We start from the raw sequence: 115,343 nt of genomic DNA, 5'->3' as shown, positions 1-115,343 counted from the left end.
TCCACTTTTTCTTGCGTTTCTTTTCTTTTTTTGGTTTCTTTTTTTTAGATTCTTTTTTCGGTTTTTCATTTTCTGCAAAATTCTTGGTACTAGCATTTGTTTGATGAACCATTGTGTCCTGGTTTTCATTTGGATGCAGCTGATTATCAGTAATAATCGGGATTGCTTTCGTTTCCTCTCCCACTTCAACAGGTGGAGTAAACACTTCTTCATTCATTTTGCTTGGATCCAAAGCAGTTACCAATGCATCATAGATATCGTAAATTGTTTCATAGCGATGAAATGGATCTTTAGCAGTTGCTTTCAGAACGATATTCTCAACACTTTGAGGAACGTCTTGATTATAACGTCTGACAGATGGTGTATCGTTTTGTAAATGTTTTAAAGCAATCGAAACAGGTGATTGCCCGGAGAACGGCAGGCGACCTGTGAGTAGCTCAAAAAGCACAATACCGATCGAATAAACATCAGACTTTTTTGTAGCCATTCCACCTCTAGCTTGTTCTGGTGATAGATAATGAACAGATCCCAAAATTGAATTCGTTTGAGTTAATGAGGTTGCACTTAATGCAATCGCTATTCCAAAATCTGTTACTTTAACTTGTCCATATGTATCAATTAAAATATTCTGTGGTTTAATATCTCTATGTACAATATCATTGGCATGAGCATGTGCTATGGCAGCAGTAATTTGTTTCATAATATCAAGTGCTTCCTGCACATCAAGCGGGCTGTAACGCTGGATATATTCCTTAAGCGTCATGCCATCAACATATTCCATCACCATATATAATATATTATCTTCATCACCTACATCATAAATATTTACAATATTAGGATGAGAGAGACTTGAGGCTGATTGTGCTTCCCGATCGAAGCGGGCTATAAATTCTTCGTCATTGGCATACTCGAGCCGCATTACTTTTATCGCTACGTCACGATCTAATATGGTATCTGTTGCTAAATACACATTAGCCATTCCGCCCCCGCCAATGGTTTCTTTAATTTGATATCTTTCATTTAACATGTGACCATTTAACATGACTGCTCACCTTCTTTCGGTGAAGGGTCATGGTGGATAATAATAAGAGAAATATTATCTTCTCCGCCCCGGTTATTGGCTAATTCAATCATTTTTTCTCCAATAGCGTTAATATTATCCGGTGATTGGATTAACTCAAGCAATTCATTATCCAATACTTTATCCGTAAGCCCGTCAGTACATAATAAAATCTTATCCCCCTGTTCCAGACCGAGTGTCTGGATATCGGCATCTATTTCCTCTTCTGTTCCCAGTGCCTTTAATACAACATTTTTTCTAGGATGACTCAGGGCATCATCTTTGGAAATCTGACCAGACTGAACAAGTGCATTTACAAGTGAGTGGTCTTCGGTTATTTGTTTGAATCCATTATCATTCAAAATATAACAGCGACTATCTCCTATATGTGCAACTGTAATAATATCATCGATGCAAATTGCTATAACAATGGTTGTCCCCATCCCAAAGCATGCTTCATTTTGCAAAGCATGCTGAAAGATCTTTTCATTTATTGTCATTACGGTTTTCGTGAGCCAGGCTTCTGCCTCATCGGGAAAATTTAACTTACTACATGTCGCCCATTCTTCTTTTAAAAAAGCTGTTGCCATTTGACTTGCAACATCCCCGGCTTGATGACCACCCATTCCATCAGCAATAACAGCCATTAATTGTCCACTGGCATTATAAAATATCCCGCCGGAATCCTCATTATGACTTCTTACTTGCCCAGTATCCGTTAAAAATAGTCCCTTCATCATATCCCCCCTTAAAAAACAGTCCAAAACTAAGATTTGTAATTGACTTTAATCTATTTAAAGTATTGCACATTTTTGCTTATAAAAGAACAAATTTCTTCATTTTATTCTTATTAATCTGGTTAGAAAAAAACCATCTGTTCCAAAGCTTTGTGGGAATAACTGTATACCTGCTTCTGTTATGCCCTGAGAACCTTCTAAATGCCCAGGTAATTCCTCGAAAAATTTATGATCGATTTCATAGTTCTCATTTCTTTTTAAAAACTTTTTAACAACATGTTCATTTTCTTCTGTGTCTACAGTACAGGTACTATAGACTATTAATCCATTCTTTTTCAATAATGGTGCAACACTTTCCAGAATATCGAGTTGGATTATGGCAAGTCTCTGAATATCCGATTCCTGTTTATGATATTTAATTTCTGGTTTCCCTCTGATTACACCTAAACCTGAACAGGGTGCGTCGACCAAAATTCTGTCAAAGCTTTCATTCGAATGGATCGTCTGCAGCTGTCTTGCATCAGCCGTATCCGCATTAATAATAGATAGATCCAGTTCTGAAGCTTTATTATCTATTAATTTTACTTTCTTTTTATGCAGATCATATGCATCAATTGTACCTTTATCTTGCATTTTTTCAGCAATATGGGTTGCTTTTCCACCAGGGGCACTGCAAGCATCCAATACATGCATATCTGGTTTAACATCAAGCATTTCGGCTACAAGCATGGAGCTTTGATCCTGAATAGTTATATATCCCTCTTTAAATAATTTGGTTTTAAGAACATTTCCCTTCTCCACAATAATTCCTTGAGTAGAAAAAGCTGAGGGGCTCACTTCAAATCCTTGTTCATTTAGGATCTGCATTGCTTCATCGCGATCGATTTTTAAAGGCTGAACACGAACAGTAATTGCCTTCCTATTCAGGTTTTCCTCACAGATTTCCTTTGCAGTCTCATATCCATATGCATTAATCCAACGTTCTACCAGCCACTGGGGATGGCTTGTTTCTATTGCAAGCCGCTTGGAATCACTTTGTATTGCTTCGGTTTTAGGAACACCTTTTCGCTGTACATTTCTCAACACACCATTTACAAAGGAGGCTGAACCCTTATGCCCTCGCTTTTTAGCTATTTCCACAGCTTCGTGAATTATTGCATGATCCGGTACTTTATCCAAAAACGTCATTTGATAAATCGACATTCTGAGGAGCATTCTTACCCAATCATCCAGTTTTTTCTTTTGCGTAACAAAGCTGTCAATATAATAATCCAATGTTAATTGACGTTGAATTGTCCCATAAACAACTTCTGTTAATAAACCCTCGTCTTTGGGGTTCATTTTATTCATTTTTATTTCATGGTCAAGTATTAAATGACTAAACCCACTATCTTTCTCTATTCGAATTAGCACATCTAGTATTGTATTTCTTAATTGATAATTGCTCATATCATTCACCCATCACTGTACCTATTTTAATTCGATCATTTGAACCTTTTAAATATTCTTCAACAGTCATTCTTTTTTTTCCTGCAGGTTGAATTTCCGTCATTCGTATTCCTTTTTGATTACCACAAACAACTATAAAACCTTTTGTATCTTTATGAATGATTTCCCCTGGAGTACCATCATATGTTGTATTATCAGGCTTTCCCCACCAGAGTTTCATGTTTTTTTCTTCATATGTAGTAAAGGCAACCGGCCACGGATGTAATCCGCGAATGTGATTATAAATTTCCTCATTACTTTTTGACCAATCAATCTTCTCTTGTTCTCTTTTAATATTCGTTGCAAATGTTGCTTTGCTATCATCCTGCTTGATTGGTGCAGTTTTACTTTCAAATAATAATGGCAGTGTTTCAAGTAGTAATTTTGCCCCTGCTTTGGATAGCTTATCATGCATTGACCCAACATGATCAACTATTTCAATTGGAATAGATACCTGTGTAAGCATATCCCCGGCATCCAATTTTTCAACCATATACATGATAGTTATGCCTGTTTCTTTTTTTCCCTGCATGATGGCATAATGAATTGGCGCACCTCCGCGTAATTCCGGAAGTAATGATGCATGAACATTGATACATCCAAATTCAGGAAATTCCAGTAATGCATTTGGCAGTAGCTGTCCATATGCTGCTGTAACAATTAGATCTGGGTTATACTGTAGAATTTCTTCATAATTATCTTTTAACTTCTCCGGTTGAAATACAGGAATCTGATGTTTTGCTGCTTCAACTTTTACTGGTGGGGGTGTGATCACACGTTTTCTCCCCTTAGGACGATCCGGTTGAGAAACAACGAGGACAACCTCATATTCCGAATTCACTAATGTTTGCAAAATAGGAACAGAAAAATCAGGTGTCCCCATAAAAACAACTCGTTTCATATAAATAACCTACTTTCTTTTTATGATTTCTTGCTTTTTATCCTTTGCAATTGACGACATAAAATCAATGGTAGTAGATCTCATTGACCGCTACGGAAACAGCTTCCTTTGCTAACTCTACATAAAATGGTATGGTTGCATGTCTACTGTGATCAGCAGATCTTCTTTACGGGATTCTTCTGCAAATAGATCCAGTATTTTATTTATATAGGAACGTAATTGTGGCTCATTTTTGTATTTTATCATGCATTGGTAGCGATATCTATCTTTCACTCGTAGTATAGGTGATGGCGTGGGTCCTAAAACAACGGTATCATTCTGTATATTTTTCATGAGCAGCTGAACAATCTTTTGTGCCGTCTGGACCGCTTTTACTTTATTCTGATGTGAAATTGTTAATAAAGCCAGAAAAACATACGGAGGATATTGGAATGTTTTTCTTGTAGTCATTTCCTTTTTATAAAAATCATTAAAATTGTATTTACTTGCAAGTTCAATACTGTAATGATCCGGTGTGTATGTTTGAACGATTACTTCACCAGGTAATTCATGTCTGCCTGCACGTCCACTTACTTGTGTTAATAATTGGAATGTCTTTTCAGAGGAGCGAAAATCTGGTAAATGAAGCATCGAGTCTGCTGTTAGGACACCGACTAATGTAACATTCCCAAAGTCCAATCCTTTTGCAATCATTTGTGTACCCAGTAATATGTCTGCTTGTTTTTCAGCAAATTGATTGAGCAATTTCTCATGGGATCCCTTTCTACGGGTTGTATCCACATCCATTCGAATAACACTCGCTTCTGGAATTAGTTTAGTTAAAGCCTCCTCCACACGCTGTGTTCCGGTTCCGAAATAGCGGATTAAATCACTTGTGCATTCCGGACAATTCATGGGCATTGGTTCCTCATAGGAACAATAATGACATTTTAATTGATTGCTATTTTTATGATAAGTTAGTGCGATGTCACAATGTGGGCATTCTTTTACATGACCACAATCCCGGCACATTACAAATGTTGAATAACCGCGTCTGTTCAAAAGTAAAACAATTTGTTCCCCTTTTTGAATACAATGTTCAATTTTATCTTTTAACTCACGGGAAAACATTGTACGATTACCTGCATGTAATTCATCTCTCATATCAACAATTTCAACCTCAGGCATTGCTTTTTCATTTGTACGCTTGCTTAAAGTGGCCAGCTTATAAACACCTTTTTGTGCCCTTGCATAGGATTCAAGTGTCGGGGTGGCACTTCCCAAAATCACTGGACATTCATGTGTCTTCCCGCGATAAATTGCAACATCACGTGCATGATACCTCGGCTGATCCTCCTGCTTATATGTTGTTTCATGTTCCTCATCAATGATAATGATGCCGATATTTTCAAACGGAGCATAAATTGCTGATCTTGCGCCGACAACAACCTGGACTTCTTTTCGTTGGATTCGTCGCCATTCATCGAATTTTTCTCCTGCTGACAATGCACTGTGCATTACTGCAACTTTAGATCCGAATCTCCCCTTAAACCGGTTCACCATCTGTGGGGTGAGTGAAATTTCCGGAACCAGAACAATTGCTTCCTCTCCTTTAGTAATCACATCCTGAATTGCCTGTAAATAAATTTCCGTCTTTCCACTGCCGGTTACTCCGTGTAAAAGGAACACATCATGCCTGTTATTAGCGATATTCTCTTTTATTGGTTTGATTGCAATTTCCTGTTCATCAGTTAGCTCCAGCTCAGTAGTTCTTTGAAAAGCATCATCGTCATATGGATTACGGTATACTTCAACCTGATAGGATTTCAGTAGTGCTTTATCTATTAATATTTTTACTGTTTGATTGGTAGTTTGCAGTCTTTCAAGTAATAATTTCTTCTCAATAGGCTCCGAATTCTCAAGAAAATACTGGAGCAACTGTTTTTGTTTTTTTGCATTTTTGGATAAATCCTGTAATGCTTCCTCTAATAAATGCAGATCACGGGAAGGTGCAATCATGGTCACATGTTTTTTTGTGATTTTAGATTTCACTAAGTAGTCTATCGAAATATCTCCATCCTGTACTGCCTTTTGAAGCTGATAATAACTAATTACCGACCCTTCAAATTCCTCGTATGCTATTACATCTCTTCCGGAAAAAAGCTCTTCCAGATAAGGTGGCAGCTCTGAATCTGTCATTCGCACTAATTCTTTTTTATATTTAGCTTTCAACACCTGTGGCAGCATTGCCTGTAATGCTGTTATATAAAAACTTACAGTTTCATTTGCTACCCATCTACCCAGATCTAGTAATTCAGTAGTAAGTGCTGGTGTTAGATCTAATACATCTGATATTTCCTTTAATTTATCAAAAGCCGATTCTGACGTTCGGTCCACAACAAACCCCATAATTTTTCTTGGACCAAATGGAACAATAACTCTCATACCAATGGACAAGATATCCTGGAATTTTTCCGGTATTAGATAGTCAAATGTTTGGTTTATGGAACTGACAGGAATATCGACGATAACTTTTGCTATATTCACTGGGATTCATCCTTTATATCACGATCAATTAATCTCCATATTTTTTCTGCAACTTCTCTTTTGGAGGCAAGCGTAATTTCATCAGTCTCCTGGTTTTTATTAATATATGTCACAATATTTGTATCTCCACCAAACCCGGCCCCTTCGACTGATACATTGTTAATAGCAACGGCATCCAACTTCTTCTTCTGAAGTTTTTTCATTCCATACGCCAAGGGGTTTGTCGTTTCTGCTGCAAAACCAACCAAATATTGATCTGTTTTTATTTCTCCAAGTGATTGTAGGATGTCTTTCGTTCGCTCCATTTCAATATTCCAATCACCAGCCTGTTTCTTCATTTTCTGATCATAAACCTGCTTCGGACGGTAATCAGCAACTGCAGCAGCCTTAATAACAATATCACTTGACGGAAAATGACTATGCATTGCATCATACATTTCCTCAGCTGTAGTTACATTAATTCTGTTAATTAAATGATTGGATATTTGAAGTGCAACGGGTCCTGCCACAAGTGTAACTTCAGCACCGTAATCAGCAGCCGTTTCTGCAAGGGCAAATCCCATTTTGCCTGATGATCGATTTGTAAAAAAGCGGACCGGATCAATTTGTTCCTGTGTTGGACCAGCAGAAATCAGAACTTTTTTTCCTGTAAGAATCTTATGTGCAGACTGTTGATGATTTTCAACTGCTTTAATAATGCTTTCAGGTTCTTCCAGGCGCCCTTTTCCTACATAGCCACAAGCTAAATAACCATCACCTGGTTCAATAAAATTATATCCCCATTGTTCCAGTTGCTTCATATTGTTAATGACAGCGGGATGTGCATACATATGCACATTCATCGCCGGGGCAATATAAACATCTGCCCTTGTAGCCAATAATGTTGTAGAAAGCATATCATCAGCTATGCCGTTTGCTATTTTTCCAATTATATTAGCAGTTGCCGGGGCAATCAATGCTATTTCTGCCCAATCTGCCAGATCAATATGAGCAATTTTTTGTGGGTCCTTTTCATCGAACGTATCTATATAAACAGGGTTTCTGGATAATGCCTGAAATGTTAAAGGAGAAACAAATTTAGTCGCACTATCTGTCATCATCACTTTTACATTGGCTCCAGCTTGTGTTAATTTACTTGTCAGGGCACATGCTTTATATGCTGCAATTCCACCGGAGACACCTAATAGAATGTTCTTTTTGTTAACCATTTGTGTAACCCCTCTCAACTTATTCTCTAGTTTATTTATATCATAAATACGTAACAACATCTTTTAAAAAGGATTGCAAAGGATATTAAAAGCCCTCGCAAGTAAAAAGTGCGAGGGCGAACTTATTATTTTCTTATTCTTTTGCGATAGTTAGTTTGTCATGTATGATTTCTTCAAGCGCCATTCCAACATACTTATGGGATGTTGAATTTTCAACCAATACCTTTTTTGTTTCGCTAAGTTGTCTGGCGCGTCTTGCTGAAAGTGTCACAAGCGTGTACTTTGATCTAATTTTTTCCTGAAGCTCATCAATTGATGGTTCTATCATCATTTCATCTCATCCTCCAATAACTTTTTATATTGTTTCTCAATTCGTTCCCTTTTAAGATGCTCACTCTGAATGATGGATTGAACTTTTGCCACGGCATGTTCTACTTGGTCGTTTACAACTACATAATCATAAGCACCCATCATTTCAATTTCTTTCCTGGCTTCCTTAAGGCGGTTTATTACTAATTCCGAAGACTCCGTCCCCCTATTGACAATTCTATTTTTCAATTCCTCCAGGCTTGGGGGAAAAAGAAAAATAAATACACCTTCAGGAAAATTATCTTTGACCTGTAGTGCCCCCTGTACTTCTATTTCTAGGAAAACATCATGTCCCGCTGCTAGCGTTTCTTCAACATAGGCCCTGGGTGTTCCATAATAGTTATTAACATATTGAGCATATTCTAACAGCTGTTTTTTTTCTATCAGATTCTCAAATTCTTCTCTTGATTTATAGAAGTAATCAACCCCATCTGTTTCCCCCGGGCGTTTATTTCTTGTAGTCATAGATATAGAGTATTTCAAATCAGTTGCTTGCTCAAACAGTTCTTTCCTTACAGTTCCCTTCCCAACACCGGATGGGCCAGAAAGAATAAATAAAATCCCTTTCTCATCTTTCAAAACATTTCCTCCTAGATGTATCAGCTATTCGTCCGTAATTTCTTCATGACTTAATACTCGCTGCCCAACAGTTTCAGGCTGTACGGCAGATAATACAACATGATCACTATCTGTAATAATTACAGCTCTTGTCCGTCTACCATATGTTGCATCTACCAATTTGTTATTATCCCTTGCTACAGTGATGATTCGTTTAATTGGCGCTGATTCCGGTGATACAATCGAAATTACCCGATTTGCAGAAACAACATTACCAAATCCTATATTAATTAATTGCAATCCCAAAAATACTTCCCCCTTAGATGTTACTGTTTCCTTAACAAATTTTATCTATATATACTTCATTACTAAAATAATTCCGTCCAACTAGTTTTCTCCAATAAGTTTATTATAAGTACAAACTACTGCAAAACTCAAACTTTATTCAATATTTTGCAGTTGTTCTTTAATTCTTTCAATTTCTCCCTTTAGTAATACCGTACTTTCACTAATTTCAGGGTCTGTGGACTTGGAACCAATCGTATTTGCTTCTCGGTGCATTTCCTGAACTATAAAATCTAATTTCCGACCAATCGCCCCGCTTTTGTTTATTGTTTCCATAAAATGATCAACATGACTCAAGAGACGGGTTATCTCCTCAGTAATATCCCCTTTCTCAGCCAGCAGCACAATTTCCTGGTGTAGACGTGCATGATCAATGGAAACAGTATCAATTAACTGTTCTTCGATACGTTTTTGAATTCGCCTGCGATATTCTTCGATTACGTTTGTACGTCTATTCTGCAATAACAAAACAGTATTTTCAATCGAAGCAATTCTTTCTTTTAAATCTTTGAGCAGGAATGCACCTTCTTCTTCCCGCATTTTCAATACTTGAATACAAGCCAGTTCCGTATTACTTAGAATAGATGCATTTAAGTCGTCCGGCTGCTGTTCTATTTCCTGTACTGTAATCATCTCGGGAAGTGCGGTAAGTATTGTTGCAGGAAGCTCTCCTGAAAGATGATAACGGTCTTTTGCTGTATTGATTTGATTAATAAATTGATCCATCAAGTCCCAATCTGTTTGTAGGTTTTTTTGAACAAATCTGTCTCCCGCTATTTCAATATATACTTCGATCCTGCCCCGCTCAAAATAAGACTGGATTATTCTTTTAATTTTATCTTCCAGAAATAGAAATGAACGGGGGATTTTCGCTGAAAAGTCTAAGTATCGATGATTAACACTTCTTATTTCAACTGTAATTGCTGTATCACCAATGTTTTCGGTACTACTCCCATACCCTGTCATACTTACTCCCATAACAAACACATCCAATATAATTATATCATTATTAAATTAAGCTCTTTTCGTAAGGATTGGGACTACTCTTCGTTCGCCCCATCGAAACCATTTGTTACCTTTTTTAATCCCCGTAGTAGATATAAAATGCGAAGTAACTGCTATGTTGATTTCCGCTTCGGGCAGTCGCTTTCCGCGGGCACGGCCTCAGCCTCCTCGAGAAAACCACTCTGCGGGGTCTTCGGACACGTGCTATTCCCGCAGGAGTCGACTGCCCTACGCTTCAATCAACCGCCACAAAAGAGGATATCACTTGTTTGATTCAATTAAGTGGCAGATCACTTTTTGAAGATGAAAGTATATTGCCAGCGGAGGAAACACACGAAGACTCCTGCGGGAGGAAAGGCCTAGATGAGACCCCGGAGAGCGTCAGCTCGAGGAGGCTCATCAGCCGCCCGCGGAAAGCGAAGTGTGTTTCCGTAGCGGTAGATTTAGCACTTATTATCATTAAAAGTTATTCCGCATTCTATATCTTTTGTAGCATAAACAACATTTTTTTCTGTTAAAAAACACTTTTAATTTATAATGAATCTCCATTATATCAATGATTCACCAAAATATAAAACCCGAAATAGGAGATTACCTTAATTTCGGGTTTAAAACTTCTATTATTTTTTAGTAAATCCAAATAGTACCGTTGGCAAGGAACTTAACACAAGGATCAGCATCCAATCTCTTAAACCAAGAAATGTCGTGTGGAAAATCGGCTGTAAAGGCTCCCAGTAAATAACTACCAATAGTAGAAGTAAAGAAGATAATACAGCTAATACGAGATAAATATTTTCGAATGGGTTTCTGGAAAAAACCGAATTTTCGCTACGGCAATCAAATACATGTATTAACTGTGCCATTACTAATGTAGTGAATGCCATCGTTTGACCAAATACTAAATTTTCAGGGTTATTTTGATATGCAACCATAAAGGCGATCAGAGTTACAATCCCAATCAAAAATCCCCTACTAACAATTTTATATCCCAGTCCCCGTGCAAAAATACCCTCTTTCGGATTCCTTGGACGCCTCTTCATTACATCGTCTTCTGGCTTGTCAAGTCCAAGCGCCATTGCAGGCAATCCATCTGTGACCAGATTAACCCATAATATTTGTACAGGAACCAGAGGCAGGGGAAGTGCCAAAAGCATTGCAAATAGCATAACTAATATTTCTCCGACATTCGAAGCTAGTAAATACCTGATAAACTTCCGGATATTCTCAAAAATATTTCTGCCTTCCTGGATTGCTGATTTTATCGTTGCAAAGTTATCATCCATTAAGATTAAAGATGATGCTTCCTTTGTTACGTCTGTTCCGCTGATACCCATACTGATTCCAATATCACTGGCTTTTATTGCTGGTGCATCATTAACACCATCACCGGTCATTGCAACAATATGGCCTTTTTCCTGAAATGCTTTAACGATTTTTAATTTATGTTCAGGAGTAACCCTGGCAAATACATACGTATCCTCAATTACATCCTCAAGCTCATTTAAGGACATTTGATTTAATTGGTATCCTTCAAGAACAAGTCCATTTTCCGGAATCAGGTTAAGATTTTTCGCAATCGTCCTTGCAGTTTTTACATGATCACCTGTGATCATTACTGTTTTTATTCCAGCTTGTCTACATTCTTCAATCGCAGATTTTACTTCTTTTCTTGGTGGATCTATCATCCCGTATAATCCGATAAAAGTTAAATCCTTTTCTAAAAATGCAGAGTCGAGCGAATCATTTTTGGAAATTGGCTTCATTCCGATTGCTATTGTTCTAAGTGCTTTACCAGCCATGCTGTTTATTGCCTGGTCTATATTCTTTTTATCTTTTTCCTTTAGAAGCTTCCTTCCACTCTTATCCAGATGATACATGGATCTTGGAAGTAGTACATCAGGCGCACCCTTCGTAATTAAATAACGCATTTCATTTTCATCTTCAATTATGACGCTCATTCGTTTTCTCTCAGAATCAAAAGGTATTTCCTTAATCAGTTTATATTTTTCACCATTCATTGACTGTAAACCCATTTTTCTTGCAGCAACCAAAAGTGCACCATCAGTTGGGTCTCCATCAATATAATATTTTCCCTTTTTTATATTTAAATTGGCATTATTACAAAGCATGCCATATAAAAGCATTGATTCCAGGTTCGGAAGACTCTTGTCCACTTTATGTTTATTTAAAAAATAATCACCGCGTATATCGTAGCCGTCACCAGTTACATATAAGTTCTCACCATTTATATAGAGTTCTTTTACAGTCATTTGATTTTCTGTCATTGTTCCGGTTTTATCTGAACAAATAACGGAAGCACAACCTAATGTTTCCACAGCTGATAATTTTCGTACAATTGCCTTTTTCCTAATCATTCTTTGAACACCCAGAGATAGAGCAACTGTAACAATAGCAGGCAGTCCTTCCGGGATAGCTGCCACCGCTAAGGAGACCCCTGCCAGAAACATATTATATACTGGATGTCCCTGCATGACACCAAGCGTAACCACTAACGCTGTTAAAACTAAAGCAACAACAATTAGTATTTTCCCCAGTTCCGCCAGTTTTCGTTCCAGTGGAGTAATTGCTTTTTTTGTACTTATCATCAATGTTGCAATCTGCCCCATAACCGTGTTCATACCAGTTCCTACCACAATACCAATACCTGATCCCCTTGTGACCAATGTTCCCTTAAAGCCCATATTAATTTGATCCTGAGCATCAAGACTATCTGTAACAATTGCCGTGGCATGCTTCATTACCGGAAGAGATTCACCTGTAAGAGCTGATTCCTCTGTTTCCATCCCACTTGATTTCACAATTCGAATATCTGCCGGGACACGATCCCCGCTTGTTATTTTGACAATATCTCCAACCACAACATCTTTGGAAGAAATTTTCATCCATTTTTCTTCCCTTAACACATTTGCCATTGGTGCTGATAACTCTTTCAATTTTTCCATGGATTTTTCTGCTTTTTGTTCCTGAAAAAAACCTATAAATCCATTAACCAGTACGATAACCATGATTGCAATCGCATCAATATATTCCCCAAGCAGACCAGCAATAAGTGTTGCAGCAAGTAGAACCAATACCATAAAATCCTGAAATTGTTTTAGAAAAATTAACCATTTCGATATTCCTTTTTGTTCACTCAACTCATTAGATCCATATTGTTTACGACGTTGTTCAACCTGTTTAGAAGTAAGTCCCCTGTTCGTTGTTACATGCAACTTTTGTTCGACACGATCTACATCCAATTGATACCATCTCATACTGCATTCCTCCAAATTAGCTGAAGTCTTTTTTCCCGTTTATTATTTCTCTTATGAATATCTATGCAGACTTGTCCTAAAAAATGCTATAATTAAAGCATGAGGTGATCATATGCCGTTTGATGGTATTGTTACACGTTCCGTAACAGAAGAATTAAAAAATACATTAATTCCAGGAAAAATAACGAAAATTTATCAGCCAACACTAACAGAACTTGTATTCACCATTCGAAGTCAGGGGAAAAACCATACATTATTATTTTCAATTCATCCAACCTATGCACGATTTCATATTACAGATGACTCCTATAAAAACCCTCAGGAACCACCAATGTTTTGCATGGTTCTAAGGAAACATCTAACAGGGGCAATTATTGAGGACATTGAACAATTTGGGATGGAAAGAATTATAACGTTTAAAATGAAAGCAAGAAATGAAATCGGGGATATTACTCAGAAGACCTTAGTTGTGGAATTAATGGGAAAACATAGTAATGTCATGCTGATCGATAAAGAAAAAGGTCATATTATTGATAGTTTGAAGCATGTGTCAATGGCTCAAAACAGGCATAGGACAATTCTTCCTGGCCATGAATACAAGCTTCCTCCAATGCAGGATAAAATAAATCCTTTGGAAATTGATGGGGAAACTTTTATAAAAAAACTTGATTTCAATACAGGGAAAGTTGATTCACAAATAGTGGGAATGCTTATCGGATTCTCGCCTTTCATAGCAAATGAAATTAAAAGCCGAGCAAACCTGGGATCATCAAAGGTCTATCAGGAAAGCTTCAGTGAAATCCAGAGTCAGATAATCAACCATCAATATACACCAGCAATTTACCGAAATAAAAAAGAGGAATTTCATGTTCTCCCAATCACATCTTTTGCAGGTGAAAAAGAAACGTTTGCATCTACAAATAAAATGCTGGATCAATTTTATTCAGGTAAAGCAGAACGTGACCGTGTGAAGCAGCAGGCCAAGGATTTATATCGCTTTATTAAAAATGAGAAAAATAAAAATGAAAGGAAAATGAAAAAGCATCAGCAGACAATTAAAAAGGCTGAGGGTGCAGATCGCTATCAAAAATTAGGTGAACTGCTAACTGCACATATGCATTTGGTCAAACAGGGTGATTCAACTATTTCGGTTGTTGATTATTATGATCCTGAACAAAATGAAATGACAATCGAATTAAATCCGAATAAAACACCTAGTGAAAACGCTCAAAGCTTTTACAAAACCTATCAAAAATTAAAAACATCAAAAAAAGTTGTTGAAAAGGAAATCCTTAGAACAAAAGAGGAAATTTCTTATTTGGATCAATTATTGCAACAGATTGATGTGGCTAGCGTTGCTGATATCGAAGAAATCCGCGAGGAACTTCGAGAGGAAGGTTATCTTAAGAAGCAAACAAAACAAAAGAAAAAAAATAAAAACAAACCAAAGAAACCAGTACCGGAAGAATATGTGGCAACAGATGGAACGGCAATACTTGTAGGCAAAAACAATAAACAAAATGAATATGTAACAACAAAACTTGCACATCGTGATGATATATGGCTTCATACAAAAGACATCCCAGGTTCACATGTAATCATTAGATCCAAAGATCCTGATGAGGAAACATTGATAGAAGCAGCACAAATTGCAGCATATTTCAGTAAATCTCAAAGTTCTTCATCTGTGCCTGTTGATTATACAAAAATAAGACATGTAAAAAAACCAAATGGAGCAAAGCCAGGTTATGTTACGTATGATAATCAAAAGACATTATTTGTAACACCAGGCAAACAGCTTATCGATAAATTAAAAAAGAATTAAAAAGACTGTCCCAACATGATTTGTTTGGGACAGTCTTATTTTTAATTCTATTACTGGACTACTGGATTTAATTTCACTTCGATATTTCCTCTTGTTGCTTTGGAATAAGGGCAAAATTGATGCGCATCTTCAGCAAGCTCTTCTGCTTCTTCTGGGCTTACTCCCTCAATAGATATATTTAATGTAACACCAATCTTGAAGCCATTATCCTTAGGATCCTTCATAAAATCCACTTCTGCTGTAGTTTCAGAACTGATTTTCTTTTTTTGCTCCCTTGCAACATGATGTAAAGCTCCATCATAGCAAGCTGCATAGCCTGCAGCAAATAATTGTTCCGGATTTGAACCTGTATCCTTTTTATTATTGGCCGGATTGACCAACTTCAAATCAATTAACCCATCATCTGATTTAACATGCCCGTCCCGTCCATTTTTTGCAGTTGCACTTGATGTAAAAATTACTTCACTCATGTAAACACTCCTTCTAAAATATGTTCTATTTTGTATTTTCCTCAAAAATAGGAAAGTTAAACATTAGAGGAAGGATTGACTCGTTAAAGCATTAATGAATCGATCAACCTGTGGAAGTTTTCTTACCCCTTCCTGAAAGCATACCCATGTATCTCTTGTAACTGGCTCTTTCTCGAGCATTAATGGAATATGAGGATATTCTTCCTTCATGGTACCTGAAACACTTTCAGGGAGTACAGCCATGCCTAAACCCTGTTTCATAAGTTGTTTGCATGTCTCAATTTGGTCAACTGTAATTGTTTTCATGGGCTTTATTTCGTCTTGATGATAATAAAGCCAATTGTCCACAAGCTCATGCATACTATCATCACTGCTGAATGAAACTAATGGGCGTTCTTTCAATTTACCTTCTGGAAAGGGCTCTGTATCAAAAATATATAATGGATCATCAAATAAACGTAAACAGGTACTTTCTTTCAGCTTTTCACCACGAATAATACAAACATGATAATTTTTATGGTTACGCTTAATATCTTCGCTTATTCCTGTTACCAGATCAATGGCTACCTTAGGAAATGTATTGGTATACTCTCCTAAAATTGCCGGCAAAAAGCGTTGACTGATCAATGAGGAGCAGGCGATAGATAAGGTACCCTGAACTTCTTTACTTGACTCAGCAAGCATATTTTTGATTGATTGCTCCCTTTCTATAACTTCTTTTGCATGGTTTAAAATCAACTCACCACTTGGGGTCAGCCTTAACCGCTTCGGTGTTCGAATATAGATTTCCTGACCGAAGTGCTCTTCTATATATTTCAGACGTTGTGTTACTGCCGGCTGTGAAATTAAAATTGCTTTAGCAGTACCGCGAATTGTACCAACTTCATTTAATTTTAATAATAATGCATAATCATCTATTTTCATTATAATTCCCCCTTTTTATAAGTATTAGTTATCACCTTTGATTATATAATAGTATTTTACTTATTGCATTAGAAAACATATGATAAACATAAGAAAGTTTATTTGGAGGTGTATTAGTTTGAAAGAAAAAGATGTTGTTGTTGAAGTGTTCTCAAAAAGTAAAGACAAATATGTTACGAGCAGTACCCATTCCAAGGGAAGCGATCTGCCCATGTTAACAAAGTGGCTGAACCCTCAGCTGGATATGACAGTTCTGGATATTGCAACAGGTGGCGGTCATGTAGCAAAACAACTATCACCTTCTGTAAAAAGAGTAATTGCTACAGATATTACAAAAGCAATGCTTGAAAACACAGCAGCCCATTTAACAAACTTAACTAACATTGACTATGTGGTTGCAGATGCTGAAAATCTGCCTTTTCTGGATAATTCCTGCGACATTGTAACATGCAGAATCGCAGCACATCACTTTCCTCACCCGGAAAGATTTATCAGTGAGGTGCAGCGCGTTTTAAATCGTGATGGTAAATTTCTATTAATTGACAATGTAGTCTCCGAAAACCTACCATATGGTGAGTTTATTAACACTTTGGAGAAAATGCGTGATTACAGCCATGTTCGTTCATTGAGGATTTCAGAATGGAAACAGCTTCTCAACAATTATAATTTATCTGTTACCAACCACCAGAACAGGAAGAAAACACTACCATATGATGAGTGGATAAATCGTACGCTTGATAAAGAAGATGACAGAAAAAAAGTCAGCAGATTTATTTTGGACGCAACAAAAGATTTACAGGAATACTATCAAATTGAAATTACCGGTGAAACTATTCATTCCTTTACAATTGACGAGTGGATGGTGCTATGTAAAAAGAAATGACCTTCACTGGGGTCATTTCTTTTTAGTTTTTTTAGGTTAAGGCTCTTTTCGTAAACTGTGGGACTGCACTTCGTTCGCCCCACCAAAATACTATTGCTTTTTTAAATTTCGTATTTTCTATAGAAGACGACGTATGCGCTTGGTTGTTTTCCGCTGCGGACCGTTACTTTCCGCGGGCACGGCTTCAGCCTCCTCGAGAAACCCACTCTGCGGGGTCTTCAGACACGTGCTTTTCCCGCAGGAGTCAACGGTCCTCCACTCCAAACAACCGCTACAAATGTGCAAGCATTTGTTTAAATTAATCAAGAAATTTAAACAAAGTTTTAAAGCGCAATTCTAGCGGAGGAAATACATTGAAGACTCCTGCGGGAGGAAAGGCTCACCAGCCGCCCGCGGAAAGCGAAATGTATTTCCGTAGCGAATCCTTGCTCTCAACCAGCGTTTGCAAATGAATTTTCACTGTGTCGTCTTTTCTATCGACTACGGAGCAGATTACAATAAGCCTTTTGGTGGGGAAAGTAATCGCAGTCCCAGTCCAGGCGAACATCCTAAGTTATACTTTATTCCGCCACAACAATAATTCATTTTTCTCTTCCTTCGTTATTTTACCATCTTCGACTAAAGCATCTACTAATAGATCAAATCCTGTAATAGTTTGGAATGGAATTTTTGCTGCTGAAAATTCCTGAACTGATTTTTGTAATCCATAGGTGAAAATAGCCAGGACTCCAAGTACTTCCCCACCTTGGTTTTGCACTGCTTTTGCTGCTTCAATGGATGACCCCCCTGTAGAAATGAGATCCTCTATTACTAGTATCTTCGCACCTTTTTCAAATTCCCCTTCAATCTGATTTCCTTTACCGTGTCCTTTTGGTTTTGAACGAACATACACCATTGGTAGATCAAGTCTTTCAGCCAGCCATGCTGCATGGGGAATTCCAGCAGTAGCACAGCCTGCAATGACTTCAGGTTTTTCATCCATTTCTTTGATGATCTTCACAAATGCATCTGTTATTTTTCTGCGTACTGCTGGATGTGACATGGTTAGCCTGTTATCACAATAAATTGGTGATTTGATTCCAGAAGTCCAGGTGAAATAGTTATCCGGATTTATTTGTACTGCTTTAATTTCTAATAGATCTCTTGTGAGTTCATGATGTAATCCCATCTGCTTCCCACTCCTTCACTGCTTGTTGATACGCTTCGTATGGATTTACTGCTTGTGTTACACTTCTTCCTATCACCAGTAAGTCTGCTCCGTTTTCCCTGGCAAATCCAGGTGTAGACACCCGTTTCTGATCATCATGCGATGTAGTTTGCAATCTGATTCCCGGTGTAACAGTTGAGAATGTTGAACCACATTTTTGTTTGATTTTCAATACTTCATGAACAGAACAAACAACTCCATCTGCCCCACTCTGTTTAGCCATTTTAGCAAAATGAATTGTATTTTTATCCAGATCTCCCGGTAATAAAAGCTCATGATTCATTGTTTCATTATCCATGGAAGTTAGTATGGTTACCGCAATTAATTTTGTCTGATGACCGCTCTTTGATCCTTTGATCAGTCCTTCTTTTGCTCGTTTGATCATCTCACTTCCACCAAGTGCATGAACATTCACCATATCCACTTCCAGTTTGGCAAGATTGCTCATTGCCTTCATTACCGTTGTTGGAATATCATGTAATTTTAAATCAAGAAAAATTGGATGATTATTTTCTTTTAACTTTTCGATAATGCCTGGTCCTTCACGGTAAAATAATTCCATCCCCACTTTTACCGGAACACCTTCGAGATTATTGGAAATAAGGAATTGTCTGGACTTTTCCCATGTAGGAAAATCCAGTGCCAGATAAATAGATTTGCTCATACAACTATCCCCTTTCCGATTGCATCCTGCACAGAGTTAAAACCGTATTTTTTCAGCACTGCTGGTAATTCTTCAATAATTTCCGGACAGATAAATGGATTTTGAAAATTAGCTGTTCCAACCGCAACTGCGCTTGCACCTGCCAATAGGAATTCCAATACATCTTCAGCATTACTAATTCCGCCCATACCAATGACCGGTATAGAAACATGCTGTTTTACTTCATAGATCATTCTGATGGCAACCGGTTTTATTGCAGGACCTGATAAGCCACCGGTTTTATTGGCTAATAATGGGTGCTTGTTTGGCAAATGGATTTGCATTCCTGATAATGTGTTAATCATGGTTAATCCATCAGCACCAGCAGCTTCTACCGCTTTTGCCATTGCAACAATATCTGAAACATTTGGGGAAAGCTTCACATAAATAGGCAGATCACTAACTTTTTTTACTTTCTTCGTTACATTTGCTGCCATATCCGGATCTGTCCCAAACTGAATTCCGCCTTCTTTTACATTGGGACAAGAGATATTCAATTCAAGTGCATGAACTTGATCTGTTTGATTAAATGTCTTAGCTACAAGCTCGTATTCTTCTATCGTACTGCCAGCTACATTTGCGATTATAGGAATATCATAGTTTGCCAGATAAGGTACCTCTGTTTCGATTATCTTTTCTACACCCGGGTTTTGCAGACCGATAGCATTTAGCATTCCGGATGCTGTTTCGGCAACACGTGGCGTATTATTGCCAAACCGCTCTGAACCAGTAGCAGCCTTCATAATAACTGCACCCAGTTTGCTTAAATCATAAAATTCGCTATATTCACGGCCAAATCCAAAACAACCGGAAGCAGGCATGATTGGATTTTTAAGTTTTAATCCCGGTAAATCCACAGCTAAATTCGTCATAAAGTTACCTCCCGACTCGAAAAGACTGGGCCATCTTTACAGATTTTTTTATATCCACCTGAGGTATCTGTTGGGATTACACAGGCGAAACAAGCGCCTACCCCGCAGCCCATCCGCTCTTCCAATGAAATATAGCCGTGTTTATGTTCAAGTCTTTCTGTTATTGCTTTAAGCATTGGTGAAGGACCACAGGAGTAATAGCAATCAAAGTCTTTAACTTTACCCAGAACATTTGTAACAAAGCCCTTATCCCCATAGGATCCATCATTTGTAACAATAAAAGATTCACCCAGCTCCTGAAACTTTTGCTCATAAAAAACACTTTCAGCTGATTGAAATCCAAGTACAGATATAATTTCCCTTCCTTCTTCAGCCAATCTTTTACCAAGGTAATATAAGGGCGGTACACCAATACCGCCACCTATTAATAACACTGATTTTGCTTCTCTATTGTCGATATTGAATCCATTTCCGCTCGGACCCAGAACACTAAATGTCATACCAGTTTGATAGGCTGATAGATGTTTTGTACCGGAACCCATTATTTTAAATAGAATTGTTACTGTTTCTTCTGATTTATCTACATCTGCAATCGATATTGGTCTTCTTAGTGTGTGCCCCTGGATATCGACATGAAGAAATTGTCCCGGCACCGCCGCCCGGCTAATGTACCTATTGTTAAGCACCATCTCAATTGTATCCAAAGCGATGGATTTCACTGATTTAATTAGCATTTCTTCTTTTTTTATCATCGTTTAACAGCCTCTTTATTTGTCATTGGTTTGGCACTGAAAGTAGTCGAATCAATCACATTTAAGATCGCATTTGCTGTATCCAGACTAGTTAAGCAGGCAATGCCATGCTCTACAGTTTCCCGGCGAATTTTAAAACCGTCTGATCTCGGTTTTTTACCGGAATTAAGTGTATTCACTACAAACTGTACATTTCCATTTCTAATTACGGACAGTACATTGGGCTCAGAGGATCCTATCTTAGCAACTTCTGTTACAGGGATACCTGATTGTTTGACATAAGCAGCTGTTCCTTTTGTCGCGTACAGCTGAAAGCCAAGCTGATGAAAACGATCAGCTATTTCCAGTACCTCTTCCTTATCTTTATCTGCTACAGTTAAAAGTACCGCACCTTCCTGAGGTATGGATAATCCTGACGCAACCAATCCTTTATACAATGCCTTTTCCAAGGTTTTGTCATGTCCTATAGCTTCACCGGTTGATTTCATTTCAGGTCCAAGAATCGTATCAACACTTCGTAATTTCTCAAAGGAGAATACAGGGATTTTCACGGATACTTGATCATTTTCAGGTAAAATTCCTGTTTGATAGCCCAAATCTGCCAACTTTGTTCCTAAAATACTCTTGGTAGCAATATTCGCCATCGTTACACCGGTAATCTTACTCAGGAACGGAATTGTCCTGCTTGCACGGGGGTTAACCTCCAGTACATAAACGTCATCATTGCGAATGATAAATTGAATATTAATTAGTCCTTTTACATGTAAGGCATTAGCAATTTGACCGGCTGCATCCATACATTTCTGTTTCACATTTTCACTGATTCGTTGTGGTGGATAAACCGCAATCGAATCCCCTGAGTGAACACCGGAACGTTCAATATGTTCCATAATACCGGGGACAATTGTTGTTTCCCCATCACTTATCGCATCAACTTCCACTTCAATTCCCGTAATATACTTGTCTATTAGAATTGGATGTTCATTATTGATGTTATTCGATTTTTTCAAGTATGATTGCAATTCCTCGTCATCGTAAACAATTTCCATTCTGCTTCCACCGATTACGTAAGATGGTCGTACCAACACCGGATAGCCAATATCGTTTGCTACGTCGAGAGCCTGGTCAAGCTTAAGCACCGCTTTTCCTTTAGGACGTAATAAATTTAGTTCCTCAAGCAGTATTTCAAATTTATCACGATCTTCCGCACGATCGATTGCTTCCAGTTCTGTTCCTAATATGGTTACCCCTCTTCTTTCAAGTCCTGCTGCTAGGTTAATAGCTGTTTGTCCACCAAATTGGACGATAACTCCTTCAGGCTGTTCCAGTTCTACTACATGCATAACATCTTCCAATGTCAATGGTTCAAAATAAAGCTTGTCAGAGATACTGAAATCTGTTGAAACGGTTTCCGGATTATTATTCATAATAATTGCTTCATAGCCCATTTCTTTAATTGCCAATACCGAATGAACCGTTGCATAATCGAATTCGATCCCCTGACCGATTCGGATCGGCCCTGAACCCAATACAAGTATTTTTTTATGGTCGGATTTTATTGATTCATTTTCATCTTCATAGCTGCTATAAAAATATGGAGTTACTGATTCAAACTCAGCTGCACATGTGTCAACCATCTTATAAACAGGTGTAATTTTTTCTTGTTGTCTTTGTTCATAGATTTCGTCAACAGAAACATTCCATAAACGTGCTATTTGTGTATCAGGTAAGCCAGATTTTTTAGCTTTAGTCAATAATTCCTTTGAAAATTTATGCTGAACTAATTCTTCTTCTAATTTAATGAGTTTTTCCAATTTAACCAGGAAAAATCGGTCTATTTTTGTTAGCTTGAAAATTTGCTCTGTTGATATACCTCTTCTTAGTGACTCTGCCAGAACAAAAATTCTTTCATCATCAGCTTTTATCAGCCGTTTTTCCAATTGCTCATTCGATGCCTCTTTTAAATTACTTAACCAAAGATCATCAGTTCCTATATCAAGTGAGCGTATCCCTTTCAATAATGACTCTTCAAAATTCCGTCCGATAGCCATAATCTCACCTGTTGCTTTCATCTGTGTTCCAAGACTGCGGTCACCAGTAACAAACTTATCAAAAGGGAAGCGCGGAATTTTTGTAACAACATAGTCCAGTGCAGGCTCAAACAATGCATAGGTTGTTCCTGTTATTGGATTTATAATTTCATCCAGTGTTAAACCTACTGCTATTTTAGCAGCCATTTTTGCAATCGGATAACCGGTTGCTTTTGATGCCAGTGCTGAAGACCTACTTACCCTTGGGTTAACTTCGATAATATAATAATTAAAGCTATTTGGATCCAGTGCAAGCTGAACATTACAGCCACCCTCAATTTCAAGCGCACGAATTATTTTCAGGGAAGCATTACGAAGCAATTGATTCTCCCGATCGCTTAACGTCTGGGATGGTGCTACTACAATCGAATCACCTGTATGAATTCCAACCGGGTCAACATTTTCCATATTACATACTACAATTGCCTGATCCTTTTTATCACGCATTACCTCATATTCGATTTCTTTATAGCCTGCAATGTTTCTTTCAATTAAACACTGATTAACCGGCGATAGTGATAGGCCATTTGCTGTTATATGTTTTAATTCTTCTTCATTGTTACACATGCCACCACCTGTACCACCAAGTGTATATGCAGGACGAACGATTAGCGGAAAGCCAATTTCTGCTGCAAATTCACTTGCTTCCTCTACAGTATTTACAATCTGACTGTCAGGTACTGGCTCATTTAATTCATTCATCAGGTCTCTGAATTTTTCACGATCCTCTGCCTTTTGAATAGCATCCAAGGATGTCCCCAGTAAATTTACATTGTACTCTGCTAAAATACCGGTACTTTCCAGTGCAACCGCCAAGTTTAACCCAGTTTGCCCTCCAAGTGTCGGAAGCAGTGCATCCGGCTGTTCCTTGCGAATAATCTTTGTTAAAAATTCAACGGTTAATGGTTCCATATAGACCTTGTCTGCCACAGTATGGTCAGTCATTATCGTAGCCGGGTTGGAGTTTGCCAGTACAACAGTATAACCTTCTTCTCTCAAGGCCTGGCAGGCTTGAGTACCGGAGTAATCAAATTCTGCAGCCTGTCCAATGATTATTGGACCTGATCCGATAACAAGAATTTTCTTAATGGATGTATTTTTAGGCATTTTCCTTCACCTCATTTTCCTTTTGTGTTTGTTTAATCATCTGCAGGAAATCATCAAAAAGATAATTGGTATCCTCAGGACCCGGCGAGCCTTCCGGATGGTACTGGACAGAAAATGCTGCATATTTTCTATGCTTTAACCCCTGTACGCTTCCATCATTTAATGACTGCTGGAACAATTCAAGCTCCGTATAAGTAAGGGAATCCTTCACAACTGTATAGCTATGATTTTGTGATGTAAGATAAGTTTTGTCAGTCTGGATGTCTTTTACCGGATAGTTTCCACCACTTTGTCCAAATTTCATTTTTTCTGTATCCGCACCACATGCCAATGCAAAAATCTGATGTCCCAGACAAACGCCAAACACAGGAATTTCTCCTAAAACATGCTGGACCATTTCAATGGCCTCAGGTACATCCTTGGGATCTCCAGGTCCGTTTGTCAGCATGATACCGTCAGGCCTTAACCGCATGATACTTTCTGCACTATAATTGTAGGGGACAACGGTTATATGACAATTTCTTTTTGTTAATTCCCTGAGAATTCCGTGTTTCATTCCAAAATCGACCAGCACAATTCTCTTTCCCCGTCCTGGTACAACATATGGTTTGACGGTGGATACCTTTTTTACCAAATCAGATTCAACAGGTAAATTTCGCAGCTTCTCAAGACATTCTTCAACAGATTCATCCACACCTGCAATCATTACATTCATGCTTCCATATTTACGGATGATTTTTGTTAATTTTCTCGTATCAATGCCCGATATCCCTGGTATATTATTTACTTTTAAATAACTGTCCAAACTTTCTTCACTTCGAAAATTAGAGGGAAATTCGGCCGCCTCCTTTACAATAAATCCATGAATAGATGGAGTTATTGTTTCAAAGTCATCCCTGTTGATTCCATAATTTCCTATAAGAGGATATGTCATCATGACTATTTTCCCACTATTGGAAGGGTTTGTTATAACTTCCTGATAGCCAGTCATCCCGGTATTAAAAACTAATTCCCCTGTTATTGTATGGTTGCTTCCAAAACCTTCACCGGTAAATACTGTTCCATTTTCAAGAATTAATTGCCGTTTAGCCATTGTCATCCTCCTTGTAAACTACTTTTCCATCTGCGATTGTCATTACAGGACAGCCTGTAGTACCCCAGTTATGGAAGGGTGTGTTTTTTCCTTTTGAATAAAAGCTTTCTTTATCTATTACTGAATCTTTTTCTATATCAACCAATGTAATATCTGCAATTGCCTTTTCTTCCAATCTTCCATATGGGAGATTAAATACGTCAGCAGGCTTAATGGTCATCCAATCTACTAATTGATTGAGGGTAATTTTATTTTTCAATACAAGCTTTGTATATAATAAGGAAAATGCTGTTTCTAGTCCAACTATTCCAAATGGTGCTTTTAAAAATCCTGCTGCTTTTTCACTTTCCGCATGTGGTGCGTGATCTGTCGCTATAAAATCAATTGTGCCATCCAGAAGGCCTTCCAGTAATGCAGCCTGATCCTCTTTCGATCTTAATGGGGGATTCATTTTTAAGTTAGCATCGTTTTCTGTGATAGACTCTTCATTCAAAAGCAGATGATGTGGTGTGACTTCTGCTGTAACGTGAATTCCTGCTTTCTTTGCATCACGGATAACCCGAACTGATTCTTTTGTACTTACATGACAGACATGGTAATGACATCCCGCCGCTTCAGCCAATAGCACATCACGAGCAATTTGTACGGACTCGCTTAATGAGGGGATACCTGGTAAGTCCAGTGCTTCACTTACTTTCCCGTCATGAACAACTCCACCATAAACAATTGAATTATCTTCACAATGTGCAACAATTGGCATATCGCAAGCTGCTGCTTCCTTCATTGCACGAAGCATTTGATCAGCAGTCTGTATTCCTACACCATCATCTGTAAATGCAAAAACTTTTGTTTCAGCAAGCCCTGCGATATTAGTCAGTTCTTCACCTTTTAAGTCTTTGGTGATTGCAGCATATGGCAATACCCTGATAACTGCGTCTTGCTTAATTTTCTCTAAAAGTTCCTGAACAGTTTCCTTATTATCCGGCACAGGGTTTGTATTAGGCATTGCACAAACAGTCGTAAACCCACCCCGGGCCGCAGCTTTTGTGCCTGTTTTAATCGTCTCCTTATGCTCACCACCTGGTTCACGCAAATGAATATGGACATCAATAAACCCGGGTAAAAGCAAGTTTCCCCCACAATTGATAACCTGATCTGCTTCCCCGGAAATATCTGTACTGATTTCTATTATTTTATTATCATTTATCAGTACCTCACAACTTTCCATTTCATTAGTTGGCAATAACCGTTTGGCATTTTTCAATACTATTTTCATTCAATATCCCCCACTCCGTTAATATTTTTGTAATTATTGCCATACGTATAAATACACCGTTTGACATTTGTTTAAAAATTCTTGAACGATCACATTCCACTAAATCTGAATCTATTTCCACTCCTCTATTTACAGGAGCAGGATGAAGAATTATTGCATGTTTTTTCATTTGTTTTTCACGTTCTTTTGTTAAACCGTAATTTTCCAGATACTCCATTGTTTCTAAAGTATGTTTATGTCTCTCATGCTGAACTCTCAGAAGCATGACTACATCGCAAAATTTAATGGCATCATCCATGGAGATATGCGGAAAACCTAAAGTATTATCCTCAAAGCCAGGTGCTGCACTTATAAATACTTTTGCGCCTAATTTTTTTAAAGCAAAGGCATTAGAATGGGCAACACGGCTATGTTTTATATCCCCAGAAATTAGTACATTCAACCCGTCAAAACGTCCATATTCCTGATAAATAGTTAGCAGATCCAGCAAGCATTGTGTAGGATGCTCTTCTTTGCCTGCACCTGCATTGATAATGGGTATCTTTATATTTGAATCAAGTTCATCCATCCAAGTGTCTGACTGATGGCGGACTACAAGCATATCGGCTCCAATTGACTCAAACGTTTTCGCGGTATCGTATAATGACTCCCCTTTTTCTGTACTAGAGGTTTCTGCATGAAAATCCAATACTTCAAGTCCCAGTTTCTTCTCAGCAACAACAAAACTCGATTTTGTTCTTGTACTTGGTTCAAAAAATAAATTTGCTGCAAACAATTGCTGATTGATTTGGAAATTTGTTTCTTGATATGATTCAGCAGTTTTTATTAACAAAAATATTTCTTCTGCAGAAAGTTGATTCACAGTAATAAAATGTCGCATAATACCCCCGCTTCCTTGTATTTAAGCTATAAAAAAACTCCTTGCAAAAGGTTGCAAGGAGGTATACGTGTAGTATTGTACCCACGTCTTTCCGATGGCAACCTTGAAAATCTCTCTGGATTTAATTAAAGGTTAAATTATTTACTTTTCATATATGGATACCTGGTCCACTTCATCAATTTCAGTTAATTGTACGACAACTATTTCTTTATCAGATGTAGGTATATTTTTTCCTGCATAATCGGCACGAATCGGCAGTTCCCGATGCCCACGGTCTACCAGAACTCCCAGCTGAATTTGTGAGGGTCTTCCGATATCCATTACTGCATCCATTGCTGCTCTCACCGTCCTACCTGTATAAAGAACGTCATCAAGCAGTATTACTTTTTTGCCGGTTAGATCAACATCAATATTTGTTGCTTTTAACTCAGGATCACCATGCTGTGAGATTTTTTCTAAATCATCACGATATAAAGTAATGTCCAGTTCTCCAATTGGAACTTCTATTGCTTCAATTTGTTTTATTTTTTCCTGTAATCGTTTGGTTAATGGTACACCCCTTGTTTTTATCCCTACTAGTACAAGGTCTTTTCCACCTTTATTTCTTTCAACGATTTCATGGGCAATTCTTGTTAATGCCCGATTTATTGCGGGTTGGTCAAGTATTTCTGTTTTCTTCTTCATAACTACACCCCTAAAAATTAAAAACCCTATTCTCCATGAGGAGTATAGGGTTTTGGATATACGTACAGCTACATATATAATCCATTCCGCTACCTTTTTGCCTCACGGGACAATATTAAAGGTTCATTTATTCATCTTGGTTATTATTTCAAATTCGGCAGCATATGTCAATACATTTTATCAATATATGAAAGTACCTCATTAAAATACTCTGGTACATCCACTTCAAATTCCAGCCATTCCAGTGTTGTTGGATGTGTAAAGCCAAGCAGTTTCGCATGAAGAGCTTGTCCGTTCAAATCCATCGTTTTACGTGGACCATATTTTTGATCCCCTACAACCGGATGTCCAATATATTTCATATGAACCCTGATTTGATGGGTTCTACCTGTCTCCAATTGACATTCCACATAGGTGTAATCAGGGTAGCTTTTTAGTACCTTGAAATGGGTTACAGCAGGTTTACCGTCATCAACGATCCCCATTTTTTGTCGACTTTTTGGATCGCGTCTAATGGGGGCATCAATCATACCTGTTTCATGGGTTATCTCACCATGGACTAATGCCACGTATTTACGCTTGATCTCCTTTGCTGATAATTGATCAGCCAACTGAATATGTACCTCATCTCTTTTGGCAACAAGTAATAAACCACTCGTATCTTTATCAATTCGATGGACGATCCCTGGACGTTCCGCTCCATTTACTTGCGAAAGCTCTTTAGAATGGTAAAGCAGTGCATGTACCAGTGTGCCACTCTGGTGGCCTGCAGATGGATGTACAACCATTCCTTTTGGTTTATTAACCACAAGCAAATCATCATCCTCGTAAATAATAGATAGGGCTATATTTTCGGGTATAATTTCAGATGGTATATTTTCCGGAATAGACCATTGTAATTTATCTCCCATTTGACATTTATAATTGGCCTTAACATTTTCTTCATTTACAGTAACATGTTCTTTCGTTATCCATGATTGAATTTGTGACCGGGTTTGATCCTGATTTAGCTCCACTAATAATTTATCCAGTCGTGTTTTTGCCTGTTCTTCTGTTACAGTATGATAAAATGATGTCATTTTTTAGCTTTTCCTTTCTTTGTTTCATCGATAATCGTTGCAATAATAATTAAGAACACTCCAACTACCAGTGCAGAATCGGCTATATTAAATATAGGGAAATCATAATTAAAAATTATAAAATCAAAAAAATCAACAACCTCTTTACGAAAGAGACGATCAATAAAATTACCAATTGCTCCACCTAGAATAAAGCTTAGTGATATAGCCAGCATTTTACTCTCTTTGGCATACTTTTGCATGTAATAAATTACACCTATGACTACAATTACTGTGACTATGTAGAAAAACATCATCTGACCCTGTAATATTCCCCAGGCAGCACCTTTATTTCGATGTGATGTTAAAGAAAAAAAGTTTTCAATAATTATAATTTCTTCTCCGAGTTCCATTGTTTTAACAATAGCCCATTTTGTTAGTTGATCAACTGCAATAATAACTAGTGCAATAAGATAGTACAAATACATCTCTTTTCCCCCGATTTCATTGTAGGTCTTATTTATCTTAAACTTTAATTGGTAAATTATCAAGAACAAAAGCACGTGATGCAGCTATCGATGTCCAGGGATCAACTGTTGATGAATTTTTGTTAAGGCTGTTTTCGCATAGATTGGGACTGCGCACTGCTCGTCCCATCGAAGTGATTTATTGTTATCTGCTCTGAAGTCGATGTAAACTACGAAGTAAATCGGGATTGAATCCAATAACATGTGCTAATGTCGCCGTCCGGGATCGCTGCGGGCACGGCCTTAGCCTCCTCGAGAAACCCACTCTGCGGGGTCTTCGGACACGTGCTATTCCCGCAGGAGTCACCGCCCTCCGCTCACCCGGACTGGTGGAGTGGTTTGATGTTTTGAAAATTGATTACTAATGCAGTACATCGGGAGTAACCGGAAATCCAGCGGAGGAAACACATTGAAGACTCCTGCGGGAGGAAAGGCATAGGTGAGACCCCCGAGTGCCTAGCACGAGGAGGCTCACCAGCCGCCCTAAGGTCCGCGAAATGTGTTTCCGTAGCGAATCCCTGCTCTCAACCAGCGTTTGCAAATGAATTTTCACTATGTCGTACTTTATAGAAACTACGAAAGTTAAAAAAGCAACAAATGGTTTCAATGGGGCGAACGAAGTGGTCCCAAAGTTTACGAAAAGAGCCTTCATTTAAAATACCCCTCTCATTTTGAGAAGGGTATCATAAATTTATGCTGTATAATGTTCTTTTACAACATCTGCACATCGTGTACACAGTTCAGGGTGATCCTTATCTTCCCCAATCGTATTGGATGCCATCCAGCAACGTTCACATTTTTCACCTGGATGCTTTTCTACTGAGATATCTGCATATTTATACGCTTTGGCATTAGCTGCTTTATCTGCAATAACTACATCAGAAACAATTAAATATTGATGGAGATGTTCCATTGTTTGTAATACTTCTTTGGTTTGGTCATCTTTTGGAACTATTGTAATTTTAGCTTCTAATGATTTACCAATGATTTTATCATTTCTAGCTTCTTCCAATGCTTTGAGTACATCATCACGAACCTTCATAAAATGATCCCATTTTTCTGCTAAAACCTTATAGCCGGAAATTTCTTCAGGGTTCGGGATATCAGTTAGTTGAACACTTTCTGCTTCCACGCCTGGAATATACTCCCATACTTCATCCGCAGTGTGTGGAATAATTGGTGTCAACAATTTAACCAACGTTGTTAAAATTTCATAATAACCTGTTTGAATACTGCGGCGACGCTTATTATCCTTCGACTCAATGTATAATACATCTTTTGCAAAATCAAGATAGAAAGAACTTAAATCAACTGCACAGAAATTATGAATTTGATGGAAGATTGGCGAAAACTCGAATTTATCATAGTTTTCACGTACGTCACGAACTACTTGCTGCAGACGATGAAGCATATAACGATCTACTTCTTCCAATTCTGCTTCAGGAACATGGTCTGTATTTGGATCAAAGTCAGCAAGGTTTGCAAGCATGAAACGGAAAGTATTACGGATTTTACGGTATGCTTCAGATGTTTGTTTCAAAATATCATTAGAGATTCGTACATCTGCCTGATAATCAACTGATGATACCCATAATCGCAAAATATCTGCGCCTAATTGCTTTTGCACCTTTGAAGGTACCATGACATTGCCTAAGGATTTACTCATTTTCCGACCATTACCATCTAAAACAAACCCATGACTGATAATATTTTCATATGGTGCTTTCCCTGTTACAGCAACAGCAGTGGATAATGATGAATTAAACCAACCACGGTATTGGTCACTGCCTTCTAAATAAACATCTGCAGGGCGTTTGTGGTCTTCTCTTCCTTTTAAAACTGCTTCATGTGATGAACCCGAATCAAACCAGACATCCATAATATCCGTTTCTTTCGTGAAATTTCCATTTGAGCTATGTTCAGAGGTAAAGCCTTCAGGTAATAAATCCTTCGCTTCCCATTCAAACCAAATATTTGAACCATGTTCATGGAATAGTTCAGATACATGTTCAATTGTCTCATCTGTTATGATAGGCGTGTTATCCTCACCATAAAAAACAGGAATCGGTACACCCCATGTACGTTGACGTGAAATACACCAATCTTCACGATCACGAACCATGTTGTACAGTCGGGTTTCTCCCCAAGATGGATACCAGTTAATACGTTTGATTTCATCCAGAATATTTTGACGGAAATCTTTGATGGATGCAAACCATTGCGACGTTGCCCTGAATATCGTCGGTTTTTTCGTACGCCAATCATGTGGATAGGAGTGTGTTATAAATGAAAGCTTTAACAATGCTCCTACTTCTTCTAATTTTTCCGTAATTACCTTGTTTGCCTTATCATAAAATAAGCCTTCAAAGCCGGGAGCCTCACTCGTGAAACAGCCTTTATCATCCACTGGGGATAGTACTTCGATACCGTAAGACTTTGCAACTACAAAGTCATCTTCCCCATGCCCAGGAGCTGTATGAACACATCCTGTACCTGCTTCTGTAGTTACATGTTCACCAAGCATGATTAATGAATCACGATCATAAAACGGATGTTTTGTAACAATCTTGTCTGCTTCCTGTCCTTTAAATGTTTTTATAACTTTTGGGTTTTCCCAGGCTAACTGTTCTTTAACAGCTTCAAGTAATGCACTGGCAATTACATAACGTTCATCATTTACCTCAACAACATCATATTGCAGATCCGGATGCAAACTGATTCCCAGGTTTGCCGGAATTGTCCAAGGTGTTGTTGTCCAAATAATAAACTTCTCTCCACCCTCAAGCAATCCTTTCCCATCCGTAACTTCAAATGATACATAAATGGAAGGGGAGCGTTTATCATGATATTCAATCTCCGCTTCAGCCAGAGCAGATTCAGATGATGGTGACCAATAAACAGGCTTTAATCCTTTATAAATGTATCCTTTTTTAGCCATCTCACCAAATACCCGTATCTGTGCAGCTTCATAATCCTTCGTTAATGTTATATACGGATTATCCCAATCTCCACGTACACCCAACTGTTTGAATTGCGTGCGCTGACTATCAACCTGACCCATAGCATATTCTGCACATAATTGTCTAAACTCAGCAATGCTCATTTCTTTACGCTTTACTTTTTTCTTTTTTGTCAATGCTGTTTCAATCGGTAGCCCATGTGTGTCCCAGCCTGGAACATATGGTGCATGATAACCTGTCATTGATTTATAGCGGGTAATAAAATCTTTGAGAATTTTATTAAGGGCATGACCAATATGCAAATCTCCATTCGCATATGGTGGTCCATCATGCAAAATAAACAACGGTCTTCCTTTCGTTCTATCCTGAACTTTTTCATATAAATTAGTTTCTTCCCAATGCTCTTGTCTTTTCGGTTCCTTATTTGGTAAATTTCCTCGCATTGGAAATTCTGTCTTTGGCATTAATAATGTATCTTTATAATCCATTTTTAGCTTCCTCCTTTTTAAATAAAAAAAGTCCTCTGCATCCCAGAAGGGACGAGAAGACTCGCGGTACCACCCTTATAAATTTAAAAAAATATCTTTTAAATTCACTCGAAATTCGTAACGTGAATGAAACGTCCATTATTACTAAATTTCATAACGGATACTACAGAGTGATTTTCTAAAAACAATTCTGCATCGGGCTTTCACCATCCACCGACTCGCTAATCAGTTAAATGTTTTTATACTGTCTCTGTCAACGTATTTATTACTTATATTTAAAAGTATGTGTATGAATTATATGTAATTTTGGTGATCACGTCAAGATCTAAGATTTATTATCGATTAACTCAAGCTCTTCGCCCAGCTCTTCATTGAATAAATCTTCCCAATCATCTGTGCCAATCATATCCAGCTGTGCTTCAACAAGCATTTTTAGACGGGTTCGAAATACTTTTGCTTGTTTCTTTAATTCTTCAACATCCATGGAAATCCGCCGTGATTTACTCAACGCTTCATTAATAATCCGATCTGCATTTTTTTCTGCTTCTTTAATAATCAATTTGGATTCCTTTGTTGCGTTACCTTTTACTTCTTCAGCAGTTTCCTGAGCAACCAGGATTGATTTATTTAAGGTTTCTTCAATATTGGTAAAATGACCCAGTTTTTCATCCAGCTGATTAACCTTTTCCTTTAATTCCTTTGTTTCTCTAATTGCTATTTCATAGTCTTTAATGACCTGATCCAAAAACTCATTTACCTGATCTTCATCATACCCGCGAAAACTCCGGGTAAACTCTTTGTTATGAATATCTAACGGTGTTAATGGCACATTGGCCACCTCCTCAAGGATAGTATAAGAAAAATAAAATTACATGATGACGATTATATTCGACAAAAATCTGGTTATTCCTGCAATTCTATAAAATTTTATTTTAAAATTGCGGTAGTTATCTTCCAGTTCTCTTTTTTCGTTCGGCCATTTATTTTAACCAATTTACTTCTGCCTTTTCCTCGTACCGATAGTAAATCCTTTTCCTGAAGTATAAATTTCCCATCATCAATTACCTTATAATTTACTTTCACAAGTAATTTGCTAATATATTCAGCTGCTTCTTTTCTGGAGATATTGTATATTTCCTTTAACACTGTATCTAACCTAAGTGAGGATATTGTCTTGTCGACTTCCACCCAGTTTTCTGTACTTTTTATTTTGGCTAAAAGCGGCTTTTCCTCAAGTCTGATAGTTGCTCTTTTTATAGAAGTTAGATTTGTTTTTACATATGGGGCTATTTCATCAGCCAATATGATTTGGATTAGTCCATCACCCACGAAAATATCTCCAAGTTTTTTACGTTTTATACCTAGGGATAAAAACGCCCCCATCACGTCCGGATGTTCCAATGTTATAAATTTATCCTGATAGGTTGCCTGAAGCAATGTGAGCTGATGAGTCTCCTCTGTCACCTCTTCATAGAAGGGTGCAATAACCATACGGCTTCTTTCAGCATGGTCTCCCCCACCATTTGCATATAGTTTTAATTCTTCATTAGCTGTTCCAATCAGCATCTCTATGATCTGCTGTTCTCTCGGATCAAGAAAGTCAGACAGCTTATACTGAAAATTTTGTTCGACCTGTTCTTTCCAGGATAGAACCTGATCGATAAACGGTTGTTCTTCTTTTCTAAAATGTTGATAAATATCCATCTTTTCTCATTCCTTTAAAATGGCAGCATTTTAAACAATTCATTTAATCCGGATCTTGCTAAAATCAAAACAAAAATCCCAACAATTGGTGACAGATCGATCATTCCAAGTGGCGGAATAAACTTGCGAAATTGCTCTAAGTAAGGCTCACAAATTTTAGCTAAAAATTGACCAAATGATGATTCTCTTGCTCCCGGAAACCATGACATAAAAATATATACAATTATCGCATAACTATATATTACCAAGGCATAGTACAGTACTACATGTAATAGATCCATTATTGATTACCATCCTTTTTCAAATTCATCTTCCTCAATAAATGCTTCGGATATTGTTCCGGAAACATCAACATTATCAGGAGTACAAAGAAATGTTTCAGCCCCCAGTTTTTGAATATCACCATTAACGGCATAAACAGTACCACTAAGGAAATCAACAATTCTTTTTGCTTGATGATTGTCTACCCGTTGTAAATTAATAACGACAGCTCTTCTGTTTACAACATTATCTGCGATTTCCTGTGCTTCACTATAAGTTCTTGGCTCACAAAGAACAACTTTAGATGTTGGTTGTTGCATACTTGTTAAATTAACTACATTTTTATTCTTCTGTTCCGAATCTATTTTGCTGCCGGCTGCCACTTCTTCTTCTTCAACATACTCATATTCATACTCATCATCCATCGTAAAATAATTTTTAATCTTATTTTTAAAACTCATTTCTTCACTCCTCGATAATATTATGATCCAACTAAATGTGAACCTAATCGAATATGTGTTGCTCCCTCTTCAATTGCAATTTCATAATCATTGCTCATACCCATGGATAAGTATTCACAAGGAGCATGTGGTAGCTTTTTCTGTTGGATGGTATCTTTCAAATCAGCCAATTTTCCAAAGACATTTCTTAAGTGGTTTTTATCCTCTATATGTGGTGCCATTGTCATTAAACCGACGATATTGATTTTTTCATATTTTGCTACCTCTTCTATGAAAGGAATTACTTTATCAGGCTCTAGCCCATGCTTGGATTCCTCACCACTCACATTGACCTGTACAAAACAGTCAACATTTGATTCAGCACGTTTATCAACTTCTTTAGCAAGTGATATTCGATCCAATGAATGAAGTGCATCGATATTATGAATAACGTCTTTTACTTTTCGTGTTTGTAATGTTCCAATAAAATGCCAGTTTACCTTATTCCCAAAATGGTTAAACTTTTCCAGAAAACCTTCGAGGCGATTTTCGCCAAGGTTCTTAATCCCGGCATTAATCGTTTCTTCTGTTCGTTCTATTGTAACATATTTCGTAACACCAATTAATGTAATTTCATCCGGATTTCGATTGCTTTTCTCACAAGCTTGTCCAATATTAAATTTAATTTGTTCAAGATTTTCTGCTACATCCATTATAACCATTATTCCTCCCAATATAATTATATTGAAAACCCAAGGAATCCTAACATCCTTCCCGTTTTCCCATTATCTCTTCGGTGTGAAAAAAATAAATCTTTATCATTAAATGTGCAATAATTTGTTATATCTATATTATGACGTAATACACCAGATTGTAAAAGGATTTCTACATTTAATTGCTTTAAATCTAATAAATACCGATTATTCGCTTGTTGGATTACAGTTTTTTCTCTGTCTTTCATATCAATATGTTTGATGACATTTTCACCAACCTCATAAAACTGCTGTGAAATGCCTGGTCCAATAGCAACAAACAAATCATCCTTATTAACACCTGTCTTTTGCAGCTCTTGAACCATTTTTTCAGCTATTCTGCTGACAGTACCCTTCCACCCGGCGTGTGCAATACCAATATACCCTGTTTTAGGATCAAAAAAGTATAATGGTATACAATCAGCAAAAAAGGCAGTACATAGAATTCCTTTTTCATTCGTAATTAAACCATCTATTCCCTTAATTGAGCTTTGATATGTAATAGCTCCCTTTCCCTTATCATTGCTATTGATTTGCTTAACATTTGTATGATGCACCTGCTCACCGGATACCCAGCTGCTCAGTGGAATATTCAAGCTTTCCGACAACTTTCTTCGGTTCGTAATGACATCCTTATGTTCATCATGTACATGTAATCCAGTATTTAATGTGTGAAATGGAGGTGTACTTACACCCCCATTTCTCGTCGTAAATCCAGCTATCAGTTTAGGATTGGTTTTCTGCCATTTTTCTATATGTAAATAGTTTTCATTACATTGTATAAATGGTTCATTCATTAAAGGTACCCCCCTGAAAGTATATCTGTACCATTTTATCATATTTTTGATTTTATTATAAATTTTTGTCATTAGAAAATGCTTCTGAATATAATTTTGGTTTTTTAACCTCATTTACAAGGATTACATCAGATCCTATTCTTACAATTTGGTCCCAATGAATAATCAACTCATCAGGCTTACCAAAAAAACCACCAGTCTTTTCCTTTAAAATAATTACAATTGCAATAATCCTTCCATTGTCAGTATCAATTTCCAAATCGGAAATATGTCCCAAACGCCTGCCATCATCAATAATTATTACTTCTTTTACCTGCAGTTCTGAAAGCTTTATCATTATACTCACCCCCACCTTACTTTAACTATATGCATGGCCCCTCGGATATTTTCATATAAAACAAAAAAACAAAAGGAATCGGTTGACGAAAAACCTTTTCCTTTTGTTTTATAATTGATGTTCTTTTACGTAGTACTTTGCTGTCCCCTCCATTTCCAAGCAAACTCGTTATACTTGTTTAGCTTCTGAACAGTCGCCTCAGCTTTATTCAAACATCTGCTTGTTCATTTGACTGATGGCGGCTTTTTCAAGACGGGAAACCTGGGCTTGGGAGATACCTATTTCATCTGCCACTTCCATTTGAGTTTTCCCCTGAAAAAATCGTTTATTTAATATCATCTTTTCTCTTTCGTTAAGTTTATACATTCCTTCCTTTAATGAAAGTTTATCAAGCCAGGTTGAATCCTTATCTTTTTCATCACTGATTTGATCCAATACATAAATTGGATCTCCACCATCATTATAAATTGGTTCGAATAATGATACAGGATCCTGAATTGCATCAAGTGCAAATACAATGTCTGAATGTGGAATCCCCATCTCTTCAGAAATCTCCATTGCTGTTGGTTCTTTAGATGTTTTATTAATGAGCTTTTCCCTTACTTGTAATGCTTTATAAGCAATATCCCTTAAAGATCTTGACACTCTAATCGGATTATTATCCCTTAAGTATCGTCTAATTTCACCGATAATCATTGGAACAGCATATGTGGAAAATCTAACATTATGTGCTAAATCAAAATTGTCAATAGATTTCATTAAACCGATGCAACCTACCTGGAATAGATCATCTACATATTCACCACGATTATTAAAACGTTGAATCACGCTTAAAACAAGCCGTAAATTTCCATTTACAAGCTCTTCTCGTGCAGATAAATCATCATCCTGCTGCATTTTTATAAAAAGTTTTTTCATTTCATCATTCTTTAAAACAGGTAGCTTCGATGTATCAACACCACATATTACAACTTTATGTCTAGTCATTTTGTTCAACCCTCCCAGTTGGCGATGCTGTTCATGGACAGTATCTCCGCATGGAAGGATTTTTATGCAAGCTTATCCGGTCTGAAAAATCACTAAATCACACCAATTCTTCATACATCAAGGCTAAACCATTTTATTAAATTCTTTTTTTAATCGTCTAATAATCTTTTTTTCCAATCGTGAAATATAAGATTGGGAAATACCTAACATATCAGCTACATCCTTTTGTGTTTTTTCCTCTTCCCCTATCAATCCAAAGCGCAATTCCATAATTTGTTTTTCGCGATCAGTTAATTGAGAAAGAGCATTTTTCAATAAACTTTTGTCAACATTTGATTCTAGATTTTTTGTTATGATATCCACTTCAGTACCCAATACATCTGATAATAGCAATTCATTTCCATCCCAATCAATGTTTAGTGGTTCATCAAAAGATATTTCAGATTTTAATTTATTATTTCTGCGTAAATACATTAATATTTCATTTTCAATACACCTCGAAGCATATGTAGCCAGCTTTATCTTCTTTTCAGGCTTAAATGTATTTACACCCTTAATGAGACCAATTGTACCAATACTTATTAAATCCTCAATATTAATACCTGTGTTTTCAAATTTACGTGCAATATACACGACTAAACGCAAATTTCGTTCAATCAATACAGCACGTGCTGCTTTGTCTCCTTTTGGCAATAATATTAATAATTCCTGTTCTTCCTGTTTGGACAGTGGTGGCGGTAGTGCTTCTTTTCCCCCAATATAGTATATTTCATCCGATTTAATTCCTAATTTCATTAAAACTTTATACCACTTTAATCGAAAAGACAGTTTCCATGATTTTACCAACAATTATCTCTCCTTTATGCAGAATAAACAGCTGCTAATTTTAATATTTGTGGTTGAAGCAAACAATGATAGCTTTGATCTTTTGTTAATTCAGCAAACTGGATGCCGATCAATATTTTATTTGTAACTATTTTTTGCTCATCATAGTGAACGACTAGTTTATCTGGCTTAATTCCAATTAAAAACATTCCACTTCCCTGCACACCCTGGTATGGCACAATATGAATATATTTTTCCCAGCCTCTTGGGAGGTTGTCAAAATCAAGATGATCATTTGCATCCTTTAATTGCTTCCACTCATTTTCGGAAAACCACTGCTTTAAAAATGATTCGTCACAAATAATGACAGGTTTCTTTGTTAGAGGATCTACCAATTGATTACCACTATCAATATAGCCAGTAGTTGAATAGCTTTTATTTTTTAATTGAATAGTAACCGGGTATTGCTGATCATAACGAATCTTCTCGGCTGCATGCCTGTCCATACGGGCTTTTGTGAAAATCCATACTAACGGAAAGCCAATACAAAGGAAAATCCAGCTGATAGGGTCACCGTAACCACTGTTAAATGTGAGTAAACCATTTGCAGATAGACCAATCGGATTTTGAAATAGAAAATGTATTGCTATTAGTCCACCCCCAATTGCAAATGTTGTGAAATAAAATAATAAGAGTAATTTCATCATTCGGTATATATTCATGAAACCAAATGCGCAAACTATTATAATGACCGAGTAAATAAATTTTCCGACTACACTAGTCGCAAATGAATCAGGGAAATAAATAGAAATAGGAACAAGCAGTGATGCGATAAAAGCACCAAAAACAATTCGGATTTTTCTTGTACTGTCCCTTGCCAGAGCTTGTGTAAGCATTAAAAGCATCATATCCAGGAAAAAATTCAATGTCCAGACAGCATCAAGATAAATGGTCAACTTACTCTTCCTTTCTAAAAAAACCGCCATATCAATAAAATAGGCATCATATTTAATAGGTTTCCTAAAAGTATATCGAATGGCTTGAGCAAAGTCTGTCACTTCTTGTATGTATAGAGGGGCTAATTTTAACTAGTTATCGGGGAGTTTGTCGGTGAAAAAATTGATTTCATCGTTGTCCTTAAACGGTTTCTTATTAAATGTATTTATCCTCATAAATTAACCATGAAAAAAAGCAAACAGGCATCGCTTTCGACACCTGTTTGCTTATAGACATTGTTATATAAAATTATTAAATACTTTAGCGACGGTTGCGGTTGCGATTTCTCAGGAATGTAGGAATATCCAATGTATCTTCTTCCTGTTTCGGGCGCTGTTGATGCTGTTGTATCGGTTCTCTTTCTCTTTCTCTATCTCTTGATACATCATCTGTTGCTCTTGTTGCAGCATGTTGATTATGATTAATTAAAGATGGACGTTGCTGCTTTGGCTGTTTTTCTTCTCTTTTCACAGTTTCATCAAAGCCTGTTGCGATAACCGTAACAATGATCTCATCATTTAGATTTTCGTTTATAACAGAACCAAAGATAACATTTACTTCACTATCAGCTGCAGATGTTACCAAATCAGCTGCTTCTTGAACTTCATACAAGCTTAGGTTTGCCCCGCCGGTTATATTCATTAATATACCATGAGCTCCATCTATAGAAGTTTCCAGTAATGGAGATGAAATTGCTTTTTTCGCAGCCTCACTGGCACGGGTTTCCCCTGTTGCGATACCGATTCCCATTAATGCAGACCCTTTGTCAGTCATGATTGTTTTTACGTCTGCAAAGTCCACATTAATCAAACCTGGTTTAGCGATTAAATCAGATATACCTTGAACACCTTGACGTAGTACATTATCTGCTTCACGGAAAGCTTCAAGCATCGGTGTATTTTTATCTACAATTTCAAGCAGGCGATCATTAGGAATAACAATTAATGTATCAACACTACTTTTTAGTGCATCAATGCCTGAAATAGCTTGTGTAGAACGTCTTCTCCCCTCAAAAGAGAATGGTCTCGTAACAACACCTACTGTTAATGCTCCTAAATCCTTCGCAATTTGGGCAATCACAGGGGCTGCACCAGTACCGGTTCCTCCACCCATTCCAGCTGTAACAAATATCATATCTGCTCCCTGCAATACTTCCTGGAGCTGATCTTTACTTTCTTCAGCAGCTTTTTTGCCTACTTCCGGATTAGCACCTGCGCCTAATCCTCTTGTAAGCTTACCGCCAATCTGTATTTTCACTTCTGCTTTTGATAAATTCAATGCTTGTGCATCTGTATTTACTGCGATGAATTCGACACCTTCAACACCATGTTCAATCATTCGATTTACAGCGTTATTACCGCCGCCACCTACACCAATTACTTTAATTGTTGCCAGTTCCTCCATATTTGTATCAAACTCTAACATATTTCGTTCCTCCTAATATGCAAAATTACATGAGTTTCCAGAAGCTAATTTATAAGTGACTGTTCAAAAAGTTAAATACTATTTCATTTTGACATCACATTTCATAGGAAGACTTGTTTAATCAAAGAAATATTTAAACAAATTAGCAAATCCAGAGTCCTTTTTCTTTTTTTCTTTGTTTTCATTTGATTTTGCTTGTTTTTGATTTCGTTTAGGTTTCTGTTCCTGCGAACTAGCAATAACAGAAGGAAATAATTCTTTCCCTTGGATTTTCGCATTGCGGTAGGCAAATTGCAAGATTCCTACTCCAGCAGTAAACTGAGATTCTCTTACACCTATGTAATCAGGAATAGCGATTCGGACATTTGATTGAAATAAATCTGCAGCCAGCTCTGAAACACCGGGCAACGCCATAGTTCCACCTGTTAATACATAACCTCCAGGTAATTCCTGGTAACCCATTCGTCTTATTTCTCTTTCTGCAAAAGCATAGATTTCTTCCATTCTAGCTTCAATCATATCAGATATTTGGAGCTGATTATAGGTTTGTTTCGTATTACTTCCTATTATCGACACCTCAAAAGTTTCGTCTTCCTGGGCATCATCGTAAAAAGCATGGCCATAATTCAATTTAATGTCTTCCGCTTCTTCCGTTGAAGTTCTAAGTCCGATAGATAAATCCTTTGTAATATTATCTCCGCCAAGAGTAACAACACTAGTTGAAGCCAGATGATCATTTTCAAAGATGGAAACGGTTGAACATCCACCACCTACATCAATAAGAGCTACCCCTATATTCTTTTCATCTTTTGATAGAGCAATAGACCCGGCTGCTAAAGGCTGCAGACATATATCGGTGACCTGAAGGTTCGCACGTTCCACACATTTTAAAATATTATGTAAAACTGTTTTTGAACATGTGATAATTGTTCCTTCCATTTCCAGGCGCACACCAATCATGCCTCTCGGATCAATTATTTCATCCAATCCGTCTACGATGAATTGCTTCGGTATAACATCAACAATTTCACGCTCAGGAGGGACAGAAACAACTTGAGCACCATCAATAACCCTTGCAATGTCCTCTTCTCCAATTTCACGATTCTCACTCTGTACTGCTACAACACCGTGACAAGGCTGCAGTTGAATGTGGCTGCCATTTATCCCCACCACAACACTTTCAATCTGCATACCTACCATTCGCTCAGCCTGTTCAACTGCATTTCTAATAGATTGTACGGTCTGATCGATATCTACAATAGCACCCTTTTTCATACCATTGGATTTTGCAGTGCCGACTCCAATTATGTTTAGTGAATCATTTAATACTTCTCCAATAATTACTTTGATTTTTGTTGTACCAATATCAAGACTTACCAGTACTTCACTGTTATTCAAAGAAAGGCACCTCCTCATACGGAAGTGTCTAATAACTTATTAGACATTATCTCCCATTTACTATTTCTAATGTTATAAGTGGATGTTCAAAAAGTCCGGTAATAATGACATACCCTTTTTGAACAAGCTCTATGGTATAATCTTATATTTTAAAGGAATTTATATAAAAAAGAAAATATATATATATGTTATTCCACAAAAATAATAGATACCCTTTATTTTTCCGAAAAAAAACTATTTAATTACATACTGTGCTACTATATGGTTCGTAAAAAACTATAAATATATGACTTTTTCCCATAAATATGTGGATTCATTTTACTCAGAATCTGACTCTGTTTCCGATTCAACAACAGACTCCTCTTCAATCTCTTCACCTTCACTTTCAGATTGACTGACGAAGGATTCGAAATAAGCTCCAACACCAATATGAATAATCCCTTCACTACCCTTGTCCAGCTGGGAAACTATTGATGGATATACTTGCATTTTCTCTGCAAAATTCCTTATTGTACTATCAACCATATAGCCATCACTCATATAAAGCAGGATTTTACTTTCATTTTCTTCTGTTGGTTTCCAATAAATCTCGGAAATTAAATTCAATATATCCACTGGTAATTTTTGAAGCTCACTGGTCATCTTATGTAAATAAGCTTCTTCTGTAAATTCTGCGATCAGTGGAGCATCCCCATTAAATGTTTGTTGTCCTACCGTTTCCATTACCGTACCATTTCCAAGGATGGGATAAAATGTACTATCTTTTTCAATATATCCCACTCGTTCATACTCTTTAACTTTTATTTCAATTGTCCATGGCAATTTCCGGTTAACCTTTACTGATTCCACTATTTGGTTTTTACTGATTTCATTTTCAATCTGGTCCCCATTAATGGTCCAAATATTTGATTTTGTTGTAATTTCACTCCGCTTAATAATCTCTTCATCTGCAAAGTATGAGTTTCCTTTAACAGAGATTGTTTTTACATGACTTAGAGGTGATTGCAGATAGACAATGATAGATATTAAAAAGAAAAAAATAGAAAGGTAAAATATTAAACGACGATTTGCCTTTTTTTTACGTGCCTGCTTCAATTTTGGAATACGATCCTCAATCGAAACAATCTTCTTTTTGTTCATCTCCATTTCTTCCTTTATTACAAATTAACAGAATGTATCGGCAATAAAAATACCATTATTCATGTTAAATGAATTATATCACATAATACACCTAAAAATGTAGTGTACATTGCATAGTTTATCAGATTTTTGATATAAATACCCTATTAATATTTTCCATTAAAAATATAGCACAAAAATTGTGCTATATTTTAGAATAAATGCTAATATTTAGCAAAACCCCAACTGAACATAAGGCTAATGTTAAAGAGGAACCACCATAGCTCAAAAATGGTAATGTAATTCCTGTCACGGGAATTAAACCTATTACAACACTAATATTTATCATTACTTGAACAGCCAGCATAGATACGATCCCAAGTGCTAAAAATCTTCCAAATTGGTCAGGAGCTCCCAGGGAAATCTTTATGCCGCGCCAAAATAATAAGAAAAACAATCCAATTACAATACTACCACCAATAAAACCAAGCTCTTCACCTAAAATAGCAAAGATAAAATCTGTTTGCGGTTCCGGTAAATAAAAATATTTTTGCAAACTTTCTCCCAGACCAAGTCCCATTAATCCACCAGGTCCGATTGCATATAAAGATTGAATAATTTGAAACCCATCACCTAAAGGATCTTCCCATGGATTTAAAAAAGCTGTTATCCGACTTATACGATACGGTGCAGAAATAATAAGAAACACAAAACCAGCCAGTCCAAGTGCAGCCAGACCAAAAAAATGGGTCAATCTTGCCCCAGCAACGAACACCATAACCATACAAGTTAAGACAAGCACCATTCCGGTACCTAAATCAGGCTGCAGCATAATTAATCCAAATGCTGTAAAAATTAAAATAATCGATGGGAAAAACCCTTTTTTAAAGGAGGTAATATACTTTTGATTTGTAGCCAGGTATGCTGCCAGGAAAATAATTAAACCAAGCTTCATAAATTCAGATGGCTGAATACTAAAAGCACCTACACCTATCCAGCTCTGGGCTCCCCCTCGCACCATGCCAATTCCCGGGATCAGGACAAGAAACAATAGAATAAAACAACTAAACAAAATTAATTTCGCATACTTTTTCCATATACTATAAGGAATTCGCATCACGAAAAACATTGCTGCAACTCCGACGCCTGCAAAAAGTAATTGTCTTTTTAAATAATAAAGTGAATCAGCGTATTTATAATCTGCCTGGACATAGGACGAACTATAAACCATTATAATCCCGATTATAAGCAGACTGATGATCACACCCAATAGCAGATAATCCGGTCTACTTTTCCCCTTTATTAATTTTCGAAACAAAAAAACACCCCATTTCCTTTTAGAAAACTTGGTTGTCACCAATCCCTTAGGTGACAGACTTAGTTGCGCTTATGCAGTAAGGAAGCATTTTATACTTTCTTATCTGCCAAGTCTTTAGGAACAGGGGCGTTCTATTCATTACTTATTTTAAATAGGACGTAACCTTTAATATAGGTAGTAAACTGTTTAAGACAAGCCCCTACAATAGTTTATGCACGGCCTTGATAAACATGTCACCTCTTTCTTCAAAAGTGCGATATTGATCCCAGCTTGCACATGCTGGAGATAATAAAATCACATCATTGGCAGCTGAAACAGAATAAGCCTTCCTAACCGCATCTTCAATATCCTTCGTTAAAATAATTGTTTCGATATTTGCTTCTTCTGCAATTTTCTTCAATTTCTCTTTCGTTTCCCCAAAAGTAATCATTGCTTTAACATGTTGTAAAAATGGCAGTAAATCCCCAAATTCATTTCCCCGATCAAGACCACCTGCTAATAGAATAGTTTCTTGCTCGAATGATGACAAAGCTTTCTGTGTTGCAAGTACGTTGGTAGCCTTGGAATCATTGTAAAACAGGCGATCATTGATATTATCAACAAATTGCAACCGGTGCTTCACACCCGTAAAAGTAGTTAAAACTTTGTAGATACCATCATTGTTAGCACCACATAATTTGGCTGCGGCAATGGATGCAAGGATATTTTCCAGGTTGTGTGCACCAACTAAAACAATATCTTTTCGGTCAATAATCTTTTCATCCTTAAAGAAAATACTTTCATCGTTTGCCCATATCCCCTTTTCCAATCGCTTATTAATTGAAAACGGAATTTTTTTTGAACTTGCTTGTTTAACTGCTTCCACTATTTGTAAATCATCTGCATTATAGATCAGATAGTCATCTTCTGTTTGATTTTTAAATAGATTAAACTTTGCTTCTTTATAGTTTTCCATTGTTTTATGATAATCCAAATGTGCTTCGAATATATTAAGCAATACTGCGATTTTAGGTTTGAATTTTTCAATTCCCAGCAGTTGGAAAGAAGACAACTCCAATACCAAACTTTCATTCTCGGCTAATGTCTGCGCTACCTCTGTTGCCACCAACCCAATATTACCTGCAACTTTAACCGGATGCTTACTTTCACGGAGTATCTCTGTTGTAAGTGTTGTTGTCGTTGTTTTTCCATTTGATCCGGTAATTCCAATAATAGAGCCTTCCACGAGTTGTCCTGCAAGTTCGATCTCGGTAATAATCGGAATATCCCTTCTTACTGCTTCTGTAAGTATTGAATTATCATAGGGAATTCCGGGATTTTTTACAATAATTTCAATATCCTCCAAAACAGAAACAGGATGGGAGCCTACAATTACCTCTGCCCCCATCATTTTTAATTCTGTAACGATAGCATCATTTTCCTTTGTTTTCATGTCATTAACACGTACTTTTTTTTCATTAGCCAATAATAAATGAGCAGCAGCTGTTCCGCTCTTTGCAAGCCCAAGCACGAGTATATGAGTATAAGGGAAATCCATTAGTTTATTCAACTTAAGCCCACCTCGATATAAATGCCAAGTGCGGCAAAAATAAGTCCAATCAGCCAAAAGGTCGTAACTACCCGCCATTCAGACCATCCAAGTAATTCATAATGGTGATGTAATGGACTCATTTTAAATACCCTTTTACCTGTTGTTTTGAAAGAAATAACCTGGATAATTACAGAGAGTGTTTCGATTACAAATACCCCTCCAACGATCACCAGAATAATTTCCAGCTTTGTTAAAATAGCTACGGCAGCAATTGCACCACCAAGGGCCAATGAACCGGTATCGCCCATAAATACCTTTGCAGGATGTGCGTTAAACACCAAAAAGCCCAGCAATGCACCAACTGCAGCCAATGTAAAAAGCGTCACTTCATTTTGAGGAAAGCCATACCATGCCAATATGCCGAAAGCACCAAAGGCAATTGCTGCTGTTCCTGCCAATAACCCATCCAATCCATCTGTTAAATTTACTGCATTGGATGCACCAACAAGCATAAATATGATTAGAAGTGCATAACCCCATCCAAGTTCCCATTGAATACCAGTTCCAGGTATTTGAATGTATGTCGGAAAGTCCTGACTACGTAAAATAAAATAAAATATAAGAGCTATCACAATTTGACCAAGCATTTTTTGTTTGGAAGTTAAACCCAGATTTCGTTTCATTGCCACTTTTATAAAATCGTCAAGAAAGCCTAAAAATCCGTATCCAACCAACACTAAAAGTAATAACCATAGTTCATAACCAATACCATCTGATCCTGTCTTGCCAACCATAATTAACGAAGTAATTATAATACTGAATACAATCATCAGACCGCCCATTGTAGGTGTACCAGTCTTTTTTAAATGTGACTCCGGTCCTTCTTCCCTAATACTTTGTCCAAACTTTAAACGTCTTAAAAATGGAATAAAAATTGGAGATAAAAGGACGGTAATCAAAAATGCTATTGCTATTGTCAATAATAATATAGAGATATTCACTTGTTTTCCTCCTTGTCCGGTAACCGTCCATCAAATTATGATGTATGAATTATTTCCTCGATTAATAATTCAAATTTGAGTCCCCTTGAAGCCTTAAATAATAACAATGAATCTTTGTTTAAATGGTCTTGCAATGCATCGATCAGTTCTTCTTTTGATGTGAAGTGATTACAATGAATGTATGATTTATTCTTTTTTACAGCCGTTGAAATATTCTCGGCATCTTTACCATAGGTTAATACTGTATTAATTGGTATATCTATTACTTCTGCAACAGACCGGTGTAATTCCTCTGAATATTTTCCCAGCTCTAAAACATCGCCCAGTATAAGAACTTTATCTGTAAATCCTTCCATTTGCTTTACAACTTCAATTGCTGCCTTCATTGATGTTGGTGAGGCATTATATGCATCATTAATGATAGAGACGTCATTTGGACCTTTTATCATCTCAAAACGCATCGAAGTCAATTTTAATGACTGTAACGCTTTTTGGCACTTTTCCTGATCGATTCCGAGTTGTTTACCGAGTGTTATTGCATATGCAGCATTGAGTGCATGATGCTTGCCCAGTAATGGAACTGAATATTCACTGCCATCTGCCAGTTCAAAAGTAGTATGATTCAATTTTATATCTACATTTTTGATCAGTACATCATTATGAATAGTAAAACCACATGTAATAACATTTTTTTGTTTATGAATATGTTTTAATAAGTCTTCATCACCATCTATTATGACATAACCATCATCTTTTAAGCTATTCATTATTTCTAACTTAGCTGAGGAAATACCTTTACGGGAACCAAGGTATTCAATATGTGATTCCCCGATATTTGTAATAATTGCATAATCCGGCTTAGCTATTTTCGATAATAAATCAATCTCACCAAAATCGCTCATACCCATTTCCAGTATTAATACTTCTGTATCTCTTTTCATTGATAAAATGGTTAATGGTAACCCAATATGATTATTGAAGTTACCATCTGTATAATGCGCGCGATAGGTCGACTGGACCACAGCTGCAACTAAATCCTTTGTTGTAGTTTTACCATTCGACCCTGTAATTCCGATCACAATTGGATTAATCTCAGCCCTGTAATGGGAAGCTGTTTTTTGTAATGCTGCAATGGTATCATCCACAAAAAACACAGGAAAGTCTGTTGGCATAAATTCAGGTAATTCTATTCCTTTATCCCATAATACAGCTGCAGCTCCATTATTAATCGCTTGTTTGACATAGTCGTGTCCATCAAAATTATCCCCAATTATCGGTATAAACAACGATTTTGCTGACTCCGCCCTGCTGTCCGTAATAACTTCATCTATTACTATTTCTTCTGCCGCAGACCCACTAAATTCAGTGAAAAGGCGGGATAACCAGTTTGTAGTAAATAACATCATCATTTCTCCTTAGCTTTGATCGCTTCTTTTGCAATTAATCTGTCATCAAAGTCATACTTTATATTTCCAATCTGTTGATATGTCTCATGACCTTTTCCGGCAATTAATATGATATCATCTTTTTTAGCACGATTTATCGCTTGATAAATTGCTCTCTTGCGATCTGAAGTTACTTCATATTTATTTTTAAAATCCTCTAATCCTGTTGTCATATCAGCTAAAATACTTTCAGGGTTTTCTGTTCTCGGATTATCAGAAGTAAAGAGTGCATGATCAGCATATCTTAATGCAATTGCTGCCATCAGAGGCCGTTTTGATCGATCCCGGTCTCCACCACAGCCTACAATCACATAAATCTTCCCCTTAGCAAACTCTTTAATCGTTTGTAATACATTTTTCAATGAATCAGGTGTATGGGCATAATCCACGATAACCGCGAATGACTGATCCTGGCTGATTGATTCAAAACGTCCACTGACTCCTTTAATACTTTCCAGTGCTTTTTTAATGCAATTTAACGGTATTTTACCTGCGATTGCTGCAGCACTTGCCGCTAACATATTATACACATTGAACATCCCGATTAATTTGCTGTTTATTTTGATGCTTTCATCCGGTGTTATTAATTTAAAAGAAGTTCCATTGGCATTAATTGTTATGTCAGCAGCCATAATTTGTGCCTCATTTTTACAAGCATATGTTATAACATGCTGGGCGGTACTTCTTTTAATCAGATCACTTGATGGATCATCTCCATTAATAATAGCAAACTTTTGATCCCTGTCATCATAGGTATTCCCTAATTGAGCAAACAACAGACTTTTTGCATGCAGATAATCATCAATATTCTTATGATAATCCAAATGATCCTGTGTAAGATTGGTAAATACAGCTATATCAAAGTCACAGCCAAATACCCTTCCTAAATCAAGCGCATGTGAAGAAACCTCCATAATAGCCAGTTCTACACCTTGTTCAAGCATTAAATGAAACGACTTTTGCAAGCTTAATGCATCTGGTGTCGTATTAGATACAGGATATGTCTTTTTATCTATCTTCATTTGGATTGTTCCAATTACACCTGTCTTCATTTGATATTCATTATAGATTGTTTCCAGTAAATAGGTTACAGTTGTTTTGCCATTTGTTCCAGTAACTCCTATTAAAGGAATTTTAGCTGTTGGATGATTATAAAACTTAGCTGAAATCATTGCCAAAATCCTTGAAGTATCTGAAACGATCACGACTGGTACAGAAGTTTTGATGTTTTTCTCAGCGACAATTGCAACCGCTCCGTTCGTAATTGCCTGTTCCACATAATTATGCCCATCGACTGTGAAACCCGAAATACAAACGAAGAGTGATCCTGATTTAACTTTTTGTGAATCCATTTCAATTGCATCAATTTCAATGTTTTCTATAGCATTTGTAGTTTGATAGTTTGGTATGTCTGAAAATAATTCACTTAATTTCATGAACAACACCCTATCCTACATATTTATTCTATTTCAAATCATTTTTTAAGAGGGTAGTTACACCCCCTTATGATTAACCTCACTTATTATAGCAAATTTCATCCCTATTCACGATGTTTTTCATCAGATAAATAGATACGCATTTTAGATCCTTGTTCCACTTTAGTTCCTGGGCTTGGAGCTTGATCAATAATGTAATCTCCTGCTCCATTTGTTTCAATTGATAGATTCGTCATATATTCAGATAAATCTCCTTTTGATAGCCCAATCAAATCAGGAACTTCTATTTTCGGTTGTTCCGGCCACAAATAATCTTTATCCAAACCACCTTCACTTGGTTCTACACCAAGAGCTCTTAAACTATCTCCAATAATCGTTCCTACGATTGGAGCAGCTACAACGCCACCAAATTGAAGTGTATCTTTTGGATTATCAACTGCGACATATACTACGATTTCCGGATCATCAGCCGGGGCGAAACCGATAAAAGATACAACGTAATTATTCTGCATATACCTTCCATCAGGACCTACCTTTTGTGCTGTTCCGGTTTTTCCACCGACCCGGTAACCATCCACATAGGCAGGTCTACCTGTACCTTTGGCTACAACACTCTCCAGGGCACCACGAACCTCCTCTGAAGTTGCTTCAGAAATAACTCTCTCTTTCAAATTTGGTTCCACTGTTTCTACCGTTTTTTCTGTTTTAGGATCAATCCATTCTTTTGCAATAAATGGTTCGTATAAATACCCTCCATTTACAGTGGCCGCAACAGCCATAACCTGTTGAATAGGCGTTACGGACACACCCTGACCAAAGGCGGTTGTTGCTAATTCAACTGGTCCAACATTTTCAGGTTTGAATAGAATTCCGGTTCCTTCCCCCTGTAAATCGATACCGGTTTTTTCACCGAATCCAAAGTCGTCTATATAAGAATATAATTTTTCTTTTCCTATAGACAAACCTAAATCAACAAAACCGGGGTTACAAGAATTTTGGACAACTTCAAGGAAGGTTTGATGTCCATGACCACCACTTTTCCAGCAGTGCAATTCTGTTCCACCCACAGTAATATCTCCATCATCATGAAAATGATCCTTTTCCAAATCCACCACATTTTCTTCCAATGCCGCTGCCAACGTAATTATTTTAAAGGTTGATCCAGGTTCATATGTACTCCAAATTGGTAAATTACGATCAAAAATAGATGAATCAACTTCCTGATAATTTTCAGGATTGAAATTTGGTCTTGTCGTCATCCCAAGAATACCGCCGGTTTTAGGATTTACTGCAATAGCCAGGGCCCCATCCGGATTATATTTTGATACAGCAAGATCCATTTCCCGCTCCAATATGGTTTGGACTCTCAGGTCAATTGATGCTTTTAAATTCAATCCATCCTCAGGAGGACTATACACATCTGCAAGACTATCCAACCTTCTCCCCTTCGCATCAGAATAAAAGGAAAGGCTCCCCTTTTCCCCATTCAGCTTTTCATCATAGAAAAGCTCCAAACCCATTAATCCCTGATTATCTATCCCAGCAAATCCCAAAACATGTGATAAACTTTTACCGTTAGGATAATGTCGTTTAGAATCCTTTGCAAGGTATACTCCATCCATATTCAATGTTCTTATCGCAGATTCCTGTTTTTCAGAAATTTTAATGCCTTCTGGACGTATATTGACACTTGATGCTACTTTTGTTATATCTTCATATACCTTATCAGTAGATACATCCAAAATTGATGCCAGTTTTTCAGCAGTTTCTTCCGGGTTTTCTATTTGTCTTGGAACAACTACAATCGATGGTGCAGTCACATTTTCAGCTAGTATTTCCCCATTTGTATCCAGTATATTTCCTCTTTCCGGCTCAAATTCAATATCTCGTGTCCACAAATCATTCGCTTGTCCCATTAATTTTTCTCCAATAACAAATTGCACATAGCCCAACCTTATATCAATGATTGCAAAGATTAGCAGGCCAAAAATAAAAACAGTGACGATTCGTTTTTTAACAGTTACAGTAGATACGCGTTTCATAATCCATCCCCTTTTCATAGGTAGGCTTATATCCACTATATGTGTTATAAAAACTGAATAGAACACTGTTTAATTTGGTGTGAAATATTTATTCCGCTTCATTTTCCGCTTCCCCTGAAATATCTTCCCGGCTTTCATCATTGCTGTTTGTTTCTTCATTTATTTCATCGGGTGGTAATAATTCTACGCCAAGATAGTCATTCTCTTTCACAGGGGTTCCCTCTTTAATATTTTGAGTAATTACATAACCGTTTCCAAACACTTCCATCTTAAACTTCAGTAAATCACTCAATTGCATAACCTCGCGCTTCGACCAGCCAATAATATTTGGCATTGTTGGTTGATCTGCCACCAGTATAATCCGTTGATTAGGTAGAACCTCATCACCTTCCTCAACATTTCCTGAAACAACATCCCCTGAACCAACTACAGTAACGTTTAATCCTTTTTCTGTTAATTCTTTTTTTGCGGCTTCTGAATCATTACCTATTATATTTGGTACTTTTATCGTTTCAACGGAAGAATTTTCTTCTTTATCAGGATCTATATTTAAATAATGCAAGCTATTTTTCATTACATTATTAAAAATAAATGATACCGGCAAAGAAGCTGGCTCTGTTGGCTCGAGCTCCGGCTGTTGAACAGATACATACATCATTAACTGTGGATCATCAATTGGTGCCATTCCCAGAAATGAAAAAATATAATTTTCTCTTCCAGTCATATAAGTTCCATCAGGACCTGGTATTTCCGCAGTACCGGTCTTACCACCAACCGTATAATCATCCAGCTTATATCTTTTTCCTGTTCCATTTTCTCCATTAACAACAGATTCAAGTAAATTTAGTACTTGCTCTGAAGTTTCTTTAGAAATAGGTTTACCTACTACATTTGGTGATTTTTCTTCAATAATATCACCTGTGTTTGGATCAACTATTTTTTGTATTACATATGGCTGAAGCATTTTACCATCATTTGCAATAGCAGTTGCAGCTTTCATTTGTTGAATCGGTGTTAGGGTAGAACCTTGTCCGAAGGCTGTTGTTATTTTTTCAATTGGCCAGTCAAACAATATTTGCCCAGGAATTTCACCAGGCAAGTCGATTCCCGTAGGTTTATCAAAATCAAATGCCTGCAAGTACTTCAGGTATGTCTCTGAACCAAGTTTTTCCCAAGCCAGCTTTGCTGCAGCAACATTGGATGAACGCCGGAAACCTTCATCAAAGGAGATTGTCCCCCAACCTCTGCCACCATTATGGTCATGAATTTTTTTTACTTGTTCATTTGGACTATAGCTACCAGACTTAAATCCTTCGCTCCCATTATAAACGCCTTCTTCAATTGCTGCCGCCCATGTAAACATTTTCACTGTAGACCCTGGTTCAACAGGATTCGAAATTACATCATTGTACCAGTTTTCTACATTTGCCGGGTTATTAGGATTATAGCTGGGTCTATTACTCATTGCCAGAATCTCACCTGTTTTTGGATTCATTACAGCGGCTGTTATACGTTTAGGGTTATAATCTTTTTCCACCTGTGTCAATACATCTTCTAAAAGTGTTTGGATTTTTTGATCGATGGTTAAATAAACATCATCGCCATCCTCTGGCTTTGTAATAACCTCATTAGGATCTAAAAGCTTTTTATTATACTTATCACGCTGATAGGAAATACGACCATCTTTTCCAGCCAGTAAATCATTCATTTCCTTTTCCATCCCGGCTATTCCCATGATCTCTTTTGAAATTCCGTCTTCAGTTCCTATGTCTGTATCCCTGGCAAAACCGATAATATGTGAAGCAAACATGCCATTTGGATAATACCGAATGGGTTCTTTTTCAAAAATAATGCCTGGTATGTCAAGTGCGTCAATTTCATCTTTTTCCTGCTGGGAAAGCTCTCTTCCTTCTTTTCCAAATTCAACTTGCCACTTTTCATTTTCGATACCGTTTTCTAGTCGTTCCAGAATGTAACTTGCATCAACATCCAATAAAGGAGCCAGCATTTTCGCAGTTTTCTCCGGATCATTGACATGCTTTGGCTCCTCTGAATTTCCGGAATAAGCTTCATCTACAATTGCAATAACACGAAATGTAGGCATGTCATAAGCTAGCGTCATTCCATTTTTATCAAAAATCTTACCTCTTTCAGCACTTAATGAATAAGTATTTGTTCGCTTTTTATCCGCCCATTCCTCCAAGGAAATATTGTTAATCTCACCAGTTGCCTGAATGTACATAAATCTTCCTGCAAGTACCAGGAAAACACCTACGAAGAGTATGATGAGTATTCCTGCCATAAAGTGAGTTGTTTTGTTTTTCCTCATATGACGTTCCCCTTGATTAATTGTTGAATGCGTGTGCTTGTTTCACTTCAGCATCCTGTAATTTTAATCCATTATCTTTAGCAATTTGAGTAATTCTCTCAGGTCTGCTTAATTCTTTCTTCTCAAATAAAAGCCCTTCATTCGTCACTTGCTGTGTTTGCACTGTTTGATCCAATTCCTGCAAATTACGATTTAGTGTATCAGTGGACGATGAAAATGAGACTATATAAATTCCTGATGCAATTAAACATGTACTTACTATAGTATATAATACTTTTTCCCCTTTGGTAATCCAACCTTGTTTTTTTACTTTTACCGCAACTTTTTGGTCTTTTTCAGGGATTTGTTGCGGACTTGTTTGCTGCCAGCTCCGGGCGTGATTTGCACTCATTATTTTTTCCACCCTTCCTCATACGTAAATTCGTCTTTCCATTCATTAAGTTTTTCAACAATGCGTAATTTAGCTGAACGTGATCTCCGATTTTCTGTTAATTCATGATCAGTTGCTATAATTGGTTTTCTGGTTATCTGTTTGAATGGTGCCTCGTGGTCCTTCGGTAACACCGGTAAATTTCTCGGTGTTTCTTTTGCTGTACTCCATTTTTTAAAAGCTTGTTTGCACACTCTATCTTCAAGTGAGTGAAAAGTAATTACTACAATACGCCCATTTTCATTCACTACCCTGGCAGCTTGATGAAGCGCGTCATTAAATGCTGTCAGTTCATCATTCACAGCGATCCGGATAGCCTGAAAAATTCGTTTTGCCGGATGTCCGCCCTTTCTGCGTGCAGGTGCGGGTATAGCATCCTTTATTATTTCCACTAATTGATGTGTTGTGTGAATTTGCTCTGTTTTCCTATATGTTTCAATTTTCCTCGCAATTTGTTTTGAAAATTTCTCTTCCCCATATTTAAAAAAGATAGCTACTAATTCATTGTAGTCCCAGGAGTTTACTATCTCAAAAGCGGTCAGCTCTTCTGTTTGGTTCATTCGCATATCCAGTTCTGCATCATGCTGATAGCTGAAACCTCTTTCTCCCCTATCCAATTGTGGTGACGATACGCCCAGATCAAATAATATTCCATCAATATGGTGTATCTGATGGTCTGCCAATTGCTTTTCTAGTCCTCTAAAATTGGAATGAATAAAGGTAATTCGATCATGGTATGCTTTTAGTCTATCTTTTGCAGCAGCTAATGCATCAATGTCCTGATCAAAGGCTACAAGCAATCCATTCTCATCCAATTGAGAAGCAATTTCCTCTGAATGACCTCCACCACCTACAGTACAATCAACATATGTACCACCAGGCTTTATTGAAAGTCCTTTAATTGTTTCATCTTTTAAAACACTGTAATGTTCAAACATCCGTACACCCACTTCTATTCACATCTAGCTCCAGCACCCAGCGACTAATTGACTTCCTTCACCTTCGTACGATAAGTCAACATCGACTCGCTTACGCTCATCGTGTTTCCTTTATCTCCTACGGCTCAATCCAGTCCATACGTCGCTAAACGGGCACTTACGCCTTAGTCCATCAAATATCAAAATCCATTAGATTTTCGGCAATCTCTGCAAATGATTCCTCTGAATCATTGAAGTAATCTTCCCAATTCTCGCTAGCCCAAAATTCAATTCGATTGGATACACCGATTACAACACAATCTTTTTCCAGTACAGCATAATTTCTTAGTGTCTGTGGAATGTTTATTCTTCCCTGTTTATCCACTTCACATTCAACTGCTCCGGAAAAGAAAAATCGGGTAAATGCTCTGGCATCCTTTTTAGTAAGTGGGAGTTTTTTTAGTTTTTCTTCTAATACTTTCCATTCATTCATTGGGTAGGCGAACAAACATTTATCCAGTCCACGGGTAATAACAAAGCTTTCCCCAAGTTCATCACGAAACTTGGAAGGGACAATAATTCTGCCTTTTGTGTCAATGCTATGTTGGTATTCACCCATGAACATAAAGTTCGCCCCACTTTCATATTTTCTATTCTACCACATCCCCCCACTCTCCACCACCAATTTTTAAATAAATAGGATATATAGATAAAATTAAGTAATTCGAACTATTAGGAGACAAATAAAAAAAGCTGTCTTATCAATGAAAGACAGCTTTTCATTACAATTATTTAATTAGTGGTGAAAGGTGGGGACTTAAATATAAACAACATAATGTACGTTATGGAACGAACAAGATTGCTTGGTTAATTTTTTTATAAAGTCAGAACCATATTCATTTAACCATGGCAGTGGATTCCACATACGTTCCTGTAATCCACCCTCAGGCCGCAATGCTGTATTGATTAAATCAAATTCATTTAGTTCTTTGGCATATTTCTCTTCCAGTGCTTTTATAATTCTTTCCTCTAAAAACTCAACATCACATTGAAGATAAAATAAATTCTTCTCTGCTAATTCTCCCAAATCCGAGCGGATATCCAAAGCAATATCCCGAAGTGGTTTATGGGCATGATCAATCGTTTGTTTGATCTCTTTAGCAATCTGCTGAATAGGAGGGCTGTTTTTTGATTCCAGCCAACTATCCTTTATATCAGCCACCCCATCATTAATGGCACGAGCAGCAGATATTTCATATTTATTTAATGCTTTTTCCACCCTTCGTTCCATGTAAGTAAACGATAAGCGCGGTAAAACCGGTGGCATTTTTATTTGAAATGCTGAAAATACAGGTTTTAACACAGCCCAATAGCTTATCTCACCAGGACCGCCAATGAAAGCCAATGAAGGAAATAATAATTCCTGCATAAGTGGACGCGTAACCACATTATTACTTAATAGTTCGGGTTGTTTTTTTGCAATGGTAATTAGTTCATCTGTTGTTAAAATAACCTCATTCTGTTTCCCGATCCATTCCCCGTTTTCATTTCGGGTTAGTAATACCCGTTCATTATTTAAATGATAAAAAAGATGGGCATCATTCTCTTCAACATCCATCGCAAGGGAATATCCATTTTGCTCCAATTGCTCAGCTGCAGCATATACCCCACTGCTAATTTCAGGCTGTCTCTCAATTAATTGCAGAAAATGACTGTTTTCCATCTCTCGAACTTTTGGATGTCCCGAATCAATTAATACCAAGCCCTCATCATTAAACAATTGGAAAATCACACGGGCAAAGAAATCCACATATGTAGTTGATTTATCCATACAACTCTTAACTGTTTCATATAAATTTTTCGTAAATTGTGTTTCCTTAAGGTTTTCAAATAATCGATTTAACCATTGATCACTGTACAATTGATCTATATTTATATGAGAAACGGAGCTTTTGTATAACATACGCTGAAGAAGCTTGTATTTTTTCATTTGTGGAACTTCCGGTAAAAAGATATGATTAATTTCATCAAAATCATGATCTTCACCAGCAATCCAAAAAACAGGGATAACAGGGATTTGTAATTCCTCTTCCTGCTTTCTTGCAAACTGAATAATAGAGATCACTTTATTTAGCGAGTACATCGGCCCTGTCAATAACCCAGCCTGCTGCCCCCCAATAACTACAACACTATCTTCCCTTTTTAATCGGTCAATATTTTTATATGTTGATTCAGGAGCATCCCATTCCTGATTTAACGTTCGTAATACATCCGTTAGCTGCTCCCGATTAAACTGACGATCTTTTAAATCTTTCACTCTTTGCTCATAATCCTGAAATGGATGATAATCAAAAAACTGCATAATATTATCATTATTATTTCGGTAATCATTTATTAATTTGCTCTGTTTATTTAACGGTATAGAGTCGATCTGCATAGATAAATACTCCTTCATCATAATGTTCTCTATGTATTGTACATAAATCTTTACTGAAATTCATTTAATCTGTTTCACATGATGATTAATAGAAGAAAATCTGCCGAATGACTCCGATCAACAATAAACAAATATATATAACAAAAAATATTAAAAATGAAAATCGCCAAAAAACTTTTATTGCTTTTTTAAATAAAATCTCTGTATTCATCTTCCATTGAAAAATTATTATTACTGTCAATATCGATAAAAGAAAAACCAAAGTAATACCAATAAATTGCTTTTCAAAAATGATAGTCAGAAGGATGGTAACTGCTATAATGTATAAAATAGTTGTCCAGTTTACTGCTTGATGAAAGGCCCTCAACTTCCCGTGTTTAAATTTCCTGATAATCTTATACAAAAGCCATGTTGCAAAGATTGGAACTGTTATAAAAAACGCAATCAAATAAATGATAAAATCAATCATGCTTATCCCGTTATCCCCTTTTTCACTTCCAATGCTTTTATACTGTTGTAAACAAATGATGTATATGGAATATTTATATTTTTTTTATTTTCTATCAGGTAGCCGGTAATAGCTTCTATTTCTGTTTTTCTGTTATCTTTTATATCTTTACACATCGACGAAGTATTTTCAGCAGTTTTTTCAACTACATCCGAAACACGTCTCCATTGTTCTTCAAAATCATCCAATCCCAAAACCAAAGCAGCTTCCCTGCAAAGCTCCCTTGCAAGACCATGTATATATGAATTTGTAGAAATATAACCATTTTTACAATCAAATAGAGCAGTTAATGGATTTATAACAGCATTAATTACGAGTTTTTCAGCAAGTAATTGTGACCAACTTTCTTCCATAACAACCGGAAAGGCGGGTTGATCCAGCAAGTGAATAAGTTCTCTGCTCTCCTGCTTCGTTTTATTATATCCGGATATCTTAATTATTCCATTTCCTGAATGCATGACAGTATGATCATTAATCCGTAAGGCACCATGTTCAACAACACCTAAATAAACCGGTTGATTCATGTTTTTTATAAACTTGATATGCCCCATTCCATTTTGTAAAAATAAGAAGTGAGTATTTATATCAGCCTTATGAAGCTTAGGAAAAACGGAAGGAATTTGTGATTGTTTAACACAGATAATCACACAATCTTCCTTCTTCATATCTTCAATAAGCTTGGAGTTTACAAAAATAGGTTTGGTGGAATGCGAGAAAAACAGTCCCTTATTATTAATACTATCTCTCTGCTCATCCCTTTTTACATATATCGTAATATTATGATCCGATGACAAATAGCCACTTATTAATAAGCCAATGGCCCCCCCACCAATTACCCCAATATTCATTTCGTTCGCCTCACTTCATTTTCTTATAGTGCGTGTTCAAAAAGGAGGATATAAAGGACCGAGAAGTTCGAGGCGGCGCAGCTATGAGCAGCGGAACGTATGCAGTTAATACGTGAGCAGCAGAATAGCAAGCCAACGAAGAAATTCGATGTGTCATTTTTACCGGACTTTTTGAACATCCTCTTATGCAATATTGTACCAAAACATCAGATGAAATAGCTATACAGAATTGATTATTTAATGCCAAAGGATGGAATTATTCGTTTTCTTATTTCAAAATATGTTTATTTATATTATAATAAGATTAATAGAGATACTAAAATTATTTGGTGTCAACAATTGAAAGCGGAATCAATTAATTATAATCAAGATAGATATTCATTATCTACTGCTATTTCATTACAAGGGGGTAAATTTTTATGCAACAAATAAAAATCGAAAAACTATTGATCAATTATAAAACATTGGAAAAATTTAAGTACTTTAAAGAATATGGTAATCAGGAATTATCTATGTTGGATGATCTGCAGGATAACATCGTTGAGAATGATGCGGATTCACCATTTTATGGCATTTATTATGGTGATAATCTTGTGGCAAGGATGAGTTTGTACAAAGTAAAGAAAAGATATGATGCATATTTTGAACCGCCTCAGGACTATTTAACACTATGGAAGCTGGAAGTACTGCCAAGTTATCGTGGTAAAGGATATGGAAAAGCGTTAGTTGACTTTGCGAAAAGTTATAACGTACCAATTAAAACAAACCCTCGGATAAATTCACATGGTTTTTGGGAAAAAATGAACTTTCAAAAAGCCCATTATGATATGGAAAGGGATCTTGGTGAAAATCCGCTCATCTGGATGCCGGAGGGTGTTAAAGAGCAGGAATCCCATTAAAATAATACCTTACAAAGTGAAAGACATGAATGGCACTATTTCATTCATGTCTTTATTCTTTTTATTCATTCTGACCGTTCTTCACCCAACCCCAAAGCTTCCCCATTTCTTCCCAAGCATTATCATAACGTAATAATTGCTGTTTTAAACGTTCATTTTCTTTTTTTAGCTGTTCTAACAGTTTTGCTTGTTCTTGCTGTAATGGATTTTCATCGGGAAAATTCGATTTCATTTTTTCCAACAATAATATAGCTGTTTCTATTGTATTTTTCTCCTGATTCTCATGTCCAACAAGCTGCCATACTTCTTTTTTGTTTCCTTGTTTTCTTTCTTCCTTTGCTAGTTGGATTGCATCGTGATAATTCTTGCGAATGGTTGCATTCCAGCGAAATCCACAAGCGGCTGATGTACGTGAGAGTTGTTTTGCCACTCCCTTAAAAGCTTCCAGCTGCGTTTTTCCTTCCCGTATATGACGAAGTACTGTTTCCGCAAGGATTATATCTTCATCTTTTGTCCAGGCATCCTGCCTAGTTGCATTCATAACATCCCTCCTTATATTGCTATCAATGTATGCAAAAAATAGGAGTGATAGAATAAATGTTTTATATTTTTATAAGAAAAAGTACGGAAGATACTATTTTCGACTTAAAAATTCCTTTACTGCATCTTTATGCTCTTTAGAATCCCATAAATTAGCACAATTACGAACTTCCTCATTCATCAAAGAAGATAACCCAATACTCGCTATCTTTTTCTTATACTGGTTTTTTAATATTTTCATTTGGTCATAGGATTTCGATATATAAGGCTTTAATAATTCCTTTTTATTATTTATTTCTTCCTGGGTTACGATGTGATGAACCCATCCCCGTTCTTTTAAATAGGCTACTTCAAAAATGCTTGCTTCCATCAACCATTGAAATGCGAAGTTTGGATTAACTTTCTCATAAAGAAGCGCGCCACCGCCCCAGCCAGGAATAATTCCAAGTTTCGTTTGTACAAAGCCAAATGTGGAATTTTCTTTTGCGATTCGAATATCACATGCTGTTGCAATTTCACACCCTCCCCCTAATGCATTTCCATTGAGCAGACAGATAGTCGGAACTGGAAAGGATACAATTTCATAGAGTACTTCTTTCACTGGATATAAATGTGAGAAAGCTTCATCAGGAGTTAAGTCCCCGTGTAATTCATTTAAATCTCCACCCGCACAAAACATTTTATTTCCTGCTCCGGTTATTACCAGAAACTTGAGTGAATCCTGTTTTGCCTGTTTTAAACTATTATGTAATCCATCAACCATGTCTTTAGTTATCGCATTATGTTTTTTGGGTCGTTGTATGCAAATTTCCCCGTAATCCCCATCATCGATTTTTCGATATAACACTGTCTCAGTCAACTAAACTCTCTCCCCTTTAGTGGATAATGTTCCTGTAGTGGATGTTCCAATATATAAAAAAACAGATCACATTCAGGTTGTGATCCGTTTTTTTCAAGTAAAATTATTTACTTACCACTTCTTTACCATCATAATGTCCACATGATTTACAAACATGGTGTGATTTGGTTAATTCTCCACAATTTGAACATTCTACCATGCCAGGTACGTGTAGTTTTTTATGAGTACGACGTTGATTTTTTACTTTTTTAGAAGTTCTACTTTTAGGTACTGCCATGACTTACACCTCCTTCATATAACGAAAGCAAAAACTTTAGAATATAATTCCTATTTTTCTTTCTTGTTATCCTTAAAAAAAGACTCCAATTTTTTTAACCGTGGATCTATCGTTTTTTCATTCGTTTCCTCTGAAATAAATTCCCAACCTTGTCCTTTTACAGGAGCTTGATCTGATGTCTTTGCTTCTTCGGAGAACACTCGAAAAGGAATCTCTAATAAAATATTTTCCTTTATATATGGGAATAAGTCAAGAACTTCCCCAATAACTGGATGAATTTCATTTTCCTCTTCTGCTTCACCATAATAAGGCGATGTTGAAAACACCTCATCCGCATTTATTTCAAAAAGATACGGTACATCCACTAATGTACGTGCACAAGGTAAAATCATTTCCCCACTAATTGTTATTGAAAAAATAATCTCCTCACCCTGAACAAAATACTTTCCGTGTACCTGTACAGGTTTAATTTCACGTATATCATTATTCATTGTTTCCAGTTCAGAAACGTCAACCTTTTCACTAAAGGAATAAGGCTTATTAAAAGCATTTTTCCGTATTTGCGCTAAAGCAAATTTCATTGTAATCACCCCAAGGCAACAAGAATTATTTTAAAAGAAAAATAGACTTTTGTCAAGATATTTTCTTTACAGATTAACCAATTCTCCATTTTCTTATGTACACTGTACTAATAGCATTCCCTGTACGTTTATCAATAATCATGTTTTTCCATTCGTGCCATTGTTTCTTTTCTTATGATACAATTATTATCACCAAACTCGGTAAGGAGTTGTTTGTATGAATGCATGTGGTTTAATTGTTGAATACAATCCCTTTCATAATGGACACGTCCATCATATCCAGGAAGCTAAAAAGACTTCGGGTGCTGACTGCATGATTGCTGTAATGAGCGGGGATTTCCTGCAGCGAGGAGAGCCCGCAATCATCGATAAATTTCATCGTGTTCCGGCCGCTCTGCAATCAGGGATAGACATTGTTTTGGAATTGCCATATCCATACGCTGTACAAAGCAGTGATTTATTTGCAAAAGGATCTGTTCAAACATTACACGAAGTAGGTGTATCCAGTATTTGTTTTGGCAGTGAATCTGGTGATATATCCCATTTTATAACAAGTTATGAAATCTTTAAAGAAAAAGAAGCTATTTATAGGAAAACCCTTAAAACACATCTTGCAAAAGGAATATCTTTTCCCGAAGCCAGCAAGTATGCCTATCGGCAACTTGGTTTATCTACACCTGAAATGGATTTAGCGAAGCCAAATAATATACTTGGTTTCAGCTATATAAAAGCAATCCTGGAAAAGAAACTCCCTATTCAGCCCTTGACAATCCAACGAACAAACAGTGGATACCATCAGCAAACGATCACAGGCTCTATAGCAAGTGCTACAAGTATCCGAAAACAACTGTTTAAGGAAAGAACCATCACTGAACAAGTATTAAAAACAATGCCTGATGAAACCATTAAACAGCTAAAGGATTACATGAATACTGCTGAAACCTGGCATATGTGGGAAAAGTACTTTCAAATTATTCATTATCGCGTCATGACCATGACTACTCAGGAACTTGCGGAAGTTCATGGTGTTGATGAAGGGTTGGAATATCGTATTAAAAAAACAGCAAAGAAAGCTATATCGTTCAATGATTGGGTTGGTCGGGTTAAAACGAAGAGATATACCTGGACAAGAATCCAACGAATATTTGTACATATTCTAACAAACACAAAGAAGTCTGACATGAAGATGGTAGAATCTGCTTCAACTGTTCCATACGTACGTCTATTGGGAATGACTAAAACTGGCCAGGCCTATTTAAATAATAGAAAAAAGAATATGGATGTTCCCTTAGTTTCCAGCCTTGGTCGTAACAACAGTCCAATGCTCCAACTGGAAGAAAAGGCTGCAAATGCATATTATAGTATCCTTTCACCCAGGAACAGGCAACAGCTTTTTATGCAGGAATTACAAGCACCAATAATATTTAACGATTAGCAATTAAAAGTGGCTTTTTTAATATGTTTTAAGAACAACTAATCATTAGGTGGCTAGAGTAATCGCTATTACATTCTTTTAGAAAACACCAAAAAAAATAGACCTCTTATGGGGTCTATTTTTTTGATTCCAGTTTTTCTAAATAGTTCATTGCATCTTCAAATGTATCCACTGGAACAATTTTCATATCAGTTTCAATTTCTTCAGCAGTCTTTTTAGCTACCTGATAATTTGAATCCTCTGAACCATCTTCATTTGGAGCGAAGAATATATCAACATCTTCTTTGTCTGCTGCAACAATTTTTTTATCAATCCCGCCGATTCGATATACTTTTCCGTTATAATCTATTTCCCCTGTTCCAGCAATTTCATATCCTTTTGTAAGATCATTTTCTAGCAGCTGATCATAAATTTCCAATGAAAACATTAAACCAGCACTTGGGCCACCAATTCTTCCACTGGAAAAACGAACCTCTGGATTTACACTGACACTGCGATCTGTAACCAACCGAATCCCAATTCCTATCTTATTATCCATATCAGCGAATTGTTCCAATGTAACATCCTTTTTAATAGTTTCTTCTTCTCTTACAACATCTAGTGTAATTACATCCTGGGCTTGTTTATTTTCAACATAATTAATTAAATCATCAGCCTCATTTATTTCATTTCCATCAATACCAATAATTCGGTCAGCCATTTGCAGTTTACCGTCAGCAGGCATTCCTTCAACAACAGAAACGACGTATACACCATTATATTCTATCGTAATATCTTTATTTGCTGCTTCATAGGCAACAACTATGGAAGCTTCTTGAGAGTTTTCCATCATTTGCAATTGTGCCTGCATATATTCTTCATCTGAGACCCCCTCTGGTCGTACAACTTCAAGTGGGAGTATTTCGCTATGCGGCAATATTTTAGCCCATATGTATTGAAGCGGTGTTGCTTGTCCTCCACTGATCGTCACAAGATGCATATCTCCTTCACTTTCGTATCCATCAACTACTTCAACTATTGGATTTAAAGCATCTGCACCTCCAGGTTTTTGAATATAGTATGGAAGTTTATATGAAGAGAGAAAAAACGCTACAATAATTACCATTAATAAAGAAAAAATATGTCTTTTTGAAAACTTCATGCTTTACCCCCGTCCATGTATTTCAGGCACATCCATTTGAATTATATATCTTTTAAAAAGTGTATGGCATAAAAAGGATGTGTATGTGCGTATATTGATAGAGACTTGTACAAATTATTTAGTAATTTATATAAGAACGAGTTCAACAGAAGGATTTTTTTAATCCACTGTTAGAAAACTTGGCTTATCGCCAAGCCTTAGTTGCACTTATACTTTTCCTCATAAAGTTATACTTGCCTATCAGTGTAAAAAACGAGCTAAAATTATTCTACTACTATCCAAATGAGTTGTACAGAGCAAGGCTCTTACAGTAGGGGGCTTTATATTGAAACAAAAAGTAAATACTTTACTCTTTGCAGGCATCACAGTATTTATCGTGTTCTCATTAATTAAATTTCCTGATGACGCATTGGAGGCCAGTATTCGGGGTTTGAATATGTGGTGGGAAGTTGTTTTCCCCTCATTACTTCCATTTTTTATTATGGCAGAACTATTACTTGCTTTTGGCGTCGTTAAATTCCTCGGAGTTTTATTTGAACCAATTATGCGGCCTTTATTTAATGTTCCAGGTGAAGGAAGCTTTGGGTGGATTATGGGAATGGCAAGCGGCTATCCTACAGGTGCCAAAATTGCGGCACGATTGCGTGAGGACAAACAAATTTCAAGAATTGAAGCTGAACGGCTGGTCTCTTTCACGAATAATTCCAGTCCTTTGTTTATCTTTGGTGCAGTTTCCATTGGTTTTTTTGGTGATGCAAAACTTGGAGTATTATTAGCAACCTGTCATTATGTCGGCAATGCCATTGTCGGTATCTGCATGCGTTTTCACGGTCGAAATGAAACTAAAAGTAAAGCAGGAAAGCAAAAAACTAAAAGAAAAAGAGTTTCTATAGTCAGAGCTTTTCGGGAAATGCATCGGACAAGACTAAATGATAAGCGTCCATTAGGTGAAGTAGTCGGTGATGCAGTATTAAATTCAATCAAAACATTGGTTATGGTTGGCGGGTTCATCATTCTTTTTTCCGTGCTGATTAAAATGATATTCTTAACAGGTGTTTCTCCGTTTATCGCTATTTTTTTTGAACAGTTATTAAATTTATTATCATTGCCGATTGAAATGGCACTTCCCTTCTTTTCCGGGTTATTTGAAATAACGATAGGGGCCAAATTAATCTCAGATTTAACAATAAACTCGCAACTGGCAGTAGCAATCGTTGTTAGTTTTATACTCGGGTTTAATGGTTTTTCAATTCAGGCACAAGTAGCAAGTATATTATCAAAAACAGACATTCGTTTTACGCCCTACTTTGTTTCCAGATTTATTCATGGAACAGTTGCAAGTATCTTAACTGTACTGCTATACAAACCTTTATATTTAAATAAACAGGCTTTTGAAATGGATGATATTCCTGTATCCCAGGATGTTACGCAAAATATATGGATTGTCATTCTGGATTTCATTGGACAAATAGGGCCATTCCTTACCATTTCATTTTTGGGAATTGCAGCATTCATTTTATATCGTAGAAAAAATTAGATGAAACTACAATTTACTAGAGTTACATCTACTACAGTTAGATAAAAAAAGATGTTGCATAGATTAGGCTGCAACATCTTTTCAAGTATTTTTTATTTATATTTTTCTTTTAAAGCTTTTTCTACAACTTCCGGAACAAGATCTGAAACATTTGCTTTGTATCTTGCAACTTCTTTAACAATACTTGAGCTTAAGAAAGAATATTGATTGTTTGTCATCATAAAAAATGTCTCAATATCTTTATTCAGTTTTCTGTTCATGGAAGTAATTTGCATCTCATATTCAAAGTCACTGATTGCCCTTAACCCCCGAATAATCGCATGAGCATTTTTTTCTGTTGCATAGTCCATTAGTAACCGATCAGAAGAATCGACAGACACATTTGGTAAGTGTTTGGTCGACTCCTTAATTAAATCGATTCTTTCCTCCACAGAGAACAATGGTGCCTTTGATTGGTTATTAAATACTGTTACTGTTACCCGATCAAAAATACTTGCACCTCGCTCGATAATATCTAAATGCCCCAATGTTATAGGATCAAAACTTCCTGGACAAATTGCTAATTTTCCCATAGTAATTATTCCTTTCTAGTTCATTTGATAGATAGTTACTCCTACCGTTCCCCCATAATTTTCCTGCTTTAATAATAAAAAGTCATCATGTTTCAACGGTAGTTTTTCAGACATATCGTGTTCACAATAAATGATCCCATCCTGCTTCATCAGTTGAAGTTTTACAATTTCATTTAAAAATTTTTCATAATCTACTTTTTTATATGGCGGATCAAGTAAAATTAAATCAAATTGTAATTCTCTCTTAGCTGCTGCATGTATTGCCCGAAAAGCATCCGCCCGAAAAACCTCCGTTTGTTGCTCAATTTCCATTCCTTTTACATTTTCATGTATAGTATGTATTGCTTTTGGGTGCTTATCAACAAATACGCAAAAGTCCATACCTCTGCTAATTGCTTCTATCCCCAACGAACCACTGCCTGCAAATAAATCCATTACTGCCCCACCCTGAAAAAAAGGCCCAATAACCTGGAAGACGGCTTCTTTTACCTTATCCGTAGTAGGTCTTGTAGTTTTGCCTGGAACAGCCTTTAGCTGCCTCCCTTTTAACTCACCTGCTATAACACGCACTCACTCACCTCGATTATACACTATTCGACATTAATCCTATCATAGAGAAGATTAAAATTAAATCTAAGCGTATGAAAACTTTTTTCTCGTACATAATAACATAATGAGACAGCTAATCGTTAGCTTGGTTGTTTCAAAACTCGGAGAAGACTTAAACTTCCCCATAAGTTCTTTCTCCGGTTTCTCCTCTCCCTTTGCCTTTTTGTTTTTCTAAAACGGAAAACAAAAGGACCTGCAGAGATTATTTCTGCAGGTTTTTTCTATTGGGAACAAAGCACAAGACTTGTAAACAAAAAAACTTTGTGGATTTAAATAATCCACAAAGTTTTTAGATTCCCATTTTATAATCATATTGTTTTGCCTTATCTGGTTTTGCATTTTCGTAATTTGTCTCAACAAAAGGTTTATAGGATCGATCTACTTTTGAAATGAATGAATGCTTCAATAATTTATATTCAACATCCTGAAGCTCTGAGTGATCAACATAAATTACAGCATACTTTAACTTTTTTGATGCGTAAATTAAATGACCATACCTTTTTATTTGTTTAATATTTTTCATATGTTGAAACCAGATTATAAGTCCCTGTCGTTTCATTCTCATCATTTATCCTCACTAACATCCTATTTCCAATTAGTGTAACAAAATAGGCAGTTTACTTCAATATATTAATTAAGGGTCAGTTGGCTAAGATGCACAACTACAACCGCCACCACTTCCACAGCCGCAACCACTATCACTTAATGCAGCCCCGTCTTTAGGTGCTTTGATCTGATCACTGACACTTAGTGCTACATATTCACTAACTTCATCCAGGAGCTTCTGTAAGTTTCTTTCTGCAATTTTAAAAGTTGCCACTTTATCATTCATATCCATTTCCCGTTTTGTTGAACGGACCTTTTTCATGATTTCATTATAATCCGGATGGTATCTCCCAAACCGCTGTATGTCGTCATAATGATCCTTTATATCTGCAAAAGCTTTAATAAGCTGTTGTGCTTCTTTATCTTCATTCAATGCTCTTTGAGTATTGTTGTAGGCTTCCATGACGTCTGATTCTATTATCCTTTTTCCCAATGATTCAGATCGATCAAGTATATCTACATATTCCAGCGTAGCTATCATTATATACACCTCCAACAATATCATATCATTTAATTGCAACCTTGAAAATCATTAATCCTTCATAGCACCGGCAAATTGGATAAGCATCCCGACCATTTGTACTTGGTTATTCAGTTTTTCTACACGTTGTGGGAAAGTTTTACCGTAAAACCTTTTTGCTTCCTTTTCCAACTCATATATTCTATGAGGGTCCCGTGATAGATAGCGATACCAAATTGGATTATATCGAACAAACCTGGCCAGATGGGGATTTTCAGATAAATAGTTATAGCTTGTTGAATCCATTCATTCACACCTCACTTAATCCCGAAACCAATTAAAAGGATCTCCTGCATTGTCTTTTGGTTTTTTTGATTCTTGATATTGGCCTAATACCTCTTGAACTGTAGTTATCGTATTACTTAATTGATGTACCTGTTTTTGAACTTTATTTATATCCATATTTTCCGTGAGCTTCATCAATTGAGATAATAATTCAAAGTTATTTTCTTTAGCAGATTCCGTTTTTTTCTCAGACGTTTTATCAGCTGTTTTATATTGATCCCATAAAGGGTCTTCTTCACCGAGTAATGCCCATTGCTCATAATATTCCTGCCAGGATCTACCGCTTCTTCTTATATTTCCAAGTAATTTAGGATGATTATTGATAAATTGTTTAAACTCCATAACAGTCGGGTCCAGTCTTTCATTGTTCAAATTTTTCACCTCTTTAGCATAGTCATCTGTTACTAATTAATTTATGCTAATTTCAGATGTACTGTGCGAACAATTAAGCCGACCACTGACAAATAGTAAATGAACACGCTTATGGTTTGGATAAAAAGTTTTGGGTGTAATATAAACGATAAACCCCTACTCCCAAATGAGTATATTCATCTTTTAATAAAGCTTCCCTGTGGCCATCACTATTTAACCATCCCTCCATTGCTGCAGGAGCATCCGGATATTGTGCTGCTATATTTTCACCTGCTTTCATATAAAAAATATCTTTAGTTGCTAAACGTTCCTGCAGATCAGCGCCATTTTTACTGTAATGCGAGAAATAATTATTTTCAGCCATATCCTCGCTATGAAGAAATGCTACATTACTCACAGCTTCTTCCCAATCCAATTTCTGTTTATCATGCTGGTTACGCATTACATTTGTTAAATCAAATATCTGCTGCTCCATACCGCTTTCAACCTCAGCCCACTGTTCATCCGATAACCTGAGCTCACCAGGTAGATCGCCACGATATTCTAATTCATATGGACGATGTTTTAGTAATGTATCTGCTGTAAGGACACGAACAGATGACAATACATTTGAAAAAGTGTCAAAATAGCACTGAATAAAGATTTCATCTGATACCTTCACTAAAGGGCGCATCTGTAAATCTTCCTCACTTAACCTGAAGGTATAAAAAGAAAATCCTTTACTATAAGTAACTTCATCTGAAAATGTAAGTTCTTCACTTACAGTATTGTAGTGCTGACCTATAGCAACCGACTCTATGTTCAAATTATCCCCGGTTGCATAGATTGTTATTATTTCATTATCCACAACTCCAAATTGTACATAATGGTCCGATTGATCAGTATAAACCCACCATGTGTATTCATATGCACTTAAATCCTTTCTGAGCGGCTCTCCCAGTGCTTGAACCAACTCTTTTGGGGATTTACCCATCCAATCATAAATTTCACCTTGCAATGGTATATTTCTCTTTTCCTCCGGAGCTACTTTATTTTCAAGTAAACTTATCTTTTCTTCTACCATATTGCTTTCAATGCTAACTGCTTCATCTGGTGAGATATTGCTTTTTTCAAGAAAATAAAAACCGATAATTGCAAGTAAAGCTATGAAGGTGAGATTTCGAATAAACCGCATGAATACGAACTCCTTTTTCCCCGAATTTTTAGTTACTATATATACTTAAACTATATGCATTAATAGAAAGATCCATTCTACTCTCCCTATGATAATCACAAGTATTATTAAACATTTTATGTTATTATTATAAAAGAGACTGAGACACTAATGATAAGGTTTGCTTTTTTCGTTGCAACTTATGGAAATTCATATTATTATTGATTAGTGAGGACAAATATGCGAGGTGGATAAGATGAGATTAGAAAATACTGGAATAGAAGATGTTATTATAGATTTGAAACCACTAGATCATTTAACAGGGAAACATGCTTTTATTCGGGCAGGCCAATGGGATTACGAACGAGTAACCTATGATTATAAAATTGGTTCAAAAGAAAAAAATATTACATATTATATTCGTATTCAGGGCTATGCTGTTGAAGGTGATGTAGACCGTGGAAATGCAGTAATTAAATTACTGACCCCTCTTCTGGGCAAACATTACTACCCTCATGGTGTAGAATACGGTGAAAATGAGAATTTTCCGGAAAACCTGGTTGAACGTGCAAATACTTTAGTATCAAAAGTATCAGAAGAAATTGCACAATATAAAAAGTAGGTCTAATAAAACCAACTGCCTATCAATAGTACATGAGCAGTTGGTTTTTTAACTTTAAAACTCGTAATATTAATCTGTTCAAAACATCAATTAAGTGCTATATTTTTTATATACATACATAACTATACTTACTTTATTTATGAAAGGGGACAGCGTACTACTTTGTTTCGTACTTTATCTAAACGCCATTGGACATTTATCCTTTTAACGCTTTTTCTTTTATTGGTTTTTTTCTTTATTTTACCAATATCTATTCCGTTAGTTGTTGCATTCATTACTGCCCTGGTACTTAATCCAATCATTCGGCTAATTCAAACAAAAATAAAAGTAAATAGGAAAAATGCTGTTATTATAGTTTTTCTTCTATTTCTGCTTGTGATTGGGATTGCAGGTACTTTTGTTGTGACTAAAGCCGTAACACAGGTTGTAAATTTTGTGGAAGACGTTCCCACTTATTTCAATCAATTAAATGAAGCCTATAACGATTGGGAATCTGACTTTCAACAATACACCAATAACTTACCGAAGGAGTTTGTTGATCAAGTTTCGGCTAGTATTGAAGAAAATTTAACTTCACTAAGTAACACAGCAAAAGAAAAGATTACTTTGGACAATATTGCACAGATATTTGCTAAAGTTCCACAGTATTTAATTAGTTTTATTGTTTATTTAATTGCTTTATTTTTGTTCATGCTTGAATTACCAATACTTAAATCAAAATCATATAGTTTATTGACAAAAGAAACAGCAGAAAAAGTATCCTTTATGAATAACAGACTTTCAACTGTATTTTTAGGGTTTTTTAAAGCACAGTTTTTAGTAAGTCTCATCATACTGGCAGTAACCTTAATAGGATTGTTCATCGTCGTTCCGGAAGTTGCAATCATTATGGCTCTGATCATCTGGATTGTTGATCTCATACCTATCATAGGCTCCATCATCGTATTGGGCCCATGGGCATTATTCCTATTATTGGCAGGAGATACCAGTACAGGAATCCAATTGGCGGTACTCGCAATAATTTTGCTGGCAATCAGAAGGACTGTCGAGCCAAAAGTAATGGGACAACATATTGGATTATCTCCTCTTGCAACACTGATAGCTATGTTTATAGGTTTAAAGCTATTAGGTATTTTCGGGTTTATACTAGGACCACTACTAGTCATTGCTTTTAATTCAGCAAAAGAAGCTGAAATTATTAAGTGGAATGTGAAAATTTAAACAAATAGTAAAAAAGGGTGAGGAGCATATGCTTCCCACCCTTTTTACTTAAGATCCTAATATTGCTTTAATCATACTTGTTGTTTCTCCACCTTCAAAAAATACATACAATAGTAAATACACAGCAAATCCTGTTAATGCACTGAAGAACCAAATAATACTAGTGACAGGACCAATCTTTCTGTGTATTTTAATTTTCCGTTTCAATGCTAATGTTAGCGTAACTATTCCAAACGCTGCACCTGTTGTTGCCAGTGTAATATGGAAAATCAGAAAAATTGTGTAATATATTTTTAATTCATCCGGTCCACCAAAACTTGTATTTCCAAGGAAAATTGTTCTTGAAACATAAATAATAAAGAACAATAGTGCACTGATAGCAGCTGAGATCATTGTTTTTTTATGGGCTTTTGCATTCCCTTTAATAATAAATCTCCAGCCTATCGCTACTAAAACGGCACTTAAAAGAATAAAAAATGTACTTATAGTTGGTAAAAAAGGCATATTGACTCTATTCCTTTCATAAATAAAACATCGTAATACTTGTTAATGAACTAAGTTATCCTAAAGGTGATTTTAGGTTGTCTCTGCAGGTAATGGATCAACTTTTAGACTTTCTTTATTAAACCATTTATAGAAAACGCGACCTAATATAATGCCATACGTAATTTCCTGCATGATTTTCATGATAATTCCACCTAGTTGCTGGTCTTCCATTGTACTCATTGATGAAAACATTTCCGGTCCTGATATGGCAAAGGATATCCCTTGTAATACGTCTCCAGGAACACATAAAGCCATTGCTTGTAACCATGCCCCGTCCTGGCTATATGCTGCAAATAATGGGTGATCAGCAAATATAATCAATACACATGCTGGTGTAATTAATACCCCATTCGCAAAAATATAAGCTATCTTAAGGAGAGGATTCAACGTATCATATTCCTTGACTGGTGTAATGACTGGCCACCAGACGATAAATGCAGCTAATAAAATGATAAGTGAAATTGACGTATGTGCCATTTGTGATGATTTTGAAAAGTCAAAAACAGCCGGTATGTGATACAGTGAAAATAGTGAATTAAACAATAACAATGAAATAAGTGGTTTTGTTAATAGTTTTAAAACCGGTCTAATTACACGTAAATTCACAAACTTTCTCCAAATCCATTCAGGTACACCCTTGATAACCAATATAGGAAATAGGAGATAATAAATAGCCATTTGAGCCATATGTGCTGTTAATGTGATATGTGTCAGAAGGTCTATTGGAGAACCCTTTACAGCATATAATAATAATAATGCCACATAAAAGAAAACTTGTTGTTTTCCGGATGGTTTCTCAGAACCACCAAATTTGTGACGAAACGGCCCGGTTATTAAAAAATATAATACCCCTAAGCCTAGTACAAAAAGTAGGAAATACGGACTCCATAATGCTCGGAACCCAAAAATTTGTAGTTCTAACCACATGATTATTCACTCCATATAACGGATTGTATCTATATATTATAACGCATATTAACTTACGGTACACATCATTAATGTGACATTTTAGTAAACAATCACTAAAGAACAACCACTATAAAGTTAAAAAGATCGGGGAGCTCCCCGATCTTTTAGCTTACCACCAAGCAATTACCGATAATGTTACTATTGTTAATAATGCAGCCCACATGCCACCATATATCATAGTAGCAGGCATCTCATGTCCTTTATCTTTCAAATGCATAAAATAATAGAATTGGAAGCCTACCTGTACAAGCGCTAGTATAAGCAGCAAAGGAATGACAAACATTTTTTGCATTATTCCTGTTCCTACAATAGCGAATGCTACAATAGTAAAAGCGATCATTAAAACAAAGGTAATGACTTGTTTTTTCATTTCGTCTTTATTTTTTTGCTTTTGGAATGAATTTATTTTATTGGTACTGGTGTTTTCTGTCATTAGTTAAACCACCTTTCCCATTAAATATACAACTGTAAAGATAAATACCCACACAACATCAATAAAGTGCCAGTATAGACTAAATGTGTTGAATTTAGGAGCATTATATAGATTCAGGCCTCTTTTGGCGTTACGAACCATCAATGCAATGAGCCAGCTGAGTCCGAATATAACGTGTCCTCCGTGGAAACTGACTAATGTATAAAAGGCTGAGCCAAATGCAGATGAACGGAAAGTAAATCCGTAATCTGTAATATAGTGTGCAAACTCATAAATTTCACATGCAAGGAATCCCAGACCAAGTAAAGCAGTTATTCCAAGCCATAATTGCATTTTTTTAAATTCATTGTTTTTCATATGATACATTGCATAAACACTCGTTAAAGAACTGGTCAATAACAAAATTGTCATAAGAAAAACTAATTCCAATCCAAACAAATCATTTGAAGTCGGCCCACCTGCAGTTGAATTTTTCAATGCAAGATAGGTACCAAATAAACTTGCGAAAAGAACTGTTTCACCACCAAGGAAGAACCATAGGCCAAAAAATTTATTTTTACCTTCAAGGGTTGCTTTTTCTGGTTCAGCTGGCATTGTTTCCGGATTTAAGGAATGATCTTGACTCATATTAGTCAGCCTCCCTTTCAAGTTCTTCTTTGTGTATATGATGACCATGGTCATCTTTCAGTGATCTTATCAGCATACATCCAATAGCTATTGCCATTCCAACATATACAGCTATTAACCATGCACTATGATCCACTTGGAAAATGAAACCAATTCCTGCTATGAAGAATCCAAGTGACATAATAAACGGTAAAATTGAACCGTTTGGCATATGAATATCTCCCAATGGTTCTGCTGGAGTCATTTTTCCTTTACCTTCTGTCTTTTCAATCCATAATGGATCCAATCCACGGACAAGCGGCAGCTGTTTAAAGTTATAGTGTGCCGGTGGAGAAGCAGTTGTCCATTCCAATGTACGGCCATCGTATGGATCTGCAGGTGCTTTATCTCCTTTAATTGCTGTGTGAACAACATTATATAGGAACACAATCACAGCAATCGCCATGAGGAATGCACCAATTGTACTAATAAGGTTACCTAAATCCAATCCCTGATCTTCCAGGAATACCCAGTACCGTCTCGGCATACCCATCAACCCTAGGAAATGCTGAATAAAGAATGTCAAATGGAATCCAATCATGAATACCCAAAACGTGAATTTACCCATTCCTTCATGAAGGATTCTGCCAAACATTTTTGGCCACCAATAATGTAAGCCGGCTAAAATTCCAAATACTGTTCCACCAACAATTACATAGTGGAAGTGAGCAACTACGAAATATGTGTCATGATACTGGTAGTCAGCTACAGACGAGCCAAGCATAACACCAGTCATACCACCAATTGTAAATGTAGGTATAAACCCTAGCGACCATAGCATGGCAGAATTAATTTTAATACTTCCGCCCCACATTGTTGCAAGCCAGTTAAAGATTTTTATCCCGGTAGGTACCGCGATAGCCATTGTTGCTATTGCAAAGATTGAGTTCGCTACAGGACCCAGCCCAACTGTAAACATATGGTGAGCCCATACCATAAACCCTAGAAAAGCAATCAGCATTGTTGCAAAAACCATTGCTGTATAACCAAATAATCTTTTTCTGGAAAACGTGGAGAAAATGTCACTAAATAATCCGAAAGCAGGTAATATCAGAATATATACTTCCGGATGTCCGAATATCCAAAATAAATGCTGCCAGATTATTGTATTACCACCTAAGGCAACATCAAAAAATGCTGAACCAAACATACGATCAAACATTAACAGGAATAGACCAACTGTTAATGCCGGAAAAGCAAATAATATTAAAACACTTGTAATGAACGTAGCCCAAGTGAATAATGGCATACGCATATACGTCATACCTGGTGCACGCATCGTTACAACAGTTGCCAGGAAGTTAATACCACCTATTAGTGTACCTGCACCAGCTATCTGCAGACCTAATACATAGAAATCAACACCATGCCCGGGAGACTGAATTGACAGTGGTGCGTAAGATGTCCACCCAGAGTCAGGTGCTCCTCCTAAAAACCAACTAAGGTTTAATAAAATCCCGCCAAACATAAATAACCATAAACCCAATGAGTTTAAAAATGGAAATGCAACGTCACGTGCACCTATTTGCAGTGGCATGACCGCATTCATTAAACCTAGCAATAATGGCATGGCTGCAAGGAAAATCATTGTAGTACCATGCATTGTTATCATTTCGTTGTACAAACCTGCACTTAAAAAATCATTCTCAGGTGTTATTAATTGAATTCGTATAAACAAAGCTTCCAATCCGCCAAGTAGGAAAAAGAAACCACCACCAAATAAATATAGATGTGCTATTTTTTTATGGTCAACAGTGGTTAAATAATCCCACAAAACAGTCCCGAAGCCTCTCTTTTGAGTAGCTGCTATACTCAAGACTTAAACCTCCCTTTTTACATGTACCATCCCTATTTATATTTATATATTATTTCCCTGCACTCTCAGGAGTTATTTCAGAAGGCTGCAATTGCATTAAGTACTCTGCGATACTGCTCGCTTCATCTTCAGAAAGCTCAGGATAATTACCAGTCATCTTATTTCCTGGTTTAATTGACTCAGGATCCATTAGCCAATCAACTAAATTCTTTTTCGTAGGATCAAGGAAACCAGCAATTTTACTGCGATCACCGAAGTTAGTCAGATTTGGACCAACCGCTGCCGGTGAAGAACCTATTGCATGACATGACATACAGCTATTTTCCTCGAATGCTGCTTTACCATCTTGAGCAACTGCATCCTGAGGTTCTGCTTCTGGATCTACACTTTGCATATCTTCCACCCATTGATCATACTCTTCAGGGCTTACAGCAATTACTTTGAAATCCATTAAAGAATGCGATGGTCCACAAAGCTCTGCACATTTACCCCAATAGACCCCTTCTTCATATGCTTCTATATACATTGTATTTACGTTTTCAGGGTTCACATCCATTTTCCCGGAAATACTGGGAATCCATAGAGAGTGAATTACATCAGACGATAACATATTCAGATATACTTTTTCACCAGTAGGGATATATAAATCCTGACTTGTTTGGAATTCTTCTCCCGCATAGTCAAAGTGCCACCAATACTGATTACCTGTTACATCAACATTAATATGCTCACTTGCATTGGAATCATCAGCTAAATCAAATGTAGCTGCCACAGTTGGTACAGCAAGAATAAGCACCAAAATAATTGGTATTATTGTCCATACAGTTTCAAGTGTTTTATTCCCTTCTACTTGTTTTGGTATGTAATTCTCCTGTCCTTTCTTTCTACGGAATCGGATTAAAACAATTACATAGACAAGTATAACAACAACAAAAACAAACAACATTATTATTGTTGATAGAATAATTAAATTCATCGAAGACTCTGCTCCATAACCCTTTGGCACAAGAGCAGTCAGGTTCTCTTTACCACACCCTGCCAAAACTAATGCTAAAGCACTTAACAGGAATAGGCTTTTAAATTTTCCCATCCAACCTCTCATGTTTTTATACCTCTCTTTCTCCTAGTTGATTCCTTATATATTTTTATTTATTTAAGGACAAAATTAACTAAATACAGGCAACGTAACAACAACCATCAAAAGAAATAATATGGTTAGATAATTTAATGAATAAATAAAGATCATGTTTGCCCATTTTAAATCATTTTTTACAAAAAATCCTCTAATACCCAATACTAACCAACCAATGTTTAACAAAGTAGCAATTACGACAAATACTGTACCAAGTGATGCCAGGTAAAAAGGCAATGGCAGTAAACAAGCAATATATACAACAATTTGACGTTTTGTAAAATTAAAGCCATGTACTACCGGAAGCATTGGAATCCCTGCTGCTTTATATTCCTTCGTTTTCTTCATTGCTAATGCCAAAAAGTGCGGAGTTTGCCATATAAACATGACCAGAAACAACCCTACAGGGACGATATGAAGATTGGGATCTACTGCAGCCCATCCAATTAATGGTGGTACAGCTCCGGAAAAGCTTCCAATTGCAGTATTAAGTGTGTATCTTCTTTTTGACCACATCGTATATAATACCACATAAACGAACCATCCAAAGAATGCAATTAAAGCTGCCTGCACTGTAGTGAATAATAAAAGGATTAAACCAACTGCTGTTGACCCGATACCCAGTAACAAAGCAGTATTAAGTGAAATATTGCCTGTAACAGTTGGACGGCTCTTTGTTCTGGTCATAACCGGATCAATGTCAACGTCATACCAATTGTTCAGGATACATCCACCGGCAATTACTAATGCACTTCCAGCCATCGTCAGTAATAGAATATCCCAATGTGCAATTAATGAAGCATTAGTAAAATGAAGTGCCAACCAAAATCCTGTAAAAGCAGTTATTAAATTGGAATTAACGATTCCTATTTTAATTAATGCCTTAAAATCAGCAATTAGTGTAGTGCTTTTCTCTTTTGGAAGAGCAGCATTGCTAATCACCTGTGACGAAGATGTGTCCACTTCGTTCATCTACATCCCCCCTTCTAATCCAGTGAAAAGGCATTATAAGTTCAAGGTATATACTTGATATTCATATAAATTATTACTAATATCCCCTAAAGTATCCCTGAGTATAACACCAATTGTATCATGGAATAGTTTTACAATCTAATTAACTACCCGGCATTATTTTACTTTGGGCTAAGCCTTTCAATTATGACAAAATTGTGAAAGAAGTACTTAAAACAAACAAAAACAACATTGCCCTTCGTAAGTAAAATGTAATTATGTAGTACAACCGCTAAATTAGGCATAGTGATATAAAGCATAACAAATATCCCCTACACTATTTCTAGCAAACTACGCCCAACTTTGCAAGAGTTTTTTATAGTTTACATAGTGAAAATAGTAATAAATCATGTTAGTATAACAATTGTGTGTCATTTATCACTTTCTGCACATATTTCATTGCAAATTATTACAAGATAATATTATTATTAAACTAATGTGTATAATAGTATAATTTATACTTAATCATCATGAAGTGAGGCTGTACAATGATTAAACATTTAAAATGGTTATCCGTAGTCGCTACGATCAGTATGCTGCTACTTTTGCTTGGTGGAGCTCTTGTAACAAAAACAGGCTCTGAAGATGGTTGTGGGAATAGCTGGCCATTATGTGAGGGAGAAATTATACCATCAGTAATTACCTTTGAATTAGTTGTTGAGTTAAGTCACAGGATGGTTACTGGTATCGTTGGTATAGTTGTAGTAGCATTATCAATAATAGCCTGGAAAAAAATTGGACATATTCGTGAAGTGAAATTCCTGTCATTTCTATCTGTTTTCTTTTTAGTGCTGCAAGCATTAATTGGGGCAGCTGCTGTGCTATGGGGTCAATCTGATTTTGTATTGGCCGCACATTTTGGAATCTCATTGATTTCATTCGCTTCCGTCTTTCTGCTGATGCTGCTTATATTTGAGATCGATAAGAAGTTTGATGCAAAATCATTATTTATTCGCAAAAAACATCGCATCGAAATCTATGCCCTATCGATTTATACCATGCTCGTTGTTTATACAGGTGCATTGGTAAGACATACCGAGGCAAATATGGTTTGCTCAGATTGGCCTTTCTGTACAAACAGCTCACCACTCGCATTTTCAGATTACAGCTTTGAGCAATGGATACAAATGGGACACCGTCTAGCGGCAGGCATTCTTTTCATTTGGACAATTCTTTTATTTATAAAGATGATGAAGAATTATCGAAACAGCCGAATAATGTACTGGGGATGGATCACCGCAGTTTCTTTAATTGTTTCACAGGTTTTCTTCGGTGCTATGATCATATTCACCTTGTTAAATCTGGGCATCGCTTTACTGCATGCACTCGTCATTTCCTGCTTTTTCGGCATGCTGAGCTATTTCGTACTACTCTCTACACGGAGTGCAAAATACGAAAAACAAATGCAGGACAATGAGAAAATAGAGAAATTAAATGAAACAAAGACAATTGCTTCAGTTGAATAAGGCAAAACAAAACAGGCAGCGAAGATATTTTATCTCCGCTGCCTGTTTTTATATGCATTTTATTCAAATTCAATTAATAAATCATCCACAGATATTGCTTCACCACTACTGACGTGTATATTTTTAATCACACCCGCAAAAGGAGCTTGAACAGTAGTTTCCATTTTCATAGCTTCCGTGATTAATAAATAATCCCCTTTGCTTACTTCGTCTCCTTTAGCACAATTAACTTCTATTACCGTCCCTGGCATAGTAGCACCAATATGCTTGTTGTTTCCTTTATCCACCTTTGGACGACTTGCTATTTGTGATTCAATACTTTCATCTTTCACAACAATTTCCCTTGTCTGTCCATTTAATTCGAAGTAGATTACGCGTGTCCCATCATCTTTTGGTTCCGAAATGGAAACTAATTTCACAATCAACGTTTTACCTTGTTCAATTTCAACTTCTATCTCTTCCCCAAGCTTCATCCCGTAAAAGAATGTTGGTGTATCCAATACCGAGACATCACCATATTTTTCACAGAATTTATGATAATCCATGAACACTTTCGGATATAATGCATGTGATATCAAATCAAAGCTTGTAACCTGTCGATCAAGTGAATTAAATAAAGAGTTTCTCAAATGCATGAAGTCAATTGGATTTAATAATTCACCCGGACGAACTTTAATAGGTTTTCTGCCTTTTAAAATAATTCGTTGAAGCTCCTGTGGAAAGCCCTGGTATGGCTGACCGATATACCCCTCGGCAAACTCTACAACAGAATCCGGAAAATCAACTGATTCTCCATTCTCATAAATGTCATCTTCGGTTAAATTATTTTGCACCATAAATAAAGTCATGTCTCCAATTACTTTAGAAGATGGTGTAACCTTAATAATATCACCAAACATGTCATTCACTTGACGGAACATTGTTTTCACTTCATTCCATCGATCCCCAAGACCTACAGCTTTTGCCTGTTGTTTTAAATTACTATATTGTCCTCCAGGCATCTCATGAGCGTAAATTTCAGTATGTGGTGCCTTCATTCCACTCTCAAAATCCTGATAATATTCTCTTATGCCTTCCCAGTAATGGGATAGTTTTTCATAGGAATTTACGTTTATTTCGGGCTGTCTTCCTGCACCTTCAAGTGCGTGATACAGTGTCTGCGCACTAGGCTGTGACGTTAGACCTGCCATTGGACCTGCAGCAACATCCACCACATCTACTCCGGCCTCAATAGCACGAGCATACATATGAATGCCATTACCACTTGTATCATGTGTATGAAGATGTATAGGTAGATCAATGGTTTCCTTCAAACTTGAAATTAATTGATATGCAGCTTCAGGCTTTAATAAACCAGCCATGTCTTTAATACCTAAGATATGTGCACCAGAATTTTCAAGTTCTTTTGCTAGGTTTTTATAATAATCCAAATCATATTTCGATCGGCCAACATCAAGAATATCTCCTGTGTAACACATTGATGCTTCTGCAATTTTATTATTTTCCCTAACTGCTTCAATTGCCAGCTTCATACCCTCTACCCAGTTCAAACTATCAAAAATACGGAATACATCAATACCTGCATTCGCACTTTTTTCAACAAATTCATTGATTAAATTATCTGGGTAGTTTTTATATCCAACAGCATTACTTGCACGTAAAAGCATCTGGAATAAAATATTTGGCATTTTCTTTCTTAATTTAAGCAGTCTCTCCCAGGGATCTTCTTTCAGAAAGCGATAAGCTACATCAAATGTTGCTCCACCCCACATTTCTACTGAAAATAGATTTGGCAAAAGTCTTGCAGTTGGTTCAGCTATTTGCAGCAAATCCTTTGTACGTACTCTTGTCGCGAGTAATGATTGATGAGCATCACGGAATGTAGTATCTGTAAGCATTACTTCATCCTGTTCCTTCAACCATTTCGCTAAGCCTTCAGGTCCCTGTTCATCTAAAATCTGTTTTGTTCCCCTTGGCATTTCTTCTAATCTATCAATTTTAGGTAAAATCAATTCATCGAATGAAGGTTTTTCTTTTTTCGCCATTCCCTCAACACCATTAATCGTTGTGTTGCCAATATATGTCAGCATCTTAGTACCACGGTCTTTTCGTTTTGGGAAGACAAACAATTCAGGTGTTTTATCGATAAACGTTGTATCATACTGACTTGTTAAAAATTGTTCATGCATAATTACATTTTCCAGGAAAGGTATATTTGTTTTTATTCCACGAATTCTGAATTCCTTTAAATTTCGCACCATTTTTTGTGCAGCCTGCTCATAAGATAATGCCCATGTAGAAACTTTAACAAGTAATGAATCATAGTGTGGTGAAATGACTGCCCCTTGAAATCCATTTCCGGCATCCAAGCGAACACCAAACCCACCACCTGTACGGTAAGCCATAATCTTACCCGTATCAGGCATGAAATTATTTAAAGGATCTTCTGTAGTTACACGTGATTGGATCGCATATCCATTCGTTTGTATTTGATCCTGATCAGGGATCCCAATTGACTTATCATGCAGATTTTGGCCTTCTGCCACTTTAATTTGTGTTTGAACAATATCAACACCTGTAATCATTTCCGTAATTGTATGCTCCACTTGTACACGAGGATTTACTTCTATAAAGAAAAATTCTTCATTCGTCACTAAAAACTCCACAGTACCTGCATTTATGTAATTCACATTTTTCATCAAGTTAACTGCGGCGTCACATATTTCAATTCGAAGTTCTTCTGACAAAGACATGCTTGGAGCAACTTCAACAACTTTTTGATGCCTGCGCTGTACAGAACAATCTCTTTCATAAAGATGAACAATATTTCCATCGTTATCACCAATAATTTGTACTTCAATATGCTTTGGATTTTCAATTAGTTTTTCCACATAAATTTCATCATTGCCAAAGGCCGCTTTCGCTTCGGATTTCGCACGATCATAAGCCTCGGCTAAACCTTTTTCATTGCGGACAATCCGCATACCTCTACCACCGCCACCAAGCGATGCTTTAATGATTATTGGAAAACCATGTTCTCTGCCGAAAGCTTCTACTTCCGCTACAGACGAAACAGGACCGTCAGTACCAGGTATAACAGGAATTCCCGCATTTACAGCTTGAGTTCTGGCCTTCACCTTATCTCCAAACATATTCAGATGTTCGCTGGTAGGTCCAATGAAAATGATGCCCTCTTCCTCACAACGCTTTGCAAAATGAATATTTTCCGATAAGAAACCGTACCCAGGATGTATGGCATCGACTTCTACATTTTTCGCAAGTTCAATAATGCCCTCAATATCCAAATATGCATCTATAGGTTTTTTTCCTTTTCCTATTAAATACGCTTCATCTGCTTTAAAACGATGATATGCTTCTGTATCCTCTTTTGAATAAAGTGCAACCGTACGTATGTTAAGCTCTGTACAGGCGCGGAATACACGGATAGCAATTTCCCCTCTGTTTGCAACAAGTACCTTATTTATTTGATTTAGTTCTGCCATGTTTTTCCTCCTCTGTTGTAATTAAAAGCTGATTCTGTTTTTTGTATTGGTTCGACTGTTTCATTTTCTTTCTTTTTAACAGTCATTGCTATATTATTTAAAATCCCCATTGATAGCATTAATACCAGAAGCGAAGAGCCTCCATAGCTAACAAAAGGAAGAGGGACACCTGTAATAGGAAGTAAACCACTAATTGCTCCCAAATTAATAAAAACTTGAATACCTACCATAGAAGATATGCCAATAGCTAATAGGGCTCCAAAACTATCTTGACATTTTCTTGAAATAAAAATACCCCTTAACACTATTATTGCCAACATTCCAATTACAATAAATACACCAATAAAACCAAGTTCTTCAGCAATGATAGCCATAATAAAGTCAGTATGGGCCTCCATTAAATAACCCAATTTTTGAACGCTTTGCCCTAATCCTTCACCGGTAATTCCACCTACTCCGATAGCCAAATAGGATTGGATTAATTGGTACCCGTCAGAATTAGGTGTTTGAAAAGGCTGATAAGCACCTGTAAATCTGGAAATTCGTTCATCTGTAATCATATAAGGAATTATCAGAAGAATCAACCCGACACCGAGGCTTACAAGTAGTGATAAGTGCCTGAAACGAATACCTGAACTGAATATGACAGAACATGCAATTAAAAATATTATGGCAGCAGTACCAATATCAGGCTGTAAGACGATTAAACTTAAAATGAAAAATGTTAAAATTAATGGAGGTAAAACCCCTGTACCGAAATCATTTATATAAGCTTGTTTCTTGGAATAAACAGAAGCCAAATACAAAATTAAACCTAATTTTGCAAATTCTGCCGGCTGTAAACTCAGAGGTCCAAGAACAAACCAGGACCTGGCATTATTAGCATCGTTACCAAAAATCAGTACAGAAACCAATAATATAACAACACCTAAAATTATAAATTTCATTAATTTTTGATAATACTTGTAGGGAAAAATACTGCAAAATAAGAATGCTGCCACCCCAATTAAAAACCATATAGATTGTCTTACTAAATAATATGTACTTTCATGGCCTTGTACAACGGCAAATACCATACTCGCACTGTAGATCATAACAATTCCAAAGGCAGTTAAAAGTATTGGTGTAATGATTAATGTAAAATCGTAGTTCTTTAGTTTCTTTATCATCTTACTTCTCCCCACTCTATGATTTAAGTAAAGATGAAATTAAAAATTTTAACTAGTATAACACATCCATTGAGATATATCTTATATTTCAGTTTTATGAAAGTGCATTTCATTTTTCATCTATTTTTTTGATGGTTTTTTAAGGTATAATTTTTAAGTTCTGTATAGCCAAAGACACCGTTCCATGTCAAGCTTTCCGAAACCGGTGATCTGAGTGATTCCTCTAACATAAACCCAGTTCTTTTTCTTCTTAGTAAACAAAAAAACTTTGCCATTTTACATGCCGGCAAAGTTTTGCTTGTAGTTGAATAACGCCAATACACATGAACCTATACGTTACAGGGAATTTTGCGCTGCTTCATGCAGTATGTTAAGCTTCTTCTCTAAGTTTTCAAGAAGAGCTTTACCTTCAATTTCACTGATTAAATTCAAACGTACTGCAAAATCAATCTCTCTGGAAAGGCCGAACATTTGTGTATCAAGAACATCTTCATACACAGGACATTGCGGCATTGTTAAATTTTCAATTTGCACTTCTATTAGTCGTAAAATTTTATCAGCATCAGCCTTAAGAAGGGCGTGGGCTTTTTCACGATGATTTATTGTCACCTCAGGCATCAAATATATCCCCTCCGTTGAAAAGACTTTCTTCTATCTTATATTATCGTTAGAAAGAAGAAATTGCAAATAAAATAATAAGAAACTTTAATTCTTAACGAATGATTTTTTTAAACGGGTCTGCTATTCTTAGTAAAGGTTGTTCAAATAGTCTGGTAAAAATGACATATCGAACTTCAGGTGCACAAAAGTTTTCGGCGGGACTAGCGAGTGAACCTCCCTGAGAACTTAGAGGATCTCGTTCCCTTTTATCCTTCTTATGAGCACACACTAGTTAAGATATACTTTAAAGAGGTGAAAAAATATGATCGTACCAATGACAGGTAATGTTACATATCCAATAACATTGGATCCTACTGTATGGATTTTTGATGATAGAAAAATATTACTGGAGGATGCATTCACAGAAAAAATGGATGAAAATGAAGAAATTGATGAACTGGAAAAAGCTGCTAACCGGTTCAATAAAGAAGTTTTCCAAATAAGTAAACCACCAGTTAACAGAAGTATTAAGCGGTTTGAAAGGGAAAAGATTCTTAAAAGCTCCTATGTAATGCCACTTGATGATTTTATAGCAAATGCTGAAGTAAAATCAGATGCCAAAGACGTTATATTAGTATTAAAAGACGAAGAAGTTACTATTTCGTTACCCGCCTTTCAAAACAGTTACTTTCTATTTGCTGTTGATGGCAAGCCATTAAAAGAAGATGGGCCAGTACATTTATATTATAAAGACGGTTCCAACAAAGAACACCCAATTAAAAACATAGGTAAAGTAATTATAAACTAATTTAGAATAAACAGCTGTTACAATCGTAGCAGCTGTTTTGCTTTTTCCTGGAAGCTCTACTTTTCTTTGTATATTTTACTGTATTCTATCCAAAATAAGCCTACCTGATGTTATTTAGGAGGAATGCTAAATGAAGTTTCGTATAAGTATCATTGTTTTTGTTAGTTTTCTATTTCTAATTGGCTGTCAACAAGAAGAAGAAAATTCATTGTCAACAAAAGAAAAAAATAATGATCGAATCGTACAGGTCAAGAATTCAGACCCAACAGAGAAGCAAAATTTAAATAATGGGGAAATCGCTGACCATTTGGCTAATTTGGCAAGTGAAGTGCCAAATGTGAATAATGCTGCCGGTGTTGTAGCAGGCCCCTATGCAGTGGTCGGGATTGATGTAGATAAGGATTTAGACCGTTCAAGAGTTGGTACTATTAAATATTCTGTATTAGAAGCTTTGCAGCATGATCCTTATGGGAAAACAGCAGTTGTAGTTGCAGATGCTGATGTAACAGAAAGACTACGGGGGATGGGAAATAAAATTAGGCAAGGTCATCCCGTTCAAGGAGTTGTAGATGAACTATCAGCAATTGTTGGGCGATATATGCCTGACTTCCCGATTGATGAGGATCCTGCGGAAGAACCTGATCAAAATAAAGAAATTATCCCTGAAAAAGACCAAAAGAAATTAGATGAAATTGAAGGAGAACAATCCAATCATCAAGATGAATAGAAGAAAACCGAAAAAAGTGGTGCCCCGATTATCTTGGGCACCACTTTTATTTTTTTGACTCTTTTACGGTGAGACCCCTAAAGACGGGTAGCACGAGGAGGCTCACCAGCAGCCCTAGGGACCGCTTAATGTGTTTCCGGAGCGCTGTACTAGCCACTCAATTAACTGTTTTGCTGGTTTTCGCTCGTGTTTTCTTCCTTATTTTCATTATAATATTGTACACCGAATTGCGACCCTTCTGACACCATTTTGGCATTTTCCAATTGTGCAAGATCATTGTCTGCTGATTGATCCGGAACACCCGCATCTTCAAATGCTGTATTAGTACCGTTCCTATAATCTTTCACCTTATTCGAGACATTTTTTGCAGTCTCTTTAATTTTATTCCTATTATCTTTGTTATTCAAAAAAATCCCTGCAGCAGTGGCTCCAGCCGCTCCAACTGCTGAAATAATATACCTTTTTTTCATCGAATCGCCCTTTCAATTTATCATTTATATATATATGTTTCCCTGATTTTTTTTTATAAAACATTAGATTGTTTCTAATATATATCCCTGTTATGTTACAATTTAGAAATATAAGAGGACATGTATTATAAAAACTATTATTCAAAACATATATTTATTTCAAATACAGAGGTGAAAAACATGCAGGTGAAATGTGTTATTTGTGATAATATCGAAGCAATTGAAGATTACTCCCTTCAAGCAAAACGCTTAAGAAATCGTAAAATTCATATGTATTTATGTCAAACATGTTATGAGCGAATTGAATATAGAACAAAACAGCGTCATGCCACAGGAAAGTTTCGATTATATGAAGAAAAAAAACAAAAAGATGATCTTTTATAATAAAAACGCCCAGTGAGGGCGTTTTTTAATTAACATTTTCCTGATTTACTTTTCTTTGCCTATATAAGCGGAATCTATAAATAGCCAATACAACCGCTACAATGATCAAACTTTCTGTAATCGGCATTTTAAAAATACTGAAAATCGTTACAATTAAGGTTCCTACTCCAAGCATAATATATACAAATATATTTTTCAAAAGTGGTAATTCTCTCGCAAATCCCAATTTAAAAGATATCGCCCCAAAAATAAAATTAAGAACATAGAAAATCCAATAAATATTATCTGTACCATTTATCTCCAAAATAAAATCAAATAAAAGATTGAAGTCCGTATCCATCTGTATCCCCCATTACTAACTATATGTGTAACCTCTACAAAAGAAAAAGAAAACTCTTGTATTATCATACTAAATCTTTGCTCCCCGCGCTAGTTAAACCAATGCTTCTTTTGTGAAATAATATTTTTGATCAAACTATTAAAGTCATATATAATATATGAATAGAAACAGGGGTGTTCTAATGAAAAATATAAATTTCCCTATGCTGCTATTAGCTATAACTGTAATAGCAATGTTTTTATGTGTAGGCATAGCAATCGCTTTTGGAAATATTTGGTTCGTATTATTATTTATTATCCTTGGATTTGCATTTATGGGGTATGGAATATCATTAAAAAGAAAGTGACTTCTAATTAAAGAGTCACTTTCTTCCTTTTTGCAAAAAGTCCAGCATATATTTCTGGAGATCGGAATTGCAGGCAAAAATAGAGTTTTTTTCCAGCATATTAACCTGAACCCCATCAATATTAGTTGTTGCTCCACCAACCTCATTAACAATTACGATTCCTGCAGCAACATCCCATGGAGAAAGACTCATTGTTAAATACCCATCGATAATCCCTTCTGCCACGTACGCAAATTCCAATGCTGCAGATCCATATGTCCGAGTACCACGTACCTTTTTCACTAACTTTTGCATCGTAATCTCATCGACCAAACGATTTTCACACAACCAAAAATGGTTCATGCCTAATATCGCCTCTTCTGGAATTATTTCTTTCTTGAGAGGAGCTAATTTCACATCGTTCTTGTAAGCACCTTCATTTCTTTTCGCACTATACAGAACATCAGACATCACATCATAAATAAAACCTATTTCCCCAATCCCATCATGATAAATACCTACAGATATAGCAAAATTCCTTTTTTGATGTACAAAATTCATTGTTCCATCAATTGGATCAATAATCCAGACTGTTCCATCCAGTGACTTGAGATTATCACCATACCCCTCTTCACTTATTATAAAATGATCCGGAAAAGTATCTTTTATCCTGGATACAAAAAAAGACTCCGTGGCTTCATCCATTGTTGTTACAAGGTCATTTGGATTTGACTTTGTATTAACAACTAATGGATCATTAATTTTTTCTCTAATAGTTGTACCTGCTTGTAAAATCCATTCTTTTGCTTGGTTGTAAATCGTCTCTCTTCTCTCGTTATTCATCTGTCATCCTCCAATATTAAACTTGCACTCATTGTATCAAATAGAAGGATGATAGTCATTGTATACATGTTGAACAAAATGACCCCAAATTATGTACATTAAAATTTAATGTGTATAATTTGGGGTCAGATGTTCGACCTATTCATCTATCTCAAGTAATTGAGCTCTTAATTGCTGTAACCTTTCTTTTGCTTTAATAATTTGTACTTTGTCCTTCGCCTGCATCGCATCATATAATGTAACGAGTTCATAATCAATTTCCATACGTATCACTGGCAGCTTTTCCTGAGCTTCTTTCCGTCTTAGTGCCTCCATTACATATTTCAATTTATTCACAACCTTTCAGGTGGTTTTTTAACACCTTTTATATATTTATGACTAATATTTCGATTTGGTTCAATATTTTCTCAAAAATCAACTGGTTATTTTATAACATTCCCCAAAGTCAGCTATTTTTAAACATGTTTTATATAAGTTACAACAACATAAACGTTAAAGCTTGACTGGTTTCGTTTTTTACTTAATAATAATCATTATAATGTAGATTGATTTAAAAATAGGAAGGATGGAACACATGGTATTTCAAGGATTTGAAAAAAATGATTTTGAAACCTTTTCAATAGATGGTTTAGATGCGAGAATGGAAGCAATACAAACAAGAATACAGCCTAAATTTCAGGAAATTGGGAGTTATTTAACCGACTATTTATCTGCACAACTTGGTAACGAAGTATTTTTACATATTGCAAAACATGCAAGAAGAACTGTTAATCCTCCAAAGGACACTTGGCTCGCAATAGCGGATAATAAAAGAGGTTATAAAAAACATCCACATTTCCAGGTTGGAGTATTTGATGATCATGTCTTTATTTGGCTGGCATTAATATATGAACTTGATTACAAAAAAGAGATTGCAAAGTCATTTGTCAAAAGTTTTGATGAAATAAAGCAACTTCCAGATCAGTATGTCGTTTCCCTTGATCATATGAAAAAGGATTCCATCCCATTAAAAGACTTAGAACTGAAAGATGTGGAGCGTTTTCGGGATGTGAAAAAAGCGGAGTTTCTCATCGGCCAGCATCTAGCTATTGGTGATGAGCGGCTTACAGATGGTGAGCTGTTTTTAGAAACAGCTAAAAATACCTTTCATACATTGATTCCATTATATCAAAAGGCATTAGGCTCTAAATAAGCCTGAAAGCAGCACCTTCTAGTTAGGTGCTGCTTCCCTACATTTTAATTTTATTTTCATTTGATTCTCTTGCTTTTTTTACCACATGATAGCTGGAATACCCAGAAGTTTGTTCAAACTCCGAGAATAACTTTTTTTCCTCACTTTTAGATGGCACAATTTCTTTGAAATTTCTATACATCGCAATTAAATCTGAACGTGATATAGTTTTCTCATAGGCTTTTTCGATTAAACTAAAAAAATTAACTACATCAATAATTTCTTCTTTTGTCCAGGTTTCGTCTATAGGATACTGATAACTCATTTTACCGCTTCACCTCACTTTATCCATTTTCCTTTAATATCTTCGGCTTCCTTTACTATTGATTGTATTAATTCATCAACTGCAGGGATATCATTAATTCTTGCTGCGCCTTGACCTGCCCAACCAAAACCATTTAATCCATCGCCCTCATATATATACTTTTTATTTGCTTCACCACTTATATAATCTTTTAGTGACTCATAGCCTTGCTCCAGTTTTTCTTTATTTAGAATTTCATCTGTCCATGAATTTTTTAAAGCTCTTGCCGGCGCACCAATGGAACGTTTAATAACTACTGTAGAATTTTCATCTGCATCAAGTATCGCTTGTTTATAGATTTGATGTGCATCTATACATTCCTTTGTAGCAATAAACCTTGTTCCCATTTCAATTCCCTCAGCTCCAAGGGCTAATGCTGCCATCATTCCCCTGCCGTCGACTATCCCACCTGAAGCTATTACCGGAATGGAAACATGATCAACCACTTGAGGAGTTAATATGAGTGTTCCTGTATCTGCACGTCCTAAATGACCTCCACCTTCTTGCCCTACAACCATGACCGCATCAGCACCTAACTCTTCGGCTTTTTCGGCCTGCCTTCTTGCTGCAACAAGTACAAGTTTTTTAATATCATGATCTTTCACCATATCCAATACCGGTTTCGGATTCCCACCGGTTACAGAAATAACAGGAACCTTCTCCTCAATAGCCACTTCCACCATATGTTCAAATGGGCGACCATGTTGACCAATTGCGAAGTTCACTCCAAATGGGTTAGAAGTCATCTTTTTTAACTTTTGAATCTCTTCTCGCAACTTATCCGGATTCGGAAGACTCATTGCTGTTATTTGACCCAAACAGCCAGCATTGGATACTGCAGCGGCTAAATCAGCATATGCCAGATAGGCCAACCCACCTTGAATTATGGGGTATTTGATCCCCAATAGCTTTGTCACTCTGCTCTCCCACTTCATATATTCATCCCCTAGCTAATATTGTTACAACCATGTTATCATTTTTTTGTTAATGATGGCTAATACCGCAATTATTTTTGGCTCTTTTCGTAAACTTTGGGACTGCACTTCATTCGCCCCACCTAAATACCGTGACTGCGCACTGCTCGCCCCATCAAAACCATTTGTTGCTTTTTAACCTTCGCCGTTTCTATATAATGCGAAGTAACTATTAATGATAATATGTGCTAAATTTACCGCTACGGAAACACACTTCGCTGGCAATATGCTTTTAACTTCAAAAAGTGATTTGCTACTCAATTGAATCAAACAAGGTGATATCCTCTTTTGTGGCGGTTGATTGGAGCGTAGGGCAGTCGACTCCTGCGGGAATAGCACGTGTCCGAAGACCCCGCAGAGTGGTTTTCTCGAGGAGGCTGAGGCCGTGCCCGCGGAAAGCGACTGCCCGAAGCGGAAATCAACATAGCAGTTACTTCGCATTTTACATCAACTATGGTGCAGTTTAACACCAAATCTCTTCGGTGGGACGAGCAGTGTGCAGTCCCAACTATGAGAAAACAGCTTAATTATTTAAAAAGAATTTAAAAGTTTATATAAAAAAAGAACTGCAAAATTAGCAGCCCTTCATTCATATGATTAGTTATTTTTCATCGCAATTTGGACATGTACCATACAGGATAGTTACTTTCTCTTCATCGAAATGCTCAATTACTTCCTGGCAATCCTGACATATGATTGTTCCCATGAGGTCCAGCTCCTTCATATTGGATTGTGTTATCGTAAGGATATTATAATATAACACATTGGAAGTTTCAATCCTTATATGGTATGTCATATTAAGTGAATGTGTTATTTATTTAAAAATAAGAGCAAAACAGCCTGCAAATAAGACTTAGCAGGCTGTTTTATAACACATATTATTTTGTTTGAATTAAATTTGGATCTACATTTTCATATCCTTTATTTTGTAATCCAGTTACAATGCTTTCAAGTGCTGCAGCAGTCCATTCTCTGTCATGCATCAATAAATTGGATCCATTACCAAGCAGTTCTGTATTAACCATAATATCTGTCAAAGCTTCTTTCGTTCTGTATTGCTCCTCCCAGTCATAACCAAATGACCAATTCATCAGTTTCATGCCTTCTTCTTCGACAATTTGTTTAGAAAAATCGGTATTTACACCATGTGGGGCACGAAAGAACTTAGGACGCTCTCCAATGATTTCTTCTACTCTATTATTTAATTCTACAATCTCTTCTTTTTGCTCTTCATCAGATATATCCGATAATAATGGATGGCTATATGTATGGTTACCTATAATAAAACCCATATCATGAATTTCCTTCAACTTTGCTTCCTCTTCAGGTGTATCAAGAAAATGACCATTTACAAAAAAGATTGCATTGACATCTAATTCTTTTAAAGTTTTTGCCATTTCAACAGCATATTGATCTGGTGCATCATCAATTGTTAAAAGGATTACTTTTTCATCTGTACCTTCATCAATTGGTACAATGGACCAGTTGTCTGAAACTTTATATAAGGGCTCCGACTCTTTTTCCTTTGAATCCATCTCATTTTCTTCGTCTTCCACTTCTTCTACCTCTGTCTTTTCATCAGCAATATCTGTTTCCTGTTCCTGTTCTTCCTCTTGATGTCCCTCTTTATTTTCTGCACTCTCATTGCTAACTGGCTCATCGCTATTACAAGCAGCAAGAACAATAAGGAGTGACAAAAAAAGTACTCTCACTATCTGCTTCATTACTTCTCCCCCTGATGTATTATATGTGATTACTCTATTATAGTAGATTTATTGAAATGAATACAATACTATTCTACTATTCCTAGGAAGAAGAATATTTCTCCGTATTACACATATAAACAAAATGTTTTCATTCTGATCACAGTTCTATAACAATTCCTTTTATCACCTATTCTCCTGTTACACTGTTTCCATAAGATTTATAATACAACAGGAAGAAGGTGATCCATATTAAATGGAATAAAGTTTTCTCTGTTATTATATTAATATTATTTATATCAGGATGTCAGCATACAAATACTATGGTAGATGTCATCACATTTAAGCCTTCTAATTATCAAGTTATGTTTTTTCCGAATAACACCGAAAAAGATACGAAAAATGTATATATGGATGCTATGTTGGAGTTGAAAGCAAAATACCCCAAGGCATTTACTGAGGTTGAAGCAATAGAAAAAGAAGTTGATGAATTGAAAGATGTGATAAAGCAAGATGAACCTATTTTAATCATTTCAAAAAATGGACGAACTATTTCTCAGCTATCAGGTGAAAAACCAAAAACAGAGATCGTAGAACAATTGGAAATGACAATGAAATAGATTAGAAAACTTGGCATTCGCCAAGCCTTTAGGCGATGCCTTAGTTGCACTTATGCAAATCTTTACGGTGGGGCGAGTAATCGGAGCCCCAGAAAGAAATATGGATATACTTTCTTTACTGCCATAAAAAAGAGAGCTGTGCAAACTGACAGCTCTCTTTTAATATTTGTATATTATTTCATCATATGAATTGGAGTACCAAGCGCTACTTCTGCAGCTTCCATTGTGATTTCTCCGAGTGTTGGATGTGCATGAATAGTAAGTGCAATATCCTCAGCAGTCATTCCTGCTTCAATCGCCAAACCAATTTCAGCAATCATGTCACTTGCATTTGGCCCCGCAATTTGTGCGCCAATTACAAGTCCATCATCTTCACGAGTAATTAGTTTTAGGAAACCATCACTATTGTTTAATGAAAGTGCCCGGCCATTTGCAGCAAATGGGAATTTTGAAGCTTTCACTTTATATCCGGCATCTTTTGCTTCTTTTTCATTGTATCCAACAGTAGCAAGTTCAGGATCTGTAAACGCAACTGCAGGGATAGCAACGTAATCAACAGCAGATTTTTCACCACTGATTGCTTCAGCAGCTACTTTTCCTTCATAAGATGCTTTATGAGCAAGTGCAGGTCCAGCAACAATATCACCAATTGCATAAATGTTATCTACACTTGTGCGACATTGTTCATCTACTTTAACCAGACCTTTTTCACCCATCTCAATACCTACTTGTTCCAGTCCGATTTCTTCGGTATTCGGACGGCGTCCAACTGTAACTAGTACATAATCAGCTTCAATGGCTTCTTCTTTTCCTTTTGATTCATAAGATACTTTAACACCATCTTTAGATTCTTCAACGCCTTTAGCCATAGCTTCAGTTATGATAGTTGCGCCTTTTTTCTTAAGATGTTTCTTAACAACCTGAGTCATTTGTTTTTCAAATCCACCAAGAATATCTTTTGTACCTTCCAGGATAGTTACTTCTGAACCGAAGTTAGCATATGCGGAACCTAATTCTGTTCCAACATATCCCCCACCGATAACAACAAGTTTCTTAGGGATTTCTTTTAGGTTTAGAGCACCGGTAGAATCTAATACGCGATCAGTAAATTTAAAGCTAGGAATTTCAATTGGTGATGAACCTGTTGCAATGATACAGTTTTTAAATGTATATGTTTGAGAATTTTTCTCATCCATAACTTTTGCTGTATTTTTATCAACAAAATATACTTCACCATTTAAAATATCTACTTTATTTCCTTTTAGAAGTCCTTCCACTCCGGAAGTCAGCTTGTTAACTACGCCGCCTTTCCATTCCTGGACTTTTGAGAAGTCAACTGTTACATTTTCGGTTTTGATACCCAATTCTTCACTTCCGAAAGCGCCTTGAGCCATGTGACCAGCCTGAATTAATGCTTTAGAAGGAATACATCCTACGTTTAGGCAAACACCACCAAGTGTCCCTTTATCAACGATAGTTACCTTCTGTCCTAATTGCGCAGCACGGATGGCGGCTACATAGCCACCAGGTCCTGCTCCAACAACCAGTGTGTCTACCTCAATTGGAAAATCTCCTACTACCATAATCTACGCCTCCATCATAATTAATTGTGGATCGTTCAACAACCGCTTGATTTGATTGAGAGCTAATTGTGCTGTAGCTCCATCAACAATACGATGGTCAAAACTCATTGATAATGCGAGAACTGGTGCAATTACAATTTCTCCATCACGAACAATTGGTTTTTCTGCAATTCGCCCAATACCAAGAATAATTGCTTCAGGGTAGTTTAGAACTGGAGTAAACCACTGTCCACCGGCAGATCCAATATTTGTAATTGTATTTGAAGCACCACTCATCTCTTCAGATGTAAGTTTACCATTTCGTGCCTTTTCTGCCAATTCATTGATTTCAGCAGAAATAGTAAATACTGATTTTCGGTCGGCATCTTTTAGAACCGGTACCAATAGACCTTTATCTGTATCTGCGGCAATACCAACATTATAGTAGTGTTTCTGAATGATTTCATCTGTTTCATCATCGACTGCAGCATTCAAAATAGGGTATTTCTTGGATGCTGATACGAGTGCTTTCACAACATACGGTAAATAAGTTAATTTAATATCCTGTTCAGCTGCCACAGCTTTAAATTTCTTACGGTGTGCAACAAGCTCTGTTACATCGATATCATCCATTAAAGTAACATGCGGTGCTTTGGTTTTCGAATTAACCATTGCTTTGGCGATTGCTTTACGGATCCCACTCATTTTCTCACGAGTTTCAGGGTATTCGCCTTTTGGTGCAACTGGCGCTTTTGTTTCTTTCGTTGTTTCTGTTTTTTCTGCAGTTTCGGTTGCTGTTGTTTCTGATTTTTGGTCACCACTTAAGTAACTGTCGATGTCCTCTTTTAATACACGACCGTTTTTACCCGATCCGGCTACTGCATGTATTTTCACATCATTGTCACGAGCATATTTTCTTACTGATGGCATGGCAATAACACGTTCACCATCTGATTCTGCTTCATCACTATCATCAGACTTTTCAGCAGCTGCTTTTTCTTTTTTCGGCTCTTCTTTTGCTGGAGCTTCTTTTGTTTCTTCTTTCTCTTCAGATGAATCATCAGAATCCGATTCATAACCTTCAGCATCAAAAGTAATTAACGTATCTCCAACAATTGCTACAGTACCTTCTTCAACATGAATCTTTTTGACTGTACCTTCTACCGGGGATGGAATTTCAACAACCGCTTTATCGTTTTGCACTTCACATAGTTCGTCATCTTCTTTAACTTCGTCGCCTTCTTTAACGAACCACTTTACGATTTCACCCTCGTGAATTCCTTCACCAATATCGGGCAATTTAAATTCAAATGCCATAATTATTACCTCCTATCTCAATTTAGAAATTTATTACTGTGTTGACTTTCTCTACGATATCTTTATGGTTTGGCAACCATACTTCTTCTGCTTCCGAGAATGCATAAACTGTATCCGGAGCCGTAACTCTTAGTACCGGTGCTTCAAGATGCAGGATTGCCCGCTCCTGAATTTCCGCCACAATATTCGCAGCTACACCTGCTTGACGCTGTGCTTCCTGAACAACAACTACACGATTCGTTTTTTCGACAGATTCAATGATTGTATCAATATCAATTGGTGATACTGTACGTAGATCGATAACTTCTGCCTCTATTCCATCTTTTTCAAGCTCTTCTGCTGCTTTAAGTGAAGCATGAACCATTGCTCCATAGGCAATAAGGGTAACATCTTTACCTTCACGTTTTATATCAGCTTTTCCTAATTCCAGTGTATATTCTTCTTCCGGAACTTCTCCTCGGAACGAACGGTATAATTTCATATGCTCCAGGAAAAGTACTGGATCATTATCACGGATGGATTGAATTAAAAGTCCTTTTGCATCATATGGTGTTGAAGGAATAACAACTTTAATTCCAGGCTGCTGTGCGATTAATCCTTCCAGTGAATCTGCATGAAGTTCTGGTGTGTGCACACCGCCTCCAAATGGTGAACGGATTGTAATCGGGTTAGTATGACTTCCACCTGAACGGTAGCGCATACGAGACATTTGTCCACTAATTGAGTCCATTACTTCATAAACGAAGCCGAAGAACTGGATTTCCGGGACTGGACGATAGCCTTCTAAAGCCAAGCCAATGGAAAGACCGCCAATTCCGGATTCAGCTAATGGTGTGTCAAATACACGGTCTTCACCGAATTCATCCTGCAATCCCTCAGTAGCACGGAATACTCCGCCATTTTGACCAACATCTTCACCAAATACAAGCACATTTTCATCATTTTTTAATTCTGTGCGCATTGCATCAGTGATTGCTTGAATCATTGTCATTTGTGCCATGATTTACTTCGACTCCTTTTCTTTGTATTCTTCCATTTGTTCTTGAAGATTGGATGGAAGTTCTTCAAACATGTTTTCCATCAAATCAGTAACTTTTTGTTTTGGGTATGCATCTGTTTCTTTAATTGCTTTCTTGATATCATCTTTTGCTTCTTCAATTACTTTATTTTCTTCTTCTTCAGACCATAGTTTTTTACCTTCAAGGAATTTACGGAAACGAACCAATGGATCTTTCTTTTCCCACTCTGAATCTTGATCATCCGTACGATAACGAGTTGGATCGTCACCTGCCATCGTATGTGGTCCATAACGATATGTCATTGTTTCAATAAGTGTAGGTCCTTCTCCATTTACAGCACGATTACGAGCATCCTTCGTAACAGCATAAACAGCCAATATGTCCATCCCGTCTACTTGAATCCCTTCAATTCCTGCAGCAACAGCTTTTTGTGCCAAAGTTTTTGCATTTGTTTGTTTTTCTACAGGTACAGAAATTGCGAATCGGTTATTTTGAACGATAAAAATCGCTGGCGCCTGATAAGCACCTGCAAAGTTAATGCCTTCATAGAAATCACCTTGTGAAGTACCGCCATCCCCTGTATAGGTTATCGCAACTGTTTTCTTGCCGCGCTTTTTCATACCCAACGCAACACCAGCTGCTTGTACATATTGAGCACCAATAATAATTTGTGGACTCAATGCACGTACATTTTCGGGCATTTGGTTCCCGTGATAATGTCCTCTGGAGAACAAGAATGCCTGGTATAGTGGTAGTCCCTGCCAAATCAGCTGTGGTACATCACGATATCCCGGCAATATAAAATCATCTTGTTCAAGTGCGAACTGACTGCCTAACTGTGATGCTTCCTGGCCTGCTGTCGGAGCATAGAAACCTAGGCGGCCCTGACGATTCAAAGCAATAGAACGTTGATCGAGTATACGCGTATAAACCATTCTGCGCATAAGCTCTTTTAAATCCTCATCCGATAGATCAGGCATATCATCTTTATTGACTATCTTTCCATCTTCATTAAGAATCTGGAACATTTCGAACTGACTTTCAACACTTTCAAGTACGTATTTCAAAATAGGTCACCTCTTCCTTTCTTTGTATCCTTTTTAATATTGTCTTTCCTAGCCTACCCAAATACAAGAAAAAACTGTACCATTTGCTCTTATTCCTGTACCCTTTTCTATTTTTTGTTAATCATAATTAATGAGCATCTGTAAAACTGTTACATAAATAATATAAAATTGACTGGTACAATTATTTAATACAGTTAAATAATATCCCATTTACTTGTATTGGTCAAACACTTTGTTTGTTTTTAGTTATATTTCTTCGCAAGGTTTCGACAGCTGTATCATTTCATGAAGTAATACAGCTTTATCTGTTACAATTAATTAAAATAACTGTATTATTTCTTTGTTGTTACCTTTCATTTAAAGCCATAAAAAAGAACCAAATCAAGATAAATTGATTTGGCTCTCCTTGAAAGATGTATTATTTTCCCTCTGAACTGTCAGCAGAAGGGTTTTCTTCATATGTCACATCGATTTCTGCCAGCTTATAGAATTCTTCTTTTAATGCATTGTACTCTACCGTATTTTCATTAAACTGTTCGTTTGCTTCAAGAACGTGCTGATAACTCTCATTAATTGTATCTATTTGGGCAGTCAATTCTTCCTGCTCCAATTCCTCCGATTGAAGCATGGTATACAGTTCTTTTTCCAGTTCCAATGATTTTGTATAAGCTGTGTGAAGTGTATTGTATGCTTCGTATCGATTATCCATGATTTCATCCATTTTTTCAGCTTTATCTTTTACATCCGGATCCTCCAGATTTTCTATTAAATCCTGCGTTTTATTAAACTCCTCCTGAGATGCATCAATACTTTCTTTTTCCTTTGCTATTTTTTCAGCTCGCTCGTCTATGATTTCGATTGCTTGGCTGGATAGTTCCTTAATTTTATCAAAATCATCCATTCCCAAGTCAATGATTTGGCTGTATAACTTCTGTTCCTCTTTTTCCAGTTTGGTTATTTCACTCTGTTGACTTTCAAATCCTTCTTCCAAAGAAACTGCTTCCTCTAGATGATTATGTATTTTTTCTTCTGTTGTTTCCCCACTGCATGCAGATAATATTGCCATGCTGATGATTAATATAAATAGTAATTTCTTTATTGCCACGTAATATAACCTCCTCATTCTATGTTGTTAGTTATGATGTTTTTTAGTATACCATTAGAAAACTTGGTTGTCACCAATCCCTTAGGTGACAACTCAAAGCCCGCACTTATGCAGTAAGAAAGTATTTTGTACTTTCTTAACTGCCAAAAAGTGAATTACTCATGATATAATATTGTATACTTTTAAGTTATCCTATTAAATGATGTTTAGAAAGTCGCGCAAGAACCTCTACTGCAAATTTATGATTATTATGGCTTGGTTATGTTAAAATGTTAGATTGATAAAAGTATTCATTTATTATTAATAAAAATTAATTGGGAGTGGCATATATATGATAACAATGAAAGATATCGTTCGTGAAGGGCATCCTTCATTAGTAAAAGTAGCACAGGGAGTAGAAGTTCCATTGAATGAGGAAGATAAAGATCTTTTAAAAGCTATGATTACTTTTTTAAAAAATAGTCAAGATGAAAAAACCGCTGAAAAATATAAATTGCGTGCAGGTGTTGGACTCGCCGCACCACAATTAGGAATTGATAAACGCTTGGTTGCCATACATTTTGAGGACTTAAATGGGAAGTTATACAGCTATGGATTAGTTAATCCCAAAATAATCAGCCATTCCGTTGAAAGAACCTATTTATCTTCCGGTGAGGGCTGCCTTTCTGTTGATCGTAATGTAGAAGGTTATGTGCCACGGCATGCACGTATCACCCTAAAAGCAACTGATTTGGAAGGAAACCCGCTTAAATTACGCTTAAAAGGTTATGCTGCAGTTGTTTTCCAGCATGAAATTGACCATTTAAATGGGATTATGTTTTACGATCATATAAATAAAGATAATCCATTTGCTATACCTGATAACGCAAAACCCGTCGAATAATGATTAGTAGGATGTCCTAACAAATGGACATCCTATTATTAAATTAGTTCTATATGTTTTAAGCCTTTTAAAATACCGTCATCAACAACACTGTCTGTCGTGTAATCAGCAACTGCTTTCAGATCGGGAACCGCATTTCCCATTGCAATCCCTGTTCCAACCTCCCTAATCATTTCCAGATCATTTAAACCATCACCAAAAGCATAGGAGTCTGTTATATTCAAACCACTTGCTTCAATCAGTTTTTCCACCCCAACAGCTTTCGAACCTCCACCTGGTAAAACATCACACGAATAATCATGCCAACGAATATAATGAAACGAATCATGATTCGTTACAAAATGTTTTTCTTTTCCTTTTTCACAAAACAGTAATGCCTGATAAATGGTGTTATCCATAAAGAAGGATGAATCCACTTCCGGATAATTATATTTAAGACTTTGCAAACTTTTCTCAATGTGCGGGTGATTACCAACAGATGCCCGCATTTGTTTTTCATTCATGAATACCATTGGATAATTATTTTCTGTTGATTCCTTATACAGTTTGATAAGCTCATCCTGCCCCAATGGATTGTTGTACACGACATTCCCTTCAAATACGACGTACTGGCCATTAAAACTGACATAGGATTCGATTTCCAATTCTTTTCGTAAATCTTCAAACATAAAAGGCGCTCTTCCGGTTGCTATTGCAACATATATCCCATTTTGTTTTAATTTTTGAATTGCTTTTTTAGTTGAAGATGGGATTTGCTTTTCATCATCTAAAATTGTTCCATCAATATCAAAAAAAACTATCTTTTGATTCATTTTTTAAAACCTCCTAGACTTAGTGTTTTTATGCTTATGAATAAGAATCCACTCTCTTGCAAAAAATAAAATATAACAAATGGAAACGTTCATAAATTATATTTTTTCACACAAATAATGGATTTTTATTTCAATATTCCTTGAATCGTACTATACTATAGATAAGAGGGATTGGATCGGTAGAACGTTTTTGTTGCTTTTCTTGAAAATTATGAAAGGAGATGTGTGTCCTCATGTTAAAACGCCTAAGAGAAAAGCTGAAAAAACGCTGGAAAGATTTTTTAGGCCAAGGACGTGTACCTACAACTTATAAAAAAGACTACCATTGATGCAGGCCAATCACAATCAAGGTACCATATATTTTTTTATCATGCTATGAATACACATTAATAACAGAAGAAGTTATATAGAGCGGAATCTATGATAACAATTTAATCAGATGTTCAAACTGAGTTATATTTTTGTAAATGAATATAGCCTTTTTGAGCAATCTTAAAAAAACAAATATATATAGAAATGTTAGGAGAGATGAAATGATTTATAAAGTTTTATATCAAGAAAACAAGGAAGAAGTGCCTGTCCGGGAACGCACAAAAAGTGCTTACCTAGAGGCCGATTCCGTACGGGAAGCACGAAAAAAAATAGGTAATCGCAAATACAACATCGAGTATATCCATGCATTGGACGAAGCACATTTAGATTACGAAAAACAATCCGAAAATTTCACAGTGGAGAATGTATAACTTATGAAATTTGTGAAAAATGACCAGGCAGCGGTATTTGCATTAGGTGGACTGGGTGAAATTGGGAAAAACACCTATGGCGTTCAATTCCAGGATGAAATCATCTTAATCGATGCAGGAATTAAGTTTCCTGAAGATGAATTACTGGGAATTGATTATGTTATACCGGATTACACTTACCTGGTACAAAATCAGGATAAAATTAAAGGATTATTCATAACTCACGGACACGAGGACCATATCGGCGGTATCCCTTTTCTGCTTCGTGAAATTAATATACCAATATATGCCGGGAAACTTGCAATTGGATTAATTAGAAATAAATTGGACGAGCACGGTTTATTAAGAACTGCAAAATTAAACACAATTCAAGAAGATGATGTCATTAAATTCCGTAAAACTTCTGTTAGTTTTTTCCGTACAACTCATAGTATCCCTGATGCTTATGGTATTGTTGTTAAAACACCACCTGGAAATATTGTTCATACAGGTGACTTTAAATTTGATTTCACCCCTGTAGGTGAACCAGCTAATCTGACTAAAATGGCTGAAATAGGTAAAGAAGGCGTACTTTGCTTACTTTCAGATAGTACCAATAGTGAAGTCCCCGGCTTTACCATGTCCGAGAAAGTTGTTGGTGGCACTATTAATGATATATTTGCCCGAGCAGACGGGCGGCTAATTTTTGCAACCTTTGCCTCTAATATTTACAGACTGCAGCAGGTTGTAGAAAATGCAGTCAAGCATAACCGAAAAGTAGCTGTATTTGGCCGCAGTATGGAATCAGCAATTAATCTTGGACAGGAATTGGGTTATATTCGGGCACCAAAAGAGACATTTATTGATGCAAATCAAATAAACCGCCTTCCAGCACAAGAGGTAACTATCCTGTGTACTGGTTCTCAAGGTGAAGCGATGGCTGCACTGTCCCGAATTGCTAATGGTACACACAGACAAATCCAAATAATTCCTGGTGACACAGTTGTATTTTCTTCTTCCCCAATCCCTGGGAATACAGTTAGTGTCGGCAGAATAATAAACAAATTATATCGTGCAGGTGCTGAAGTTATTCATGGAAAATTGAGTAACATTCATACATCGGGTCATGGTAGTCAAGAAGAACAAAAGTTGATGCTAAGACTTATTAAGCCGAAATTTTTCATGCCAATACACGGGGAATATAGAATGCTTAAAGAACATGTAAAGCTTGCAGATGCATGTGATGTTGATCCGGCTAATACCTTTGTAATGGATAATGGCGATGTATTAGCATTAGGTAAGGATAATGCAACCATAGCAGGTAAAATCCCTTCCGGCGCCATTTATGTTGACGGAAGCGGCATTGGAGATATTGGAAATATTGTACTCCGTGACCGTCGTATTTTATCTGAGGAAGGCTTAGTTATTGTTGTTGTAAGTATTAACATGAAAGAATTTAGAATAGCCTCAGGTCCGGATATTATCTCTCGTGGGTTTGTTTATATGAGAGAATCAGAGGATCTTATTAACGAAGCACAGAAGCTTGTGGCTGCTCATTTGGATAAAGTGATGGAAAGAAGGACTACACAGTGGTCTGAAATTAAAAATGAAATCACCGATACAATAGCACCATTTCTTTATGACAAAACAAAGCGCAGACCAATGGTACTGCCTATCATTATGGAAGTTTAAAACTAAAAAGCCAATGTTGGATACCATTCCAACATTGGCTTTTTTAATGGGCTTTTCGTATAAATTGGGACTGCGCACTGCTCGTCCCACCGAAGTAATTTGTTGTTATCTGCCCCGTAGTCGATGTAAAATGCGACGTAATTACTGTTTGCTAAGTTTTTGCTATAATCTCCGTTCGGGATCGCTCCGAGCGGATGCTTTCCGCGGGCACGGCCTTAGCCTCCTCGAGAAAACCACTCTGCGGGGTCTTCGGACACGTGCTGTTCCCGCAGGACTCACCGCCCTCTGCTCACCCGAACTGGTGAGGTGGTTTGATGTTTTAAAAATTGATTACTAATGCAGTACTTCGGCAGTAACCGGAAATCCAGCGGAGGAAACACATTGAAGACTCCTGCGGGAGGAAAGGCATAGGTGAGACCCCTAAAGACGAGTAGCACGAGGAGGCTCACCAAGCGAAATGTGTTTTCGTAGCGAATCCCTGCTCTCAACAAGCGTTTGCAAATGAATTTTCACTATGTCGCACTTTATATCAACTTTCCTGTAAAAAACAACACTTTTTTCAGTGGGACGAGTAACTGCGGTCTCAATCTTTTAGAAAACTGATTTTATAATATACGGTGCATTGCTTTTCCTAAATCCGGAAATTCCACCTTTTTATTCGTAAAGAATTCTTTAATAAGAAATTGCCCATATTTTACTGCTTGTTCATAGGTGATTTTTCCGGGAAGTGGTGCCATATCTTCAATTGCAACATCAATTATTGCTGGTTTATTTGATAAAAATGCCTGTTTCAGTAAATCAGCTAAATCCTCAAGTTTATCAATATGGTAACCCTCTCCCCCACAAGCTTTGGCAAACGCAGCAAAGTCAATTTCCTTCATATCTGTCATATAATTTAGGTGACCCATTTCCTGCTGTTCATATTTTATCATTCCTAATTTACTGTTATTCAGAACTACAATTTTAATTGGCAGATCATATTTGACGGCTGTTATAAAATCATGCATAACCATGGTGAATCCGCCTTCCCCACATATTCCCACTACCTGTTTGTCAGGATAGGCGATTTGCGCAGCAATCGCACCAGGTAACCCTGAGCCCATTGTTGCCAGCCTACCTGAAATAAGAAATTGTTGTATCCAATACTTGTCAATGGATGTTCATACGTTTGTGTTTCGGCAAATAAATCATCTGGTACGTTTAATACGGCAGGGCCCTTTTTAGCATATGCTGTACGGATAGCCATATTTAGTAAATCTGGTAATTGTTTTGCAGTAACTGCACTTTGATTAAAAACGGCTACATTATCAAACATTCTCTCTAAATTAATTTCCTGGAATGCATCGGTGCCCACTTCTGTGCTGAAGACCTGACCTACAATTGCTAATACAGGTACACCATCCTGTTTCGCATCATATAATCCATTTAATAGATGCACTGTTCCAGGACCCGCTATGGATAAACAAACACCAATTTTCCCTGTCAATTTTGCGTAGGCACTGCTGCTAAGGCTCCAACCTCTTCATGTCTAATCTGAAGGAATTTTATAACGATTTTCCTTTTTCCTAAGATCATCGATTAATTCATTAATTGAATCACCCGGCATTCCATAGATATGATCAATTTTCCATTGTTCCAATAAATTTGTAATTATTTCTCCTGTACGATATTCAGACATATACTCCACCTTTTCTAAGTAATTGATGTATAGTATTCTATTTCCTTAAATGAGACAAAAAAACCCCTACCTTTTTTGATAGGAGTTTAAGCTCATTTAATTCTCAATAACTAAATGTTTTTCAAATCTTGATATATCTTTGTCTGATCCAATTACAATAAGTACATCATCTTCCTTTAATACATCATCTGCACTTGGGGACACATTAATCTCTTTACCATGTTTGATTGCTACAACGTTACATCCGTAATTTGCCCGAATATCAAGGTCAACCAACGTATTTCCACGCATTTTCCTTCCTGCTTTTACTTCAACAATACTATGATCATCTGATAATTCCAGATAATCAAGAATATTATTAGAAATGATACTGTGCGCAATACGTTTTCCCATATCTCTCTCGGGATGTACTACCTGATCAGCACCAATTTTATTTAATATTTTTTCATGTCTGTCATTTTGAGCTTTTACTGTAATTTTCTTAATACCAAGATCAGTTAATATAACGGTTGTCAGTATACTTGCCTGGATATTATCACCTATAGCTACAATGACATGATCAATATTTTTAATGCCCAGTTCCTTCAATGATGCTTCATCTGTTGAATCAGCAATTACTGCATGAGAAGCAATATTTTTGTATTCATTCACTTTATCTTCATCATGATCAATTGCCATTACTTCCATTCCTTCCATGCTAAGTTCACGACAAATACTTCCACCAAATCGTCCTAAGCCAATTACCGCAAATTCCCGTTTCATAACATCTTTCCTCCATTATCAACCTGAATAATTTTAGTCTACCACAAACCTGGATTAAAAGAAGCAATCCCTTTTTGCGGAATTGCTTCTCTAATTTTAAATTGCATCAAGCATTTGGAATTGTGATTTTACCAGTTCGAAATATTTCCCTTGCTGTTTCATTAATTCATCATGATTTCCGTTTTCCAATATTTTCCCATTTTCAAGGACGAATATATTATCGGATTCTCTGATTGTTGAAAGACGGTGTGCAATAATGATGGATGTTCTTCCTTTCAGCAGCCTGCGAAGTGCTTTTTGAATTTTCACTTCTGATTCTGTATCAATACTTGCCGTTGCTTCATCCATAATAATAATTCTTGGATTTGCGAGAAGTGCTCTGGCAAATGAAAGCAATTGACGTTCACCTGCTGATAGTACATTTCCACGCTCTTCTACTTCTGTTTTATATCCATCAGCCAAACGGCTTATAAAGTCATCTGCACCAACAACTTTAGCAGCATCAATTACTTCTTGATCTGTTGCATCCGGACGTCCAAAACGAATGTTTTCCATAATATCTCCTGAGAAAATAAACGTATCCTGCAGTACAACACTAATTTGTTCCCGGAGTGAAGCAAGCTTCACATCACGTAGATCATGACCGTCTATTTTCACAGATCCTTTTGTTGGATCATAAAATCTGCTGATTAGGTTTGCAATGGTGGACTTACCACTTCCTGTATGTCCAACAAGAGCAATAGTTTCTCCTTGCTTTATATCTAGACTAATCTCATGTAATGCAATACGGTCTGATTCATAGGAAAACTGGACATGATCAAATTCTATTTGACCTTTCATGTCTGTAAATTCAAATGCGTTTTCTTTTTCATCTACGTTAGGCTGCTCATCCAAAAATTCAAATATACGTTCAGAAGCAGCCATCGCCATTAAAAGCTGATTGTACATTTGCCCTAGTCTGGATATCGGATCCCAGAACATACCTAAGAAAAAGGCAAACGATACAAAGGTTCCTACTTCAATACCATTGGTACCACCGCTATTAATATTTAATAAAATCAAATAGGCACCAAATGAGATTAGAATAACCGTTCCTATTGCGTTACTCATCTCAACTAATGGACGAAACATCGCACTTCTTTTCGTAGCATTACGCCAAGCTTCAAAATTATCTTCATTTAGTCCATTGAAAAATTCAGCATTTTCCTTTTCCTGAGAAAATGATTGTGTAATCCGTATTCCCTGGATACCTTCATTCAAATGAGAGTTTATACGGGATTGCTGGATTCGCACATCCTGCCATGAACGACGAATATTTCTTCTGAGCTTTGTTGAAATATAAAACATGATTGGCAATACAACCATTATTGCCAATGCCAGTTCAGGACTTAAAACAAACAAAATAACGATGATACCCACTAATGTAACAATGTCCATTAATAAGTTGATAATTCCATTTGTAAAAAGTTCCTGCAGGGAATTTATGTCATTCAGTATACGTACCAATATCGATCCCGCTGAACGGGTATCGAAAAAACGGTGTGAAAGCCGTTGAACGTGTGAAAAAAGATGTTGACGCAAATCATAAATAACATTTTGCCCTAATATATTTACCCATTTAATTCGAAAAGCATTACCAACATAGTTTAATAAGTATAATACTCCAATAATAACAACCAAATAAGTTAGCATTGTCGTATCTTTATTACTGATCGCTACATCTATTGCTACTTTACCAATAAGAATTGGTACAGCAAGACGTACTGCTGTTGATACAAGCATAGCTATAATTGATGCAGGCAGATAAGTCTTTGAATATGGTTTCAAAAAAACCAGCAATCGTAACATTTGCTTCCAATTAAATGGTTTCTCAATTGCCTGATCGACCGTATAATAAAAGCGCTTTAAATGGCGGCTTTTTTCCTTTGCAACTTTACTTGATTCAGCCACTGTAATCCCCCCTTTGTTAATTTACAGTATTCATTATTTCTTCACGATCCTGGTATTGAATATCATAAATACGTTGATATGGACCATTATTATTTAATAATTTATCATGTGTTCCGCGCTCTACAATTTCTCCCTCTTCCAGTACTAATATTTCATCAGCATGCTTTAATGAAGAAATACGATGAGCAATAATAAAGGAAGTTCTTCCTTTCATTACTTCTTTTAATGCTTTTTGTATTTTGAATTCCGTTTCCATATCTACTGCAGAAGTAGCATCATCTAATACTAAAATACTTGGATTAATGCATATGGCACGGGCGATAGCTATCCGTTGCTTCTGCCCACCGGATAATCCCATACCGCGCTCACCTAACAGGGTATCGTAACCTTTTGGCATTTCCATAATAAAGTCATGTGCCTGTGCCCGTTTGGCTGCGTCAATAACCTGCTCATCCGGCATTTCAGGATTTCCGTATGAAATGTTTTCTCTTATTGTTGTTGAGAATAAAAAAGGTTCCTGTAAAACAAATCCAATTCCTTTTCGCAATGATTTTAACTTATAATCCGAAACAGGTCGCCCATCAATCAGAACCTCTCCCTTTTCCGGTTCATAAAAGCGAGTAATCAGTTGAGTAATACTTGTTTTCCCTGAGCCTGTTGCACCAATTAAACCAATTATCTTTCCAGGTGGTGCATCAAAACTAATGTCTTTTAATGCAGAATCATCATTTTCTGTATAGGTCAATGTTACATCTTTAAAAGTTACATGCCCATTTATCTCATGATCTATTGCATTTTCTTTTTCTACAATATCTTCTTTGGCATCTAAAATTTCCAGCAGTCTTTCACCAGATGCTTTTGCCTGGGAAAATTGGTTAACAACAAAACCAAGATTCATAAGTGGCCCCAGGATATACCAGACTAAACTAAAGAATGCAACCAGTTCTCCTAATCCAAGGCTACCATCAATAACGAGATAACCACCATATGCAAGTAAAGCTACTGCACAGACATTTCCGATGAATTCCATTAATGGGAAATACTTCGACCATATTTCAGATGTGTCCAAATATTTTCTACGGTATTTATCATTACTGGTTGAAAATCTTCCAATTTCGAAATCTTCTCTGGATAATGATTTCACCGTATTCATCCCACTGATATTCTCCTGAACACGGGTATTTAATTGCCCGAAGGATTTCCTGATCTTTCTAAAAGCCGGGTGCACCCGTTTGTCAAATTGAAAAACGACAACACCCAAAAACGGCATTGCAGCCATAGTTACAAGTGCAAGTGGTATAGAATAATAAAACATGACACTTAGGCTAAAACCAATTAGCAATACAATTCGAATAAGCTCCGAAAATCCAAGTGAAAGGAAAAATCGAAATCCTTCAACATCTGCAGTTAACCGTGACATGATGTCACCAGTCTTGGCATTATCATAATATCTAAATGATAATACCTGCAGCTTTTCATACAAAGCATTACGTAATTTATAAACAGTGGTAATCCCAAAATACTCGCCTAAATATTGATGAAAAAATGTAGAAAACCCCTTTACGATCATTAACAAAATAAATGCAATGGAAATATACGGTATTAATGAATACCGATCCTGCATAACTACATTATCAATTGTTATTTGCAAAACTATTGGATACACAACTGTTATGGCTGTTACAAAGAATAAGAAGATCAAAGAAATAAAGAAATATTTCTTATATGGCCAATAAAAGTGTTTTAGCTTTTTAAATGTATTCACTACGTTTCCCTCCCCCTGATGATGTTTCCATAATTACTAATATAACGGGTTCCGAAATAAATTGCCACTCCTTTTGCTTAATTTTTTAAAATTTTTTTACTTTCTTTATCGACAAAAAAATCCCCCCTGCATTAAGCAGGAGGTGTTTGTTATTATTCTTTGATACCTAAAACACGATTTACTCTTTTTCTTAACATTCTCATTCCACCTCCACCGGCTTGGTAATGTCTTAGTTTTCCTTCAGAATCAAAAACGTAATATGACGGTACATATTTATTTTTAAAAGCATCTGTCAATTTATGAAAATTGTCTATTAAAATCGGCTGAGTCATATCCTGTTCATCTGCTGCTTGTTTAATCTCATCAAAATTTAAATCTTTTTCGGACCTGGGCATGTGAACTGCAATTATATTTAAATTATCTTTATATTCATCACGAAATTCATTGATATTTGGCATAACTTCCTTACATAAATCACAGCTGATTGACCAAAAATGGATTAAAGTAGGTTTATTTCCAATTAAATCTGTCTTTCTTATCGATTTACTATTAAGCCAATCTGTTGCACCTTCAAGTTCCGGCATTCGATCTCTTAATTTCATCATCATACCTCCATGAATTAGTACGAAAGAAACTGCCTTATCCAAGAATCCCTTCATGCATTCTATTAGATAAGGATGCTTCTTTTATCACCCATTATTATATATGAGGTTAGTTTTGCAATGTTTCCTCACCCTGGCTTTCAGTTTGCAGGATGAGTCCATATAACGAAATTAAGAGCCTTCTATGCTGGAAGCAGGGAAGGCTCTGATTAGCTATTCTATGAGTGGGAAAGTGCAATACCGGTTTTAGTCGGCCTTTCTTTTAATGTACACTTTTCATTTTTTGAACAACCGCTTTTAACTTAACTTTTGATTCACCATTTGACAAACATCTTCTGCATTATAACCCTGTGCATTAATAACCGGACCTGCAATGATCGTATTGGATATTCCCATCATATCTTTATCCTGGCCTGATATAATACAGCAATCACAATAAGCTGCATCATCTTCTGAATGCAAATCAACAACCTCATGACCTAATTCCATTAAAGCTTCCTTCACATCTGTAAGCGTGCTTTCAACACCAATCCGTGCCATTCATTTTGCCTCCTCTTTAGAAAATATACATATATAGTTTCTACTCAGGAGGAAAAGTTATACAGCAAATGTCTTCCTATGGCATAAAAAAATCCCTGCCGTTATTTCATAGCTGCAGGGAAATTCTGTATCTACTATTCATTAAAGGTCTTCGTTGTATAAATATCACGTTTAAATTGTTTTAATATCGCTCTTCTTGTCAGGATCCCATCAAAATACCCATTTTCATCAGCAACACAAACAAACGGGTGATTGATGACAGCATTTAACGCATACATGAGGGTATCCCCTTCTGAAAGAAAAGGGATTTCTTTATTCATCACTTCATGAACCTGCATATCTGAAAGCTTTTCAATTTCAATTCGCTCCAAACCTAAAACCTGGTTTAGGATAACCGTTTTTCCAATGGTACCTACCAACTTATAAGAAGAATCAAGTACAGGTACTGCAGAATATCCAGATTTTATTAGAACTAATAATGCATGTTCTAAAGGATTGTTTATTTGCACATGCGCAACTTTCTCGGAGGGAATCATTAAATCTCTGACCGAAATATCTGTTAATCGTTTATCTTGTGTAACACTCATAACATAACACCCCTTATAACTCTTTGCTTTCCTTTTAATTTTGGGAAGAACCCGAAAGAAAGCTTGTATTCGCTTTCATCGGAAAATATATTATCTTGCCAAATATTTTCTTATGACTACCTTTTATTTTACCATACATACTAAGAAGAAACATCAAAAGTGCAGGTCAAGATTGAAATAAACAGTAACCTATAATACAATATGAGCATATGATCATATTGTAAAGGAGTATGGAAAGTTGTTGCCTTTCTCATCATTATCTCAGGCATACGAATTACGAAGGATTCCCTCCCTATCTTAATGGAAGGAAAACTCGGGAATATAAATGTCAATAGAATAAAGGAAACCTTGATCAAATTAGAGGGGGTAGAAAATGTTCATGATCTTCATGTATGGTCGATTATCTCTGAATTTCCTACATTAAGCTGTCATATAGTTGTTAATGATTCCGTTAACCGGGACCATCTACTGCAAAAAGTAAATACAGAAATAAAAGGAAGTTTCAACATATCACATTGTACTATACAACTAGAGGATTTTAATTCTGCAATCCATAAAGATTGTGATTTCTGTAAGTGAACTACCCACCACTTACCACCCCTACGGGTTGCTTGAAGTGGGGGCTTCTTGGGTAATCGTCACTTTTATTAGCTGACGAAATTGACCAAGCTAACCCTCTTGTTCCAAAAGTTTATATTTTTATTAGGCAGTCGCTAATAAGCGAATACCTTCGTGTTTGATATTCAGCGCGGAGTTATAATCTCTATCAAGATGTAATCCGCACTTGCATTGATAGATACGTTCTGACAATGTTATATCTCTTTCTGAACCACAACTCGAACACGTCTTTGTAGAAGGATACCATTTGTCTATCTTGACAAGTTGCTTCCCTTGTTCTTTTAGTTTGTATTGTAGAAAAGAGGTGAACATTCCCCAGCCATTGTCAGCAACGCTTTTTCCAAATTTTAGAGCTTGCGACATCCCTCTCATATCCAAATCTTCAATGATAACCGCATCAAAGTTCGTAGCTAATTCTCTTGATTTATGATGAAGGAAATTCTTGCGTTGATTTGCAACCTTTTCTTGAATTTTAGCCACTTTGATACGTTGTTTATTCCTATTAGAAGAACCTTTTTTCTTTCGAGAAAGTTTCCGTTTTTCCACGGCTAATTTATCAAGCATTTGACGATAAAAACGAGGGTAATTGGCTTTCTTACCTGTTTCACTATCAACAAATAGACCATTCATGGCAAAATCTAATCCTACAACGCTTTGAATTTCTTTATCTTTTATATCTGTCTCATACTCTGTCAAAATCGAAATATAGTATTTCCCTGACGCAGTCATTGAGATAGTGCATGACTTAATTTTATGTTTAGCAGGAATCTGTCTATGCTGCTTCATCTTTACCATTTTAAGCTTAGGTAACTTGATATGACTATCCACTAACTCAATAT

112 protein-coding genes, 1 pseudogene and 1 other annotated feature (1 of these 114 running past the window's edge) are annotated in these 115,343 nt (G+C 36.4%); of the genes and pseudogenes, 18 read left to right on the top strand and 95 right to left on the bottom strand.

Annotated features, from left to right (window positions below; genetic code table 11):
• The 11 genes from pknB to CIL05_RS08700 all read right to left on the bottom strand — a co-directional run.
• A protein-coding gene (pknB, locus tag CIL05_RS08750) for a Stk1 family PASTA domain-containing Ser/Thr kinase (RefSeq protein ID WP_095655150.1) crosses the window boundary here: on the bottom strand, positions 1-1,042 show its 5' portion. Its footprint begins 995 nt before the window's first position; 1,042 of the gene's 2,037 nt are visible here — the first part of the coding sequence; it begins with the start codon at positions 1,040-1,042; its stop codon lies off the left edge, out of view.
• Positions 1,036-1,797, bottom strand: a complete 762-nt coding sequence (locus CIL05_RS08745; protein WP_095655149.1) for a Stp1/IreP family PP2C-type Ser/Thr phosphatase — start codon at positions 1,795-1,797, stop codon at positions 1,036-1,038. The genes pknB and CIL05_RS08745 overlap by 7 nt, the downstream gene beginning before the upstream one ends.
• A gap of 99 nt (positions 1,798-1,896) precedes the next feature.
• On the bottom strand, positions 1,897-3,246 hold the full coding sequence (gene rsmB, locus CIL05_RS08740; RefSeq protein ID WP_095655148.1) for a 16S rRNA (cytosine(967)-C(5))-methyltransferase RsmB: 1,350 nt from the start codon (positions 3,244-3,246) through the stop codon (positions 1,897-1,899).
• A 1-nt stretch (position 3,247) separates the two neighbouring features.
• On the bottom strand, positions 3,248-4,186 hold the full coding sequence (fmt, locus tag CIL05_RS08735; protein ID WP_095655147.1) for a methionyl-tRNA formyltransferase: 939 nt from the start codon (positions 4,184-4,186) through the stop codon (positions 3,248-3,250).
• A 117-nt stretch (positions 4,187-4,303) separates the two neighbouring features.
• Positions 4,304-6,712, bottom strand: coding sequence for a primosomal protein N' (gene priA, locus CIL05_RS08730; RefSeq protein WP_095655146.1), 2,409 nt, complete (start codon positions 6,710-6,712; stop codon positions 4,304-4,306).
• Positions 6,709-7,920 carry a bifunctional phosphopantothenoylcysteine decarboxylase/phosphopantothenate--cysteine ligase CoaBC gene (gene coaBC / locus CIL05_RS08725; protein ID WP_095655145.1) on the bottom strand — a complete coding sequence of 404 codons (1,212 nt, stop codon included), beginning with the start codon at positions 7,918-7,920 and terminating at the stop codon, positions 6,709-6,711. The genes priA and coaBC overlap by 4 nt, the downstream gene beginning before the upstream one ends.
• Before the next feature lie 133 nt (positions 7,921-8,053).
• Positions 8,054-8,251: a DNA-directed RNA polymerase subunit omega gene (gene rpoZ / locus CIL05_RS08720; RefSeq protein WP_095655144.1), complete on the bottom strand. Its 198-nt coding sequence runs from the start codon at positions 8,249-8,251 to the stop codon at positions 8,054-8,056.
• On the bottom strand, positions 8,248-8,868 hold the full coding sequence (gene gmk, locus CIL05_RS08715; RefSeq protein WP_095655143.1) for a guanylate kinase: 621 nt from the start codon (positions 8,866-8,868) through the stop codon (positions 8,248-8,250). The genes rpoZ and gmk overlap by 4 nt, the downstream gene beginning before the upstream one ends.
• Before the next feature lie 24 nt (positions 8,869-8,892).
• Positions 8,893-9,153, bottom strand: coding sequence for an extracellular matrix/biofilm regulator RemA (gene remA / locus CIL05_RS08710; RefSeq protein WP_095655142.1), 261 nt, complete (start codon positions 9,151-9,153; stop codon positions 8,893-8,895).
• A gap of 135 nt (positions 9,154-9,288) precedes the next feature.
• Positions 9,289-10,170 carry a YicC/YloC family endoribonuclease gene (locus CIL05_RS08705; protein WP_095655141.1) on the bottom strand — a complete coding sequence of 294 codons (882 nt, stop codon included), beginning with the start codon at positions 10,168-10,170 and terminating at the stop codon, positions 9,289-9,291.
• Between the two features lie 647 nt (positions 10,171-10,817).
• Complete coding sequence (locus CIL05_RS08700) at positions 10,818-13,472, bottom strand: calcium-translocating P-type ATPase, SERCA-type (protein ID WP_095655140.1); 2,655 nt, start codon at positions 13,470-13,472, stop codon at positions 10,818-10,820.
• 112 nt (positions 13,473-13,584) lie between these two features.
• Here CIL05_RS08700 and CIL05_RS08695 point away from each other — a divergent pair, with 112 nt between their 5' ends.
• The gene (locus CIL05_RS08695) at positions 13,585-15,297 is read left to right on the top strand and encodes an Rqc2 family fibronectin-binding protein (protein WP_095655139.1); all 1,713 of its coding nucleotides are present in this window, start codon (positions 13,585-13,587) and stop codon (positions 15,295-15,297) included.
• A 50-nt stretch (positions 15,298-15,347) separates the two neighbouring features.
• On the opposite strand, the gene CIL05_RS08690 is transcribed toward CIL05_RS08695, so the two are convergent.
• A complete protein-coding gene (locus CIL05_RS08690; protein WP_095655138.1) occupies positions 15,348-15,767 on the bottom strand; it encodes an organic hydroperoxide resistance protein in 420 nt (139 codons plus the stop codon).
• A gap of 63 nt (positions 15,768-15,830) precedes the next feature.
• Positions 15,831-16,691: a LysR family transcriptional regulator gene (locus tag CIL05_RS08685; protein WP_095655137.1), complete on the bottom strand. Its 861-nt coding sequence runs from the start codon at positions 16,689-16,691 to the stop codon at positions 15,831-15,833.
• Positions 16,692-16,809: 118 nt separating this feature from the next.
• Between CIL05_RS08685 and CIL05_RS08680 the strand changes: the two genes are divergently transcribed.
• Entirely contained in the window at positions 16,810-17,574 is a 765-nt protein-coding gene (locus tag CIL05_RS08680; RefSeq protein ID WP_095655136.1) for a class I SAM-dependent methyltransferase, read from the top strand.
• 553 nt (positions 17,575-18,127) lie between these two features.
• Here CIL05_RS08680 and pyrE read toward each other — a convergent pair.
• The 38 genes from pyrE to CIL05_RS08490 all read right to left on the bottom strand — a co-directional run bounded on the left by pyrE (position 18,128) and on the right by CIL05_RS08490 (position 60,554).
• On the bottom strand, positions 18,128-18,742 hold the full coding sequence (pyrE, locus tag CIL05_RS08675; protein WP_095655135.1) for an orotate phosphoribosyltransferase: 615 nt from the start codon (positions 18,740-18,742) through the stop codon (positions 18,128-18,130).
• Positions 18,726-19,445: an orotidine-5'-phosphate decarboxylase gene (pyrF, locus tag CIL05_RS08670; protein WP_095655134.1), complete on the bottom strand. Its 720-nt coding sequence runs from the start codon at positions 19,443-19,445 to the stop codon at positions 18,726-18,728. The genes pyrE and pyrF overlap by 17 nt, the downstream gene beginning before the upstream one ends.
• A complete protein-coding gene (locus tag CIL05_RS08665) occupies positions 19,442-20,356 on the bottom strand; it encodes a dihydroorotate dehydrogenase (protein ID WP_095655133.1) in 915 nt (304 codons plus the stop codon). The genes pyrF and CIL05_RS08665 overlap by 4 nt, the downstream gene beginning before the upstream one ends.
• Positions 20,353-21,108: a dihydroorotate dehydrogenase electron transfer subunit gene (locus tag CIL05_RS08660; RefSeq protein WP_095655132.1), complete on the bottom strand. Its 756-nt coding sequence runs from the start codon at positions 21,106-21,108 to the stop codon at positions 20,353-20,355. Before CIL05_RS08660 ends, CIL05_RS08665 begins: the two co-directional genes overlap by 4 nt.
• The gene (gene carB, locus CIL05_RS08655; protein ID WP_095655131.1) at positions 21,105-24,305 is read right to left on the bottom strand and encodes a carbamoyl-phosphate synthase large subunit; all 3,201 of its coding nucleotides are present in this window, start codon (positions 24,303-24,305) and stop codon (positions 21,105-21,107) included. The genes CIL05_RS08660 and carB overlap by 4 nt, the downstream gene beginning before the upstream one ends.
• Positions 24,298-25,398: a carbamoyl phosphate synthase small subunit gene (locus tag CIL05_RS08650; protein WP_095655130.1), complete on the bottom strand. Its 1,101-nt coding sequence runs from the start codon at positions 25,396-25,398 to the stop codon at positions 24,298-24,300. The genes carB and CIL05_RS08650 overlap by 8 nt, the downstream gene beginning before the upstream one ends.
• Positions 25,391-26,674 carry a dihydroorotase gene (gene pyrC / locus CIL05_RS08645; protein WP_095655129.1) on the bottom strand — a complete coding sequence of 428 codons (1,284 nt, stop codon included), beginning with the start codon at positions 26,672-26,674 and terminating at the stop codon, positions 25,391-25,393. The genes CIL05_RS08650 and pyrC overlap by 8 nt, the downstream gene beginning before the upstream one ends.
• The gene (locus CIL05_RS08640) at positions 26,631-27,554 is read right to left on the bottom strand and encodes an aspartate carbamoyltransferase catalytic subunit (protein WP_095655128.1); all 924 of its coding nucleotides are present in this window, start codon (positions 27,552-27,554) and stop codon (positions 26,631-26,633) included. Before CIL05_RS08640 ends, pyrC begins: the two co-directional genes overlap by 44 nt.
• 141 nt (positions 27,555-27,695) lie before the next feature.
• A complete protein-coding gene (gene pyrR, locus CIL05_RS08635; RefSeq protein WP_095655127.1) occupies positions 27,696-28,238 on the bottom strand; it encodes a bifunctional pyr operon transcriptional regulator/uracil phosphoribosyltransferase PyrR in 543 nt (180 codons plus the stop codon).
• 167 nt (positions 28,239-28,405) lie between these two features.
• On the bottom strand, positions 28,406-29,317 hold the full coding sequence (locus CIL05_RS08630; RefSeq protein WP_095655126.1) for an RluA family pseudouridine synthase: 912 nt from the start codon (positions 29,315-29,317) through the stop codon (positions 28,406-28,408).
• Positions 29,314-29,784: a signal peptidase II gene (gene lspA, locus CIL05_RS08625; protein WP_095655125.1), complete on the bottom strand. Its 471-nt coding sequence runs from the start codon at positions 29,782-29,784 to the stop codon at positions 29,314-29,316. The genes CIL05_RS08630 and lspA overlap by 4 nt, the downstream gene beginning before the upstream one ends.
• 730 nt (positions 29,785-30,514) lie before the next feature.
• On the bottom strand, positions 30,515-33,271 hold the full coding sequence (gene ileS / locus CIL05_RS08620) for an isoleucine--tRNA ligase (RefSeq protein WP_095655124.1): 2,757 nt from the start codon (positions 33,269-33,271) through the stop codon (positions 30,515-30,517).
• 44 nt (positions 33,272-33,315) lie between these two features.
• Positions 33,316-33,537 (bottom strand) — a binding site (T-box leader).
• Positions 33,538-33,596: 59 nt separating this feature from the next.
• Positions 33,597-34,100 (bottom strand): DivIVA domain-containing protein, encoded by a 504-nt coding sequence (locus tag CIL05_RS08615; protein WP_095655123.1) that lies wholly within the window; start codon positions 34,098-34,100, stop codon positions 33,597-33,599.
• Between the two features lie 98 nt (positions 34,101-34,198).
• Positions 34,199-34,975 carry a YlmH family RNA-binding protein gene (locus CIL05_RS08610; protein ID WP_095655122.1) on the bottom strand — a complete coding sequence of 259 codons (777 nt, stop codon included), beginning with the start codon at positions 34,973-34,975 and terminating at the stop codon, positions 34,199-34,201.
• A gap of 14 nt (positions 34,976-34,989) precedes the next feature.
• The gene (locus CIL05_RS08605) at positions 34,990-35,256 is read right to left on the bottom strand and encodes a YggT family protein (RefSeq protein WP_095655121.1); all 267 of its coding nucleotides are present in this window, start codon (positions 35,254-35,256) and stop codon (positions 34,990-34,992) included.
• Positions 35,257-35,262: 6 nt separating this feature from the next.
• A complete protein-coding gene (locus CIL05_RS08600) occupies positions 35,263-35,697 on the bottom strand; it encodes a cell division protein SepF (RefSeq protein WP_095655120.1) in 435 nt (144 codons plus the stop codon).
• Positions 35,698-35,717: 20 nt separating this feature from the next.
• Positions 35,718-36,389, bottom strand: a complete 672-nt coding sequence (locus tag CIL05_RS08595) for a YggS family pyridoxal phosphate-dependent enzyme (RefSeq protein ID WP_206207768.1) — start codon at positions 36,387-36,389, stop codon at positions 35,718-35,720.
• 26 nt (positions 36,390-36,415) lie between these two features.
• Complete coding sequence (gene pgeF, locus CIL05_RS08590; protein WP_095655119.1) at positions 36,416-37,225, bottom strand: peptidoglycan editing factor PgeF; 810 nt, start codon at positions 37,223-37,225, stop codon at positions 36,416-36,418.
• 55 nt (positions 37,226-37,280) lie between these two features.
• Complete coding sequence (locus tag CIL05_RS08585) at positions 37,281-37,562, bottom strand: YlmC/YmxH family sporulation protein (RefSeq protein ID WP_095655118.1); 282 nt, start codon at positions 37,560-37,562, stop codon at positions 37,281-37,283.
• A gap of 204 nt (positions 37,563-37,766) precedes the next feature.
• A complete protein-coding gene (sigG, locus tag CIL05_RS08580; protein ID WP_095655117.1) occupies positions 37,767-38,549 on the bottom strand; it encodes an RNA polymerase sporulation sigma factor SigG in 783 nt (260 codons plus the stop codon).
• Positions 38,550-38,672: 123 nt separating this feature from the next.
• On the bottom strand, positions 38,673-39,377 hold the full coding sequence (sigE, locus tag CIL05_RS08575) for an RNA polymerase sporulation sigma factor SigE (RefSeq protein WP_276245340.1): 705 nt from the start codon (positions 39,375-39,377) through the stop codon (positions 38,673-38,675).
• A 32-nt stretch (positions 39,378-39,409) separates the two neighbouring features.
• Positions 39,410-40,330 (bottom strand): sigma-E processing peptidase SpoIIGA, encoded by a 921-nt coding sequence (gene spoIIGA / locus CIL05_RS08570; protein WP_095655116.1) that lies wholly within the window; start codon positions 40,328-40,330, stop codon positions 39,410-39,412.
• 301 nt (positions 40,331-40,631) lie between these two features.
• On the bottom strand, positions 40,632-41,795 hold the full coding sequence (gene ftsZ, locus CIL05_RS08565) for a cell division protein FtsZ (protein ID WP_095655115.1): 1,164 nt from the start codon (positions 41,793-41,795) through the stop codon (positions 40,632-40,634).
• 117 nt (positions 41,796-41,912) lie between these two features.
• Positions 41,913-43,193 carry a cell division protein FtsA gene (gene ftsA, locus CIL05_RS08560; protein WP_095655114.1) on the bottom strand — a complete coding sequence of 427 codons (1,281 nt, stop codon included), beginning with the start codon at positions 43,191-43,193 and terminating at the stop codon, positions 41,913-41,915.
• A gap of 318 nt (positions 43,194-43,511) precedes the next feature.
• On the bottom strand, positions 43,512-44,333 hold the full coding sequence (locus tag CIL05_RS08555) for a cell division protein FtsQ/DivIB (protein WP_095655113.1): 822 nt from the start codon (positions 44,331-44,333) through the stop codon (positions 43,512-43,514).
• 184 nt (positions 44,334-44,517) lie between these two features.
• Positions 44,518-45,630: a stage V sporulation protein E gene (gene spoVE, locus CIL05_RS08550; protein ID WP_095655112.1), complete on the bottom strand. Its 1,113-nt coding sequence runs from the start codon at positions 45,628-45,630 to the stop codon at positions 44,518-44,520.
• Between the two features lie 199 nt (positions 45,631-45,829).
• Positions 45,830-47,179, bottom strand: coding sequence for a UDP-N-acetylmuramoyl-L-alanine--D-glutamate ligase (gene murD / locus CIL05_RS08545; RefSeq protein WP_095655111.1), 1,350 nt, complete (start codon positions 47,177-47,179; stop codon positions 45,830-45,832).
• Entirely contained in the window at positions 47,176-48,162 is a 987-nt protein-coding gene (gene mraY / locus CIL05_RS08540) for a phospho-N-acetylmuramoyl-pentapeptide-transferase (protein WP_095655110.1), read from the bottom strand. Before mraY ends, murD begins: the two co-directional genes overlap by 4 nt.
• 35 nt (positions 48,163-48,197) lie before the next feature.
• Complete coding sequence (locus CIL05_RS08535) at positions 48,198-49,565, bottom strand: UDP-N-acetylmuramoyl-tripeptide--D-alanyl-D-alanine ligase (RefSeq protein ID WP_095655109.1); 1,368 nt, start codon at positions 49,563-49,565, stop codon at positions 48,198-48,200.
• Between the two features lie 2 nt (positions 49,566-49,567).
• Complete coding sequence (locus CIL05_RS08530; protein WP_095655108.1) at positions 49,568-51,043, bottom strand: UDP-N-acetylmuramoyl-L-alanyl-D-glutamate--2,6-diaminopimelate ligase; 1,476 nt, start codon at positions 51,041-51,043, stop codon at positions 49,568-49,570.
• Positions 51,044-51,147: 104 nt separating this feature from the next.
• On the bottom strand, positions 51,148-53,085 hold the full coding sequence (locus CIL05_RS08525; protein ID WP_095655107.1) for a stage V sporulation protein D: 1,938 nt from the start codon (positions 53,083-53,085) through the stop codon (positions 51,148-51,150).
• 88 nt (positions 53,086-53,173) lie between these two features.
• Positions 53,174-55,414 (bottom strand): PASTA domain-containing penicillin-binding protein, encoded by a 2,241-nt coding sequence (locus CIL05_RS08520; protein ID WP_095655106.1) that lies wholly within the window; start codon positions 55,412-55,414, stop codon positions 53,174-53,176.
• Between the two features lie 16 nt (positions 55,415-55,430).
• Positions 55,431-55,805 carry a cell division protein FtsL gene (ftsL, locus tag CIL05_RS08515; RefSeq protein ID WP_095655105.1) on the bottom strand — a complete coding sequence of 125 codons (375 nt, stop codon included), beginning with the start codon at positions 55,803-55,805 and terminating at the stop codon, positions 55,431-55,433.
• Positions 55,805-56,782: a 16S rRNA (cytosine(1402)-N(4))-methyltransferase RsmH gene (gene rsmH / locus CIL05_RS08510; protein WP_206207761.1), complete on the bottom strand. Its 978-nt coding sequence runs from the start codon at positions 56,780-56,782 to the stop codon at positions 55,805-55,807. The genes ftsL and rsmH overlap by 1 nt, the downstream gene beginning before the upstream one ends.
• Positions 56,783-56,954: 172 nt before the next feature.
• Positions 56,955-57,386, bottom strand: coding sequence for a division/cell wall cluster transcriptional repressor MraZ (gene mraZ, locus CIL05_RS08505; protein ID WP_095655103.1), 432 nt, complete (start codon positions 57,384-57,386; stop codon positions 56,955-56,957).
• 192 nt (positions 57,387-57,578) lie between these two features.
• Complete coding sequence (gene bshC, locus CIL05_RS08500; protein WP_095655102.1) at positions 57,579-59,198, bottom strand: bacillithiol biosynthesis cysteine-adding enzyme BshC; 1,620 nt, start codon at positions 59,196-59,198, stop codon at positions 57,579-57,581.
• An 85-nt stretch (positions 59,199-59,283) separates the two neighbouring features.
• Positions 59,284-59,667: a DUF3397 domain-containing protein gene (locus tag CIL05_RS22905; RefSeq protein ID WP_095655101.1), complete on the bottom strand. Its 384-nt coding sequence runs from the start codon at positions 59,665-59,667 to the stop codon at positions 59,284-59,286.
• A 2-nt stretch (positions 59,668-59,669) separates the two neighbouring features.
• Positions 59,670-60,554: a 2-dehydropantoate 2-reductase gene (locus tag CIL05_RS08490; RefSeq protein ID WP_095655100.1), complete on the bottom strand. Its 885-nt coding sequence runs from the start codon at positions 60,552-60,554 to the stop codon at positions 59,670-59,672.
• Positions 60,555-60,973: 419 nt separating this feature from the next.
• Here CIL05_RS08490 and CIL05_RS08485 point away from each other — a divergent pair, with 419 nt between their 5' ends.
• Complete coding sequence (locus tag CIL05_RS08485; RefSeq protein WP_095655099.1) at positions 60,974-61,453, top strand: N-acetyltransferase; 480 nt, start codon at positions 60,974-60,976, stop codon at positions 61,451-61,453.
• A gap of 61 nt (positions 61,454-61,514) precedes the next feature.
• On the opposite strand, the gene CIL05_RS08480 is transcribed toward CIL05_RS08485, so the two are convergent.
• From CIL05_RS08480 to CIL05_RS08465, 4 genes are all read right to left on the bottom strand, one after another.
• Positions 61,515-61,994, bottom strand: a complete 480-nt coding sequence (locus tag CIL05_RS08480; RefSeq protein WP_095655098.1) for an RsfA family transcriptional regulator — start codon at positions 61,992-61,994, stop codon at positions 61,515-61,517.
• Between the two features lie 93 nt (positions 61,995-62,087).
• Positions 62,088-62,852 carry an enoyl-CoA hydratase/isomerase family protein gene (locus CIL05_RS08475; RefSeq protein WP_095655097.1) on the bottom strand — a complete coding sequence of 255 codons (765 nt, stop codon included), beginning with the start codon at positions 62,850-62,852 and terminating at the stop codon, positions 62,088-62,090.
• A gap of 103 nt (positions 62,853-62,955) precedes the next feature.
• Positions 62,956-63,129: a 50S ribosomal protein L32 gene (rpmF, locus tag CIL05_RS08470; RefSeq protein WP_095655096.1), complete on the bottom strand. Its 174-nt coding sequence runs from the start codon at positions 63,127-63,129 to the stop codon at positions 62,956-62,958.
• 50 nt (positions 63,130-63,179) lie between these two features.
• Positions 63,180-63,710 (bottom strand): YceD family protein, encoded by a 531-nt coding sequence (locus CIL05_RS08465; protein ID WP_095655095.1) that lies wholly within the window; start codon positions 63,708-63,710, stop codon positions 63,180-63,182.
• A 217-nt stretch (positions 63,711-63,927) separates the two neighbouring features.
• Between CIL05_RS08465 and CIL05_RS08460 the strand changes: the two genes are divergently transcribed.
• The gene (locus tag CIL05_RS08460) at positions 63,928-65,145 is read left to right on the top strand and encodes a nucleotidyltransferase (protein ID WP_095655094.1); all 1,218 of its coding nucleotides are present in this window, start codon (positions 63,928-63,930) and stop codon (positions 65,143-65,145) included.
• 115 nt (positions 65,146-65,260) lie between these two features.
• Here the strand turns inward: CIL05_RS08460 and CIL05_RS08455 are convergent, their stop codons facing one another.
• The gene (locus CIL05_RS08455) at positions 65,261-66,286 is read right to left on the bottom strand and encodes a SepM family pheromone-processing serine protease (RefSeq protein WP_095655093.1); all 1,026 of its coding nucleotides are present in this window, start codon (positions 66,284-66,286) and stop codon (positions 65,261-65,263) included.
• Between the two features lie 325 nt (positions 66,287-66,611).
• Between CIL05_RS08455 and spoVV the strand changes: the two genes are divergently transcribed.
• Complete coding sequence (gene spoVV, locus CIL05_RS08450; RefSeq protein WP_095655092.1) at positions 66,612-67,823, top strand: dipicolinic acid transporter SpoVV; 1,212 nt, start codon at positions 66,612-66,614, stop codon at positions 67,821-67,823.
• Between the two features lie 92 nt (positions 67,824-67,915).
• Here spoVV and coaD read toward each other — a convergent pair whose 3' ends face one another.
• The 7 genes from coaD to CIL05_RS08415 all read right to left on the bottom strand — a co-directional run bounded on the left by coaD (position 67,916) and on the right by CIL05_RS08415 (position 71,961).
• On the bottom strand, positions 67,916-68,395 hold the full coding sequence (gene coaD, locus CIL05_RS08445; RefSeq protein ID WP_095655091.1) for a pantetheine-phosphate adenylyltransferase: 480 nt from the start codon (positions 68,393-68,395) through the stop codon (positions 67,916-67,918).
• 15 nt (positions 68,396-68,410) lie between these two features.
• Positions 68,411-68,965, bottom strand: coding sequence for a 16S rRNA (guanine(966)-N(2))-methyltransferase RsmD (gene rsmD, locus CIL05_RS08440; RefSeq protein ID WP_095655090.1), 555 nt, complete (start codon positions 68,963-68,965; stop codon positions 68,411-68,413).
• Between the two features lie 328 nt (positions 68,966-69,293).
• A complete protein-coding gene (locus tag CIL05_RS08435) occupies positions 69,294-69,569 on the bottom strand; it encodes a YlbG family protein (protein ID WP_095655089.1) in 276 nt (91 codons plus the stop codon).
• Between the two features lie 84 nt (positions 69,570-69,653).
• Positions 69,654-70,091 (bottom strand): YlbF/YmcA family competence regulator, encoded by a 438-nt coding sequence (locus CIL05_RS08430; protein WP_095655088.1) that lies wholly within the window; start codon positions 70,089-70,091, stop codon positions 69,654-69,656.
• Positions 70,092-70,142: 51 nt separating this feature from the next.
• Complete coding sequence (locus tag CIL05_RS08425) at positions 70,143-70,376, bottom strand: YlbE-like family protein (RefSeq protein WP_095655087.1); 234 nt, start codon at positions 70,374-70,376, stop codon at positions 70,143-70,145.
• Positions 70,377-70,391: 15 nt separating this feature from the next.
• Entirely contained in the window at positions 70,392-70,796 is a 405-nt protein-coding gene (locus CIL05_RS08420) for a YlbD family protein (RefSeq protein WP_439144829.1), read from the bottom strand.
• A 100-nt stretch (positions 70,797-70,896) separates the two neighbouring features.
• Positions 70,897-71,961: a CAP domain-containing protein gene (locus CIL05_RS08415; RefSeq protein ID WP_095655086.1), complete on the bottom strand. Its 1,065-nt coding sequence runs from the start codon at positions 71,959-71,961 to the stop codon at positions 70,897-70,899.
• Positions 71,962-72,196: 235 nt separating this feature from the next.
• Here CIL05_RS08415 and CIL05_RS08410 point away from each other — a divergent pair, with 235 nt between their 5' ends.
• A complete protein-coding gene (locus tag CIL05_RS08410) occupies positions 72,197-72,562 on the top strand; it encodes a YugN family protein (protein WP_095655085.1) in 366 nt (121 codons plus the stop codon).
• A 162-nt stretch (positions 72,563-72,724) separates the two neighbouring features.
• Positions 72,725-73,783 (top strand): sporulation integral membrane protein YtvI, encoded by a 1,059-nt coding sequence (gene ytvI / locus CIL05_RS08405; RefSeq protein ID WP_095655084.1) that lies wholly within the window; start codon positions 72,725-72,727, stop codon positions 73,781-73,783.
• Positions 73,784-73,831: 48 nt separating this feature from the next.
• Here the strand turns inward: ytvI and CIL05_RS08400 are convergent, their stop codons facing one another.
• The 7 genes from CIL05_RS08400 to cyoE form a co-directional block, all read right to left on the bottom strand.
• A complete protein-coding gene (locus CIL05_RS08400; RefSeq protein ID WP_095655083.1) occupies positions 73,832-74,287 on the bottom strand; it encodes a DUF420 domain-containing protein in 456 nt (151 codons plus the stop codon).
• A 72-nt stretch (positions 74,288-74,359) separates the two neighbouring features.
• Positions 74,360-75,256, bottom strand: coding sequence for a cytochrome c oxidase assembly factor CtaG (gene ctaG, locus CIL05_RS08395; protein WP_095655082.1), 897 nt, complete (start codon positions 75,254-75,256; stop codon positions 74,360-74,362).
• A 151-nt stretch (positions 75,257-75,407) separates the two neighbouring features.
• The gene (ctaF, locus tag CIL05_RS08390; RefSeq protein ID WP_095655081.1) at positions 75,408-75,731 is read right to left on the bottom strand and encodes a cytochrome c oxidase subunit IVB; all 324 of its coding nucleotides are present in this window, start codon (positions 75,729-75,731) and stop codon (positions 75,408-75,410) included.
• 3 nt (positions 75,732-75,734) lie between these two features.
• The gene (locus CIL05_RS08385; protein ID WP_095655080.1) at positions 75,735-76,358 is read right to left on the bottom strand and encodes a cytochrome (ubi)quinol oxidase subunit III; all 624 of its coding nucleotides are present in this window, start codon (positions 76,356-76,358) and stop codon (positions 75,735-75,737) included.
• A gap of 1 nt (position 76,359) precedes the next feature.
• Complete coding sequence (gene ctaD / locus CIL05_RS08380; protein ID WP_095655079.1) at positions 76,360-78,213, bottom strand: cytochrome c oxidase subunit I; 1,854 nt, start codon at positions 78,211-78,213, stop codon at positions 76,360-76,362.
• Positions 78,214-78,262: 49 nt separating this feature from the next.
• Positions 78,263-79,315 carry a cytochrome c oxidase subunit II gene (coxB, locus tag CIL05_RS08375; protein ID WP_095655078.1) on the bottom strand — a complete coding sequence of 351 codons (1,053 nt, stop codon included), beginning with the start codon at positions 79,313-79,315 and terminating at the stop codon, positions 78,263-78,265.
• Between the two features lie 63 nt (positions 79,316-79,378).
• Positions 79,379-80,317, bottom strand: coding sequence for a heme o synthase (cyoE, locus tag CIL05_RS08370; RefSeq protein ID WP_095655077.1), 939 nt, complete (start codon positions 80,315-80,317; stop codon positions 79,379-79,381).
• A 527-nt stretch (positions 80,318-80,844) separates the two neighbouring features.
• On the opposite strand from cyoE, the gene CIL05_RS08365 reads away from it, so the two are divergent.
• The gene (locus CIL05_RS08365) at positions 80,845-81,822 is read left to right on the top strand and encodes a COX15/CtaA family protein (protein WP_095655076.1); all 978 of its coding nucleotides are present in this window, start codon (positions 80,845-80,847) and stop codon (positions 81,820-81,822) included.
• Positions 81,823-81,881: 59 nt separating this feature from the next.
• Here CIL05_RS08365 and pyc read toward each other — a convergent pair whose 3' ends face one another.
• From pyc to CIL05_RS08350, 3 genes are all read right to left on the bottom strand, one after another.
• Positions 81,882-85,325 (bottom strand): pyruvate carboxylase, encoded by a 3,444-nt coding sequence (gene pyc / locus CIL05_RS08360; protein WP_095655075.1) that lies wholly within the window; start codon positions 85,323-85,325, stop codon positions 81,882-81,884.
• A complete protein-coding gene (ftsW, locus tag CIL05_RS08355) occupies positions 85,313-86,494 on the bottom strand; it encodes a putative lipid II flippase FtsW (protein ID WP_095655074.1) in 1,182 nt (393 codons plus the stop codon). The genes pyc and ftsW overlap by 13 nt, the downstream gene beginning before the upstream one ends.
• A 336-nt stretch (positions 86,495-86,830) precedes the next feature.
• Positions 86,831-87,112, bottom strand: coding sequence for an Fpa/YlaN family protein (locus tag CIL05_RS08350; protein WP_095655073.1), 282 nt, complete (start codon positions 87,110-87,112; stop codon positions 86,831-86,833).
• Positions 87,113-87,416: 304 nt separating this feature from the next.
• On the opposite strand from CIL05_RS08350, the gene CIL05_RS08345 reads away from it, so the two are divergent.
• Positions 87,417-87,902, top strand: coding sequence for a hypothetical protein (locus tag CIL05_RS08345; protein WP_095655072.1), 486 nt, complete (start codon positions 87,417-87,419; stop codon positions 87,900-87,902).
• A gap of 130 nt (positions 87,903-88,032) precedes the next feature.
• Positions 88,033-88,629, top strand: a complete 597-nt coding sequence (locus CIL05_RS08340) for a YhcN/YlaJ family sporulation lipoprotein (RefSeq protein ID WP_095655071.1) — start codon at positions 88,033-88,035, stop codon at positions 88,627-88,629.
• A 161-nt stretch (positions 88,630-88,790) separates the two neighbouring features.
• Here the strand turns inward: CIL05_RS08340 and CIL05_RS08335 are convergent, their stop codons facing one another.
• A complete protein-coding gene (locus CIL05_RS08335) occupies positions 88,791-89,099 on the bottom strand; it encodes a YbyB family protein (RefSeq protein WP_095655070.1) in 309 nt (102 codons plus the stop codon).
• A 180-nt stretch (positions 89,100-89,279) separates the two neighbouring features.
• On the opposite strand from CIL05_RS08335, the gene CIL05_RS08330 reads away from it, so the two are divergent.
• Positions 89,280-89,483, top strand: a complete 204-nt coding sequence (locus CIL05_RS08330) for a YlaI family protein (RefSeq protein WP_095655287.1) — start codon at positions 89,280-89,282, stop codon at positions 89,481-89,483.
• A 25-nt stretch (positions 89,484-89,508) separates the two neighbouring features.
• On the opposite strand, the gene CIL05_RS08325 is transcribed toward CIL05_RS08330, so the two are convergent.
• Positions 89,509-89,823 carry a YlaH-like family protein gene (locus tag CIL05_RS08325; RefSeq protein WP_095655069.1) on the bottom strand — a complete coding sequence of 105 codons (315 nt, stop codon included), beginning with the start codon at positions 89,821-89,823 and terminating at the stop codon, positions 89,509-89,511.
• 181 nt (positions 89,824-90,004) lie between these two features.
• Here CIL05_RS08325 and CIL05_RS22185 point away from each other — a divergent pair, with 181 nt between their 5' ends.
• Positions 90,005-90,169: a DUF5325 family protein gene (locus tag CIL05_RS22185; RefSeq protein WP_165769088.1), complete on the top strand. Its 165-nt coding sequence runs from the start codon at positions 90,005-90,007 to the stop codon at positions 90,167-90,169.
• A gap of 15 nt (positions 90,170-90,184) precedes the next feature.
• Here CIL05_RS22185 and CIL05_RS08320 read toward each other — a convergent pair whose 3' ends face one another.
• Together CIL05_RS08320 and CIL05_RS08315 are read right to left on the bottom strand one after the other, a co-directional pair.
• The gene (locus CIL05_RS08320) at positions 90,185-90,991 is read right to left on the bottom strand and encodes an inositol monophosphatase family protein (protein ID WP_095655068.1); all 807 of its coding nucleotides are present in this window, start codon (positions 90,989-90,991) and stop codon (positions 90,185-90,187) included.
• 138 nt (positions 90,992-91,129) lie between these two features.
• Positions 91,130-91,318: a YkzI domain-containing protein gene (locus tag CIL05_RS08315; RefSeq protein ID WP_095655067.1), complete on the bottom strand. Its 189-nt coding sequence runs from the start codon at positions 91,316-91,318 to the stop codon at positions 91,130-91,132.
• A 247-nt stretch (positions 91,319-91,565) separates the two neighbouring features.
• Between CIL05_RS08315 and CIL05_RS08310 the strand changes: the two genes are divergently transcribed.
• A complete protein-coding gene (locus tag CIL05_RS08310; protein WP_095655066.1) occupies positions 91,566-92,183 on the top strand; it encodes a YktB family protein in 618 nt (205 codons plus the stop codon).
• 37 nt (positions 92,184-92,220) lie between these two features.
• On the opposite strand, the gene CIL05_RS08305 is transcribed toward CIL05_RS08310, so the two are convergent.
• The 4 genes from CIL05_RS08305 to CIL05_RS08290 form a co-directional block, all read right to left on the bottom strand.
• A complete protein-coding gene (locus CIL05_RS08305; RefSeq protein WP_095655065.1) occupies positions 92,221-92,487 on the bottom strand; it encodes a UPF0223 family protein in 267 nt (88 codons plus the stop codon).
• A 14-nt stretch (positions 92,488-92,501) separates the two neighbouring features.
• On the bottom strand, positions 92,502-93,461 hold the full coding sequence (locus CIL05_RS08300) for an NAD(P)H-dependent flavin oxidoreductase (protein WP_095655064.1): 960 nt from the start codon (positions 93,459-93,461) through the stop codon (positions 92,502-92,504).
• Positions 93,462-94,101: 640 nt separating this feature from the next.
• On the bottom strand, positions 94,102-94,206 hold the full coding sequence (locus CIL05_RS08295; RefSeq protein WP_095655063.1) for a GapA-binding peptide SR1P: 105 nt from the start codon (positions 94,204-94,206) through the stop codon (positions 94,102-94,104).
• Between the two features lie 172 nt (positions 94,207-94,378).
• Positions 94,379-95,224, bottom strand: coding sequence for a polysaccharide deacetylase family protein (locus tag CIL05_RS08290; protein ID WP_095655062.1), 846 nt, complete (start codon positions 95,222-95,224; stop codon positions 94,379-94,381).
• A 221-nt stretch (positions 95,225-95,445) separates the two neighbouring features.
• Here CIL05_RS08290 and CIL05_RS08285 point away from each other — a divergent pair, with 221 nt between their 5' ends.
• Entirely contained in the window at positions 95,446-95,823 is a 378-nt protein-coding gene (locus tag CIL05_RS08285; protein WP_095655061.1) for a hypothetical protein, read from the top strand.
• A 173-nt stretch (positions 95,824-95,996) separates the two neighbouring features.
• Here the strand turns inward: CIL05_RS08285 and lpdA are convergent, their stop codons facing one another.
• From lpdA to CIL05_RS08260, 5 genes are all read right to left on the bottom strand, one after another.
• Complete coding sequence (gene lpdA, locus CIL05_RS08280) at positions 95,997-97,406, bottom strand: dihydrolipoyl dehydrogenase (protein ID WP_095655060.1); 1,410 nt, start codon at positions 97,404-97,406, stop codon at positions 95,997-95,999.
• A gap of 3 nt (positions 97,407-97,409) precedes the next feature.
• Entirely contained in the window at positions 97,410-98,702 is a 1,293-nt protein-coding gene (locus CIL05_RS08275; RefSeq protein ID WP_095655059.1) for a dihydrolipoamide acetyltransferase family protein, read from the bottom strand.
• Between the two features lie 22 nt (positions 98,703-98,724).
• Positions 98,725-99,702, bottom strand: coding sequence for an alpha-ketoacid dehydrogenase subunit beta (locus CIL05_RS08270; protein ID WP_095655058.1), 978 nt, complete (start codon positions 99,700-99,702; stop codon positions 98,725-98,727).
• A 3-nt stretch (positions 99,703-99,705) separates the two neighbouring features.
• Positions 99,706-100,788, bottom strand: coding sequence for a pyruvate dehydrogenase (acetyl-transferring) E1 component subunit alpha (gene pdhA / locus CIL05_RS08265; RefSeq protein ID WP_095655057.1), 1,083 nt, complete (start codon positions 100,786-100,788; stop codon positions 99,706-99,708).
• Between the two features lie 418 nt (positions 100,789-101,206).
• A complete protein-coding gene (locus CIL05_RS08260; RefSeq protein WP_240510147.1) occupies positions 101,207-101,893 on the bottom strand; it encodes a YkyA family protein in 687 nt (228 codons plus the stop codon).
• Positions 101,894-102,224: 331 nt separating this feature from the next.
• Between CIL05_RS08260 and def the strand changes: the two genes are divergently transcribed.
• On the top strand, positions 102,225-102,776 hold the full coding sequence (gene def / locus CIL05_RS08255; RefSeq protein ID WP_095655055.1) for a peptide deformylase: 552 nt from the start codon (positions 102,225-102,227) through the stop codon (positions 102,774-102,776).
• Between the two features lie 38 nt (positions 102,777-102,814).
• Here the strand turns inward: def and CIL05_RS08250 are convergent, their stop codons facing one another.
• Entirely contained in the window at positions 102,815-103,588 is a 774-nt protein-coding gene (locus CIL05_RS08250) for a Cof-type HAD-IIB family hydrolase (protein WP_095655054.1), read from the bottom strand.
• 533 nt (positions 103,589-104,121) lie between these two features.
• On the opposite strand from CIL05_RS08250, the gene CIL05_RS08245 reads away from it, so the two are divergent.
• Together CIL05_RS08245 and rnjA are read left to right on the top strand one after the other, a co-directional pair.
• Positions 104,122-104,331, top strand: coding sequence for a DNA-dependent RNA polymerase subunit epsilon (locus CIL05_RS08245; protein WP_095655053.1), 210 nt, complete (start codon positions 104,122-104,124; stop codon positions 104,329-104,331).
• A gap of 3 nt (positions 104,332-104,334) precedes the next feature.
• The gene (gene rnjA, locus CIL05_RS08240) at positions 104,335-106,002 is read left to right on the top strand and encodes a ribonuclease J1 (protein WP_095655052.1); all 1,668 of its coding nucleotides are present in this window, start codon (positions 104,335-104,337) and stop codon (positions 106,000-106,002) included.
• Positions 106,003-106,607: 605 nt separating this feature from the next.
• On the opposite strand, the pseudogene CIL05_RS08235 reads toward rnjA, so the two are convergent.
• The 7 genes and pseudogenes from CIL05_RS08235 to cbpB form a co-directional block, all read right to left on the bottom strand.
• Positions 106,608-107,680 (bottom strand): annotated as a pseudogene (locus CIL05_RS08235) (thiamine pyrophosphate-dependent enzyme).
• 96 nt (positions 107,681-107,776) lie between these two features.
• On the bottom strand, positions 107,777-108,442 hold the full coding sequence (locus tag CIL05_RS08230) for a potassium channel family protein (RefSeq protein ID WP_095655051.1): 666 nt from the start codon (positions 108,440-108,442) through the stop codon (positions 107,777-107,779).
• A gap of 96 nt (positions 108,443-108,538) precedes the next feature.
• Positions 108,539-110,290 carry an ABC transporter ATP-binding protein gene (locus tag CIL05_RS08225; RefSeq protein ID WP_439144831.1) on the bottom strand — a complete coding sequence of 584 codons (1,752 nt, stop codon included), beginning with the start codon at positions 110,288-110,290 and terminating at the stop codon, positions 108,539-108,541.
• Between the two features lie 118 nt (positions 110,291-110,408).
• Complete coding sequence (locus CIL05_RS08220; RefSeq protein WP_095655049.1) at positions 110,409-112,157, bottom strand: ABC transporter ATP-binding protein; 1,749 nt, start codon at positions 112,155-112,157, stop codon at positions 110,409-110,411.
• Positions 112,158-112,309: 152 nt separating this feature from the next.
• Positions 112,310-112,765, bottom strand: coding sequence for a TlpA family protein disulfide reductase (locus CIL05_RS08215; protein WP_276245339.1), 456 nt, complete (start codon positions 112,763-112,765; stop codon positions 112,310-112,312).
• Positions 112,766-113,056: 291 nt separating this feature from the next.
• Entirely contained in the window at positions 113,057-113,299 is a 243-nt protein-coding gene (locus CIL05_RS08210; protein ID WP_095655047.1) for a YkuS family protein, read from the bottom strand.
• 134 nt (positions 113,300-113,433) lie between these two features.
• Positions 113,434-113,886, bottom strand: a complete 453-nt coding sequence (cbpB, locus tag CIL05_RS08205) for a cyclic-di-AMP-binding protein CbpB (RefSeq protein WP_095655046.1) — start codon at positions 113,884-113,886, stop codon at positions 113,434-113,436.
• Positions 113,887-114,186: 300 nt separating this feature from the next.
• Here cbpB and CIL05_RS23050 point away from each other — a divergent pair, with 300 nt between their 5' ends.
• Positions 114,187-114,465: a cation transporter dimerization domain-containing protein gene (locus CIL05_RS23050; RefSeq protein WP_095655045.1), complete on the top strand. Its 279-nt coding sequence runs from the start codon at positions 114,187-114,189 to the stop codon at positions 114,463-114,465.
• Between the two features lie 123 nt (positions 114,466-114,588).
• Here CIL05_RS23050 and CIL05_RS08195 read toward each other — a convergent pair.
• On the bottom strand, positions 114,589-115,343 hold a 755-nt coding region (locus CIL05_RS08195), incomplete at its 5' end, for an RNA-guided endonuclease InsQ/TnpB family protein (RefSeq protein ID WP_108721309.1).

This window comes from Virgibacillus profundi (assembly GCF_002287375.1).
Lineage (GTDB): Bacteria > Bacillota > Bacilli > Bacillales > Amphibacillaceae > Virgibacillus_K > Virgibacillus_K profundi.
Note: the sequence above shows the minus strand (reverse complement) of the source record. Positions and strands in the feature narration are given on the sequence as shown.

Coding starts and splice junctions, on each gene's coding strand:
- bshC (WP_095655102.1), bottom strand. CDS start 59,198: ATGCAGATCGACTCTATACCGTTAAATAAACAGAGCAAATTAATAAAT.
- mraZ (WP_095655103.1), bottom strand. CDS start 57,386: ATGTTCATGGGTGAATACCAACATAGCATTGACACAAAAGGCAGAATT.
- CIL05_RS08695 (WP_095655139.1), top strand. CDS start 13,585: ATGCCGTTTGATGGTATTGTTACACGTTCCGTAACAGAAGAATTAAAA.
- CIL05_RS08320 (WP_095655068.1), bottom strand. CDS start 90,991: ATGAATAACGAGAGAAGAGAGACGATTTACAACCAAGCAAAAGAATGG.
- pyc (WP_095655075.1), bottom strand. CDS start 85,325: ATGGCAGAACTAAATCAAATAAATAAGGTACTTGTTGCAAACAGAGGG.
- CIL05_RS08465 (WP_095655095.1), bottom strand. CDS start 63,710: ATGAAATTTGCTTTAGCGCAAATACGGAAAAATGCTTTTAATAAGCCT.
- CIL05_RS08305 (WP_095655065.1), bottom strand. CDS start 92,487: ATGAGTTATCAGTATCCTATAGACGAAACCTGGACAAAAGAAGAAATT.
- rpmF (WP_095655096.1), bottom strand. CDS start 63,129: ATGGCAGTACCTAAAAGTAGAACTTCTAAAAAAGTAAAAAATCAACGT.
- CIL05_RS08365 (WP_095655076.1), top strand. CDS start 80,845: ATGATTAAACATTTAAAATGGTTATCCGTAGTCGCTACGATCAGTATG.
- CIL05_RS08610 (WP_095655122.1), bottom strand. CDS start 34,975: ATGGATATTTATCAACATTTTAGAAAAGAAGAACAACCGTTTATCGAT.
- CIL05_RS08415 (WP_095655086.1), bottom strand. CDS start 71,961: ATGCGGTTTATTCGAAATCTCACCTTCATAGCTTTACTTGCAATTATC.
- fmt (WP_095655147.1), bottom strand. CDS start 4,186: ATGAAACGAGTTGTTTTTATGGGGACACCTGATTTTTCTGTTCCTATT.
- ileS (WP_095655124.1), bottom strand. CDS start 33,271: ATGGATTATAAAGATACATTATTAATGCCAAAGACAGAATTTCCAATG.
- CIL05_RS08705 (WP_095655141.1), bottom strand. CDS start 10,170: ATGGGAGTAAGTATGACAGGGTATGGGAGTAGTACCGAAAACATTGGT.
- CIL05_RS08490 (WP_095655100.1), bottom strand. CDS start 60,554: ATGAATATTGGGGTAATTGGTGGGGGGGCCATTGGCTTATTAATAAGT.
- CIL05_RS08210 (WP_095655047.1), bottom strand. CDS start 113,299: ATGGCACGGATTGGTGTTGAAAGCACGCTTACAGATGTGAAGGAAGCT.
- CIL05_RS08605 (WP_095655121.1), bottom strand. CDS start 35,256: ATGGATCTATTACATGTAGTACTGTACTATGCCTTGGTAATATATAGT.
- CIL05_RS08330 (WP_095655287.1), top strand. CDS start 89,280: ATGCAGGTGAAATGTGTTATTTGTGATAATATCGAAGCAATTGAAGAT.
- CIL05_RS08630 (WP_095655126.1), bottom strand. CDS start 29,317: ATGACATCATTTTATCATACTGTAACAGAAGAACAGGCAAAAACACGA.
- coaD (WP_095655091.1), bottom strand. CDS start 68,395: ATGGGAAAATTAGCAATTTGTCCAGGAAGTTTTGATCCTATAACATTG.
- CIL05_RS08340 (WP_095655071.1), top strand. CDS start 88,033: ATGAAGTTTCGTATAAGTATCATTGTTTTTGTTAGTTTTCTATTTCTA.
- CIL05_RS08650 (WP_095655130.1), bottom strand. CDS start 25,398: ATGGCTAAACGGCAATTAATTCTTGAAAATGGAACAGTATTTACCGGT.
- CIL05_RS08290 (WP_095655062.1), bottom strand. CDS start 95,224: ATGAAGCAGATAGTGAGAGTACTTTTTTTGTCACTCCTTATTGTTCTT.
- rsmH (WP_206207761.1), bottom strand. CDS start 56,782: ATGTTTGAACATTACAGTGTTTTAAAAGATGAAACAATTAAAGGACTT.
- CIL05_RS08485 (WP_095655099.1), top strand. CDS start 60,974: ATGCAACAAATAAAAATCGAAAAACTATTGATCAATTATAAAACATTG.
- cyoE (WP_095655077.1), bottom strand. CDS start 80,317: ATGAACGAAGTGGACACATCTTCGTCACAGGTGATTAGCAATGCTGCT.
- CIL05_RS22905 (WP_095655101.1), bottom strand. CDS start 59,667: ATGATTGATTTTATCATTTATTTGATTGCGTTTTTTATAACAGTTCCA.
- CIL05_RS08455 (WP_095655093.1), bottom strand. CDS start 66,286: ATGAAGTTTTCAAAAAGACATATTTTTTCTTTATTAATGGTAATTATT.
- CIL05_RS08525 (WP_095655107.1), bottom strand. CDS start 53,085: ATGAAACGCGTATCTACTGTAACTGTTAAAAAACGAATCGTCACTGTT.
- CIL05_RS08245 (WP_095655053.1), top strand. CDS start 104,122: ATGATTTATAAAGTTTTATATCAAGAAAACAAGGAAGAAGTGCCTGTC.
- CIL05_RS08215 (WP_276245339.1), bottom strand. CDS start 112,765: ATGATGATGAAATTAAGAGATCGAATGCCGGAACTTGAAGGTGCAACA.
- rsmB (WP_095655148.1), bottom strand. CDS start 3,246: ATGAGCAATTATCAATTAAGAAATACAATACTAGATGTGCTAATTCGA.
- ftsW (WP_095655074.1), bottom strand. CDS start 86,494: ATGATAAAGAAACTAAAGAACTACGATTTTACATTAATCATTACACCA.
- CIL05_RS08335 (WP_095655070.1), bottom strand. CDS start 89,099: ATGAAAAAAAGGTATATTATTTCAGCAGTTGGAGCGGCTGGAGCCACT.
- CIL05_RS08435 (WP_095655089.1), bottom strand. CDS start 69,569: ATGAGAATGAAACGACAGGGACTTATAATCTGGTTTCAACATATGAAA.
- CIL05_RS08350 (WP_095655073.1), bottom strand. CDS start 87,112: ATGCCTGAGGTGACAATAAATCATCGTGAAAAAGCCCACGCCCTTCTT.
- CIL05_RS22185 (WP_165769088.1), top strand. CDS start 90,005: ATGAAAAATATAAATTTCCCTATGCTGCTATTAGCTATAACTGTAATA.
- ftsL (WP_095655105.1), bottom strand. CDS start 55,805: ATGAGTGCAAATCACGCCCGGAGCTGGCAGCAAACAAGTCCGCAACAA.
- CIL05_RS08685 (WP_095655137.1), bottom strand. CDS start 16,691: ATGAAAATAGATGATTATGCATTATTATTAAAATTAAATGAAGTTGGT.
- CIL05_RS08700 (WP_095655140.1), bottom strand. CDS start 13,472: ATGAGATGGTATCAATTGGATGTAGATCGTGTCGAACAAAAGTTGCAT.
- ctaG (WP_095655082.1), bottom strand. CDS start 75,256: ATGTGGTTAGAACTACAAATTTTTGGGTTCCGAGCATTATGGAGTCCG.
- CIL05_RS08660 (WP_095655132.1), bottom strand. CDS start 21,108: ATGATAAAAAAAGAAGAAATGCTAATTAAATCAGTGAAATCCATCGCT.
- CIL05_RS08325 (WP_095655069.1), bottom strand. CDS start 89,823: ATGGATACGGACTTCAATCTTTTATTTGATTTTATTTTGGAGATAAAT.
- CIL05_RS08555 (WP_095655113.1), bottom strand. CDS start 44,333: ATGAACAAAAAGAAGATTGTTTCGATTGAGGATCGTATTCCAAAATTG.
- CIL05_RS08275 (WP_095655059.1), bottom strand. CDS start 98,702: ATGGCATTTGAATTTAAATTGCCCGATATTGGTGAAGGAATTCACGAG.
- CIL05_RS08640 (WP_095655128.1), bottom strand. CDS start 27,554: ATGCGACATTTTATTACTGTGAATCAACTTTCTGCAGAAGAAATATTT.
- lpdA (WP_095655060.1), bottom strand. CDS start 97,406: ATGGTAGTAGGAGATTTTCCAATTGAGGTAGACACACTGGTTGTTGGA.
- lspA (WP_095655125.1), bottom strand. CDS start 29,784: ATGTATTTGTACTATCTTATTGCACTAGTTATTATTGCAGTTGATCAA.
- CIL05_RS08295 (WP_095655063.1), bottom strand. CDS start 94,206: ATGGGAACAATCATATGTCAGGATTGCCAGGAAGTAATTGAGCATTTC.
- CIL05_RS08430 (WP_095655088.1), bottom strand. CDS start 70,091: ATGATAGCTACGCTGGAATATGTAGATATACTTGATCGATCTGAATCA.
- rpoZ (WP_095655144.1), bottom strand. CDS start 8,251: ATGATGATAGAACCATCAATTGATGAGCTTCAGGAAAAAATTAGATCA.
- CIL05_RS08310 (WP_095655066.1), top strand. CDS start 91,566: ATGGTATTTCAAGGATTTGAAAAAAATGATTTTGAAACCTTTTCAATA.
- CIL05_RS08595 (WP_206207768.1), bottom strand. CDS start 36,389: ATGGATGTAGCAGAAAATCTTGAACAAATTAAATTTAATATTGGACAA.
- CIL05_RS08410 (WP_095655085.1), top strand. CDS start 72,197: ATGAGATTAGAAAATACTGGAATAGAAGATGTTATTATAGATTTGAAA.
- pyrR (WP_095655127.1), bottom strand. CDS start 28,238: ATGAAGAAGAAAACAGAAATACTTGACCAACCCGCAATAAATCGGGCA.
- CIL05_RS08520 (WP_095655106.1), bottom strand. CDS start 55,414: ATGAGGAAAAACAAAACAACTCACTTTATGGCAGGAATACTCATCATA.
- CIL05_RS08270 (WP_095655058.1), bottom strand. CDS start 99,702: ATGGCACAAATGACAATGATTCAAGCAATCACTGATGCAATGCGCACA.
- CIL05_RS08385 (WP_095655080.1), bottom strand. CDS start 76,358: ATGAGTCAAGATCATTCCTTAAATCCGGAAACAATGCCAGCTGAACCA.
- coaBC (WP_095655145.1), bottom strand. CDS start 7,920: ATGGTTAACAAAAAGAACATTCTATTAGGTGTCTCCGGTGGAATTGCA.
- CIL05_RS08535 (WP_095655109.1), bottom strand. CDS start 49,565: ATGTTATTTACTACAAACTGGTTATCCCGCCTTTTCACTGAATTTAGT.
- CIL05_RS08690 (WP_095655138.1), bottom strand. CDS start 15,767: ATGAGTGAAGTAATTTTTACATCAAGTGCAACTGCAAAAAATGGACGG.
- coxB (WP_095655078.1), bottom strand. CDS start 79,315: ATGAGAGGTTGGATGGGAAAATTTAAAAGCCTATTCCTGTTAAGTGCT.
- CIL05_RS08230 (WP_095655051.1), bottom strand. CDS start 108,442: ATGAAACGGGAATTTGCGGTAATTGGCTTAGGACGATTTGGTGGAAGT.
- pyrF (WP_095655134.1), bottom strand. CDS start 19,445: ATGAGCAAATCTATTTATCTGGCACTGGATTTTCCTACATGGGAAAAG.
- CIL05_RS08400 (WP_095655083.1), bottom strand. CDS start 74,287: ATGCCTTTTTTACCAACTATAAGTACATTTTTTATTCTTTTAAGTGCC.
- CIL05_RS08745 (WP_095655149.1), bottom strand. CDS start 1,797: ATGAAGGGACTATTTTTAACGGATACTGGGCAAGTAAGAAGTCATAAT.
- rnjA (WP_095655052.1), top strand. CDS start 104,335: ATGAAATTTGTGAAAAATGACCAGGCAGCGGTATTTGCATTAGGTGGA.
- CIL05_RS08345 (WP_095655072.1), top strand. CDS start 87,417: ATGATCGTACCAATGACAGGTAATGTTACATATCCAATAACATTGGAT.
- pyrE (WP_095655135.1), bottom strand. CDS start 18,742: ATGGGATTACATCATGAACTCACAAGAGATCTATTAGAAATTAAAGCA.
- def (WP_095655055.1), top strand. CDS start 102,225: ATGATAACAATGAAAGATATCGTTCGTGAAGGGCATCCTTCATTAGTA.
- CIL05_RS08585 (WP_095655118.1), bottom strand. CDS start 37,562: ATGATAAAGCTTTCAGAACTGCAGGTAAAAGAAGTAATAATTATTGAT.
- ftsZ (WP_095655115.1), bottom strand. CDS start 41,795: ATGTTAGAGTTTGATACAAATATGGAGGAACTGGCAACAATTAAAGTA.
- CIL05_RS08665 (WP_095655133.1), bottom strand. CDS start 20,356: ATGACGAATTTAGCTGTGGATTTACCGGGATTAAAACTTAAAAATCCA.
- ctaF (WP_095655081.1), bottom strand. CDS start 75,731: ATGACAGAAAACACCAGTACCAATAAAATAAATTCATTCCAAAAGCAA.
- CIL05_RS08250 (WP_095655054.1), bottom strand. CDS start 103,588: ATGAATCAAAAGATAGTTTTTTTTGATATTGATGGAACAATTTTAGAT.
- CIL05_RS08300 (WP_095655064.1), bottom strand. CDS start 93,461: ATGAAGTGGGAGAGCAGAGTGACAAAGCTATTGGGGATCAAATACCCC.
- CIL05_RS08425 (WP_095655087.1), bottom strand. CDS start 70,376: ATGGATTCAACAAGCTATAACTATTTATCTGAAAATCCCCATCTGGCC.
- pyrC (WP_095655129.1), bottom strand. CDS start 26,674: ATGAAAATAGTATTGAAAAATGCCAAACGGTTATTGCCAACTAATGAA.
- CIL05_RS08480 (WP_095655098.1), bottom strand. CDS start 61,994: ATGAATGCAACTAGGCAGGATGCCTGGACAAAAGATGAAGATATAATC.
- CIL05_RS08600 (WP_095655120.1), bottom strand. CDS start 35,697: ATGAGTTTTAAAAATAAGATTAAAAATTATTTTACGATGGATGATGAG.
- CIL05_RS08530 (WP_095655108.1), bottom strand. CDS start 51,043: ATGAAATTAAGTGAATTATTTTCAGACATACCAAACTATCAAACTACA.
- pgeF (WP_095655119.1), bottom strand. CDS start 37,225: ATGAATGAACCATTTATACAATGTAATGAAAACTATTTACATATAGAA.
- CIL05_RS23050 (WP_095655045.1), top strand. CDS start 114,187: ATGGAAGGAAAACTCGGGAATATAAATGTCAATAGAATAAAGGAAACC.
- carB (WP_095655131.1), bottom strand. CDS start 24,305: ATGCCTAAAAATACATCCATTAAGAAAATTCTTGTTATCGGATCAGGT.
- cbpB (WP_095655046.1), bottom strand. CDS start 113,886: ATGAGTGTTACACAAGATAAACGATTAACAGATATTTCGGTCAGAGAT.
- CIL05_RS08460 (WP_095655094.1), top strand. CDS start 63,928: ATGAATGCATGTGGTTTAATTGTTGAATACAATCCCTTTCATAATGGA.
- sigG (WP_095655117.1), bottom strand. CDS start 38,549: ATGACTAGACATAAAGTTGTAATATGTGGTGTTGATACATCGAAGCTA.
- CIL05_RS08225 (WP_439144831.1), bottom strand. CDS start 110,290: ATGTTACGATTGCTGGTTTTTTTGAAACCATATTCAAAGACTTATCTG.